103 protein-coding genes (1 of these 103 running past the window's edge) are annotated in these 114,103 nt (G+C 71.8%); 64 read left to right on the top strand and 39 right to left on the bottom strand.

All coding sequences use genetic code 11. The features are described 5' to 3' along the window. The 5 genes from nsdA to ffh all read left to right on the top strand — a co-directional run. On the top strand, nt 1-1,359 hold the 3' portion of the coding sequence (nsdA, locus tag ACZ4VI_RS24880; protein WP_468002535.1) for a transcriptional repressor NsdA. Its footprint begins 120 nt before the window's first position; the window shows 1,359 of its 1,479 coding nt (coding positions 121-1,479); its start codon lies beyond the left edge, outside the window; it ends in the stop codon at nt 1,357-1,359. Nucleotides 1,360-1,680: 321 nt separating this feature from the next. After that, a complete protein-coding gene (locus tag ACZ4VI_RS24875; RefSeq protein ID WP_468002533.1) occupies nt 1,681-3,027 on the top strand; it encodes an ammonium transporter in 1,347 nt (448 codons plus the stop codon). Beyond that, nucleotides 3,024-3,362: a P-II family nitrogen regulator gene (locus ACZ4VI_RS24870; RefSeq protein ID WP_101390346.1), complete on the top strand. Its 339-nt coding sequence runs from the start codon at nt 3,024-3,026 to the stop codon at nt 3,360-3,362. Before ACZ4VI_RS24875 ends, ACZ4VI_RS24870 begins: the two co-directional genes overlap by 4 nt. Before the next feature lie 25 nt (nt 3,363-3,387). Then, on the top strand, nt 3,388-5,838 hold the full coding sequence (locus ACZ4VI_RS24865; RefSeq protein ID WP_468002532.1) for a [protein-PII] uridylyltransferase: 2,451 nt from the start codon (nt 3,388-3,390) through the stop codon (nt 5,836-5,838). A gap of 148 nt (nt 5,839-5,986) precedes the next feature. After that, nucleotides 5,987-7,540, top strand: coding sequence for a signal recognition particle protein (gene ffh, locus ACZ4VI_RS24860; protein WP_468002531.1), 1,554 nt, complete (start codon nt 5,987-5,989; stop codon nt 7,538-7,540). A 274-nt stretch (nt 7,541-7,814) separates the two neighbouring features. On the opposite strand, the gene ACZ4VI_RS24855 is transcribed toward ffh, so the two are convergent. After that, nucleotides 7,815-8,564, bottom strand: a complete 750-nt coding sequence (locus tag ACZ4VI_RS24855) for a class I SAM-dependent methyltransferase (RefSeq protein WP_468002530.1) — start codon at nt 8,562-8,564, stop codon at nt 7,815-7,817. 382 nt (nt 8,565-8,946) lie between these two features. On the opposite strand from ACZ4VI_RS24855, the gene ACZ4VI_RS24850 reads away from it, so the two are divergent. The 17 genes from ACZ4VI_RS24850 to ACZ4VI_RS24770 all read left to right on the top strand — a co-directional run bounded on the left by ACZ4VI_RS24850 (nt 8,947) and on the right by ACZ4VI_RS24770 (nt 21,991). Beyond that, nucleotides 8,947-9,540 (top strand): hypothetical protein, encoded by a 594-nt coding sequence (locus ACZ4VI_RS24850; RefSeq protein WP_468002528.1) that lies wholly within the window; start codon nt 8,947-8,949, stop codon nt 9,538-9,540. Between the two features lie 179 nt (nt 9,541-9,719). Further along, complete coding sequence (gene rpsP, locus ACZ4VI_RS24845; protein ID WP_468002526.1) at nt 9,720-10,163, top strand: 30S ribosomal protein S16; 444 nt, start codon at nt 9,720-9,722, stop codon at nt 10,161-10,163. A 2-nt stretch (nt 10,164-10,165) separates the two neighbouring features. After that, nucleotides 10,166-10,405 carry an RNA-binding protein gene (locus ACZ4VI_RS24840; protein ID WP_005311361.1) on the top strand — a complete coding sequence of 80 codons (240 nt, stop codon included), beginning with the start codon at nt 10,166-10,168 and terminating at the stop codon, nt 10,403-10,405. 85 nt (nt 10,406-10,490) lie between these two features. Next, a complete protein-coding gene (gene rimM, locus ACZ4VI_RS24835; RefSeq protein WP_468002525.1) occupies nt 10,491-11,048 on the top strand; it encodes a ribosome maturation factor RimM in 558 nt (185 codons plus the stop codon). Further along, nucleotides 11,048-11,869 carry a tRNA (guanosine(37)-N1)-methyltransferase TrmD gene (trmD, locus tag ACZ4VI_RS24830; protein WP_468002523.1) on the top strand — a complete coding sequence of 274 codons (822 nt, stop codon included), beginning with the start codon at nt 11,048-11,050 and terminating at the stop codon, nt 11,867-11,869. The genes rimM and trmD overlap by 1 nt, the downstream gene beginning before the upstream one ends. Before the next feature lie 129 nt (nt 11,870-11,998). After that, complete coding sequence (gene rplS / locus ACZ4VI_RS24825; RefSeq protein WP_468002522.1) at nt 11,999-12,349, top strand: 50S ribosomal protein L19; 351 nt, start codon at nt 11,999-12,001, stop codon at nt 12,347-12,349. A gap of 71 nt (nt 12,350-12,420) precedes the next feature. Beyond that, on the top strand, nt 12,421-13,302 hold the full coding sequence (gene lepB, locus ACZ4VI_RS24820) for a signal peptidase I (RefSeq protein ID WP_468002521.1): 882 nt from the start codon (nt 12,421-12,423) through the stop codon (nt 13,300-13,302). After that, complete coding sequence (gene lepB, locus ACZ4VI_RS24815; protein WP_468002603.1) at nt 13,295-14,365, top strand: signal peptidase I; 1,071 nt, start codon at nt 13,295-13,297, stop codon at nt 14,363-14,365. The genes lepB (ACZ4VI_RS24820) and lepB (ACZ4VI_RS24815) overlap by 8 nt, the downstream gene beginning before the upstream one ends. Further along, the gene (lepB, locus tag ACZ4VI_RS24810; protein WP_468002601.1) at nt 14,280-15,257 is read left to right on the top strand and encodes a signal peptidase I; all 978 of its coding nucleotides are present in this window, start codon (nt 14,280-14,282) and stop codon (nt 15,255-15,257) included. Before lepB (ACZ4VI_RS24815) ends, lepB (ACZ4VI_RS24810) begins: the two co-directional genes overlap by 86 nt. A 63-nt stretch (nt 15,258-15,320) precedes the next feature. Then, nucleotides 15,321-16,082, top strand: a complete 762-nt coding sequence (gene lepB, locus ACZ4VI_RS24805; protein ID WP_468002520.1) for a signal peptidase I — start codon at nt 15,321-15,323, stop codon at nt 16,080-16,082. Then, entirely contained in the window at nt 16,079-16,606 is a 528-nt protein-coding gene (locus tag ACZ4VI_RS24800) for an NUDIX hydrolase (protein ID WP_468002519.1), read from the top strand. The genes lepB (ACZ4VI_RS24805) and ACZ4VI_RS24800 overlap by 4 nt, the downstream gene beginning before the upstream one ends. Before the next feature lie 55 nt (nt 16,607-16,661). Continuing rightward, a complete protein-coding gene (locus ACZ4VI_RS24795) occupies nt 16,662-16,970 on the top strand; it encodes a DUF2469 domain-containing protein (RefSeq protein ID WP_005311352.1) in 309 nt (102 codons plus the stop codon). 105 nt (nt 16,971-17,075) lie between these two features. Beyond that, nucleotides 17,076-17,477, top strand: coding sequence for a YraN family protein (locus ACZ4VI_RS24790; RefSeq protein WP_468002518.1), 402 nt, complete (start codon nt 17,076-17,078; stop codon nt 17,475-17,477). After that, nucleotides 17,477-19,090, top strand: coding sequence for a YifB family Mg chelatase-like AAA ATPase (locus ACZ4VI_RS24785; protein ID WP_468002517.1), 1,614 nt, complete (start codon nt 17,477-17,479; stop codon nt 19,088-19,090). Before ACZ4VI_RS24790 ends, ACZ4VI_RS24785 begins: the two co-directional genes overlap by 1 nt. Then, nucleotides 19,087-20,304 carry a DNA-processing protein DprA gene (gene dprA / locus ACZ4VI_RS24780; RefSeq protein WP_468002516.1) on the top strand — a complete coding sequence of 406 codons (1,218 nt, stop codon included), beginning with the start codon at nt 19,087-19,089 and terminating at the stop codon, nt 20,302-20,304. Before ACZ4VI_RS24785 ends, dprA begins: the two co-directional genes overlap by 4 nt. 239 nt (nt 20,305-20,543) lie before the next feature. After that, entirely contained in the window at nt 20,544-21,380 is an 837-nt protein-coding gene (gene whiG, locus ACZ4VI_RS24775) for an RNA polymerase sigma factor WhiG (protein WP_468002515.1), read from the top strand. A gap of 53 nt (nt 21,381-21,433) precedes the next feature. Further along, nucleotides 21,434-21,991: a TetR/AcrR family transcriptional regulator gene (locus ACZ4VI_RS24770; RefSeq protein WP_468002600.1), complete on the top strand. Its 558-nt coding sequence runs from the start codon at nt 21,434-21,436 to the stop codon at nt 21,989-21,991. Between the two features lie 68 nt (nt 21,992-22,059). Here the strand turns inward: ACZ4VI_RS24770 and ACZ4VI_RS24765 are convergent, their stop codons facing one another. Continuing rightward, the gene (locus ACZ4VI_RS24765; RefSeq protein ID WP_468002513.1) at nt 22,060-22,527 is read right to left on the bottom strand and encodes a M23 family metallopeptidase; all 468 of its coding nucleotides are present in this window, start codon (nt 22,525-22,527) and stop codon (nt 22,060-22,062) included. 256 nt (nt 22,528-22,783) lie between these two features. Here ACZ4VI_RS24765 and rpsB point away from each other — a divergent pair, with 256 nt between their 5' ends. The 9 genes from rpsB to ACZ4VI_RS24720 all read left to right on the top strand — a co-directional run bounded on the left by rpsB (nt 22,784) and on the right by ACZ4VI_RS24720 (nt 32,524). Next, nucleotides 22,784-23,698, top strand: a complete 915-nt coding sequence (rpsB, locus tag ACZ4VI_RS24760; RefSeq protein WP_468002512.1) for a 30S ribosomal protein S2 — start codon at nt 22,784-22,786, stop codon at nt 23,696-23,698. 123 nt (nt 23,699-23,821) lie between these two features. Beyond that, nucleotides 23,822-24,658 (top strand): translation elongation factor Ts, encoded by an 837-nt coding sequence (gene tsf, locus ACZ4VI_RS24755; RefSeq protein WP_468002510.1) that lies wholly within the window; start codon nt 23,822-23,824, stop codon nt 24,656-24,658. Nucleotides 24,659-24,816: 158 nt separating this feature from the next. After that, a complete protein-coding gene (pyrH, locus tag ACZ4VI_RS24750; RefSeq protein ID WP_468002508.1) occupies nt 24,817-25,581 on the top strand; it encodes a UMP kinase in 765 nt (254 codons plus the stop codon). 103 nt (nt 25,582-25,684) lie between these two features. Next, a complete protein-coding gene (gene frr / locus ACZ4VI_RS24745; protein ID WP_148006369.1) occupies nt 25,685-26,242 on the top strand; it encodes a ribosome recycling factor in 558 nt (185 codons plus the stop codon). Then, on the top strand, nt 26,242-27,327 hold the full coding sequence (locus ACZ4VI_RS24740) for a phosphatidate cytidylyltransferase (RefSeq protein ID WP_468002506.1): 1,086 nt from the start codon (nt 26,242-26,244) through the stop codon (nt 27,325-27,327). The genes frr and ACZ4VI_RS24740 overlap by 1 nt, the downstream gene beginning before the upstream one ends. 124 nt (nt 27,328-27,451) lie before the next feature. Beyond that, complete coding sequence (gene rlmN / locus ACZ4VI_RS24735; RefSeq protein WP_468002504.1) at nt 27,452-28,558, top strand: dual-specificity RNA methyltransferase RlmN; 1,107 nt, start codon at nt 27,452-27,454, stop codon at nt 28,556-28,558. A gap of 224 nt (nt 28,559-28,782) precedes the next feature. Further along, nucleotides 28,783-29,850 carry a thiamine ABC transporter substrate-binding protein gene (locus ACZ4VI_RS24730; RefSeq protein ID WP_468002598.1) on the top strand — a complete coding sequence of 356 codons (1,068 nt, stop codon included), beginning with the start codon at nt 28,783-28,785 and terminating at the stop codon, nt 29,848-29,850. Nucleotides 29,851-29,888: 38 nt separating this feature from the next. After that, on the top strand, nt 29,889-31,508 hold the full coding sequence (locus ACZ4VI_RS24725; RefSeq protein WP_468002596.1) for an ABC transporter permease: 1,620 nt from the start codon (nt 29,889-29,891) through the stop codon (nt 31,506-31,508). After that, the gene (locus ACZ4VI_RS24720) at nt 31,508-32,524 is read left to right on the top strand and encodes an ABC transporter ATP-binding protein (protein ID WP_468002503.1); all 1,017 of its coding nucleotides are present in this window, start codon (nt 31,508-31,510) and stop codon (nt 32,522-32,524) included. The genes ACZ4VI_RS24725 and ACZ4VI_RS24720 overlap by 1 nt, the downstream gene beginning before the upstream one ends. A gap of 201 nt (nt 32,525-32,725) precedes the next feature. Here the strand turns inward: ACZ4VI_RS24720 and ACZ4VI_RS24715 are convergent, their stop codons facing one another. Continuing rightward, nucleotides 32,726-33,646 carry a hypothetical protein gene (locus ACZ4VI_RS24715; protein WP_468002501.1) on the bottom strand — a complete coding sequence of 307 codons (921 nt, stop codon included), beginning with the start codon at nt 33,644-33,646 and terminating at the stop codon, nt 32,726-32,728. Between the two features lie 110 nt (nt 33,647-33,756). Between ACZ4VI_RS24715 and ACZ4VI_RS24710 the strand changes: the two genes are divergently transcribed. Next, the gene (locus ACZ4VI_RS24710) at nt 33,757-34,863 is read left to right on the top strand and encodes an NUDIX hydrolase (RefSeq protein WP_468002499.1); all 1,107 of its coding nucleotides are present in this window, start codon (nt 33,757-33,759) and stop codon (nt 34,861-34,863) included. Here the strand turns inward: ACZ4VI_RS24710 and ACZ4VI_RS24705 are convergent. The 5 genes from ACZ4VI_RS24705 to ACZ4VI_RS24685 form a co-directional block, all read right to left on the bottom strand. After that, nucleotides 34,860-35,969, bottom strand: coding sequence for an LOG family protein (locus tag ACZ4VI_RS24705; RefSeq protein WP_468002497.1), 1,110 nt, complete (start codon nt 35,967-35,969; stop codon nt 34,860-34,862). The two genes, ACZ4VI_RS24710 and ACZ4VI_RS24705, sit on opposite strands and share 4 nt — an antisense overlap. Before the next feature lie 234 nt (nt 35,970-36,203). Then, a complete protein-coding gene (locus ACZ4VI_RS24700) occupies nt 36,204-37,349 on the bottom strand; it encodes a hypothetical protein (protein ID WP_468002495.1) in 1,146 nt (381 codons plus the stop codon). Further along, on the bottom strand, nt 37,331-38,059 hold the full coding sequence (locus ACZ4VI_RS24695) for an ABC transporter ATP-binding protein (RefSeq protein ID WP_468002494.1): 729 nt from the start codon (nt 38,057-38,059) through the stop codon (nt 37,331-37,333). The genes ACZ4VI_RS24700 and ACZ4VI_RS24695 overlap by 19 nt, the downstream gene beginning before the upstream one ends. Nucleotides 38,060-38,275: 216 nt before the next feature. Next, on the bottom strand, nt 38,276-39,655 hold the full coding sequence (locus ACZ4VI_RS24690; protein ID WP_468002492.1) for an aspartate aminotransferase family protein: 1,380 nt from the start codon (nt 39,653-39,655) through the stop codon (nt 38,276-38,278). Then, nucleotides 39,640-40,131, bottom strand: a complete 492-nt coding sequence (locus tag ACZ4VI_RS24685; protein ID WP_468002490.1) for an Lrp/AsnC family transcriptional regulator — start codon at nt 40,129-40,131, stop codon at nt 39,640-39,642. The genes ACZ4VI_RS24690 and ACZ4VI_RS24685 overlap by 16 nt, the downstream gene beginning before the upstream one ends. A gap of 206 nt (nt 40,132-40,337) precedes the next feature. Here ACZ4VI_RS24685 and ACZ4VI_RS24680 point away from each other — a divergent pair, with 206 nt between their 5' ends. Beyond that, nucleotides 40,338-41,774 (top strand): gamma-aminobutyraldehyde dehydrogenase, encoded by a 1,437-nt coding sequence (locus ACZ4VI_RS24680; RefSeq protein WP_468002489.1) that lies wholly within the window; start codon nt 40,338-40,340, stop codon nt 41,772-41,774. A gap of 140 nt (nt 41,775-41,914) precedes the next feature. Beyond that, the gene (locus tag ACZ4VI_RS24675; RefSeq protein WP_468002487.1) at nt 41,915-42,439 is read left to right on the top strand and encodes a hypothetical protein; all 525 of its coding nucleotides are present in this window, start codon (nt 41,915-41,917) and stop codon (nt 42,437-42,439) included. Here ACZ4VI_RS24675 and ACZ4VI_RS24670 read toward each other — a convergent pair. The 5 genes from ACZ4VI_RS24670 to ACZ4VI_RS24650 form a co-directional block, all read right to left on the bottom strand. Then, the gene (locus tag ACZ4VI_RS24670; RefSeq protein WP_468002485.1) at nt 42,418-43,581 is read right to left on the bottom strand and encodes a serine hydrolase domain-containing protein; all 1,164 of its coding nucleotides are present in this window, start codon (nt 43,579-43,581) and stop codon (nt 42,418-42,420) included. The two genes, ACZ4VI_RS24675 and ACZ4VI_RS24670, sit on opposite strands and share 22 nt — an antisense overlap. A gap of 102 nt (nt 43,582-43,683) precedes the next feature. Then, nucleotides 43,684-44,355 carry a response regulator gene (locus ACZ4VI_RS24665; RefSeq protein ID WP_468002483.1) on the bottom strand — a complete coding sequence of 224 codons (672 nt, stop codon included), beginning with the start codon at nt 44,353-44,355 and terminating at the stop codon, nt 43,684-43,686. After that, nucleotides 44,352-45,524: a sensor histidine kinase gene (locus tag ACZ4VI_RS24660; protein ID WP_468002482.1), complete on the bottom strand. Its 1,173-nt coding sequence runs from the start codon at nt 45,522-45,524 to the stop codon at nt 44,352-44,354. The genes ACZ4VI_RS24665 and ACZ4VI_RS24660 overlap by 4 nt, the downstream gene beginning before the upstream one ends. Beyond that, nucleotides 45,524-46,216 (bottom strand): glycerophosphodiester phosphodiesterase, encoded by a 693-nt coding sequence (locus ACZ4VI_RS24655; RefSeq protein ID WP_468002480.1) that lies wholly within the window; start codon nt 46,214-46,216, stop codon nt 45,524-45,526. The genes ACZ4VI_RS24660 and ACZ4VI_RS24655 overlap by 1 nt, the downstream gene beginning before the upstream one ends. A 19-nt stretch (nt 46,217-46,235) precedes the next feature. Continuing rightward, a complete protein-coding gene (locus ACZ4VI_RS24650; protein ID WP_468002478.1) occupies nt 46,236-47,261 on the bottom strand; it encodes an adenosine deaminase in 1,026 nt (341 codons plus the stop codon). A 75-nt stretch (nt 47,262-47,336) separates the two neighbouring features. Between ACZ4VI_RS24650 and ACZ4VI_RS24645 the strand changes: the two genes are divergently transcribed. Further along, nucleotides 47,337-47,975 carry a DUF4190 domain-containing protein gene (locus tag ACZ4VI_RS24645; protein WP_468002476.1) on the top strand — a complete coding sequence of 213 codons (639 nt, stop codon included), beginning with the start codon at nt 47,337-47,339 and terminating at the stop codon, nt 47,973-47,975. A gap of 63 nt (nt 47,976-48,038) precedes the next feature. Here the strand turns inward: ACZ4VI_RS24645 and ACZ4VI_RS24640 are convergent, their stop codons facing one another. Further along, a complete protein-coding gene (locus ACZ4VI_RS24640) occupies nt 48,039-48,599 on the bottom strand; it encodes an NADAR family protein (protein WP_468002474.1) in 561 nt (186 codons plus the stop codon). A 175-nt stretch (nt 48,600-48,774) separates the two neighbouring features. Here ACZ4VI_RS24640 and ACZ4VI_RS24635 point away from each other — a divergent pair, with 175 nt between their 5' ends. From ACZ4VI_RS24635 to ACZ4VI_RS24600, 8 genes are all read left to right on the top strand, one after another. Then, nucleotides 48,775-50,289, top strand: coding sequence for a gamma-aminobutyraldehyde dehydrogenase (locus ACZ4VI_RS24635; protein ID WP_468002472.1), 1,515 nt, complete (start codon nt 48,775-48,777; stop codon nt 50,287-50,289). A 48-nt stretch (nt 50,290-50,337) separates the two neighbouring features. Then, nucleotides 50,338-51,585 (top strand): ABC transporter substrate-binding protein, encoded by a 1,248-nt coding sequence (locus tag ACZ4VI_RS24630; RefSeq protein ID WP_468002470.1) that lies wholly within the window; start codon nt 50,338-50,340, stop codon nt 51,583-51,585. A gap of 84 nt (nt 51,586-51,669) precedes the next feature. Next, nucleotides 51,670-52,821 (top strand): ABC transporter ATP-binding protein, encoded by a 1,152-nt coding sequence (locus ACZ4VI_RS24625; RefSeq protein WP_468002469.1) that lies wholly within the window; start codon nt 51,670-51,672, stop codon nt 52,819-52,821. Further along, nucleotides 52,818-53,747 (top strand): ABC transporter permease, encoded by a 930-nt coding sequence (locus tag ACZ4VI_RS24620; protein ID WP_468002467.1) that lies wholly within the window; start codon nt 52,818-52,820, stop codon nt 53,745-53,747. The genes ACZ4VI_RS24625 and ACZ4VI_RS24620 overlap by 4 nt, the downstream gene beginning before the upstream one ends. Then, entirely contained in the window at nt 53,747-54,541 is a 795-nt protein-coding gene (locus tag ACZ4VI_RS24615) for an ABC transporter permease (protein WP_468002465.1), read from the top strand. Before ACZ4VI_RS24620 ends, ACZ4VI_RS24615 begins: the two co-directional genes overlap by 1 nt. A gap of 36 nt (nt 54,542-54,577) precedes the next feature. Then, on the top strand, nt 54,578-55,996 hold the full coding sequence (locus ACZ4VI_RS24610; RefSeq protein WP_468002463.1) for an NAD(P)/FAD-dependent oxidoreductase: 1,419 nt from the start codon (nt 54,578-54,580) through the stop codon (nt 55,994-55,996). A gap of 177 nt (nt 55,997-56,173) precedes the next feature. Next, nucleotides 56,174-56,632, top strand: coding sequence for a hypothetical protein (locus tag ACZ4VI_RS24605; protein WP_468002461.1), 459 nt, complete (start codon nt 56,174-56,176; stop codon nt 56,630-56,632). A gap of 96 nt (nt 56,633-56,728) precedes the next feature. Continuing rightward, nucleotides 56,729-58,531, top strand: a complete 1,803-nt coding sequence (locus tag ACZ4VI_RS24600; protein WP_468002459.1) for a chitinase — start codon at nt 56,729-56,731, stop codon at nt 58,529-58,531. Here ACZ4VI_RS24600 and ACZ4VI_RS24595 read toward each other — a convergent pair. Together ACZ4VI_RS24595 and gabT are read right to left on the bottom strand one after the other, a co-directional pair. After that, a complete protein-coding gene (locus tag ACZ4VI_RS24595) occupies nt 58,497-59,258 on the bottom strand; it encodes a phosphatase PAP2 family protein (RefSeq protein WP_468002457.1) in 762 nt (253 codons plus the stop codon). The genes ACZ4VI_RS24600 and ACZ4VI_RS24595 overlap by 35 nt on opposite strands. Nucleotides 59,259-59,355: 97 nt before the next feature. After that, complete coding sequence (gene gabT / locus ACZ4VI_RS24590; RefSeq protein WP_468002456.1) at nt 59,356-60,690, bottom strand: 4-aminobutyrate--2-oxoglutarate transaminase; 1,335 nt, start codon at nt 60,688-60,690, stop codon at nt 59,356-59,358. Between the two features lie 429 nt (nt 60,691-61,119). On the opposite strand from gabT, the gene ACZ4VI_RS24585 reads away from it, so the two are divergent. Further along, entirely contained in the window at nt 61,120-63,693 is a 2,574-nt protein-coding gene (locus ACZ4VI_RS24585; protein ID WP_468002454.1) for a type IV secretory system conjugative DNA transfer family protein, read from the top strand. A gap of 89 nt (nt 63,694-63,782) precedes the next feature. Continuing rightward, nucleotides 63,783-65,345 carry a PucR family transcriptional regulator gene (locus ACZ4VI_RS24580; RefSeq protein ID WP_468002452.1) on the top strand — a complete coding sequence of 521 codons (1,563 nt, stop codon included), beginning with the start codon at nt 63,783-63,785 and terminating at the stop codon, nt 65,343-65,345. A 155-nt stretch (nt 65,346-65,500) separates the two neighbouring features. On the opposite strand, the gene ACZ4VI_RS24575 is transcribed toward ACZ4VI_RS24580, so the two are convergent. The 13 genes from ACZ4VI_RS24575 to ACZ4VI_RS24515 all read right to left on the bottom strand — a co-directional run bounded on the left by ACZ4VI_RS24575 (nt 65,501) and on the right by ACZ4VI_RS24515 (nt 78,262). Then, complete coding sequence (locus ACZ4VI_RS24575) at nt 65,501-66,175, bottom strand: discoidin domain-containing protein (RefSeq protein WP_468002450.1); 675 nt, start codon at nt 66,173-66,175, stop codon at nt 65,501-65,503. A 728-nt stretch (nt 66,176-66,903) separates the two neighbouring features. Next, the gene (locus ACZ4VI_RS24570; protein ID WP_468002449.1) at nt 66,904-67,464 is read right to left on the bottom strand and encodes a phage tail protein; all 561 of its coding nucleotides are present in this window, start codon (nt 67,462-67,464) and stop codon (nt 66,904-66,906) included. A 4-nt stretch (nt 67,465-67,468) separates the two neighbouring features. Next, the gene (locus ACZ4VI_RS24565) at nt 67,469-69,418 is read right to left on the bottom strand and encodes a putative baseplate assembly protein (protein WP_468002447.1); all 1,950 of its coding nucleotides are present in this window, start codon (nt 69,416-69,418) and stop codon (nt 67,469-67,471) included. Beyond that, nucleotides 69,415-69,849: a GPW/gp25 family protein gene (locus tag ACZ4VI_RS24560; RefSeq protein ID WP_468002445.1), complete on the bottom strand. Its 435-nt coding sequence runs from the start codon at nt 69,847-69,849 to the stop codon at nt 69,415-69,417. The genes ACZ4VI_RS24565 and ACZ4VI_RS24560 overlap by 4 nt, the downstream gene beginning before the upstream one ends. Before the next feature lie 5 nt (nt 69,850-69,854). Next, the gene (locus ACZ4VI_RS24555) at nt 69,855-70,145 is read right to left on the bottom strand and encodes a PAAR domain-containing protein (protein ID WP_468002443.1); all 291 of its coding nucleotides are present in this window, start codon (nt 70,143-70,145) and stop codon (nt 69,855-69,857) included. Between the two features lie 51 nt (nt 70,146-70,196). Further along, nucleotides 70,197-72,053 (bottom strand): VgrG-related protein, encoded by a 1,857-nt coding sequence (locus ACZ4VI_RS24550; RefSeq protein WP_468002442.1) that lies wholly within the window; start codon nt 72,051-72,053, stop codon nt 70,197-70,199. Then, nucleotides 72,053-72,823, bottom strand: a complete 771-nt coding sequence (locus tag ACZ4VI_RS24545; protein WP_468002440.1) for a CIS tube protein — start codon at nt 72,821-72,823, stop codon at nt 72,053-72,055. Before ACZ4VI_RS24545 ends, ACZ4VI_RS24550 begins: the two co-directional genes overlap by 1 nt. Nucleotides 72,824-72,830: 7 nt before the next feature. Then, nucleotides 72,831-73,268, bottom strand: a complete 438-nt coding sequence (locus tag ACZ4VI_RS24540; protein ID WP_468002439.1) for a phage tail protein — start codon at nt 73,266-73,268, stop codon at nt 72,831-72,833. A 10-nt stretch (nt 73,269-73,278) separates the two neighbouring features. Then, nucleotides 73,279-75,600 carry a hypothetical protein gene (locus tag ACZ4VI_RS24535; protein ID WP_468002437.1) on the bottom strand — a complete coding sequence of 774 codons (2,322 nt, stop codon included), beginning with the start codon at nt 75,598-75,600 and terminating at the stop codon, nt 73,279-73,281. A 57-nt stretch (nt 75,601-75,657) separates the two neighbouring features. After that, entirely contained in the window at nt 75,658-75,801 is a 144-nt protein-coding gene (locus ACZ4VI_RS24530; RefSeq protein ID WP_468002435.1) for a DUF6760 family protein, read from the bottom strand. Further along, the gene (locus ACZ4VI_RS24525; protein WP_468002433.1) at nt 75,798-76,256 is read right to left on the bottom strand and encodes a hypothetical protein; all 459 of its coding nucleotides are present in this window, start codon (nt 76,254-76,256) and stop codon (nt 75,798-75,800) included. Before ACZ4VI_RS24525 ends, ACZ4VI_RS24530 begins: the two co-directional genes overlap by 4 nt. Next, nucleotides 76,256-76,699 (bottom strand): phage tail protein, encoded by a 444-nt coding sequence (locus ACZ4VI_RS24520; protein ID WP_468002431.1) that lies wholly within the window; start codon nt 76,697-76,699, stop codon nt 76,256-76,258. Before ACZ4VI_RS24520 ends, ACZ4VI_RS24525 begins: the two co-directional genes overlap by 1 nt. Before the next feature lie 12 nt (nt 76,700-76,711). After that, entirely contained in the window at nt 76,712-78,262 is a 1,551-nt protein-coding gene (locus tag ACZ4VI_RS24515) for a phage tail sheath family protein (RefSeq protein WP_468002429.1), read from the bottom strand. 206 nt (nt 78,263-78,468) lie between these two features. Between ACZ4VI_RS24515 and ACZ4VI_RS24510 the strand changes: the two genes are divergently transcribed. Continuing rightward, nucleotides 78,469-81,771, top strand: a complete 3,303-nt coding sequence (locus ACZ4VI_RS24510; protein ID WP_468002427.1) for a phage tail protein — start codon at nt 78,469-78,471, stop codon at nt 81,769-81,771. A 46-nt stretch (nt 81,772-81,817) separates the two neighbouring features. On the opposite strand, the gene ACZ4VI_RS24505 is transcribed toward ACZ4VI_RS24510, so the two are convergent. The 5 genes from ACZ4VI_RS24505 to ACZ4VI_RS24485 all read right to left on the bottom strand — a co-directional run bounded on the left by ACZ4VI_RS24505 (nt 81,818) and on the right by ACZ4VI_RS24485 (nt 87,724). Then, a complete protein-coding gene (locus tag ACZ4VI_RS24505) occupies nt 81,818-82,249 on the bottom strand; it encodes a hypothetical protein (protein WP_468002425.1) in 432 nt (143 codons plus the stop codon). 29 nt (nt 82,250-82,278) lie between these two features. After that, nucleotides 82,279-84,282 carry an ATP-binding protein gene (locus ACZ4VI_RS24500; RefSeq protein WP_468002423.1) on the bottom strand — a complete coding sequence of 668 codons (2,004 nt, stop codon included), beginning with the start codon at nt 84,280-84,282 and terminating at the stop codon, nt 82,279-82,281. Beyond that, entirely contained in the window at nt 84,279-84,857 is a 579-nt protein-coding gene (locus ACZ4VI_RS24495; RefSeq protein ID WP_468002422.1) for a Pvc16 family protein, read from the bottom strand. The genes ACZ4VI_RS24500 and ACZ4VI_RS24495 overlap by 4 nt, the downstream gene beginning before the upstream one ends. A gap of 7 nt (nt 84,858-84,864) precedes the next feature. Then, on the bottom strand, nt 84,865-86,955 hold the full coding sequence (locus ACZ4VI_RS24490) for a VWA domain-containing protein (RefSeq protein ID WP_468002420.1): 2,091 nt from the start codon (nt 86,953-86,955) through the stop codon (nt 84,865-84,867). 139 nt (nt 86,956-87,094) lie between these two features. Beyond that, a complete protein-coding gene (locus ACZ4VI_RS24485) occupies nt 87,095-87,724 on the bottom strand; it encodes a helix-turn-helix transcriptional regulator (protein WP_468002418.1) in 630 nt (209 codons plus the stop codon). Nucleotides 87,725-87,966: 242 nt separating this feature from the next. Here ACZ4VI_RS24485 and ACZ4VI_RS24480 point away from each other — a divergent pair, with 242 nt between their 5' ends. Then, entirely contained in the window at nt 87,967-89,292 is a 1,326-nt protein-coding gene (locus tag ACZ4VI_RS24480; protein WP_468002416.1) for a COG1470 family protein, read from the top strand. A gap of 7 nt (nt 89,293-89,299) precedes the next feature. Here ACZ4VI_RS24480 and ACZ4VI_RS24475 read toward each other — a convergent pair whose 3' ends face one another. Next, a complete protein-coding gene (locus ACZ4VI_RS24475; RefSeq protein WP_468002414.1) occupies nt 89,300-90,142 on the bottom strand; it encodes an eCIS core domain-containing protein in 843 nt (280 codons plus the stop codon). Nucleotides 90,143-90,383: 241 nt separating this feature from the next. Here ACZ4VI_RS24475 and ACZ4VI_RS24470 point away from each other — a divergent pair, with 241 nt between their 5' ends. The 10 genes from ACZ4VI_RS24470 to ACZ4VI_RS24425 all read left to right on the top strand — a co-directional run bounded on the left by ACZ4VI_RS24470 (nt 90,384) and on the right by ACZ4VI_RS24425 (nt 103,521). Then, nucleotides 90,384-91,340, top strand: coding sequence for an EamA family transporter (locus tag ACZ4VI_RS24470; protein ID WP_468002413.1), 957 nt, complete (start codon nt 90,384-90,386; stop codon nt 91,338-91,340). A gap of 225 nt (nt 91,341-91,565) precedes the next feature. Next, on the top strand, nt 91,566-93,011 hold the full coding sequence (locus tag ACZ4VI_RS24465; RefSeq protein ID WP_468002411.1) for an aldehyde dehydrogenase family protein: 1,446 nt from the start codon (nt 91,566-91,568) through the stop codon (nt 93,009-93,011). Nucleotides 93,012-93,180: 169 nt separating this feature from the next. After that, a complete protein-coding gene (locus tag ACZ4VI_RS24460; RefSeq protein WP_468002409.1) occupies nt 93,181-95,109 on the top strand; it encodes an acyl-CoA dehydrogenase family protein in 1,929 nt (642 codons plus the stop codon). A gap of 426 nt (nt 95,110-95,535) precedes the next feature. Then, nucleotides 95,536-96,351: a 3-phosphoshikimate 1-carboxyvinyltransferase gene (locus tag ACZ4VI_RS24455; protein WP_468002408.1), complete on the top strand. Its 816-nt coding sequence runs from the start codon at nt 95,536-95,538 to the stop codon at nt 96,349-96,351. A 34-nt stretch (nt 96,352-96,385) separates the two neighbouring features. Continuing rightward, nucleotides 96,386-97,639, top strand: coding sequence for a 1-deoxy-D-xylulose-5-phosphate reductoisomerase (dxr, locus tag ACZ4VI_RS24450; RefSeq protein ID WP_468002406.1), 1,254 nt, complete (start codon nt 96,386-96,388; stop codon nt 97,637-97,639). After that, complete coding sequence (locus ACZ4VI_RS24445) at nt 97,636-98,940, top strand: M50 family metallopeptidase (protein WP_468002404.1); 1,305 nt, start codon at nt 97,636-97,638, stop codon at nt 98,938-98,940. The genes dxr and ACZ4VI_RS24445 overlap by 4 nt, the downstream gene beginning before the upstream one ends. 103 nt (nt 98,941-99,043) lie before the next feature. After that, nucleotides 99,044-100,201 (top strand): flavodoxin-dependent (E)-4-hydroxy-3-methylbut-2-enyl-diphosphate synthase, encoded by a 1,158-nt coding sequence (gene ispG, locus ACZ4VI_RS24440; protein ID WP_468002402.1) that lies wholly within the window; start codon nt 99,044-99,046, stop codon nt 100,199-100,201. A gap of 134 nt (nt 100,202-100,335) precedes the next feature. Next, nucleotides 100,336-101,181, top strand: a complete 846-nt coding sequence (locus tag ACZ4VI_RS24435) for a GNAT family N-acetyltransferase (protein ID WP_468002400.1) — start codon at nt 100,336-100,338, stop codon at nt 101,179-101,181. Nucleotides 101,182-101,202: 21 nt separating this feature from the next. Further along, nucleotides 101,203-101,748 carry a GNAT family N-acetyltransferase gene (locus ACZ4VI_RS24430; RefSeq protein WP_468002398.1) on the top strand — a complete coding sequence of 182 codons (546 nt, stop codon included), beginning with the start codon at nt 101,203-101,205 and terminating at the stop codon, nt 101,746-101,748. Nucleotides 101,749-101,817: 69 nt separating this feature from the next. Next, nucleotides 101,818-103,521, top strand: a complete 1,704-nt coding sequence (locus tag ACZ4VI_RS24425; RefSeq protein WP_468002396.1) for a proline--tRNA ligase — start codon at nt 101,818-101,820, stop codon at nt 103,519-103,521. Between the two features lie 175 nt (nt 103,522-103,696). Here ACZ4VI_RS24425 and ACZ4VI_RS24420 read toward each other — a convergent pair whose 3' ends face one another. From ACZ4VI_RS24420 to ACZ4VI_RS24405, 4 genes are read right to left on the bottom strand one after another with little or no spacing between them, the layout of a single operon-like run. After that, nucleotides 103,697-104,602 carry a slipin family protein gene (locus tag ACZ4VI_RS24420; RefSeq protein ID WP_468002394.1) on the bottom strand — a complete coding sequence of 302 codons (906 nt, stop codon included), beginning with the start codon at nt 104,600-104,602 and terminating at the stop codon, nt 103,697-103,699. A 47-nt stretch (nt 104,603-104,649) separates the two neighbouring features. Continuing rightward, complete coding sequence (locus ACZ4VI_RS24415) at nt 104,650-105,549, bottom strand: aminoglycoside phosphotransferase family protein (protein WP_468002392.1); 900 nt, start codon at nt 105,547-105,549, stop codon at nt 104,650-104,652. Between the two features lie 32 nt (nt 105,550-105,581). Continuing rightward, complete coding sequence (locus ACZ4VI_RS24410) at nt 105,582-105,998, bottom strand: ferritin-like domain-containing protein (RefSeq protein ID WP_468002390.1); 417 nt, start codon at nt 105,996-105,998, stop codon at nt 105,582-105,584. After that, nucleotides 105,995-106,801, bottom strand: coding sequence for a hypothetical protein (locus tag ACZ4VI_RS24405; protein ID WP_468002388.1), 807 nt, complete (start codon nt 106,799-106,801; stop codon nt 105,995-105,997). The genes ACZ4VI_RS24410 and ACZ4VI_RS24405 overlap by 4 nt, the downstream gene beginning before the upstream one ends. 151 nt (nt 106,802-106,952) lie before the next feature. On the opposite strand from ACZ4VI_RS24405, the gene rimP reads away from it, so the two are divergent. The 7 genes from rimP to truB all read left to right on the top strand — a co-directional run bounded on the left by rimP (nt 106,953) and on the right by truB (nt 113,944). Next, complete coding sequence (gene rimP / locus ACZ4VI_RS24400) at nt 106,953-107,450, top strand: ribosome maturation factor RimP (protein ID WP_468002386.1); 498 nt, start codon at nt 106,953-106,955, stop codon at nt 107,448-107,450. Nucleotides 107,451-107,452: 2 nt separating this feature from the next. Continuing rightward, nucleotides 107,453-108,475 (top strand): transcription termination factor NusA, encoded by a 1,023-nt coding sequence (gene nusA / locus ACZ4VI_RS24395; protein WP_468002384.1) that lies wholly within the window; start codon nt 107,453-107,455, stop codon nt 108,473-108,475. A 142-nt stretch (nt 108,476-108,617) separates the two neighbouring features. Then, the gene (locus tag ACZ4VI_RS24390; protein WP_468002382.1) at nt 108,618-108,896 is read left to right on the top strand and encodes a YlxR family protein; all 279 of its coding nucleotides are present in this window, start codon (nt 108,618-108,620) and stop codon (nt 108,894-108,896) included. Between the two features lie 147 nt (nt 108,897-109,043). After that, a complete protein-coding gene (gene infB, locus ACZ4VI_RS24385) occupies nt 109,044-112,139 on the top strand; it encodes a translation initiation factor IF-2 (protein ID WP_468002380.1) in 3,096 nt (1,031 codons plus the stop codon). 139 nt (nt 112,140-112,278) lie between these two features. Continuing rightward, the gene (locus ACZ4VI_RS24380) at nt 112,279-112,572 is read left to right on the top strand and encodes a DUF503 domain-containing protein (RefSeq protein WP_468002378.1); all 294 of its coding nucleotides are present in this window, start codon (nt 112,279-112,281) and stop codon (nt 112,570-112,572) included. 29 nt (nt 112,573-112,601) lie between these two features. Beyond that, nucleotides 112,602-113,048, top strand: coding sequence for a 30S ribosome-binding factor RbfA (gene rbfA / locus ACZ4VI_RS24375; protein WP_468002376.1), 447 nt, complete (start codon nt 112,602-112,604; stop codon nt 113,046-113,048). Then, entirely contained in the window at nt 113,045-113,944 is a 900-nt protein-coding gene (truB, locus tag ACZ4VI_RS24370) for a tRNA pseudouridine(55) synthase TruB (protein ID WP_468002375.1), read from the top strand. Before rbfA ends, truB begins: the two co-directional genes overlap by 4 nt. Nucleotides 113,945-114,103: the final 159 nt, after the last annotated feature.

Below are 114,103 nucleotides of genomic sequence, written 5' to 3'. Positions count from 1 at the left end.
GCACGCCAGATGGGCGCGCACCACATCTCCACGGACACCTCGCGCGTCCGCCGCTGGCTGGACGGCGAGCAGCCGCGCGAGCCCATCCCGCGGATCCTCTCCGAGCTGTTCTCCGAGCGCTTCGGCGCGGTCGTGGCCATCGAGGACCTCGGACTGCGAACGGCCCACCAGTCGCCGTCCGTCTCCGGCGTCGACCTGCCCTGGGCGGGCCCCCAGACCGTCGCCCTGCTCAGCGAGTTCTCCCGCAGCGACCTGATGCTCGCCCGCCGCGGCTTCCTCGGCACGTCCCTCGCGCTCGCCGCCGGTCCCGCCCTCATCGAGCCGATGCAGCGCTGGCTCGTCCCGACCCCGGCCGCCGACCAGCCAGGCCCGCCCGAGCCGGTCGTCTCCGGCCACCGCCCCGGCAAACTCTCCGCGATCGAGCTCGACCTCCTCGAATCCACCACGGCGATGTTCCGCCAGTGGGACGCCCAGTGCGGCGGCGGACTGCGCCGCAAGGCGGTCGTCGGCCAACTTCACGAGGTCACCGACCTCCTCCAGGAGCCCCAGCCGGCCGCCACCGCCCAGCGCCTGTTCAAGTGCGCGGCCGAACTGGCCGAACTGGCCGGGTGGATGAGCTACGACGTGGGCCTGCAGCCCACCGCCCAGAAGTACTTCGTCCTCGCCCTGCACGCCGCGAAGGAGGCCGGGGACAAGCCCCTCGGCTCGTACATCCTCTCCTCCATGAGCCGCCAGATGATCCACCTCGGCCGGCCGGACGACGCCCTCGAACTCATCCACCTCGCCCAGTACGGCAGCCGCGACTGCGCCACCCCGCGCACCCAGGCCATGCTGTATGCGATGGAGGCCCGCGCCTACGCCAACATGGGCCAGCCCTCCAAGTGCAAGCGGGCCGTGCGGATGGCCGAGGACACCTTCGCCGACGTCGGCCTCGACGGCGAGCCCGAGCCCGACTGGATCCGCTTCTTCTCCGAGGCCGAACTCAACGGCGAGAACTCGCACTCCTACCGGGACCTGGCCTATGTCGCCGGGCGCTCCCCGACGTACGCCTCGCTCGCCGAGCCCGTCATGGAGCGGGCCGTCACGCTCTTCGAGAAGGACAAGGAGCACCAGCGTTCGTACGCACTCAACCTGATCGGCATGGCCACCGTGCACCTCCTCAAGCGCGAGCCCGAGCAGTCCGCCGCACTGGTCGAGAGGGCGCTCGGCGTCGCCAAGAGGGTCCGCTCCGAGCGGGTCAACACCCGGCTGCGCAAGACCGTCGACACCGCCGCCCGCGACTTCCGCGACGTCGCCGAGGTCGTCCAGCTCACCGACCGGCTCACCGCCCTGCTGCCCGAGACTGCCGAGGCGGTCTGAGCACCGGCCCCCTCCACCAGGGCCCCTTCCGCGGGCCCCCTCACACCCCGGCCGCGACAGACGTCCCCCACTGCCCGACTCGGCTCCCCCGCCGCCAGGACACAGGGACGCTGTCGCGGCCGGTTCCCGTTACATGTTCGTGACCCCGGGGTTCACAACGGCGTAACACGTCCCACCCCTTCGTCACTGCGGCGAAACATCGTGCGGCATCGACGGAAACGGCGCTGAGCCAATCTCTGGCCCATAACCGGCCACCCCTCATGGCCAAGCCGCTCTCCGGCCCCGCCCCGCACAGGCCGTACCGACGACGAGGAGACGCCGATGGCACCAGCCATCACGACCCTGGCCGCAGACACCCCCGCGCTGTCTGCCGCCAACACCGGGTTCATGCTCATCTGCTCCGCCCTGGTCATGCTGATGACCCCGGCACTCGCCTTCTTCTACGGAGGCATGGTCCGCGTCAAGTCCACCCTGAACATGCTGATGATGAGTTTCATCAGCCTGGGGATCGTCACGATCCTCTGGGTGCTCTACGGCTTCAGCATCGCCTTCGGCACCGACTCCGCCTCGCTCTTCGGCTGGTCCTCGGAGTACCTCGGCCTCAGCGGCATCGGCATCACCGAGCTGTGGCCCGGCTACACCATCCCGGTGTACGTCTTCGCCGTCTTCCAGCTGATGTTCGCGATCATCACCCCCGCCCTCATCAGCGGCGCGCTCGCCGACCGCGTCAAGTTCACCGCCTGGGCCCTCTTCATCGCCCTGTGGGTCACGATCGTCTACTTCCCCGTCGCCCACTGGGTCTGGGGCACCGGCGGCTGGCTCTTCGAGATGGGCGTCATCGACTTCGCCGGCGGCACGGCGGTCCACATCAACGCCGGTGCCGCGGCCCTCGGCGTGATCCTCGTCATCGGCAAGCGCGTCGGCTTCAAGAAGGACCCGATGCGCCCGCACAGCCTCCCGCTGGTCATGCTCGGCGCCGGTCTGCTCTGGTTCGGCTGGTTCGGCTTCAACGCCGGCTCGTGGCTCGGCAACGACGACGGCGTCGGCGCGGTGATGTTCGTCAACACCCAGGTCGCCACCGCCGCCGCGATGCTCGCCTGGCTCGCGTACGAGAAGCTCCGCCACGGCTCCTTCACCACACTGGGCGCCGCCTCCGGCGCCGTCGCCGGCCTCGTCGCCATCACCCCGTCGGGCGGCTCCTGCTCCCCGCTCGGCGCCATCGCCATCGGCGCGATCGCCGGTCTGCTCTGCGCCATGGCCGTCGGCCTGAAGTACAAGTTCGGCTACGACGACTCCCTCGACGTCGTCGGCGTCCACCTCGTCGGCGGTGTCGTCGGCTCCCTGCTCGTCGGCTTCTTCGCCACCGGCGGCGTCCAGTCCGACGCCAAGGGCCTCTTCTACGGCGGCGGAGTGGAGCAGCTCGGCAAGCAGGCCATCGGCGTCTTCTCCGTCCTCGCCTACTCTCTGATCGCCTCCGCGATCCTCGCGCTGATCATCGACAAGACGATGGGCATGCGGGTCAGCGAGGACGACGAGGTCTCCGGCATCGACCAGGTCGAGCACGCCGAGACCGCGTACGACTTCAGCGGAGCCGGCGGCGGCGCCTCCTCGCGCTCCACCGCCGCGCCCGCCACGGCAGCTACGGAGAACAAGAAGGTGGACGCATGAAGCTCATCACCGCAGTCGTGAAGCCGCACCGGCTGGACGAGATCAAGGAGGCCCTCCAGGCCTTCGGAGTCCAGGGCCTCACGGTCACCGAGGCCAGCGGATACGGCCGCCAGCGCGGTCACACCGAGGTCTACCGCGGTGCCGAGTACACCGTCGACCTCGTCCCCAAGATCCGGATCGAGGTCCTGGTCGAGGACGACGACGCCGAACAGCTCATCGATGTCGTGGTCAAGGCCGCCCGAACCGGCAAGATCGGAGACGGCAAGGTGTGGAGCGTGCCGGTCGAGACGGCCGTACGGGTCCGCACCGGCGAACGCGGTCCGGACGCACTGTAGGAAACAGGAAACAGGGAGCTGCTGGGTGACGAGCGTCGACACGAGTACGCAAGCGGAAGACTCGGGACCCAGCGGCTACGCGGCGGCCCGGCTGCGCCTTCTCAGCGAGAAGGCTCAGTCCGGGCCGCCGCGCCGTGCCGCCCTGGCCCGGCTCACCGACGACTGGCTGACCGGACTGTTCACCGCCGCCCAGCCGCCACGAGGGGTGGCGCTCGTCGCCGTCGGCGGCTACGGGCGCGGCGAACTCTCCCCGCGCAGCGACCTCGACCTGCTCCTGCTCCACGACGGCACCGCCGACGCGGGCACGATCGCCACGCTCGCCGACCGGATCTGGTACCCGGTCTGGGACCTGGGCCTCGCCCTGGACCACTCCGTCCGCACCCCCGCCGAGGCGCGCAAGACCGCGGGGGACGACCTCAAGGTCCAGCTCGGGCTCCTCGACGCCCGTCCCGTCGCCGGCGACCTCGGACTCGTCGCCGGACTGCGCACCGCCGTCCTCGCCGACTGGCGCAACCAGGCGCCCAAGCGGCTCCCCGAACTCGACGCGCTCTGCCGCGAGCGCGCCGAACGCATGGGGGAGCTCCAGTTCCTCCTCGAACCCGACCTGAAGGAGGCCAGGGGAGGCCTCCGCGACGCCCAGGTACTGCGCGCCGTCGCCGCCTCCTGGCTCGCCGACGCGCCGAGGGAAGGCCTGGACGCCGCCCGGCGCCGCCTCCTCGACGCCCGCGACGCGCTGCACCTCGCCACCGGCCGGGCCACCGACCGGCTCGCCCTCCAGGAACAGGACGCCGTCGCCGAGGAGCTGGGCCTCCTCGACGCCGACACCCTGCTGCGCGAGGTGTACGAGGCGGCGCGGATCATCTCGTACGCCACCGACGTCACCTGGCGCGAGGTCAACCGGGTCCTGAAGGCCCGCACCTCCCGCCCCCGGCTGCGCGGCCTCCTCGGCAGCCGGTCGGGCGGCGGAAAGCCGCCGATCGAACGCACCCCCCTGGCCGAGGGCGTCGTGGAGATGGACGGCGAGGTCGTCCTCGCCCTCAGCGCCAAACCCGAACGCGACTCCGTGCTGCCCCTGCGAGCCGCCGCCGCGGCCGCCCAGTCCGGTCTCCCGCTCTCCCTCCACGCCGTACGCCGCCTCGCGGCCGCCGCGAAACCACTGCCCGTGCCGTGGCCCGCCGAGGCGCGCGAAGAGCTGGTCACCCTGCTCGGCGCGGGGGAGCCCACCGTGCCCGTCTGGGAGGCACTCGAAGCCGAAGGCCTCATCACCCGGCTCCTGCCCGACTGGGAGCGCGTCCGCTGCCGCCCGCAGCGCAACCCCGTCCACACCTGGACCGTCGACCGGCACCTCGTCGAGACCGCCGTCCGCGCCTCCTCGCTGACCCGCCGGGTCGGCCGGCCCGACCTGCTGCTCGTCGCCGCCCTGCTGCACGACATCGGCAAGGGCTGGCCCGGCGACCACTCCGTGGCCGGCGAGACCATCGCCCGCGACGTCGCCACCCGGATCGGCTTCGACCGCGCCGACGTGGCCGTCATCGCCACCGTCGTCCGCCACCACCTGCTGCTCGTCGAGACCGCGACCCGGCGCGACCTGGACGACCCCGCGACCGTACGGTCCGTGGCCACCGCCGTCGGCACCCAGGGCGCGCTCGAACTGCTCCACGCCCTCACCGAGGCCGACGCGCTGGCCACCGGGCCCGCCGCCTGGTCCACCTGGCGCGCCTCGCTCGTCGCCGACCTCGTCAAACGCGTGGGCGCCGTCCTCGCGGGCGAGCCGGAACCGGAACCGGAGCCCGCCGCTCCCAGCGCCGAGCAAGAACGGCTCGCGATCGAGGCGCTGCGCACCGGGGAGCCGGTCCTCGCCCTGCACACCCAGCCGGAGACCGCCCCAGAGGACGGCGAACCGGAACCCGTCGGCGTCGAACTCCTCATCGCCCTGCCCGACCAGCCCGGCGTCCTGCCCGCCGCGGCCGGCGTCCTCGCCCTGCACCGGCTGACCGTACGGGCCGCGGACCTGCGCGCCGTCGAGCTCCCCAGCGGGCTCGGCGAAGGGGCGGTCCTCGTCCTGAACTGGCGCGTCGCCGCCGAGTACGGCTCCCTGCCCCAGGCCGCCCGGCTCCGCGCCGACCTCGTACGGGCCCTGGACGGCAGCCTCGACATCCCCGCCCGCCTCGCCGAACGCGACGCCGCCTACCCGCGCCGGCGCGGCGTCACGGCCCCGCCACCCCGCGTCACCGTCGCCGCCGCCGACTCCCGGCTCGCCACCGTCATCGAGGTCCGCGCCCAGGACGCCCCCGGCCTGCTGCACCGCATCGGCCGAGCCCTGGAGGGCGCCGACGTCCGGGTCAGGAGCGCCCATGTCTCGACCCTCGGCGCGAACGCGGTGGACACGCTGTACGTGACCCGCCCGGACGGCTCCCTCCTCCCGGACGAGGAGGCCGCCGACCTGGCCCAGGCCCTGGAGGGCGCGCTGCGGTGACGTGAGGGCGCGTCGTTGCTCCCCGCACACGCGGGGGTCGTGCCCCCGTCCGCCGGATTCGGTAGGCGGGGGCACCTACTTCGACCGGGCAGATACCCTGGAGGGCAGTCCGTTCGCCCGCCCCCGACACCGAGGATCCGCGACCGCCGTGTTCGATACCCTCTCCGACCGCCTTGCAGCGACATTCAAGAACCTCCGCGGCAAGGGGCGCCTGTCCGAGGCGGACATCGACGCCACCGCGCGCGAGATCCGTATCGCCCTCCTCGAAGCCGACGTCGCACTCCCCGTCGTCCGGGCGTTCATCAAGCAGGTCAAGGACCGATCGCTCGGCGTCGAGGTCTCCCAGGCGCTGAACCCCGCCCAGCAGGTCATCAAGATCGTCAACGAGGAGCTCGTCGGCATCCTCGGCGGCGAGACCCGCCGGCTGCGCTTCGCCAAGTCCGGCCCGACCGTGATCATGCTCGCCGGTCTCCAGGGTGCCGGTAAGACCACCCTCGCCGGAAAGCTCGGCCTCTGGCTCAAGGGCCAGGGCCACTCCCCGCTGCTTGTCGCCTGTGACCTCCAGCGCCCCAACGCCGTCACTCAGCTCGGTGTCGTCGCCGAGCGCGCGGGCGTGGCGTTCTACGGCCCGCAGCCGGGCAACGGCGTCGGTGACCCGGTCCAGGTCGCGAAGGACTCGATCGAGCACGCGCGGACCAAGCTGTACGACGTCGTGATCGTCGACACGGCCGGCCGCCTCGGCATCGACGCCGAAATGATGCAGCAGGCCGCGGACATCCGCGACGCGGTCTCGCCGGACGAGATCCTCTTCGTCGTCGACGCCATGATCGGTCAGGACGCGGTCAACACCGCCGAGGCCTTCCGTGATGGCGTCGGCTTCGACGGTGTCGTGCTCTCCAAGCTCGACGGCGACGCCCGAGGCGGTGCCGCGCTCTCCATCGCCCACGTCACGGGCAAGCAGATCATGTTCGCCTCCAACGGCGAGAAGCTGGACGACTTCGACGCGTTCCACCCGGACCGCATGGCGTCCCGCATCCTCGGCATGGGCGACATGCTCTCGCTCATCGAGAAGGCCGAGCAGACCTTCAGCCAGGAAGAGGCCGCCAAGATGGCCTCCAAGCTGGCGTCCAAGAAGGGCCAGGAGTTCACGCTCGACGACTTCCTCGCCCAGATGGAACAGGTCCGGAAAATGGGCAGCATCTCCAAGCTGCTCGGGATGCTCCCCGGCATGGCGCAGATGAAGGAGCAGATCAACAGCATCGACGAGCGGGACGTCGACCGCACGGCCGCGATCATCAAGTCGATGACCCCGGCCGAGCGCCAGGACCCGACGATCATCAACGGCTCGCGCCGCGCCCGTATCGCCAAGGGCTCGGGCAGCGAGGTCAGCGCGGTCAAGGGGCTCGTCGAGCGGTTCTTCGAGGCCCGCAAGATGATGTCCCGCATGGCCCAGGGCGGCGGGATGCCGGGCATGCCCGGGATCCCGGGCATGGGCGGCGGACCGGGCCGGCAGAAGAAGCAGATCAAGCAGGCCAAGGGCAAGCGCAAGAGCGGCAACCCGATGAAGCGCAAGGCCGAGGAGGAGGCCGCCCAGGCCCGCCGCGAGCAGGCGCAGCAGGGCGGCGCGTTCGGCCTCCCGGCGGCCGGGCAGGGCGCGGGCGACTTCGAGCTGCCGGACGAGTTCAAGAAGTTCATGGGCTGACGGTCGGCTGACAGTCGTACGGTCGGCTGACAGTCGTAGCTGACAGTCGTACGAGAAGGGGCCCGGGGGGGGGGGGGAACACCCCCGGCCCCCCTTTCCCCCCCCCCTGGGGTCTCCGCCCCCCGGTGGCCCCGCCGGGGGGGGGGGGGGGGGGGGGGGGGGGGGGGGGGGGGGGGGGGGGGGGGGGGGGAAGGGGGGGGGGGGGGGGGGGGGGGGGGGGGGGCGGGGGGCGCCCCCCCCCCCCCCCGGGCCCCTTTTCCATGGCCCGCGGTGGCTACCGCACGCGGGCGATCAGGTAGCGGAAGACGTTCGGCATCCACACCGTGCCGTCGTGGCGGACGTACGGGTGCAGGGCCTCCGCGATCTCCTTCTCGACCTGGGCCGGATCCGTCGCCCGGACCGCCGCGTCGAACTCGCCCGTCGACATCAGGCCCCGTACCGCGCTGTCCTGGTCCGCGTACCCGAACGGGCAGGACACCCGCCCCGAGCCGTCCGGCCTCAGCCCGGCCCGGGTCACCACGTCGTCCAGGTCGTCACGGAAGGCCGGCCGCCCGCCCGCGAGGCGCGCCGCGACCCTCAGGACCGACGCCGTCGCGCACCGCTCGGGCGGCCCCCAGCCCGCCAGGACGACAGCCGCGCCCGGTTGCGCCAGAGGAGTGACGGCCGCGAGCGCCCGCCTCAGACCGGCAGACGCGTGGAAGGCCGTGAGCACGTCGTACGGGGTACGGGACGGATCCCCGGCGTCCGCGGGCTCGCCCTCCACGACCGCGTGCCCCGTCCCTTCCGGCAGCCGTTCCCGAGCCAGCTCCACGCGCGCGTGGTCCCGGTCCACGCCCGTGACCCGCGCGCCCCGCGAGGCCGCGATCAGCAGCGCGAGCCCCGAACCGCAGCCGAGCCCCAGGACCCGGGAGCGGGGGCCCACCTCAAGACGGTCGTACACCGCCTCGTAGAGCGGGACGAGCATGCGCTCCTGGATCTCGGCCCAGTCGCGCGCGGGGTGGTGCGGGACGAGCGTAGGTGTCATGGAAAGCGCCCCAATCAAGTGCCTGGTCGACAGCCCCCGTGTACATGCGCCCGCATCCCCCCGTATGTCAGGGAACTGCCGATCCGTGCCCGCGTCCAGTGCACGCGCGGGACCACTTCCCCTTCGGGGGAGGGGCCCGGTGCGCCGACTTGACGCGCGACCCGGTACTGTCCCTGCATCGGCCTCGGCCCGCGTACGCCACCCCTACGCGCCGGGGCGTATGCGCCGCTACGCACCACCTTGCCGCGAGCTGTGCGACTTCTCCGCAGATCGGCGCACTGACCCTCGTCCGGACGCATCAACGGCAACTGACGGGTAAGTGCAAAATATTTGGGATGCCCCGGAATGGAACCCGGGAGCGCGTCGGCTCGTTGTACGCGACGTGAGCACGACACCACCTGTTCTCGCCGCAGAGCTGGCACAGGCGTGGGCCGACATTCAGCGGCACCACCCCGAACTGCCAGATCTTGCCGCGCCCGAGTCCCTGATCGGAGAGTCCTCGTCCGCCTGCGGCGCCGAACTCTCCTTCGAACGACTGCTCCACGAAGCAGTCCACGGCATCGCCGCCGCCCGAGGAGTCCGCGACACCTCACGCGCCGGCCGCTACCACAACCGCAGATTCCTGGCGATCGCCGAGGAGATGGGCCTGGACCACCCCGACGAGCCGCACGCCAGCAGCGGCTTCTCGCTGGTCACGCTCAACCCCGAGGCGAAGCGGCGGTACCGGCCCACGATCGAGCGCCTCCAGCGCGCCCTCAAGGCCCACACCGTCGCGACGGCCGCCGACACCAAGCGCTCCTTCCGCGGCCCCGCTGCCCGCCACGGCTCCTCCGGCGGCGGCGTGCGCGTGAAGGCCGTCTGCGACTGCGGCCGCAACGTCCGCGTGGTCCCCTCGGTGCTCGCCCAGGCCCCCATCGTCTGCGGCGGCTGCGGCAAGCCCTTCCGTATCCCGGAATCGGTGGGTGCGGCGAGCTGACCCCGGACCCCGCCGGGTCCGGGGTGCCACCGGCGTGTGGCACAATGGCTAGCTGTACTCGACAGTCGCACAGGACCCCTCTCTCCTCCGGCTGACGCGTCCATCGGGCACCCGAGTACCGCAACCCCACGTGGCATCTCATGTGCCCAACCACGTCAAGACCAGGAGACACCACTCCAGTGGCAGTCAAGATCAAGCTCAAGCGCCTCGGCAAGATTCGCCAGCCGCACTACCGCATCGTCGTCGCCGACTCCCGCACCCGCCGGGACGGTCGTGCGATCGAGGAGATCGGTCTGTACCACCCGACGTACAACCCGTCGAAGATCGAGGTCGACTCGGAGCGTGCGCAGTACTGGCTGTCCGTCGGCGCCCAGCCGACCGAGCCCGTTCTCGCCATCCTGAAGCTCACCGGCGACTGGCAGAAGCACAAGGGCCTGCCGGCCCCGGCGCCGCTGCTGCAGCCGGCGACGAAGGAGGACAAGCGCGCCTCCTTCGACGCGTTCGCCAAGACCCTCGAGGGCGACGAGGCGAAGGGTGAGGCCATCACCCCGAAGGCGAAGAAGGCCGACAAGAAGGCGGACGAGGCCGAGGCGGCCGCGTCCACCGAGTCGACCGAGGCCTGAGCATGCTCGAGGAGGCTCTCGAGCACCTCGTGAAGGGCATCGTCGACAACCCCGACGATGTGCAGGTCGCCTCGCGCAACCTGCGCCGTGGCCGCGTGCTCGAGGTCCGGGTCCACCCCGACGACCTCGGCAAGGTGATCGGCCGCAACGGCCGCACCGCGCGTGCGCTGCGTACCGTCGTGGGCGCCATCGGCGGTCGTGGCATCCGCGTCGACCTCGTCGACGTGGACCAGGTCCGCTGAGCAGGTTGGACACACCGGCACGGGCCGGGGAGGGCCTTCGGGTCCACCCCGGCCCGTCGTCGTCGGAACAGGAGAGAATGAAGACGTGCAGCTGGTAGTCGCGCGGGTCGGCCGCGCCCACGGCATCAAGGGCGAGGTCACCGTCGAGGTGCGGACGGACGAGCCCGAGCTGAGGCTCAGCCCCGGAGCGGTGCTGCAGACCGACCCCGCCTCCGTGGGGCCCCTGACCATCGAGACCGGGCGCGTGCACAGCGGTCGCCTGCTGGTCCGCTTCGAGGGCGTGCGCGACCGCAACGCCGCCGAGGCCCTCCGTAACACCCTGCTCATCGCCGACGTCGACCCCGACGAGCTGCCGCAGGGCGAGGACGAGTACTACGACCACCAGCTCATGGACCTGGACGTCGTGCTCGCCGACGGCACCGAGATCGGCCGGATCACCGAGATCTCCCACCTGCCGTCCCAGGACCTGTTCATCGTCGAGCGGCCCGACGGCACCGAGCTGATGATCCCGTTCGTCGAGGAGATCGTCACCGACATCGACCTGGAGGAGCAGCGGGCCGTCATCGACCCGCCGCCCGGCCTGATCGACGACCGCGCCGAGATCGTCTCCTCCCGGGACGCCGAGGCCGAGGAAGAGTCCTGATGAGGCTCGACGTCGTCACGATCTTCCCCGAGTACCTGGAGCCGCTGAACGTCTCCCTGGTCGGCAAGGCACGCGCGCGTGGACAGCTCGACGTCCACGTCCACGACCTGCGGGAGTGGACCTACGACCGGCACAGCACGGTCGACGACACCCCGTACGGCGGCGGGCCCGGCATGGTCATGAAGACCGAGCCCTGGGGCGACGCCCTCGACCAGATCCTCGCCGACGGTTTCGAGGCGGGCGCCCACGGCCCCGTCATGGTCGTGCCCACCCCCAGCGGACGCCCCTTCACCCAGGAACTCGCCGTCGAGCTCTCCGAGCGCCCCTGGCTGATCTTCACGCCGGCCCGCTACGAGGGCATCGACCGGCGCGTCATGGACGAGTACGCGACCCGGATGCCGGTCTACGAGGTCTCCATCGGCGACTACGTCCTGGCCGGCGGGGAGGCCGCCGTCCTCGTCGTCACCGAGGCCGTGGCGCGGCTCCTGCCCGGCGTCCTGGGCAACGCCGAGTCCCACCGCGACGACTCCTTCGCCCCCGGGGCCATGGCCAACCTCCTGGAGGGCCCCGTCTACACCAAGCCCCCCGAGTGGCGGGGGCGCGCCATCCCCGACGTACTCCTCAGCGGGCACCACGGGAAGATCGCGCGCTGGCGCCGGGACGAGGCCTTCCGTCGTACGGCGGCGAACCGGCCCGACCTGATCGAGCGCTGCGACCCTTCTGTCTTCGACAAGAAGGACCGGGAGATCCTGTCCATGCTGGGCTGGGCCCCGGAGCCCGGCGGCCGATTTTGGCGCAGGCCGGACGCCGTGGAAGAATAAGCCGCTGCTGTATGTCCGGCGTGCGCCCCTGCCACAGGGGGACGACGCCCGCCCGGTACGTGCGGCGCTCCATCTCCTTCACGAACGTTCCGCTGATGACCTGTGGCATCAGCGAGGAAAGAGACCACCATGGCCTCCCTGCTCGACTCGGTCAACGCGGCTTCGCTCCGCACCGACCTCCCCGCCTTCCGTCCCGGCGACACCGTGAACGTCCACGTGCGCGTCATCGAGGGCAACCGCTCCCGTATCCAGCAGTTCAAGGGCGTTGTCATCCGCCGCCAGGGCTCGGGCGTCAGCGAGACCTTCACGGTCCGCAAGGTCTCGTTCTCCGTCGGCGTCGAGCGCACCTTCCCGGTGAACAGCCCGATCTTCGAGAAGATCGAGCTCGTCAGCCGCGGTGACGTCCGTCGCGCCAAGCTCTACTACCTGCGTGAGCTGCGCGGCAAGGCTGCCAAGATCAAGGAGAAGCGCGACAAGTAAGCTCCGGCTCACCGATCGCGCGGGGCTTCGGAGCACTGACGCACAGGGCGGCCGGATAGGCTCTGCCCCCGATGGACACCGAAGCACAGCACACGGAGCGCGACCGCTCCTCCGAGACGGAGGAGCGGTCGCGCTCCGCGCGCGTTTCCGGGTCCGCGGGGCCCACGGAGCAGGCCGACCAAACGCTGTCCGAGGGACCCGCCGGGGGATCCACCGAGGGACCCGCCGAGGGATCCACCGAGGGGCCCGCGGAGGGATCCACCGAGGGGCCCGGCGGGCGCCCCTGGTGGTCCTGGCGGCGTACCGGGATCATCGGCGGCGCCTGCGTGGTCTTCCTGCTGCTCCTGAGCCACTTCGTCCTGCAGCCGTTCCTGATCCCCAGCGGCTCGATGGAGCCGACGCTCAGGGTCGGGGACCGGATCCTCGTGAACAAGCTGGCGTACCGTTTCGGCAACCAGCCGCGCCGCGGAGACGTCGTCGTCTTCGACGGCACCGGCTCCTTCCTCCGGGAGGCACCCGAGGAGAACCCGGTCACCGGGCTGCTGCGCGGAGCCGCCGCCGCTCTCGGCCTCGCCGAGCCCGCCGAGACGGACTTCGTGAAGCGGGTGGTGGGCGTCGGCGGCGACCGCGTCGTCTGCTGCGACACGAACGGCCGGCTCACCGTCAACGGCGTGCCCGTCGAGGAGTGGTACGTCCACCTGGGTGACGCCCCTTCGAAGGTTCCCTTCGACATCGTCGTACCCCAGGGCGCCCTGTGGGTGATGGGCGACCATCGCAGCCAGTCGAGCGACTCCCGTGACCACCTCGGCCGGCCGGGCGGCGGCATGGTGCCCGTCGAGCGGGTGATCGGGCGCGCGGACTGGATCGGCTGGCCCTTCGGCCGCTGGTCCGAGGTGGCGCCGACCGATGCGTTCGACGCCGTACCCGCTCCCGCGGCGGGCCGCCATGGGTAACCGGGGCAGGCCGTCGGGGCACCACGCCGACACCCGGCTGCCCACGGGCACACGGCCCGCGGACGGCGGCCGGCCGCTGCCCGGGCGGGCGGAGCGGCGCAAGCTCGCCCGCAAGGTCAAACGCCGTCGGCAGCGCTCGGCGGTCAAGGAGATCCCCCTCCTCGTCATGGTCGCCGTGCTGATCGCGCTCGTCCTGAAGACCTTCCTGGTCCAGGCGTTCGTCATCCCGTCCGGCTCGATGGAGCAGACGATCCGGATCAACGACCGGGTGGTGGTCGACAAGCTCACGCCCTGGTTCGGCGCCACGCCGCAGCGCGGCGACGTCGTCGTCTTCAAGGACCCCGGCAACTGGCTCCAGGACGCCGCGCCGGCCGCCGAGGACCCGGTCGGCGTCAAGCAGGTCAAGCAGGCCCTGACCTTCATCGGCCTGTTGCCCTCGGCCGACGAGCAGGACCTCATCAAGCGGGTCGTGGCGGTCGGCGGCGACACCGTCGCCTGCTGCGGCAAGGACGGGCGGATCACGGTCAACGGCGTACCGCTGGAAGAGCCGTATCTGCACCCGGGGAACGAACCCTCGAAGATCAAGTTCAGGGTGACGGTGCCGGAGGGCCGGATCTTCGTGATGGGCGACCACCGCTCGGACTCGGCCGACTCGCGCTTCCACCTCGACGAGAAGGACAGGGGCACGATCTCCGTGGACGACGTCGTCGGCCGGGCGGTCGGCATCGTCTGGCCGGTGAGCCACTGGCGTCGTCTGGAGGAGCCGGACACGTTTGCGGCCGTGCCGGACGGCCGTTCGGGCAGCGTGTCCGCGGACGGCGGACCGGACGGCGTGTCGCATAGTGTGTCCTCGCGGAATCTGAACGGATTGCCCTGGCTCCCGACCCCTGCGGAACTCCCGCTCGTTATGGGAGTGGTGGGCCTGTCCCTGTTCTGGGGCAGGCATGTGCACGGACTGAGGAGTGGATGTGGGGGATGTGGCCGTCGGCGCACGATCCGGACACGACGAGCCCGAGGAGAGGCCCGAGAAGCTCGCCGAGTCGTCGGTGGCCATGAGGGATGACGCCGCGGGCCGACCGGACGCCGACCCCGCCGACGGTGCCGACGGTTCCGACTCCGACGGTTCCGACGAAGCCGGTGGCGCCGGTGGCGACGGGCAGGGCGACGAGGCCGGGCGTACCGGCGGTGCTCCGAAGAAGCCGCGTTCCTTCTGGAAGGAACTGCCGCTGCTGATCGGTATCGCCCTGGTCCTCGCGCTGCTGATCAAGACCTTCCTGGTGCAGGCGTTCTCGATCCCTTCGGACTCGATGATGAACACGCTGCAGCGTGGCGACCGGGTCCTGGTGGACAAGCTGACCCCGTGGTTCGGCTCCGAACCCGATCGCGGCGAGGTCGTCGTCTTCCACGACCCGGGCGGCTGGCTGGACGATGAGCCGACCCCGGATCCGAACGCGCTCCAGGAGTTCCTGGCGTTCATCGGCCTGATGCCATCCGCCGAGGAGAAGGACCTGATCAAGCGGGTCATCGCGGTGGGCGGCGACACGGTCTCCTGCAAGGAGGGCGGCAAGGTCGTCCTCAACGGCAAGACGCTGGAGGAGACCTCGTACATCTACCCCGGCTCCTCGCCCTGCGGTGACAAGCCCTTCGGGCCGATCACCATCCCCGACGGCAGCATCTGGGTGATGGGCGACAACCGGCAGAACTCGCTCGATTCCCGGTACCACCAGAACCTCGCGGGCGGCGGCACGGTCCCGGTCGACAAGGTCGTGGGACGCGCGATCGTCGTGGCCTGGCCGGTGACCCGCTGGGCGACGCTGCCCGTGCCGGAGACCTTCGACCAGCCGGGACTGAGCCAGGCGCTGGCCGTGGCCCCGGGCGCGGCCGGTCTGGCCGGCGCGCTGCCGCTGGTCCTGTGGCGCAGGAAGAGGGTCATGGCTCGGCATACCGCCGAGTAGCGACGCCCGGGTAGGGTGCCGTCCCAGACCGTCGGACCGACCTTCGAGGTGGGGAGCGCTGGGATGAGCGGAACGATACGTACGGAAGACGGCCGCGGCCGCCTCGGCAGTGTGCTGTCGGGGCTGGTCGTGGCCGTCGGCTGTGTGCTCTTCCTCGGCGGATTCGCCTGGGGAGCGGTGGCCTACCAGCCGTACACCGTGCCCAGCGACTCGATGACGCCCGCCCTGGCCGTAGGGTCCAAGGTCCTCGCGCAGCGGATCGACGGCGACGAGGTGCGGCGCGGCGACATCGTGATCTTCAACGACCCGCTGTGGGGCGACATGCCCATGGTCAAGCGGGTCGTCGGCGTCGGCGGCGACACGGTCGCCTGCTGCGACAAGGACGGGCGGCTCACGATCGACGGCAAGGCGATCGAGGAGCCGTACACCCGGCCCGGGGCACCCGCCTCGGGGCAGGAGTTCTCGGCGACCGTGCCGGACGGGAACCTCTTCCTCCTCGGCGACGAGCGGCACAACTCTCTGGACTCCCGGACCCACCTGGAGGAGGCCGGCCAGGGCTCCGTACCGCGCTCCGCGGTCACCGGCCGGGTCGATGCCGTCGCCTGGCCGGATGTCGAGCTCGTGGAGCGCCCCGCGGGCTTCGCGGCACTGCCGGGCGGGGTATCCGCCCGCGGGCCCGTGGAGCCGCTCTTCTACGCGATCGTCGGCGGGTGTGTACTGATCCTGGCAGGGGCCGCGTACGGGCCGGTGGCGCGGCTGGCGGGCCGGCGGTCCGAGGGCCGGTCCCGAGGCCGGTCCTCCGACAAGGAGACGGTGAGAGCGTGACGGGTACGAGGGATACGCGGGGCCCGGCGGGCGGCGACGGCCGCGAGCTGCGGCGAGTGGCGCGGGTCGTGCTGCTCGACCCCGACGACCGCATCCTCCTCCTGCACGGCTACGAGCCCGACGACCCGGCGCAGACCTGGTGGTTCACGCCCGGCGGCGGCCTGGAGGACGGCGAAACCCGGGAGGAGGCGGCGCTGCGGGAGCTGGCCGAGGAGACCGGGATCACGGACGTCGAACTCGGACCCGTCCTCTGGCAGCGGACCTGCTCCTTTCCCTTCGACGGGCGGCGCTGGGACCAGGACGAGTGGTACTACCTGGCACGAACCGCCCAGACCGCGACCGCGCCGGGCGGTCTCACCGAACTCGAGGAACGCAGTGTCGCGGGGCTGAGGTGGTGGACCTCCGCCGAACTGTCGGCGGCGCGTGAGACGGTGTACCCGACCAGACTCGCCGAGCTGCTGAACAGGCTGCTCGACGAGGGACCGCCGAGTGCACCGGTGGTGCTCGCCCCGGAAATCGCTTAGCGGTGCGAGCGGCTGGCGCACAATGGGTGGACGCACGGCTGAAGGGGAACATGCCATGAGCGCCGAGGACCTCGAGAAGTACGAGACCGAGATGGAGCTGAAGCTCTACCGGGAGTACCGCGATGTCGTCGGGCTGTTCAAATACGTGATCGAGACCGAGCGTCGCTTCTACCTCACCAACGACTACGAGATGCAGGTGCACTCGGTCCAGGGCGAAGTGTTCTTCGAGGTGTCCATGGCCGACGCCTGGGTCTGGGACATGTATCGGCCGGCCAGGTTCGTCAAGCAGGTGCGAGTGCTCACGTTCAAGGACGTGAACATCGAGGAGCTCAACAAGAGCGACCTGGAGCTTCCCGGCAGCTGAAACCACCCGCAGGGGTGACGAGGTTCTCCACAGGCAGTCGGTTGTCCACCGGCCCGCACACGGATCGTGGCGACGCGTCACAGTCGGTGCCGGAGGTGGTACCGAATGAACGCATCGAACGCGTCGAGCGCAACGAATCCGACGAACGCGAAGAACGCCCTGGGGCGGTACGGAGAACAGTTGGCGGTCCGCCGGCTCACCGAAGCCGGGATGCGCATCCTCGCGCGGAACTGGCGCTGCGGACGGACCGGAGAGATCGACATCGTCGCCCGTGACGGGGACACGGTCGTCGTCTGCGAGGTGAAGACCCGGCGCGATGGCGCCTACGAGCACCCCATGGCCGCCGTTACCCCCGCCAAGGCCGACCGGCTCAAACGGCTCGCGGCCTGCTGGCTCGACCGCCACGGCGGACCACCGCCCGACGGCGGCGTCCGGATCGACCTCGTCGGAGTCGTCCTGCCCCGCCGCGGCGCCCCCGTCGTCACCCACGCCCAGGGGGTGGCCTGATGGGATTCGCCCGCACCTGCTCCGTCGCCCTCGTCGGCGTCGAGGGCGTCGTCGTCGAGGTCCAGGCCGACCTGGAGGCCGGAGTCGCCGCCTTCACCCTCGTCGGACTCCCCGACAAGAGCCTCACCGAGAGCCGGGACCGCGTCAGGGCCGCCATCGTCAACTCCGACGCCGAGTGGCCTCAGAAGAAGCTCACCGTCGGACTCAGCCCGGCGTCCGTGCCCAAGGGCGGCAGCGGATTCGATTTGGCCGTCGCCGCGGCCGTCCTCGGCGCCGCCGAGCGGATCGACCCCCGCGGCATCGCCGACCTCGTCCTCATCGGCGAACTGGGACTCGACGGCCGCGTCCGGCCCGTGCGCGGCGTCCTGCCCGCCGTCCTCGCCGCCGCCGAAGCCGGCTACCGGCAGGTCGTCGTCCCCGAACAGACGGCCGGCGAGGCCGCCCTCGTCCCCGGAGTCTCCGTCCTCGGCGTCCGCAGCCTCCGCCAGCTCATCGCCGTCCTCTCCGACGAACCCGTCCCCGAGGAGGAACCCGCCGAGGAGGGCCGCCCCGACGCCATGCTCGCCGGACTCCTCGTCCCCGGCGCGGGCGTCGGCACCGGACTCGCCGCCGACCCCGTCGACGGACCCGACCTCGCCGATGTCGCCGGACAGCACGGCGCCCGCCGCGCCCTGGAGGTCGCCGCCGCCGGCAGCCACCACCTGCTGCTCTCGGGGCCCCCCGGAGCCGGCAAGACCATGCTCGCCGAACGACTCCCAGGCATCCTGCCCCCACTCACCCGCCAGGAGTCCCTCGAAGTCACCGCCGTCCACTCCGTCGCCGGCATCCTCCCGCCCGGCGAACCCCTCGTCCGGCGCGCGCCCTACTGCGCGCCCCACCACTCCGCGACCATGCAGTCCCTCGTCGGAGGCGGCAACGGACTCCCACGCCCCGGCGCGGTCTCCCTCGCTCATCGAGGGGTTCTCTTTCTGGACGAAGCGCCCGAATTCTCGGGGAAGGTGCTCGACGCCCTGCGCCAGCCGCTCGAATCCGGGCACGTCGTCGTCGCCCGCGCCGCCGGAGTCGTCCGGCTCCCCGCCCGCTTCCTCCTGGCGCTCGCCGCCAACCCCTGCCCCTGCGGACGGCACACCCTGCACGGCGCCGGATGCGAATGCCCCGCCTCCGTCATCCGCCGCTACCAGTCACGCCTCTCCGGCCCGCTCCTCGACCGCGTCGACCTGCGCGTCGCCGCCGAACCCGTCACCCGCTCCGACCTCCTCGGCCAGGGCGGACGGGGCGAACCCACCGCCGCCGTCGCCGACCGCGTCCGCGAGGCACGGGAGCGTGCCGCCGCCCGGCTCGCCGGCACCCCCTGGACCGTCAACAGCGAAGTCCCCGGACACGAACTGCGTACCCGCTTCCTCGTCGGCCCAGGGGCCCTCGCCGCGGCGGAACGGGACATCGAGCGCGGACTGCTCACCGCGCGCGGACTCGATCGGGTCCTGCGCGTCGCGTGGACCGTCGCCGACCTCGCCGGCCATGACCGGCCCGACGCCCAGGACGTCGACCTCGCCCTCGAACTGCGTACCGGCATCGCCCGCGGCGTACCGGTGGGAGCGGGGGACCTCGTATGACCCCGGAGGAGAGCCGCACCACGAAAGAAACACCCCGCGCCACCCCGGACGACGAACGCCTTGCCCGCGCCGCACTCACCCGCGTCGTCGAACCCGGCGACACGCACGCGGGCCGCTGGCTTCGGCAGTACGGAGCCGTGGGCTTCCTCCGACGGCTCCGGGAGCCGGCCGGAGACCCGGCCGGAGCCCCGGGGGCGGGCCCATTCCCCGGCACGGGCCAGAAACGGGTCGACGGATGGCGGCGGCGCGCCGCGGGCGCCGATCCACGGCGCGACCTCGACGCCGTCGGCCGGCACGGCGGCCGGCTGGTCGTCCCCGGCGACGCGGAATGGCCCCGCCAGCTCGACGACCTCGGCGACGCCCGCCCCGTGGGGCTCTGGATCCGGGGCCCCGCCGACCTACGGACCTGGGCGCTGCGCTCCGTCGCCGTCGTCGGCGCCCGGGCCTGCACCCCCTACGGCGCGCACATGGCCGCCACGCTCGCCGCCGGGCTCGCCGAGCAGGGCTGGGTCGTCGTCTCCGGCGCCGCCTTCGGTATCGACGGCGCCGCCCACAGAGGAGCCCTCGGCGCCCAAGGCGCCACCGTCGCCGTCCTCGCCTGCGGCGTCGACATCCCCTACCCGCGCGGACACGCCGAACTCATCGCGCGCATCGCCGAACAAGGGCTCGTCATCGGCGAGTTGCCGCCCGGCAGTCATCCCACGCCCAGCAGATTCATCCTCCGGAACCGGGTGATCGCCGCCCTGACCCGCGGCACCGTCGTCGTCGAGGCCGAGTACCGGAGCGGCTCCCTGGTCACCGCCCGCGGCGCCGCACGGCTCGGCCGCCACACCATGGGGGTGCCCGGCGCCGTCACCAGCGGGCTCTCCGCCGGAGTCCACGAACTCCTGCGCGGCGAGGCCACCCTCGTCACCGACGCCGCCGAGGTGATCGAACTCGTCGGAGACATGGGCCAGCTCGCCCCGGCCCGCCGCGGACCCGTCCTGCCCAGGGACCTCCTCGCCCCGGACGCGGCGCGCGTCCTCGAAGCGATCCCGGCCGGCCGGCCCACCCCCGCACGGGAGATCGCCGACCGGGCGGGCTCCAGCGCCGACGACACCCTCGCCCGACTGTACGAACTGCACTCCCTGGGGTTCGTCGAACGGCAAGGAGACGACTGGCAGTTGACGAACACGCCCGCAGAAGGGGCGAACGCGCGGCGAGGCGGTACTTGACCTGGAGCATTCGGGTGAAAAGGTGATGCGGATGAACAGCCCAGTGCTCTCGGTCGCCCCCGAGGGGTCGAAACGCGCCACGGCCCGGGTTCGAAAACGCGGCCGAGGACGTCCACCCGGAGCGGCGCGATCCGCAGAGGTTCGCACACCGCGACGTTACAGTCACGCTACGCTCACCAGGATTCCCCGCCGGACATCCACACCGACAAACCCGCCAGCAGAACGGCTCAAGGCAACGCATGCCCCAGCACACCTCCGGGTCTGACCGCGCTGCGGTGCCCCCAGCAGCCCGGGGCACCGTGCGACCGCCCGCACCGACATCGCTCGACGAGCTGTGGCGGTCGTACAAGGACACGGGCGACGAGCGGCTGCGGGAACAGCTGATCCTGCACTATTCGCCGCTCGTGAAGTACGTCGCCGGGCGCGTCAGCGTGGGGCTGCCGTCCAATGTGGAACAGGCCGACTTCGTCTCCTCCGGGGTCTTCGGGCTGATCGACGCGATCGAGAAGTTCGACGTCGAGCGGTCGATCAAGTTCGAGACGTACGCGATCACCCGCATCCGCGGCGCGATGATCGACGAACTCCGCGCCCTGGACTGGATCCCCCGCTCCGTGCGCCAGAAGGCGCGCAACGTCGAGCGCGCCTACGCCACCCTGGAGGCCAAGCTCCGCCGGACCCCGACCGAGAGCGAGGTCGCGGCGGAGATGGGCATCGCGCTGGAGGAACTGCACGCGGTTTTCAGCCAGTTGTCGCTGGCGAACGTGGTCGCGCTGGAGGAGCTGCTGCACGTCGGCGGCGAGGGCGGCGACCGGCTGTCGCTGATGGACACCCTGGAGGACACAGCCGCCGACAACCCCGTCGAGGTCGCCGAGGACCGCGAGCTGCGAAGACTCCTCGCCCGCGCCATCAACACCCTCCCCGAGCGGGAGAAGACCGTGGTCACGCTCTACTACTACGAGGGCCTGACCCTCGCCGAGATCGGCCAGGTCCTCGGTGTCACCGAGAGCCGCGTCAGCCAGATCCACACCAAGTCCGTCCTCCAGCTGCGCGCCAAGCTGGCCGATGTGGGGCGCTGACGCGGCACGGCCGGTCGTATGGTGGATCCGTGCCCAGGATTCGAGCGGCCTCGGTGGCCGAGCACCGGACGATGCAGCGCGGCGCCCTCCTGGACGCCGCGCGCTCCCTGCTGTCCGAGGGCGGTACGGAGGCGCTGACCTTCCCCGCCCTCGCCGAGCGCACGGGCCTCGCCCGCTCCTCGGTCTACGAGTACTTCCGATCCCGCGCGGCCGTGGTCGAGGAGCTGTGCGCCGTCGACTTCCCCATCTGGGCGGCCGAGGTCGAGATGGCCATGGCCCGGGCCGACACGGCCGAGGGCAAGGTCGAGGCGTATGTGCGCACCCAGCTGGAGCTCGTGGGGGACAGGCGCCACCGGGCGGTCGTCGCGATCTCCGCGAGCGAGCTCGACGACGGCGCCCGCGAGAAGATCCGCGCCGCCCACGGCGGCCTCGTCGCCATGATCGTCGAGGCCCTCGCCGACCTGGGACAGCCCCAGCCCCGCCTCGGCGCGATGCTCCTCCAGGGCGTCGTGGACGCGGCCGTACGCCGCATCGAACTGGGAGCAGCCGAAGACCCGGCCGACATCGCCGAAGCCGCGGTCTCCATGGCCCTCCGCGGCGTGGCCGGCTGACCCGGGGGCCCCTCCCCCCCCGCCCCTCCCCCCTCCCCCTCCCCCCGGCCCCCGCCTCCCCGGTCCCGTCAGGGCACGCCTGTCACCGGAAGCAGCCTCGACGGTTCACGGTGCAGGAGCAGCAGGGGGTTCAGGTAGATGTCGCCGCGTAGGAGGCCCCAGTGGAGGCAGGACTCCGGGCAGTGGGGGTCCTCGGCCGGCGGGGGTGCGAGCGTGGCGACTGGGTCGCCGCGGGTGACCACCGTGCCCGCCGGGACCAGCGGGTCCACCGGCTCGTAGCTGGTGCGCAGCGGTGGGTCTCCCGTGCCCGGCAGGGTGATCGTGAGGACGCCGCGGCCGGCCACCCGGCCCGCGAAAGTGACCACGCCCGACGCGGCCGCGCGGACCGGGGAGCCCGCCGGGGCCGCCAGGTCGAGCCCGCGGTGCCCGGCGGCGTACGGACCGGCCGGGGGTTCCCAGCCGCGGATGATCTCCGGGCGCGGCGGGCCCAGGGGCCACGTCAGCGCCATGGTGAGAAGCAGAGTCGTGAGGTGCATGGCGACACCGTCCCGTACCTGCCCGGTTCGCGTGGATCATGGTCGATATCTGTGGAATACCGGCCGGTTGTGGACAGCGCCGTCACCCGGCACCCCACGGGTCCCGTACACTTCCTATGGCGATCCGGGTCACCGGGTCGACTTCGCACGCCCCGCCACACAGCCCTCACCGGCCGTGGCAGCGCCTTTTCGGTCCCTTGCGGCACGGCGCGTCGGGGTGTCAGGACATAACCGAGAAACTCAAGGAGATACGGCCATGGCCGTCGTCACGATGCGGGAGCTGCTGGAGAGCGGCGTCCACTTCGGTCACCAGACCCGTCGTTGGAACCCGAAGATGAAGCGCTTCATCTTCACGGAGCGCAACGGCATCTACATCATCGACCTGCTCCAGTCGCTGTCGTACATCGACCGCGCCTACGAGTTCGTCAAGGAGACCGTCGCCCACGGCGGCTCCATCATGTTCGTCGGTACGAAGAAGCAGGCCCAGGAGGCCATCGCCGAGCAGGCGACGCGTGTCGGCATGCCGTACGTCAACCAGCGTTGGCTCGGTGGCATGCTCACCAACTTCTCCACCGTCTACAAGCGTCTGCAGCGCCTCAAGGAGCTCGAGCAGATCGACTTCGAGGACGTCGCCGCCTCGGGTCTCACCAAGAAGGAGCTCCTGGTCCTCTCCCGCGAGAAGGCCAAGCTGGAGAAGACCCTCGGTGGTATCCGCGAGATGCAGAAGGTGCCGAGCGCCGTCTGGATCGTCGACACCAAGAAGGAGCACATCGCCGTCGGTGAGGCGCGCAAGCTCCACATCCCGGTCGTCGCGATCCTCGACACCAACTGCGACCCCGACGAGGTCGACTACAAGATCCCGGGCAACGACGACGCGATCCGCTCCGTCACCCTGCTCACCCGCGTGATCGCCGACGCCGTCGCCGAGGGCCTCATCGCCCGCTCCGGCGCCGCGACCGGCGACCAGAAGCCGGGCGAGAAGGCCGCGGGCGAGCCGCTCGCCGAGTGGGAGCGCGACCTGCTCGAGGGTGAGAAGAAGGCTGACGAGGCCGAGGTCCAGACCGCTGCCGAGACGGCGCCGGTCGTCGACCCCGAGGCTGCCGCCGAGGTCGCCGAGGCCGTCGCCGCCGAGGTCGCCGAGGCTCCGGCCGCCGAGGGCGACCAGGCCTGACCCACGGCCCGGCCTTCACGGGCCAGGTCCGGTTGGTTGTATCGGATGTCGACGGCGGGGGCCCACAAAGCCCCCGCCGTCCACCCGTAGATCTTTCAGACTTCGAGAGAGAAACTCAGACTCATGGCGAACTACACCGCCGCTGACGTCAAGAAGCTCCGTGAGCTCACCGGCGCCGGCATGATGGACTGCAAGAAGGCTCTGGACGAGGCCGACGGCAATGTCGACAAGGCCGTCGAGGCCCTGCGCATCAAGGGCCAGAAGGGCGTCGCCAAGCGCGAGGGCCGCTCTGCCGAGAACGGCGCCGTCGTCTCCCTCATCGCCGACGACAACACCTCCGGTGTCCTCGTCGAGCTGAAGTGCGAGACGGACTTCGTCGCCAAGGGTGACAAGTTCCAGGCCGTCGCCAACGCGCTCGCCGCCCACGTCGCCGCCACCTCCCCGGCCGACCTGGAGGCGCTGCTCGCCTCCGAGATCGAGCCCGGCAAGACGGTCCAGGCGTACGTCGACGAGGCCAACGCCAACCTGGGCGAGAAGATCGTCCTCGACCGCTTCGCGCAGTACGCCGACGGCTACGTCACGGCCTACATGCACCGCACCATGCCCGACCTGCCCCCGCAGATCGGTGTTCTCGTCGAGTTCGACAAGGAGAACGCCGAGATCGCCAAGGGCGTCGCGCAGCACATCGCCGCCTTCGCGCCGAAGTACCTCACCCGTGAGGACGTTCCGGCCGAGGTCGTCGAGTCCGAGCGTCGCATCGCCGAGGAGACCACCCGCGCCGAGGGCAAGCCCGAGGCCGCGATCGCGAAGATCGTCGAGGGTCGCGTCAACGGCTTCTTCAAGGACGCCACGCTGCTCGGCCAGCCGTACGCGCTGGACAACAAGAAGTCCGTCCAGAAGGTTCTGGACGAGGCCGGTGTCACCCTGAAGCGCTTCACGCGCATCAAGGTCGGCATCTGAGTCCGTACGCAACGGACACCGGACCCCGGTAGGGTCTGAAGCAGTCGTCCGCGCTCGCGTAGGACGACCGCAGATCTGACGAGGAGGCCATTGCCGTACGGGAAACCGCAAGGACCCACCGGCAATGGCCTTCGTCGTATGTGCACGAGGAGAGCTCCATGAACCAGTCCGCCGCTCAGGGCGACGACATCCACGGCAAAAAGTCCGGCCGCTTCATGCTGAAGCTGTCCGGCGAGGCGTTCGCCGGCGGCGGCGGGCTCGGCGTCGACCCCGACGTCGTGCACAAGATGGCACGCGAGATCGCCGCTGTCGTCCGCGACGGCGCCGAGATCGCGATCGTGATCGGCGGCGGCAACTTCTTCCGCGGCGCCGAGCTGCAGGTGCGCGGCATGGACCGGGCCCGTTCCGACTACATGGGCATGCTCGGCACCGTCATGAACTGCCTCGCCCTCCAGGACTTCCTGGAGAAGGAAGGCATCGACTCCCGCGTCCAGACCGCCATCACCATGGGCCAGGTCGCGGAGCCGTACATCCCGCTGCGGGCCGTGCGCCACCTGGAGAAGGGCCGCGTGGTCATCTTCGGCGCCGGTATGGGCATGCCGTACTTCTCCACCGACACCACCGCCGCACAGCGCGCCCTGGAGATCGACGCCGAGGCCCTGCTCATGGGCAAGAACGGCGTGGACGGGGTCTACGACTCCGACCCGAAGACCAACCCCGACGCGGTGAAGTTCGACGCGCTGGAGTACGGCGAGGTGCTCGCCCGCGACCTCAAGGTCGCCGACGCCACCGCCATCACCCTGTGCCGTGACAACAAGCTGCCGATCCTCGTCTTCGAACTGCTCACCGAGGGCAATATCGCGCGCGCGGTGAAGGGTGAGAAGATCGGCACTCTCGTGAGCGACCAGGGCACCCGGGCCTGAGCCTGAAGCTCAAAACCGGGTACCTCCCCCGCGAGGGGATGGACAGAGCCCTGCCGGTCGTACACCGTGCAGGACAAGACGCGACGACACGCAGGAGCAAGTGGTGATCGAAGAGACCCTCCTCGAGGCCGAGGAGAAGATGGAGAAGGCCGTCGTGGTCGCCAAGGAGGACTTCGCCGCGATTCGCACCGGGCGTGCGCACCCGGCGATGTTCAACAAGATCGTGGCCGACTACTACGGTGCGATCACGCCGATCAATCAGCTGGCGTCGTTCTCGGTTCCCGAGCCGCGCATGGCGGTTGTGACCCCGTTCGACAAGAGCGCGCTGCGCAACATCGAGCAGGCGATCCGCGACTCGGACCTGGGCGTCAACCCGAGCAACGACGGCAACATCATTCGTGTGGTGTTCCCCGAGCTGACCGAGGAGCGCCGCCGCGAGTACATCAAGGTGGCCAAGGGCAAGGCCGAGGACTCCAAGATCTCCATCCGTTCCGTCCGCCGCAAGGCCAAGGAGACCATCGACAAGCTGGTCAAGGACGGCGAGGTCGGCGAGGACGAGGGCCGGCGCGCGGAGAAGGAGCTCGACGACACCACCGCGAAGTACGTGACGCAGGTGGACGAGCTGCTCAAGCACAAGGAAGCCGAGCTGCTCGAGGTCTGATGAACGACTCTTCCTGGGGGGCCCCGGCCGGTTCCGGCTACTGGGGGCCCGACCAGGGGCCTGCCCCGGCGGGTCCCGCATACGATGGGTTGCAGGCGGCGCAGACTCGGCCCATGCCCATCGTGCCCGACGTCCCCGCCGGCGATCACCAGGACGACCACGGCCGGGGGGCCGCTCAGCCGAGCGGTCCCCTGTTCCGTGACGAGACGCCGAACGAGCACCCGCAGGAGCCCATGTCCAGCCCGAACCGGCCTTCCTCCCCGCAGAAGAAGAGCGCGGGGCGCGATCTGGGCGCGGCCATAGGGGTCGGGATCGGTCTCGGGGCCGTCATCATCGCCTCCCTCTTCATCTGGAAGGCCGCGTTCGTCGGCGTCATCGCGATCGCCGTCGTGGTCGGTCTGTGGGAGCTCACCTCCCGTCTCCAGGAGCGCAAGGGCATCAAGGCTCCGCTCGTCCCGCTGGCGATCGGCGGCGCGGCGATGGTCGTGGCCGGCTACGTCCGCGGCACGGAGGGGGCCTGGGTCGCCATGGCCCTGACCGCGCTCGCGGTGCTCGTGTGGCGTATGACGGAGCCGCCCGAGGGCTATCTGAAGGACGTCACGGCGGGCGTCTTCGCCGCGTTCTACGTGCCGTTCCTGGCGACGTTCGTGGCGCTGATGCTCACCGCCGACGACGGCCCGCAGCGGGTGCTCACGTTCCTGCTGCTCACGGTCGTCAGCGACACCGGCGCGTACGCGATCGGCTGGCGCTTCGGCAAGCACAAGCTGGCACCGCGCATCAGCCCCGGCAAGACCCGCGAGGGCCTGCTCGGAGCAGTGACGTTCGCGATGGCGGCGGGCGCGCTGTGCATGGAGTTCCTGATCGAGGACGGCGCGTGGTGGCAGGGCCTGCTGCTCGGCCTGGCGGTGGCGGCGAGCGCGACGCTCGGCGACCTCGGCGAGTCGATGATCAAGCGCGACCTCGGCATCAAGGACATGGGCACGCTGCTGCCAGGTCACGGCGGCATCATGGACCGCCTGGACTCCCTGCTGCCGACGGCACCGGTGGTCTGGCTGCTGTTCGTGATCTTCGTCGGTACCACCTGAGTGCCACCTGACCTGCACGTTTGTACGTGAGGGGCCCGCTATCCCTCCCCCTATGCCCTAGCGGGCATGGGGGGACCCCCAGACGGCGGGCCCTTCGCCGTTCCTCTGCGACACTGGTAGGACCATGCCCAAGCCCGGAGAACTCACTTTCGTCGCGCCCCGCGGAGCCAAGAAGCCGCCGCGGCACCTTGCCGACCTCACGCCCGCCGAGCGCAAGGAGGCCGTCGCCGCGATCGGCGAGAAGCCGTTCCGCGCCAAGCAGCTGTCCACGCACTACTTCGCGCGGTACGCCCACGACCCCGCCGAGTGGACCGACATCCCCGCCGCCTCGCGCGAGAAGCTGCAGGGGGAGTTGCTGCCCGACCTGATGTCCGTGGTCCGGCACATCTCGTGCGACGAGGACACCACCCGTAAGACCCTGTGGAAGCTGCACGACGGCACGCTCGTCGAGTCCGTGCTCATGCGGTACCCGGACCGGGTCACCATGTGCATCTCCTCGCAGGCCGGCTGCGGGATGAACTGCCCGTTCTGTGCGACCGGGCAGGCCGGGCTCGACCGGAACCTGTCGACCGCCGAGATCGTGCACCAGATCGTCGACGGAATGCGCGCCCTGCGCGACGGCGAGGTGCCCGGGGGGCCCGCGCGGCTGTCCAACATCGTCTTCATGGGCATGGGCGAGCCGCTCGCCAACTACAAGCGGGTCGTCGGCGCCATCCGCCGGCTCACCGACCCCGAGCCGGACGGGCTCGGGCTCTCGCAGCGCGGGATCACCGTCTCCACCGTCGGCCTGGTGCCCGCGATGCTGCGCTTCGCCGACGAGGGCTTCAAGTGCCGGCTCGCCGTCTCGCTGCACGCGCCCGACGACGAGCTGCGCGACACCCTCGTGCCCGTCAACACGCGCTGGAAGGTCCGGGAGGTGCTGGATGCCGCGTGGGAGTACGCGGAGAAGTCCGGGCGCCGGATCTCCATCGAGTACGCCCTCATCCGCGACATCAACGACCAGGCCTGGCGGGGTGACCTGCTCGGGCGGCTGCTCAAGGGCAAGCGGGTCCACGTGAACCTGATTCCGCTGAACCCGACGCCCGGCTCGAAGTGGACCGCGTCGCGGCCCGAGGACGAGAAGGCCTTCGTCGAGGCCATCGCGTCCCACGGCGTTCCGGTCACCGTCCGTGACACCCGCGGTCAGGAGATCGACGGTGCCTGTGGACAGCTGGCGGCCTCGGAGCGCTGACCTTGTAGTCTGTGCTCGAACACATCTCCATATTCCGACAGGGGAGCGCCACAGCGCTGAGAGTGCGGTCATCGGACCGCAGACCCTCTGAACCTCGCCCAGGTCATTCTGGGTAGGAAGTTCGGTCGTAACTCGAGCTGTTGCGCCCTGCCCACCTTCCGGTGGGCAGGGCCGCGTCTCTTCCTGGTCACACCCAGGAGGACATTTCCGTGAACACGAAGAAGATGGCCGCCGCGGCCATCGCCGCCGCGCTGGGCGTCACCACCCTCGCCGCATGCGGCGGCACCGAGGACAAGGCCGGGGAAGCCCGGACGGACAAGACCGTCACCCTCGTCAGCCACGACTCCTTCAGCGCCTCGAAGGAGGTCCTGGCGGAGTTCACCAAGCAGACCGGCTTCACGGTCAAGGTCCTCAAGAGCGGCGACGCCGGCGTGGCCGTCAACAAGGAGATCCTGACCAAGGGCTCCCCGCAGGGCGACGTCTTCTTCGGCGTCGACAACACCCTGCTCTCCCGCGCGCTCGACAACGGCATCTTCGTGCCGTACGAGGCGAAGGGCCTCGACCGGGTGCCGACCGCGGTACAGCTCGACAAGGAGCACCGCGTCACCCCGGTCGACACCGGCGACATCTGCGTCAACTACGACAAGAAGTACTTCGCCGACAAGAAGCTCGCGCCCCCGCAGACCTTCGACGACCTGGCCGAGCCGGCGTACAAGGACCTGCTCGTGGTCGAGAACCCCGAGAAGTCCTCCCCGGGCCTCGGCTTCCTCCTCGGCACCGCCGCGCAGTACGGCGACGAGGGCTGGCAGGACTACTGGAAGAAGCTCAAGGCCAACGGTGTGAAGACCGTCGACAGCTGGGAGCTCGCCTACAACCAGGAGTTCTCCGGCTCCGCAGGCGGCAAGAAGGCGAAGGGGGACCGGCCGCTGGTCGTCTCGTACGCCTCCAGCCCGCCGGTCGAGGTCCTCTACTCCGAGCCGCAGCCGAAGGAAGCGCCCACCGGCGTCTCCACCGGCACCTGCTTCCGGCAGATCGAGTTCGCCGGACTGCTGAACGGGGCGAAGAACCCCGAGGGCGGCAAGGCGCTGATCGACTTCCTGATCTCCAAGAAGTTCCAGGAGGACATGCCGCTCCAGATGTTCGTCAACCCGGTGGCCACCGACGCCACCCTCCCGGAGCTCTTCACCCAGCACGGGGTCGTGATCGACAAGCCGCAGACCATGGCGCCCGAGAAGATCGCCGAGAAGCGTGACCAGTGGATCCAGTCGTGGTCCTCGACCGTTCTGAAGTAGTCCCCGACCGCCGGGGAAGCGCGGTGCGGCTCGGCCTGATGGTCGTGCCCGTCGCGTTCTTCGCCCTCTTCTTCGCCTGGCCCGTCGCCTCGATCGTCGAGCGCGGGCTGCGCGGAGACGGGGGCGGGGCCTGGGAGTTCGACCGGTTCGCCGAGACGCTGAGCCGGCCGGAGATCCTCGACGTCCTCTGGTTCACCCTGTGGCAGGCACTCGCCTCCACCGCGCTGACCCTGCTGATCGCCCTGCCCGGCGCCTACGTCTTCGCGCGCTTCGACTTCCCCGGCAAGGGGCTGCTGCGCGCGGTCGTCACCGTGCCGTTCGTGATGCCGACCGTCATGGTCGGCACCGCCTTCCTGGCGCTCGTCGGGCGCGGCGGGCTCCTCGACGAGCTGTGGGGCATCCGGCTCGACACCACCGTCTGGGCCATCCTCCTCGCCCACGTCTTCTTCAACTACGCCGTCGTCGTCCGGACCGTCGGCGGTCTGTGGGCGCAGCTCGACCCGCGCCAGGAGGAGGCCGCCCGCGTCCTCGGCGCCTCCCGGTTCAGCGCCTGGCGGACCGTGACCCTGCCGGCGCTCGCCCCCGCCATCGCCTCGGCCGCGCTGATGGTGTTCCTCTTCACCGCCGGCTCCTTCGCCATCGTCCAGATCCTCGGCGGGCCGGCGTACTCCACCCTGGAGACGGAGATCTACCGGCAGACGGTCGACCGCTTCGACCTGACGACCGCGGCCGTCCTCACCATCGTCCAGTTCGTGGCCGTCGGCGTCGTGCTCGCCGTGCACGCCCGGAGCGTACGCAGGCGGGAGACGGCCCTGAAGCTCGTCGCGCCCGAGCAGACCGCGCGGCGGCCCAGGGGCCCCGGCCAGTGGGCGCTCTTCGGAGGCGTCCTCGCCTCCATCGTCCTGCTGCTCCTGCTGCCGCTCGCCGTGCTCGTCGAGCGGTCCTTCGACACCCCCGGCGGGTACGGGCTCGACTACTACCGGGCCCTGCAGTCCGTCGACCCCTCCGGCACCTTCCTCGTGCCCATGGCCGACACGATCGCCAACTCCCTCCGGTACGCCGTCGTCGCCACCGCCCTCGCCCTCGTCATCGGCGGACTCGCCGCGGCCGCCCTCACCCGGCGGGCCGGACGGCTGGTGCGCGGCTTCGACGCGCTGCTGATGCTGCCGCTGGGGGTGTCGGCGGTGACGGTGGGCTTCGGCTTCCTGATCACGCTCGACGAGCCGCCGCTCGACTTGCGGGCGAGCTGGATCCTCGTACCGCTCGCCCAGGCGCTCGTCGGCGTCCCCTTCGTCGTACGGACGATGCTGCCCGTCCTGCGCGCGGTCGACGAGCGGCTGCGGGAGGCGGCGGCCGTGCTCGGCGCCTCTCCGCTGCGGGCCTGGCGCGAGGTCGATCTGCCGCTGGTGCGGCGGGCGCTGCTCATCGCGGCCGGGTTCGCCTTCGCCGTGTCGCTCGGGGAGTTCGGCGCGACCGTCTTCATCGCCCGGCCCGACAACCCGACGCTCCCGGTCGCCGTCGCCCGGCTGCTCGGCCGACCCGGCGAGCTCAACTACGGCCAGGCCATGGCCCTTTCGACGATTCTGATGGTGGTGTGCGCGGTGGCCCTGCTGCTCCTCGAACGGCTCCGTACCGACCGGACCTCCGGGGAGTTCTGATGCTGACGATCCAGCACGCGACGGTACGGTTCGGGGTGCGGGCCGTGCTCGACCACGTGGACCTGGCGGTGGCCGACCACGAGATCGTGTGCGTGCTCGGGCCCAGCGGCAGCGGCAAGTCCACGCTGCTGCGGGCCGTCGCGGGGCTTCAGCGCCTGGACGAGGGCCGGGTGCTGCTCGGCGGCGCGGACCAGGCCGGGGTGCCGGCGCACCGGCGCGGCGTCGGGCTGATGTTCCAGGACCACCAGCTCTTCCCGCAGCGGGACGTCGGCGGCAACGTCGCCTTCGGGCTGCGGATGCGCGGTATGAACCGGGGGGAACGGGACACGCGGGTACGGGAGTTGCTGGAGCTCGTCGGGCTGCCCGGGGCCGCGGGGCGGGCCATCGCCTCGCTCTCCGGCGGCGAGCAGCAGCGCGTGGCGCTCGCCCGCGCCCTCGCCCCCCGCCCTCGCCTGCTGATGCTGGACGAGCCACTCGGTCAGCTCGACCGGGGGCTGCGGGAACGGCTCGTGGTCGAACTGCGGCGGCTCTTCGGTCAGTTGGGTACGACGGTGCTCGCCGTCACCCACGACCAGGGGGAGGCCTTCGCGCTCGCCGACCGGGTCGTGGTGATGCGGGACGGCCGGATCGCCCAGTCCGGGACGCCGCTGGAGGTCTGGCAGCGGCCGGCCTCCGCGTTCGTGGCGCGCTTCCTGGGCTTCGAGAATGTGGTGGCGGGGACGGTGAGCGGCGCGGCCGCGGACACGGTGTGGGGCAAGGTCCCGGTGCCGGACGGGTCGCCTCAGGGCGCGCGGGAGATCCTCGTCCGCCCGGACGGCGTGCGCCTGGGTGCTCCGGCGGACGGGCTGGCCTGCACGGTCGAGGCGCGTACGTTCCGTGGCACGCACGTCGCCGTCCTGTTGCGCCCGGCCGAGGGGCCGCCGCTCGAGGCGGAGTGTCCTCTGCGCGACGCGCCGGAGGAGGGCGCGGAGGTGGGCGTGACGTTCGTGGCGGACGAGGTCATGGTGCTGGGTTAGCCCGGCGGGTTGGCGGGGGCGGGACGGTGCGGCCCGGTGCGGCCCTGTGGGGGTGCGCCCGGCCTCCGGCCGGGCTGGGGTTCCCACCCGCACCACCCGTACTACTTGGAGATATAGGTGCGGGTCCCCCTGTGGGTGGCCGGGCGCCGTCGGCGGCGTGCGCGGGTGGGGTGGGTCGGCCCGCCGGATCGGGGTGCGGGTCTACGGGACGGGTACGGGTGTGGGTTCTGGGTGGGGCGTCGGGGGTGGGGGCTCGGTGGGCTCTGGGGTGCCGAACCAGGCCACCGCCACCGCGCCTGCGACCGCCAAGGTGAAGCCGAGGATGGCCAGCCAGGCGAAGCCGGGGCGGGAGGCGTCGCCGAGCCACCACACGCCGATCATCCCGGGGAGCACGGTCTCGCCGACCACGAGCGCCGCCGTCGCCCCGTTCACCGAGCCGATCTGGAGCGCGACGGTGTGCAGATACATGCCCCCGGCCCCGGCGACGACGATCGCGTACAGCGCCGGGTCGGTGAGGAGCGTGGGGAGGTCGAAGGGGTCGACGCCATCGAGGATCCGTACGCCCACGCCGAGCGCACCGAAGCCGAGCCCCGAGAGCAGACCGGCCAGGATCGCCGCCCGCGCGCCCAGGAGCCGTACGAGAACCGTGCCGCCCACCATCAGGAGCAGGGAGACCGCGAGCAGCCACCAGTGCGTGGCCATCGGGGTGTGCCCGCTGCCCTCCGGGCCCGCCGCGCTCGCCAGGAGTACCAGCGCCGAGCAGACCACGCCGATGGACGTCCACTCCGCCCGGGTGAGGCGGATACCCAGCAGCTTCACGCTGAGGACCGCCGTGATCACCAGATTCGCGCTGATCACCGTCTGTGAGAGGAACAGCGGCAGCAGCCGGGCCGCGAGCGCCCCGAGGCCGAAGCCGACGAAGTCCAGGATCGTGCCGACGACGAACTCCCAGGTCATCGCCGCCTTCGCGGTCGAGGACAGGCTCGGCCCGCCCCGGCCGGTGACCTGTCCGGCCGCGGCGGCCTCGCGCCGGGCGGACTTGCGCGACCCGACGGCCTGGAGCACGGAGCCCGTGCCGTAACAGATCGAGGCGGCGACGGCGGTCAGCAGTCCTATGAGCACCGAGAGGCTCCGTTCCGGAAAGGTTGGTACGGACTGCCAGACGTGGAATCGGGCGTCGAAGTTGCCTCCCGCGGCCACCGGCGGTGATCAACTCGCCTACCCTGCTGCGAGTGAGCGGAATAGATCTGGGCAACGGAGTGGTCGGCGCCATCCTCAGAGTCGTGTTCGCCACCCTGTTCCAACAATGGACACAGGACATCTGGTTCAGGGTCCGGCGCCGTTCGGCGGGGATGGTCCGCAGCCTCACCTTCCGGGAGCAGCAGGGCGGGGCGTGGTCGACGTTCTCCCTCGGACCACTGCACACCTCCGCGCTGATCGTCGAGGGCGACGGGGACCGGGCCATCGCCCCCGAGTCCATTCACGTCCAGGTCCTCACCGAGGAGGTCGAGCTGCCCGGCGAGATGGCCGGCTGGCGCGCCGAGATCGAGGCGGAGGAGAGCCGCGCGGCGGCGTCCGGCGAGCGGGCGCCGGTGTGGAACGGGCCGCGGTACGCCGTCGAGAGCCTGGAGATCTCCCGGAGCGCCCTCGACGAACAGTCCGAGGTCCACCTGCGTCTGCGGCCGACGGACTACTACACCTTCCTCGCCGCCCAGCAGCTGGACCGCAGACTGCCGGACGGATCCACCCCCCGGTCCCGCTACCTCGACGCCGAACAGCCCCTGGCAGCCCCCGCGTTCCTGCAGTGCAGCTTTGCCGTCAACGTCGCCGTGGTCACCTCCGACCACCTGCTCGTGGTGAGCCGGCGCAGCGACCGGGTCCGTATGGCGCCTGGCGTCTGGAACTCCTCCGTCAACGAAGGGCTCTCGCGCCACATCGACTCGGCCGGCCGCAACGCCCCCGACCTGGACGCCGTCGCCCGTCGCGGCATGCGCGAAGAGCTGTCGTTGGAGCCGCACGAGTACACGCTCGCGCTGCTCGCCTTCGTCCTCGACGTGGAGAAGCGCCACTGGAGCGCCCATTTCTACGCCCGGCTGGGCGATATGACGGGCGATCAGCTTCGATCGCGCATGAGCAGGGGCGTCGCCGACCGCTGGGAGCACCAGGCGATCGAGTACGTACCCTTCCGCTCGGCCGACGTGACCCGGTATCTGCTGCGGCCGGACCGGATCCACCGCTGGGCGCCGCTGGCGCCCGCGCTGTTCCATCTGGCGCTGGTGCATGTGCACGGCAGGGCGTCGGTGGAGCGGGCGGAGGCGCAGGCGGTACGGAGGCTCTAGGCGGCGCGACCGGCCAGGCGGCGCAGTGCTTCCGGGGCCTCGTCGATCGAGTCCACCAGGGCGATCCTCGCCTCCATCGGGCGCTCGGCGGCGAGCGACTGGAGCAGCGGCCACGCGGGCAGCCGGTCCGTCCAGTGAGCGTGGTTCACCAGGACCATGGGGGTGGGCTCGCCCCGCGACTCGTAGTAGTTCGGAGTCGTGTTGTCGAAGATCTCCTGCACCGTGCCGGCCGCGCCGGGCAGGAAGACCACGCCCGCGTTGCAGCGGGCGAGCAGGCCGTCCTCGCGGGTGGCGTTGGCGAAGTACTTGGCGATGTGGCCCGCGAAGGGGTTCGGCGGCTCATGGCCGTAGAACCAGGTCGGGATGCCGACCGAGTCGCCGCCCTTCGCCCAGCGGGCGCGCACCTCGAACGCGGCGCGCGCCCAGTCCGTGACGGAGGGGATGAACGAGGGTGCCTTGGCGAGGAGTTCGAGCGCCTCGTCGAGGACGTCGTCGGCGAGCGGGGCGGTGTACGCGCCGAGGTTCGCCGCCTCCATCGCACCGGGGCCGCCGCCGGTCGCCACGGTGAGCCCGGAGCGGGCCAGCGACCGGCCGAGCCGGGCCGCCCCGGCGTACGCGTCGGTGCCGCGGCCCATCGCGTGGCCGCCCATGACGCCGACGACCCGGTGGCCGGCGAGGAGCTCCTCGAGGGCGTCGGAGATGGCGTCGTCGTGGATGGAGCGGAGCATCGACGCGAAGATGTCGCCGTCGGCCTTCGTCCGCTGGAACCAGTCGTACGCGAGGAAGTCGGGGGTCGCCTCGTACCCCTCGTCCTCGACGCGGTCGAACAGCTCCTCGGGGGAGTAGAGCAGGGCGCGGTACGGATCGAACGGCAGATCCGGTATGGGCGGGAAGACGAGGGCCCCGTCGGCGCGGACCTTGGCGGCGGCCTCGGGCTGGAGCTCGCAGCCGAGGAAGACGGCGCCGGTGGCGGGGGTGGAGAGGAGCGCGAAGGTGCGGTCGGTCAGGTCGACGGACTGGATTCTGTATCCGAGGAGGGACCCGCGGGTGATGACCTCGTCGAACTCGGCGGGGGTGTGGATTTCGCGTTCGTGAGGGCGGGTCATGGGGACCAGGGTAGGGCCCTCGTGGTGCGGGGGCTTGCGGCGGGCGCCGGGGCCGTGGGTGCGGGGCGGTCGGGGCGGACGCGCCCGCCGAGGGCGCCGTTCCGTTGTGCCCACCCGTTCCGCCCCAGCGGAACGAATGCCCACAACGGGGGGTGGGTGGCGGAACGAATGCCCACAACGGGGGTGGGGGTGGGCGGGACGATTGCCCACAGCGGGATGGGAGGCGCCGCGGCGTCAGACCCTCAGCGGGACTGCTGCCAGTTCGCCCACCAGCCAGGTCAGCGGCAGGAACACCGTCAGGAGGATGCCCGCGCGCATCAGGGCTGCCGTGCGGAGGACCGTGGGTGGGGCGCCGAGGCGGATCAGGGCCTCGGTCGTGTGGGCGCGGCACTGCTTGGACTCCAGGGCCGCCGTCAGCAGCGTCGCCGTCGTGCAGGCCATCACCAGCGCCGCGCCCAGGCCGGTCAGCGGCCCGAAGTCGCCCGTCCCGGAGTCGTACAGCGTCGCTGCCGCGAGCGCGCCCGAGGCCACCGCGCACACCACGCCCAGCGGGCGCCCGATGCGGCGGGACTCGTCCATCAGGACGCGTCCCGCGAGGAGCCGGGTCGCGCCCGGGCGGACCGCCTGGAGCAGGCGGCCGCACCAGTGGGTGATGCCGGGGCCCGCCATCGCGAGGCCGATCGCCGTGAGGATCCAGCCCGCGAGGACCCCCGCCGGGCTGCCGTCGAAGCGGCCCGGGAGCGGAAGCCCGCCGTCCCCGCCGCCCTGTCCTGCATACGTCTCGACCGCGAGGCCGACCGCGAGCAGGGCCACGCCCCAGGGCAGGCCCGAGGGGGCCGTCTTCTCCGCGCCCTCGGGGGGCGCGGAGGTCTTCCGGGGGCGCAGGGTGAGCGCGGCGGCCGTGGAGGCGGCCACCGGCAGGATCGCGAGGAGGGTGAGCGCGGCGGCGAGCGGGATCGGCCGGCCCGCGCCGAGCAGCTCGGCGGCCGCCCCGTCGAACGGGAGCCCCGTGATGTCCCCGCGCAGGTGCAGGTAGAACAGCAGCGCGACCATCGAGCCGAGCGTGCAGGCGACGGCCGTCGAGGCCGCCGCGATCGCCGTGAGCCGGGCCGGGCCGAGCCCGATCGCCGAGAGTCCGGGCCGCGGCCGGGTGCTGGGATCCGTACGGGCCACGGCCACCGCGAAGTGCACGGTCGCCGCCATCGGGATCAGGCACCACAGCAGCCGCAGGGTCGCGGCGGACGACCGGTCCGGGTGGCCCACGGCGTACCCCAGCGTGCACAGCAGCAGAAAGCCGACCCCCGCGGCCGCCGCGGCGACCAGGAGGCGCCGCAGCAGGACGAGGGGGTGGGTCCCGCGGACTAGACGGAGAGCGAGCACGCGGCGACGCCCTCCGCCCCGGTGGTCGGCGTCACGGTGCCCACGCGGCGCCCGTCGAGCAGGGCGACCGAGCGGTCCGCGAGGCCCGCGACCTCGGTGTCGTGGGTGGCGAGTACGACCGTGATCCGGTGCGAGCGGGCCGCGGCCGTGAGCGTCCGCAGCACCTGCGCCCCGTCGGCGCGGTGCAGGGAGGCGGTCGGTTCGTCGGCGAAGAGCACGGACGGCGTGGTGACCAGGGCCCGGGCGATGGCGATCCGCTGCCGCTGCGACTGGGTCAGCGCGTGCGGGCGCTTGCGTGCGCACACCCCGATGTCGAGCCGCTCCAGCCACTCCATGGCGGAGGACTTCGCGGTCCGGTGCGAGACTCCGCGCAGCAGGAGCGGCAGGGCCGCGTTCTCCCAGCCGGTCAGCTCGGGGACGAGTCCGGGCTCGGGGTCGATCCAGCCGAACCGGTCGCGGCGCAGCCGTTCGCGCTGGGCCGGGCTCATGGTGTGCACGGGGCTGCTGTTGAACCAGACCTCGCCCTGCTGGGCGAGCGTCTGCCCCGACAGGCAGCGCATCAGCGTGGTCTTGCCGCTGCCGCGCGGGCCGACCAGGGCGAGGATCTCGGCCTCGCGCACACCCAGGGAGACGCCGGTGAGTACGTCCGAGCCCTCCAGGGTGCAGTGCAGGGAACGCGCCCAGAGCACGTCGTTGTCCGGTGGGGCCATCGCGTACACCTCGATGTCGGATCCGATACTTGCGTTCCCCCGTCCGGGGGAACGAGGGGACGGGCCTGTCGGTCACTGGGGGTCTGTCGGCACCGTAAGGATTCAGATCGGGTTGTACGCACAGCACACGGCCCGGGCCGCCGCCATCCACTCGGATGGCGGCATGCCCGGGCCGGGGTCACGCCGTGAGGGCGGCGTGAGGTCCTGCGGGACCGGTCAGAGCTTGGTCCACGCCTCGGTGAGCACCGAGCGCAGGATGCCTTCGATCTCGTCGAAGGTGCCCTGGTCGGCGATCAGCGGCGGGGCCAGCTGGATGACCGGGTCGCCACGGTCGTCGGCGCGGCAGTACAGGCCGTTGTCGAAGAGCGCCTTGGAGAGGTAGCCGTAGAGCACGCGCTCGGTCTCCTCGTCCGTGAAGGACTCCTTGGTGACCTTGTCCTTGACGAGCTCGATGCCGTAGAAGAAGCCGTTGCCGCGGACGTCGCCGACGATCGGGAGGTCGTGCAGCTTCTTCAGGGTGTCGAAGAAGTTGCCCTCCTGGTCGAGGACGTGCTGGTTCAGGCCTTCCTTGTCGAAGATGTCGAGGTTGGCGATCGCGACCGCCGACGACACCGGGTGGCCACCGAAGGTGTAGCCGTGCAGGAAGGTGTTGTCGCCCTTGTAGAACGGCTCGGCGAGGCGGTCGGAGACGATGCAGGCACCGATCGGGGAGTAGCCCGAGGTCATGCCCTTGGCGCAGGTGATCATGTCCGGCACGTAGCCGAACTTGTCACAGGCGAACATCGTGCCGAGGCGGCCGAAGGCACAGATCGTCTCGTCCGAGACGAGCAGCACGTCGTACTGGTCGCAGATCTCGCGGACCCGCTGGAAGTACCCGGGCGGCGGCGGGAAGCAGCCGCCGGCGTTCTGCACCGGCTCAAGGAAGACGGCCGCGACGGTCTCGGGGCCCTCGAAGAGGATCTGCTGCTCGATCTGGTCGGCGGCCCAGCGGCCGAAGGCCTCGGGGTCGTCGCCGTGGATCGGGGCGCGGTAGATGTTGGTGTTCGGCACCTTGTGCGCGCCGGGGACCAGCGGCTCGAAGGGGGCCTTCAGGGCCGGCAGACCGGTGATCGACAGGGCGCCCTGCGGGGTGCCGTGGTAGGCGACCGCACGCGAGATGACCTTGTACTTGGTGTGCTTGCCCTGCAGCTTGAAGTACTGCTTGGCGAGCTTCCACGCGGTCTCGACGGCCTCGCCGCCACCAGTGGTGAAGAAGACCTTGTTCAGGTCGCCCGGGGCGTAGTGCGCGAGACGCTCGGCGAGCTCGACGGCCTTGGGGTGCGCGTACGACCACACGGGGAAGAACGCGAGCTCCTGGGCCTGCTTGTACGCGACCTCGGCCAGCTCCTGGCGGCCGTGTCCGGCGTTGACCACGAAGAGACCCGCGAGACCGTCGAGGTAGCGCTTGCCCTTGTCGTCGAAGATGTAGGTGCCCTCACCACGCACGATGGTCGGCACGGGGTTGTTCTCGTACGAGGACATGCGGGTGAAGTGCATCCACAGGTGGTCGTACGCGGTCTTGGACAGGTCCTGGGTCACGATTATCGAGTTCCCCACATATAGGTCTGCTTCTTGAGCTTGAGGTAGACGAAGCTCTCCGTGGAGCGCACGCCGGGGAGGGTGCGGATGCGCTTGTTGATCACATCCAGCAGGTGGTCGTCGTCCTCACAGACGACCTCCACCATCAGGTCGAACGAGCCCGCGGTCATCACCACGTACTCGCACTCGGCCATGGCCGTCAGCGCGTCCGCCACCGGATCCAGGTCACCCTCGACGTTGATGCCGACCATCGCCTGCCGCCGGAATCCCACGGTGAGCGGGTCGGTGACGGCGACGATCTGCATGACGCCCTGGTCGAGCAGCTTCTGGACGCGCTGCCGTACGGCGGCCTCGGAGAGGCCCACGGCCTTGCCGATGGAGGCGTACGGACGGCGGCCGTCCTGCTGGAGCTGCTCGATGATCGCCAGGGAGACGGCATCGATCGTCGGGGACGAACCGGATCCGGTTCTGGAGTTCGTGCTTTGACTGGCCACGCATCCACTGTGCACCGAGACTCGTCTGTCTGGCAAGCCCGGAGCGATGAAATTCGTTGTTTTCGCTTCACGATCACACTGAATCCGAAGTTGACGGGTGCCGGGCCTGTCGAAAGCGTCCGCCGAGCGACTACTGTGGGGGTGTCTCATCCACCGGGACACCGCACGACGACGTGCGACCAAGAACGTGACAGGAGGGGTGGCAAGTGACCACCGAGCTGCGCCGGCTGCGTAACTACATCAACGGGGAGTTCCGGGACGCCGCCGACGGACGGACCATCGATGTGGTCAACCCGGCCACGGGCGAGGTCTTCGCCACGTCTCCGCTCTCCGGACAGGCGGACGTCGACGCCGCCATGGACGCGGCCGCGGCCGCGTTCCCGGCCTGGCGTGACACCACGCCCGCCGAGCGCCAGAAGGTCCTGCTGAAGATCGCGGACGCCTTCGAGGAGCGCGCCGAGGACCTGATCGCCGCCGAGGTCGAGAACACCGGCAAGCCGACCGCTCTCACCGCCAGCGAAGAGATCCCGCCGATGGTGGACCAGATCCGCTTCTTCGCGGGTGCCGCCCGGATGCTCGAGGGCCGCTCGGCCGGCGAGTACATGGAGGGCATGACCTCGATCGTCCGCCGCGAGCCGGTGGGTGTCTGTGCCCAGGTCGCGCCGTGGAACTACCCGATGATGATGGCCGTGTGGAAGTTCGCCCCGGCCCTCGCCGCGGGCAACACGGTCGTCCTCAAGCCCTCGGACACGACCCCCGCGTCGACCGTCCTGATGGCCGAGATCATCGGTTCCATCGTGCCCAAGGGCGTCTTCAACGTCATCTGCGGCGACCGCGAGACCGGCAAGGCGATGGTCGAGCACCCGACCCCGGCGATGGCCTCCATCACCGGTTCGGTCCGCGCCGGCATGCAGGTCGCCGAGTCGGCGGCCAAGGACGTCAAGCGCGTCCACCTGGAGCTGGGCGGCAAGGCCCCGGTCGTGGTCTTCGAGGACGCCGACATCGCCAAGGCCGTCGAGGACATCGCGGTGGCGGGCTACTTCAACGCCGGCCAGGACTGCACCGCCGCGACCCGTGTCCTCGTGCACGAGTCCATCCACGACGAGTTCGTGACGCAGCTGGCCAAGGCCGCCGCCGACACCAAGACGGGTCAGCCGGACGACGAGGACGTGCTCTACGGCCCGCTGAACAACCCGAACCAGCTGGCGCAGGTCACCGGCTTCATCGACCGCCTCCCGGCCCACGCCAAGGTCGAGGCGGGCGGCCACCGCGTCGGCGACAAGGGCTACTTCTACGCCCCGACCGTCGTCTCCGGCCTCAAGCAGGACGACGAGATCATCCAGAACGAGGTCTTCGGCCCGGTCATCACGGTGCAGTCCTTCCGTGACGAGCAGCAGGCCCTGGAGTACGCCAACGGCGTCGAGTTCGCCCTCGCGTCCTCGGTCTGGACGAAGGACCACGCCCGCGCGATGCGCATGTCGAAGGCCCTGGACTTCGGCTGCGTGTGGATCAACACCCACATCCCGCTGGTCGCGGAGATGCCGCACGGCGGCTACAAGAAGTCCGGCTACGGCAAGGACCTCTCGGCGTACGGCTTCGAGGACTACACGCGCATCAAGCACGTGATGACGTCCCTCGGCTGAGCCGACGGATCTACGACGCGGCCCCGGCACCTTGATCGACAAGGTGCCGGGGCCGCGGTCGTCCGGTCGGCGGACCGTCCATTGCCCGACCACCGTGACCCCGTTTTTGAACGCGTTCATGACGGGCGTAGGGTGCTGTCATGAACGATGTGAACGGGCCGAGAGCCCTTCTCCGGCGTATCCGTGTGTGGCTGGTCGTCTTCATCGTCTGCCTGGTGCTCAGCGGGCTCACCGCCTTCCCGCTCGTCACTGAACTCCACCTCGTCGAGGACACGTTGACGTCCTGGGCGGCTCCGGTGGGGGAGCTGTTCCCCGGGCTCGTGGAGTGGATCGAGCGCGTACGGGACGGTCTCGACGCCGCCGACGCGCAGTACCCCTTCGTGCTCTACGGCACCGACTGGCTCGCCTTCGCGCACCTCGTCATCGCCGTCGCGTTCTACGGGCCGTACCGCGACCCCGTACGGAACATCTGGGTCATCGAGTTCGGCATGATCGCCTGCGCCGGGATCATCCCCCTCGCCCTCATCTGCGGCCCGATCCGGGACATTCCTTTTTGGTGGTCGGTCATCGACATGTCGTTCGGTGTCTTCGGCGTGATCCCGCTGCTCGTCGTGCGGCGGATGATCAAGCGGCTCGAGGTGGTTCAGGCCGTCGGCGCTCCGTAGGCCGCCACCATCAGGGCCAGGGCGACGCGGTTCGTGCCCTGGCCCTTCGCTTCGGTCGCGTTGACGCTGTAGACCAGCGTGCGCGAGCCGTCGCGGGTCGAGGCGATCGCCGCGTTGTAGCCCCAGCGGCCGCCCGACTTGCCCCACACCTCCCGCCCGCCGAGCTTCTTCATCGAGAGCCCGACGGCGTACGCGGCAGGCTTGCCGCTCGTGAAGTCCGGCACCTGGGGCAGCGTGAACATCTCCTCCAGGAGCGGCCCGTGCACCAACCGCCCCTGGAACAGGGCCTGGACGAAGCGCTCCAGATCGTCCGTGGTGGAGATGATGTCGCCGGCCGCCCAGCCGTCCGTCGCGCCCCACACCGACACGTCGCGCAGCCCGGTCGTGCCGTCCGCCAGTCGCATCGTCTGGTAGCCGTGGTTGTGCGGGCCGACGATCCGGGGGCTGGTCCCGGGGAAGTACGTGTCCCTGAGCCCCAGCGGCCGCAGCACCTGTGCGGCGACGACGTCCTCGTACCGCTCGCCCGTCACCCGCTCGATCAGCAGCCCGGCGATCGTGTAGCCGATGTTGAGGTAGTGCTGCCGGGTGCCGGGGGCGAACTCGGGCTTCTTCGCCGTCGCCGAGCGAACCATCTCGCGCGGGTCGTGCACGACGAAGCGGTTCTCGTACCACTCCTCGACCGTCGTGCCGGTGAAGTCGGGCGCCGGGATGCCGTGGGTGTGGTTGAGCAGCTGGCGGACCGTCACCTTCTCGTACGCCGCCGGGAACAGCTCCGGCAGATACGAACGGGCCGTGCGGTCCAGGTCGAGCCGCCCCTCGGCCGCCAACTGGAGAGCGACCGCGGCCGTGAAGACCTTCGTCACCGAGCCGGCCCGGAAACGGGCGTCCGGGTCGGCGGGCCGGTTCGTCCGCAGGTCGTGGACGCCGGAGGCGCCGCGCCAGACGCCCTCGGTGCCGCCGACCCGTACCAGCGCCGCCGTCGCGTCCTTCGACGGAAGCCCGGCGATCGCCGCCGCCAGGGCCGAGTCGGCGCTCGACGCCGACACGGGCACGGGGGTGGCCGCGGCCGGCAGGACCGCCGGGCCGGCCGCGACGCCCAGGACGAGGGCGGAGGCGAGCAGGGTGCGGGTACGTGCGTTCATGGTCAACTCCGGTGCGGTGAGCCGTTGTTCTCGACGACTCCCATCCTGCTGACCTGCGACGGAACCCGGATCGCCGGAGCGGGGGATCTTCGCCCGCCCCGCTCATCCCCCGGCCGGGGGAGAACCCGCCGTGACAAGACCGCTCTCGTACGCGCAGATCACCGCCTGGATCCGGTCCCGCAGCCCCAGCTTCGCGAGCACGTTCCCGACATGCGTCTTCACCGTGTGGTCGCTGACCACCAGCTCCGCCGCGATCTCCGCGTTCGAGAGCCCGCGCGCGAGGAGCAGCAACGTCTCCCGCTCGCGGGCCGTCAGCGCGTCGAGCCGTGGGTCGGGCCGGGGCGCCCGCCGCGCGGGACGGGTGTACTCCTCGACCAGCCGCCGGGCCACGGACGGGGCGAGGAGAGAGTCGCCGCGCGCCACCACCCGTACCGCGTGCACCAGATCGTCCCGGCGTACGTCCTTCAGCAGGAACCCGCTCGCGCCCGCGTGCAGCGCCTCGTAGACGTACTCGTCGGAGTCGAACGTCGTCAGCATCACGCTCCGGCACCCGCTTCCGGCGCTGATCGCCCGGCAGGCCTCGATGCCGTCGAGCAGCGGCATCCGGATGTCGAGCAGCGCCACCTCGGCGGAGTGCCGGCGCACCGCCTCGACCGCCGCCGCGCCGTCGCCCGCCTCCGCGACGACCTCGATGTCCGGCTGGGCGTCGAGAATCATCGAGAAGCCGCTGCGGACCAGCTCCTGGTCGTCGGCCACCACCACCCGGATCGTCAACGCGTCACCTCCGCCACGGAGGGTACGGGGAGCTCCACCCGTACCTCGAAGCCCCGGCCGTCCGGCCCCGGGCCGCTCGCCGCCGTACCGCCGTGCGCGGCCGCCCGCTCGCGGATCCCGACGAGCCCGTGACCCTCGGCCGCCGTCCGCGCGCCCCGCCGCCTTCCGCGCCCGTCATCCGTCACGACCACCTCCAGCACACTCTCGCCGTACGCCAGTCGTACGGACGCGGTACGCGCCCCCGCGTGCTTCACCACGTTGGTCAATGCCTCTTGCACGATCCGGTAGACCGTCGCTCCGGTGGCGGCCGGCAGGATCCGTACGCCGCCCGTCGTCCCGTACGTGACGTCGAGCCCACTGCCCCGCACCCGCTCCACCAGCTCCGGCAGGCCGCCGAGGTCCGGCTGCGGATCCCGGGGAGCGGCGCCCTCCGCCCCCTCGTCGCGCAGCACGCCCAGCATCCGGCGCAGCTGCGCCATCGCGTCCCGGCCCGTCGCGGAGATCGCGTCGAACGCGGCCTCCGCCCGCTCAGGAGCCGACCGCACCGCCACCGGACCGGCCTCCGCCTGCACGATCATCAGGCTCACGGCATGGGAGAGGATGTCGTGCATCTCCCGTGCGATCCGGGCCCGTTCACGTGCCGCCGCCTGCTCGGCCTCGACGCGGGCGGCCCGCTGCCGGGCGTCGGTGAGCCGGCCGAAGACGTACGCCGCCGCGAACACGAAGAGGGAGAAGGTCAGTTCACGCGCCGACCGGGTGTTGAGCCACACCGACAACGGCACCGCGACCACGAGCAGCAGCATGGTCGCGAGCCGCTGCCAGGGCGGCGCGAGCGCGGCGATCGTGTGGACGACGACGAGCCCGGTGTACGGCAGGGGCTGGCCAGGACCCTCCACCGCCAGCTTGTACAGAGCGCTCGCCGCAAGGACCGCGAGCAGCACGGCGAAGGGCGCGCGCCGCCGCCAGACCAGTGGGAGCACGGTGAGCGTCGTCAGCCCGTACGCCGGCCAGCTCGCCGGCTCCAGTTCGGGCGGGCGCGGTACCACGAACGGCATCGTCATCGCGGCCTGGACCAGCAGCGCGACCCCTACGTCCACGGCGAGCGGATGGGAGGCCCCGAGCCGCCGGGCCCGCTCCCACCACCCCCGTACGTCCCCCCGTATGCCCATCAGTCGGTCGTCACCTTTCGCAGTTCGGCGGCGAGCGCGTCCACGCGGTTGGTGGTGATCGCGTCCACCCCGTGGGACAGGAGCCTGCGCATGGTGCACCGGGTGTCCGCGGTCCAGGCCGAGAGGAGGTAGCCGTCCCGGTGGACCCATTCCACCAGCTCCCGACTCACCAGACCGAAGCGGTAGTTGAGCCAGCGTGGCCGCACCGCGTCCAGGAGCGCGGCCCGGGGCGGGGCGAGGGTCGTCCAGGTCAGCGCGATCTCGGCGGCCGGGTCGGCGGCCCGCACCTGGAGCATGGCGGTCCCGCCCGCGCAGTAGTAGACGCGCTCGGCCGCGCCGCACTCGCGGACCGTGCCGACGATGGTGCGGACCGAGTCCTCGTTCCCGCCGGGCAGATCGAGCATCAGGCGGTACGGTTCGGCCGCGATCAGCGCCTCGCGCAGCGTGGGGACGCCGTCGTACGTCAGCTCGCCGAGCTGCGCCAGGGTGAGCGAGGACAGCGTGCGGTCGTGGCCCCACAGCCGCTTGAGCGTGGCGTCGTGGAGCAGGACGGGGACGCCGTCGGCGGTGAGCCGGACATCGACCTCGATGGCGTCCGCGCCCGCCTCGATCGCCGAGACGATCGAGGCGAGGGTGTTCTCGCGGACGCGGTACGGAACGCCGCGGTGGGCTACGACAGTGACGTGGTCCATGGGGCCATTGTCGCGAGTGTCAGCGCGCGAGGCACTTCTCCGTGTAGCTGTCGATCTCCGCGGCGATGCGGGCCTTGCCGGCCGGGTCGAGGAAGGAGGCCTCGACCGCGTTCTTTGCGAGGGCCGCGAGACCGCGCTCGTCGAGGTCCAGGAGCCGGGCGGCGACCGCGTACTCGTTGTTCAGGTCGGTGCCGAACATCGGCGGGTCGTCACTGTTGATCGTCACCAGGACGCCGGCCTTCACCATCTCCTTGATGGGGTGCTCGTCCAGGTCGGCGACCGCCCGGGTGGCGATGTTCGAGGTCGGGCAGACCTCCAGGGCGATCCGGTGCTCCGCCAGGTGGGCCAGGAGGGCGGGGTCCCGCACGGCGCTGGTGCCGTGACCGATGCGCTCGGCCCGCAGGTCGTTCAAGGCGTCCCAGATGGTCTCCGGTCCTGTCGTCTCGCCGGCGTGCGGGACGGAGCGCAGGCCGGCCGCGATCGCCCGGTCGAAGTACGGCTTGAACTGCGGGCGCGGCACCCCGATCTCCGGGCCGCCGAGCCCGAACGACACCAGGCCCTCCGGGCGCAGGTCGACCGCGAGCCGGGCGGTCTCCTCCGCGGCCTCCAGGCCGGCCTCGCCGGGGATGTCGAAGCACCAGCGAAGGACGACGCCCAGCTCGGCCTCGGCGGCCACGCGGGCGTCCTCGATCGCGGCCATGAAGGCCCGCTCGTCGATGCCGCGACGGGTCGAGCTGTACGGGGTGATGGTCAGCTCGGCGTACCGGATGTTCTGCCGGGCCATGTCGCGGGCGATCTCGAAGGTCAGCAGCCGGACGTCCTCCGGGGTGCGGACGAGGTCCACGACCGAGAGGTAGACCTCGACGAAGTGCGCGAAGTCGGTGAAGGTGAAGTACGCGGCGAGCGCCTCGGGGTCGGCGGGGACCTTGGAGTCCGGGTGCCGGGCGGCCAGCTCGGCGACGATCCGGGGAGAGGCGGAGCCGACGTGGTGGACATGCAGCTCGGCCTTGGGAAGCCCCGCGATGAAGGAACGCAGATCGGTCATCCGATCATCGTAGGCCGGGCAGGTGGCGTGCCGAGGGCAGGTCGTAGCATGGCGGGATCACGATGGGGGAGGCCCATGTCTGACAACAGCGAGCAGGAGCGGGGCGGGTACGACCCGGCGGACCCGTGGGCTCCGCCGAACCGCGACGGGGTGGAACTGAGCAAGCCCGCGACGCCCACGCCCGAGGACCGTCCGCCGGTGCACGACCAGCCGACGATGACCGCCATGCCGACGGGGGAGGTACCGCCGCCCCCCGTCGCGCCGGGGGGCCCCTCGCCGACGGGCGCGTACGGCTACCCGACGCCCCCGGTGACACCGGCCGCGCCGTCGGGGTACGGCTACCCCGGATACCCGGGCTACGCGGGAGCGGGCGGCTACGGCCAGCCGGGCTGGCAGCAGCTGCCGTCCAACGGCATGGGGACGACGGCGATGGTGCTCGGCATCATCGCGGTGGTCGGCTTCTGCATGTACGGGCTCGGTGTCGTCCTCGGCATCCTGGCCCTGATCTTCGGCATCATCGGCCGCAAGAAGGTCCAGCGGGGCGAGGCGAACAACGGTGGGATGGCGACGGCGGGCATTGTGCTCGGATCGATCGGGATCCTGTTCAGTGCGGCGTTCCTGGGCTTCCTGATCTGGGCCATCGCCCAGGACATGAAGGACGGCACCGACTCCGACGACCCGTTCGCGACGAGCCTGGTGGTCGAGACCCGCTAGCCGGAGCGGGTGGAACCAGCCGGAGCCGGTGGAAGGGGCCCGCGCCTGCGTCGGGCCCCTTCCTCATGCGCCGTCCTGTGCGCCGCGCAGCCGCTCCCGCGCCTCCATGAGGGCGAAACCCAGCAGGTTGAGCCCGCGCCAGCGGGACGGGTCCGTCGCGCGGGGGTCGTCGGCGGCGAGGCCGATGCCCCACACGCGGTCCAGCGGGCTCGCCTCCACCAGGACGCGGCCGCCCGTGCCGACCAGGAACGCCCGCAGCCCCTCGTCCGAGACGAACTTGTGGACGCTGCCCTCCACGACGATCCCGAAGCGCTCCCGCTCCCACACCGTCTCGTCGAAGTCGCGCACCAGCCGCCCGGCCTTCTTCGCCTCCGCGGGCGTACGGGACGACAGCGCGGCCCGCTCGGCCTCGGCGTCGCCGAAGAGCCGCGCCTTCCCGGCCATCATCCAGTGCTCGGCCGTCGCGTAGCGCACGCCCTCGACCTCGAACGGCGACGGCCACCACTGGCTGAGACAGCTCGCAGAGAGCTGCCCGTCCGGTCTCGGGCGGTGGCCCCAGAAGTGCAGCCACTTGACCTTCTCACCCCTGCTGACCTGCTCCGTCAGCTCGTCGATCTTCCCCATGCACGCGAGTCTGACAGCCGCCACTGACACTCCGTACGGTGATTTCCGGCCGCCCTCGACACATGGTCGACCGATTCCGTCGCGTAACCAAAAGGCAACAACGGAATCACTTGTTGGACGGGCAGCCCTCTGTCAGGATCGGCACTCAATTCGAGCTGGAACAACGGAGAGCGTCATGGGCAACCGCTTCCAGGTGACGGACCGCTTCGCGGCCGGCGCGCAGTACATCGGCGGGCGGCTGCGGCCCGGGAACTCGGGCGAGGAGCACAGCGTCGTCGACCCGGCCACCGGCGAGAGCGTGTGCACCTACACCCTCGCCTCCACCGCCGACGTGGACGACGCCGTCGCCGCCGCCACGGAGGCGTTCCCCGGCTGGGCCGGCGCGACCCCCGGCGAGCGCTCCGACGCGCTGCACCGGTTCGCCGGCGTCCTCGCCGAGCAGGCCGAGGAGTTCGCCCGCGTCGAGTCCCTCCAGTGCGGCAAGCCGATCAAGCTGTCCACCGAGTTCGACGTACCCGGCACCGTCGACAACACGGCCTTCTTCGCCGGGGCCGCCCGCCACCTCCAGGGCCAGTCCGCCGGCGAGTACAGCGGCGACCACACCTCGTACATCCGGCGCGAGCCCATCGGTGTCGTCGGCTCCATCGCCCCCTGGAACTACCCGCTCCAGATGGCCGCCTGGAAGATCCTCCCGGCGATCGCCGCCGGCAACACCATCGTCCTGAAGCCGGCCGAACTCACCCCGCTCACCTCGCTGATGTTCGCCCAGGCCGCCACGGAGGCCGGCATCCCCGCCGGTGTCGTCAACATCGTCACCGGCGCCGGCCGCACCGCCGGCGAGCACCTCGTCGGCCACCCCGACGTCGCCATGACCTCCTTCACCGGCTCCACCCCCGTCGGCAAGCGGGTCGCCGAGATCGCCACCTCCACCGTGAAGCGGCTCCACCTCGAACTCGGCGGCAAGGCCCCCTTCGTCGTCTTCGACGACGCCGACCTGGAGGCCGCCGCCCACGGCGCGGTCGCCGCCTCCCTCATCAACACCGGCCAGGACTGCACCGCCGCCACGCGCGCGTACATCCAGCGCCCGCTCTTCGACGCCTTCGTCGCCCGCGTCGCAGAACTCATGGAGACCGTCCGCCTCGGCGACCCCTTCGACCCCTCCACCGACCTCGGCCCGCTCATCAGCCACGCCCAGCGCGACCGCGTCGCCGCCTTCGTCGAGCGCGCCCGCGGCTACGCCACCGTCGTCACCGGCGGCGAAGCCCCAGGCGGCGACCTGAAGAACGGCGCGTACTACCGCCCGACCCTCATCACCGGCGCCGCGCAGGACAGCGAGGTCGTGCAGTCCGAGATCTTCGGGCCCGTCCTCGTGGCCCTGCCCTTCGACGGCGACGACGAGGGCATCCGGCTCGCCAACGACACCCCCTACGGCCTCGCCGCATCCGCCTGGACCCGCGACGTGTTCCGCGCGAACCGCGCCACCCGCGAGATCAAGGCCGGCTGCGTCTGGGTCAACGACCACATTCCGATCATCAGCGAGATGCCGCACGGCGGCTCCAAGGCCTCCGGCTACGGAAAGGACATGTCGGTGTACTCCTTCGAGGAGTACACGCAGGTCAAGCACGTGATGTATGACAACACCGCGGTGATCAGGAAGGACTGGCACCGCACCGTCTTCGGGGACCGATAACAGCCCGTCCGACCACCGGGCACCCACCATCCCGAAAGGGCACAGCGCATGCAGAGTTACGAGTCCGACAGCCTGTCCGCCGCCCAACTGGCCGCGATACGGCGCAGCCTGACCAGTGGCCGGGGCGCTCTCAGCCGCCGATCGATGCTGCGCGCCTCCGGCGTCGGCGCGCTCACCCTCGGCGGTCTCGCCGGCCTGAGCGCCTGTGGCATCCCGGCGGCCAAGCGAGAGGACGAGACCCGCGACTCCATCGACGTCTCGGACAAGGAGAAGACGCTCAGCTTCTCCAACTGGACCGAGTACATGGACGTCAGCGAGGACGAGAAGTCCCGCCCCACCCTGGAGGCGTTCACCAAGCGCACCGGGATCAAGGTCAAGTACACCGAGGACATCAACGACAACGTCGAGTTCTTCGGCAAGATCAAGCCGCAGCTCGCCGCCGGCCAGGACACCGGCCGTGACCTCATCTGCGTCACCGACTGGCTGGCCGCCCGCATGATCCGGCTCGGCTGGGCGCAGAAGCTGGACCCGGCGAACCTGCCCCACGCGTCCGCCAACCTCTCCTCCCAGTTCCGCAGCCCGGACTGGGACCCGGGCCGCGCCTACACGTACCCCTGGACCGGAATCTCCACGGTGATCGCGTACAACGCCAAGGCGACCGGCGGCCGCAAGGTCGACTCCGTCACCCAGCTCCTGGACGATCCCAAGCTCAAGGGCCGGGTCGGCTTCCTCACGGAGATGCGCGACACCATCGGCATGACCCTCATCGACCAGGGCAAGGACCCGGGGAAGTTCACCGACGCGGACTTCGACGGCGCGCTCGGCCGGGTCCAGAAGGGCGTCGACACCAAGCAGATCCGCCGCTTCACCGGCAACGACTACATCTCGGACCTCGATCAGGGCGACCTCGCCGCATGTCTCGCCTGGGCCGGTGACGTCATCCAGCTCCAGGCCGACAACCCGGACATCAAGTTCGCGATCCCGTCCGCCGGTTACATCACCTCCAGCGACAACCTGCTGGTCCCCGCCCAGGCCCGGCACAAGACCAACGCCGAGAAGCTCATCGACTACTACTACGATCTCCCGGTCGCCGCCCAGCTGGCCGCGTACATCAACTACGTCTGCCCGGTCGCCGGTGTCGAGGAAGAACTCGCCAAGATCGACCCGGCACTGTCCTCGAACACGCTGATCCTCCCCGACAAGGCGATGCGGGCGAAGTCGCGCGCCTTCCGCTCGCTGACCAGCGAGGAAGAGACGGCGTACGAAGAGAAGTTCGCCAAGCTCATCGGCGCCTGAGTCGCGGGGCGGCCGGCCTCCCCGCCGTCCGCCCGCGCTCTCCGGCCGTCCAGCAACCCCTCGATACCACCGGGATCGCAACCCATGACTGACAAGAACACCGGCGGCGACGTCCGTCTCACCGGGATCAGCAAGACGTACGGCTCGTTCACCGCCGTCCATCCGCTCGATCTGACCGTCCCGCAGGGCTCGTTCTTCGCGCTCCTCGGCGCCTCCGGCTGCGGCAAGACGACCACGCTGCGGATGATCGCCGGCCTGGAGGACCCCACCACCGGCTCGGTCTTCCTCGGCGACAGGGACGTCACCGACCTCCCGCCGTACAAGCGGCCGGTCAACACCGTCTTCCAGTCCTACGCGCTCTTCCCGCACATGGACGTCTCCGAGAACATCGCCTTCGGCCTGCGCCGGCGCGGCATCAAGTCCGTGAAGCAGCAGGTCGACGACATGCTGGAGCTCGTCCAGCTCGGCGACAAGGCCAAGCACAAGCCGCACCAGCTCTCCGGCGGCCAGCAGCAGCGCGTCGCCGTGGCCCGCGCGCTCATCAACCACCCGCAGGTGCTGCTCCTCGACGAGCCGCTCGGCGCCCTCGACCTCAAGCTGCGCCGCCAGATGCAGCTGGAGCTCAAGCGGATCCAGACCGAGGTCGGCATCACCTTCGTGCACGTCACCCACGACCAGGAGGAGGCCATGACCATGGCCGACCAGGTCGCGGTGATGAACGGCGGCCGGGTGGAGCAGCTCGGCGCGCCCGCCGACCTGTACGAGAACCCGCGGACGACGTTCGTCGCCAACTTCCTCGGCACCTCGAACCTCATCGAGGCCGAGGTCGCCGAGACCGGCGGCTCCGACCTGGTCGTGACGGCCGGCGGCGGCAAGCTGCGGCTGCCCGTGGACCGCTGTTCGGCGACGGTACGCACCGGGGGCAAGGTCCTCGTGGGCGTCCGGCCCGAGAAGATCTCGCTCGCGCACGCCGACGACGCGGGGAAGATCGCGGAGGGCCGCAACAAGGTCACCGGCCGGATCGCCGACTCCTCCTTCATCGGCGTCTCCACGCAGTACGTGGTGAACTCGCCGGCCGGGGCCGAACTCCAGGTCTACGAGCAGAACATCGAGCGCGACTCCCGCCTGGTGCCCGGCGCCGAGGTCGTCCTGCACTGGAACCCGGCCCACACCTTCGGCCTCGACGCCGCCCAGGACATCGACGCGGGTGTCGAGACGGTGGAGGACGCCGCATGAGTGCCACGCTGACCAAGGAGGAAACGCCACCCATAGAGGAACCGCCCGTGCGCAAGGCGTCCGCGCGCAAGCGGCTCGTCCCGTACTGGCTGCTGCTGCCCGGCATCGTCTGGCTGCTCGTCTTCTTCGCGCTGCCGATGGTCTACCAGGCCTCGACCTCCGTGCAGACCGGCTCCCTGGAGAAGGGCTTCGAGGTCACCTGGCACTTCCAGACCTACTGGGACGCCTTCCAGGAGTACCGGCCGCAGTTCGTCCGTTCCCTGCTCTACGCCGGTACCGCCACGCTCCTGTGCCTGCTCCTCGGCTACCCGCTGGCGTACCTGATCGCCTTCAAGGCCGGCCGCTGGCGCAACCTGCTGCTCGTCCTCGTCATCGCGCCGTTCTTCACCAGCTTCCTCATCCGGACGCTGGCGTGGAAGACGATCCTGGCCGACGACAGCGTGGTCGTCGACGCGCTCAACGCGCTGCACGTGCTCGACGTGACCAGCTGGCTCGGCTGGACCGAGGGCGACCGCGTGCTCGCCACCCCGATGGCGGTGGTCTGCGGCCTGACGTACAACTTCCTGCCATTCATGATCCTGCCGCTCTACACCTCCCTGGAGCGCATCGACGGCCGTCTCCACGAGGCCGCGAAGGACCTGTACGCGTCCCCCGCCACCACCTTCCGCAAGGTGACGCTCCCGCTGTCGATGCCGGGCGTCGTCTCGGGCACCCTGCTCACCTTCATCCCGGCGAGCGGCGACTACGTCAACGCGGAACTGCTCGGCTCGACCGACACCAAGATGGTCGGCAACGTCATCCAGTCGCAGTTCCTGCGGGTGCTCGACTACCCGACGGCCGCCGCGCTGTCCTTCATCCTCATGGCGATCGTGCTGCTCATGGTCACCGTCTACATCCGCCGTGCGGGAACGGAGGACCTGGTCTGATGCGTTGGATCCGCCGGAACCTTGTCGCCATCGCGGGCCTGCTGACGCTCGCGTACATGATCGTGCCGAACATCGTCGTGATGGTGTTCTCGTTCAACAAGCCGAACGGGCGCTTCAACTACGCCTGGCAGCGCTTCTCCCTGGATGCCTGGAAGGACCCGTGCGGCGTCGCCGACCTGTGCGGCTCGCTGACCCTGTCGTTGCAGATCGCGGCCTGGGCCACCCTCGGCGCGACGATCCTCGGCGCGATGATCGCCTTCGCCCTTGTCCGCTACCGCTTCCGGGCGCGCGGCGCGATCAACTCGCTGATCTTCCTGCCGATGGCCATGCCCGAGGTCGTCATGGCCGCCTCCCTGCTCACGCTCTTCCTCAACATGGGCGCTGAGCTGGGCTTCTGGACGGTCCTGATCGCCCACATCATGTTCTGTCTGTCGTTCGTGGTGACGGCGGTCAAGGCGCGCGTGATGTCCATGGACCCGCGTCTTGAGGAGGCCGCGCGCGACCTCTACGCGGGCCCGGTGCAGACCTTCGTACGGGTCACGCTGCCGATCGCCGCCCCCGGTATCGCCGCCGGCGCACTGCTCGCCTTCGCGCTCTCGTTCGACGACTTCATCATCACCAACTTCAACTCGGGCAACACCGTCACCTTCCCCATGTTCGTCTGGGGCTCGGCCCAGCGCGGTACGCCCGTCCAGATCAACGTCATCGGCACGGCCATGTTCGTCATCGCCGTACTGGTGGTGGTAGCCGGACAGATCATCACGAACCGGCGCAAGAAAACAGCGACAAGCTGAGTACGCCCTGAGCAACACCTGAAGGAGTTGGAAACCATGGCCCCAGTCGCCATGCGTCTCGCTGCACAATCTCTCTCCGACGCCCAGCCCGTCCCCTTCTGGCTGGAAGATCCCGGCAAGCCCGGAGCCGTGCCCGCCCTCACCGGCACCGAGAAGTGCGACCTTCTCGTCGTCGGCGGTGGCTACAGCGGACTGTGGACCGCGCTCCTCGCCAAGGAGCGCGACCCCTCCCGGGATGTCGTACTGATCGAAGGCCGCGAGGTGGGCTGGGCCGCCTCGGGCCGCAACGGAGGCTTCTGCGCGGCCTCCCTCACACACGGCTTCGGCAACGGGCTCGCCCGCTGGCCGGGCGAGCTGCCGAAGCTCGAGGAGCTCGGCGAGCGCAACCTCGACGCCATCGAGGCGTCCGTCGCCCGCTACTCCCTCGACTGCGACTTCGAGCGCACCGGCGAGATCGACGTCGCCACCGAGCCGTACCAGGTCGAGGAACTCCACGAGGTGTACGCGGAGATCGAGCGGCTCGGTCTCGCGGACGGCCTCGAACTCCTCGACGGCGACGCGGTCCGCGCGGAGGTCGATTCCCCGACCTTCCTCGGCGGCCTGTGGGACCGGCGCGGGGTCGCCATGGTCAACCCCGCCAAGCTGGCCTGGGGTCTGAAGCGGGCCTGCCAGGACCTGGGCGTACGGATCTACGAGAACACCCCGGGTCTTGAGCTGCGCACCTTCGGCGCGGGGATGGGCGTGCGCACCCCGTACGGCCGGGTCCTCGCCCGCCGGGTCGCGCTCGGCACCAACGTCTTCCCGTCGCTGGTCAAGCGGGTCCGGCACTACACCGTCCCGGTCTACGACTACGCCCTGATGACCGAGCCGCTCTCGCCCGAGCAGCTCGCCGCCGTCGGCTGGAAGAACCGCCAGGGGCTCGGGGACAGCGCCAACCAGTTCCACTACTTCCGGATCACGGCCGACAACCGGATCCTGTGGGGCGGTTACGACGCGATCTACCGCTTCGGCGGCCGGGTCGCCGCCGAGATGGACCACCGCCCGGAGACGTATCTGAAGCTCGCCGAGCATTTCTTCCGCTGCTTCCCGCAGTTGGAGGGGCTCCGCTTCAGCCACGCCTGGGGCGGCGCGATCGACACCTGCTCGCGCTTCTCGGCCTTCTTCGGTACGGCGTACCAGGGCAAGGTCGCGTACGCCGCGGGCTTCACCGGCCTCGGTGTCGGGGCCACCCGCTTCGGCGGCGACGTGATGCTCGACCTGCTGGCCGGTGAGCGCACGGAGCGTACGGACCTGGAGATGGTCCGCTCCAAGCCGCTGCCCTTCCCGCCGGAGCCGATCGCCTGGGCCGGCATCGGCCTCACCAAGTGGTCACTGGCGCGCGCCGACGAGAACGGCGGCCGCCGCAATCTGTGGCTGAAGGCGATGGACCGCATGGGTCTGGGCTTCGACAGCTGAGCGCGGCGCGCCCGAAGGGCGCGAGTGCGCCGGGTGGGCGCCCCCGGCGCACACCAGGTGCCCTGGATGTGACCCAGTTCACTCCCAACTGGTGGCCCGAACCCGCGTCATGATCGTGACCGACCCCGCTCTCTGCGTGTGGACATCGCTGAACACACAGAAGGGAGGCTGTTGGTCATGACTGGTCCTGGGGCCAAGAGCGCGGTGGAATGGCTGGCGTCGGTGGCGCCGGATCCCGACGCCTGCCGGTGGGAGTGGGAGCGCAACCCGCTGGGGATCGCGCTGCTGCCCGCCGGCCGGCGGTGGGACGTGCTGATCCTGCCGGGGGAGCTCGGCTATCCGACCCTCGACGTGCTGACCCGGCTCGTGGACCGGCCGGGGCCGGTCCTCGCCGACTTCGGTGAGGAGCGGATGGGCTTCTTCGTGCCGCCGGGCACGGCCGCGCGCTGGCTCGGCACGGGGGTGCGCAGCGCGGGCAGCGGCACCTGGATCGTCGTCCCGTACCCGGGTCGGAGGGCCGGCGGGGTGCGCTGGCTGGTGACACCGGACGGCAGCGGCACGCTCAACGACGCCTCGCTGCTTGAGCTGGCGATGCACGAGGCGGCGGGCCGACTGGCGCGGGGGGAAGGGGAGTAGAGGTCCTGGCGGGCGAACAGAGGTCTTGACCACTTGATTGGTCTGGACCATGCTGTGGCGCGCTCCACCTCGATTCCCCCACCCCCGGAGGCAGTTGTGGACCGCACCAGACCTCTCACGCTTGTACTGGCGGGCGCGCTCGCCGCCGGCGGACTCGTCGCGCTCACTCCCCTTGCCCAGGCCGCCGACTCCGAACTGGCCCGCAACGGCGGCTTCGAATCCGGTCTCGACGGCTGGAGTTGTACGGCGGCCGGCGGAGCCGTCGTCTCGTCACCCGTGCACGGCGGGACGAAGGCGCTGCAGGCGACCCCGGCGGGCAGCGACAACGCCAAGTGCTCCCAGACCGTCACCGTCAAGCCGAACTCGGCCTACACGCTGAGTGGTTGGGTGCGCGGAAGCTACATCTACCTCGGCGCGTCCGGCACCGGCACCGGCGACGTCTCCACCTGGACCCAGTCCGCCCCCGACTGGCAGAAGCTCAGCACGACCTTCACCACGGGCGCCTCGACGACGTCCGTCACGATCTACACCCACGGCTGGTACGGCACCGGCGCCTACGTCGCCGACGACCTCTCCCTCCTCGGCCCCGGCGGCGACCCCGTCCAGATACCCGCCACCCCCAGCGGCCTGGCCGCCGGCTCCCCGACCTCCACCTCCGTACCGCTGTCCTGGCCCGCCGTCTCCGGAGCCACCTCGTACAAGGTCTACCGCGGCGGAGCCCTGGTGGCGACGGTCACCGGCACCTCGTACACCGCGACCGGCCTCGCGCCCTCCACCTCGTACAGCTTCCAGGTCTCGGCCGTGAACAGCGCGGGCGAGTCGGCGAAGTCCGCGGCGGTGACGGCGACGACGACGTCGGGCGGGGGCGGCGGAACCCCGGGCCTCCCCACCCACGCCCTGGTCGGCTACCTCCATGCCAGCTTCGCCAACGGCTCCGGCTACACCCGCATGGCCGACGTCCCCGACCCCTGGGACGTCATCAACCTCGCCTTCGGCGAACCGACTTCGGTGACGTCGGGTGACATCCGCTTCAGCCTGTGCCCGCAGACGGAATGCCCGAACGTGGAATCACTCACGGACTTCAAGGCGGCGATCAAGGCCAAGCAGGCCGCGGGCAAGAAGGTCCTGATCTCCATCGGAGGCCAGAACGGCCAGGTCCAGCTCTCCACCACGGCCGCGCGCGACGCCTTCGTCACCTCCGTCTCGAAGATCATCGACGAGTACGGACTCGACGGCCTGGACATCGACTTCGAGGGCCACTCCCTCTCGCTCCAGACCGGCGACACCGACTTCCGTAACCCGACCAGCCCGGTGATCGTCAACCTGATCTCGGCGGTCAAGTCCCTGAAGGCCAGGTACGGCTCCGGCTTCGTCCTGACGATGGCCCCGGAGACCTTCTTCGTCCAACTCGGCTACCAGTACTACGGCTCCGGCCAGTGGGGCGGCCAGGACCCGCGCGCCGGCGCCTACCTCCCGGTCATCCACGCCCTGCGCGACGACCTCACCCTGCTCCACGTCCAGGACTACAACTCGGGCCCGATCATGGGCCTCGACAACCAGTACCACTCCATGGGCGGCGCCGACTTCCACATCGCCATGACCGACATGCTCCTCACCGGCTTCCCGGTCGCCGGCAACACCGACCGTGTCTTCCCTGCCCTCCGCCCCGACCAGGTCGCCATCGGCCTCCCGGCCTCCACCCAGGCGGGCAACGGCCACACGGCCCCGGCCGAGGTGAACAACGCCCTGGACTGCCTGACGAAGAAGGTGAACTGCGGCTCGTACCAGACCCACGGCACCTGGCCCGCGCTGCGCGGCCTGATGACCTGGTCGATCAACTGGGACCGGTACAACGGCTGGGAGTTCAGCCGGAACTTCGATTCGTACAACTGGAGCTGACGGTCAGAATCAGCAGCCCCAGACAGAGACTGGCCACGACGTCCAGCGGCCAGTGGTAGCCCCGCAGGACCAGTCCGGTTCCCGTCGCCGCCGTCAGTACGGCGGCGACGGGGATCAGGCGTTTCGAGACCAGGAACGCCGCGCCCACGTACGCCACCATCGCCGTCGCCGTATGGCCCGACGGGTAATAGCCCGCCGCCCACGGCTCCAGGGGACCCGGGCGGGCCGTCCACTCCTTCAGGGGGATGACCAGCGCCGGTACGAGTGCCATGGCGAGCCCCGCGTACAGGGCTGCCGCGCGTCGGCCGTGCCACGCCGCGTACGCCATCGCGCAGCCGAGGATCGGGAGGGCGACCGGCATGTTGCCGAGGTCGGCGCCGAGTTCGGAGAGCCACCGGGGGACACGGTCGACGAGGGAGCGCGAGACGCGCTCGTCCAGGCGGGCGAGCGGGCCGCCGACGGCAACCTGCCAGGTGACGACCGCGAAGAGGAGAACCGCCGAGAAGACAGCCGGAAGCCCCGGAACAGGGGGGGTGGTTCCGGGGCTTCCGTGGTGACCGGACTGCCGCGCGCCCCGGGGGGTGTGGGGCGGGCGGCCATCCGATCGGTGAGGAGTTCCGGAGCGCGAGGCTCCAGTGGTGTGCGCCAGGGCGCGGCCAGGACGGGGCTGGGGAGGCTCCGGCCTGGTGTCGCTCGCAGTTTCCTGTGAGCGAGGTGTTTCTCTCATCTGCAGAAACCGTACGGCAGAGAGAAGGGGACCGACAGCCGGATCTCCATCCCGCCATCGGCCCCCCACACTCTCTTCACACGGTGTGTCAGACGCGTCAGATCTGGCCGAACGCGTTCTCGATGATGTCGAGACCCTCGTTCAGGAGGTCGTCACCGATGACCAGCGGCGGCAGGAAGCGGAGCACGTTGCCGTAGGTGCCACAGGTCAGGACCAGCAGGCCCTCGGCGTGGCAGGCCTTCGCGAGCGCGCCCGCGGCCTCCGGGTTCGGCTCCTTGGTCGCGCGGTCCTTGACCAGCTCGATGGCGATCATGGCGCCGCGGCCGCGGATGTCGCCGATGGCGTCGAACTTCTCGGCCATCGTCGACAGGCGGGCCTTCATGACGGACTCGATGTGCTTCGCCTTGGCGTTGAGGTCGAGCTCCTTCATGGTCTCGATGGAGCCGAGCGCACCGGCGCAGGCCACCGGGTTGCCGCCGTAGGTGCCGCCCAGACCGCCGCCGTGCACGGAGTCCATGATCTCGGCGCGGCCGGTGACGGCGGCGAGCGGCAGACCGCCCGCGATGCCCTTGGCGGTCGTGATCAGGTCCGGGACGATGCCCTCGTCCTCGCACGCGAACCACTGGCCGGTGCGGCAGAAGCCGGACTGGATCTCGTCGGCGACGAAGACGATGCCGTTGTCGTTGGCGAACTTCACGATCGCCGGCAGGAAGCCCTTGGCCGGCTCGATGAAGCCGCCCTCGCCGAGGACCGGCTCGATGATGATCGCGGCGACGTTGTCGGCGCCGATCTGCTTGGAGATCTGGTCGATCGCCTGGGCGGCGGCCTCGGGGCCGCAGTTCTCCGGGCCGGTGGGCCAGCGGTAGCCGTAGGCGACCGGCACGCGGTAGACCTCGGGCGCGAACGGGCCGAAGCCCTGCTTGTACGGCATGTTCTTCGCCGTCAGCGCCATCGTCAGGTTGGTGCGGCCGTGGTAGCCGTGGTCGAAGACGACGACGGCCTGGCGCTTGGTGTACGAGCGGGCGATCTTGACGGCGTTCTCGACGGCCTCGGCGCCCGAGTTGAACAGCGCGGACTTCTTGGCGTGGTCGCCCGGGGTCAGCTCGGAGAGCGCCTCACAGACCTCCACGTAGCCCTCGTACGGCGTCACCATGAAGCAGGTGTGCGTGAAGTCGGCGAGCTGCGCGGCGGCGCGGCGCACGACGGCCTCGGCGGAGGCGCCGACGGAGGTCACGGCGATACCGGAGCCGAAGTCGATCAGGCGGTTGCCGTCGACGTCCTCGATGATGCCGCCGCCGGCCTTCGCGGTGAAGACGGGCAGCACGGAGCCCACGCCGCCGGCCACGGCGTCGAGGCGGCGGGCCTGAAGCTCCTGCGACTTCGGACCGGGGATGGCGGTGACGACGCGCCGCTCCTGCGGGACAGCGTTCATGCGGGGCTCCTGGGGTGTTCTGGACGCTCTTGTGGGTTTCTTCCGCAGGCTAGGCGCGGGGGAGGGGCGCGGGCATGCGCCGATAGGGAGTGTTGGGGGGTGTGTCGTTGTCCGGTGTGGACATGGCGGCGGGGAAACCGCTCCGGGCCGGTCCGTGCCCACTAGATTGACGGTGGCACAGATGTGGCGACCTGGCTGGTCAGGGGGCAGGGGTTCATGGAGACCGAAGGCACGTACGAGTCACGCGATGCATGGGGAGGCCAGCCGCGTGACGCCCGGGGTGGCGAGCCGCGCGACACCCGGGGTGGCGAGCCCCGTGACGCCCGGGGTGGCGAGTCACGCGACACCCGGGGAGGCGCGGTCCCGCGCCCGGCGGGCCCGCCGGTACCGCCCGGCCCCCCGCGGCCTCCCGTACCGCAGGCCAGTCCCGTGCTGCAGGACCGTCGGGCCGGGGCGGGGCGGCGGGTCGCCGCGGTGGCCCCCGTACCGCCGCCGCCCGCGCACGCGCCCACCCGGATCGGGGTCGCCGAGTGGCTCCGTATCCCCCGCCCCGCCGCCGCCCCCGGCATCTGGCGGCTCGGGCACCGCGAGCGGCCCGAGCGGGAGCCGGACCTCGTGCCCGGCCGCCAGCTGATCACCGGCGCGTTCGTCGCGTACCTCTGCGGCTGGCTCCTGTGGTCGCTGCTCTGGAACGGTTACCTGGAGGGGTGGTGGATCTTCGTCAACGACTGGTGGCTGCTGCCGATGCTGTGGCTCGTGCCCGCCGACTGGCGTACCCCCGCCAGCCCCGACTTCGAGGTGTACGTCGGCGCGACCTACCTCTGGTACGCGATCCTCCTCGCCCTCTTTGCGGTCGGTTTCGGCCGCGTCGGCAACTGGCGGGAGGTCTGGCAGCGCTACGGCGTTCCGATCTGGCCCCTGTTCGTGCTCCTGCCGGGTGTCTGGCGCGAGATGCCCCGCACGGTCACCTGGCTCACCTGGGTCTCCAACCTCTACTACGTCCTCCTGATCGCCGCCCTCGTCGCGGCGGTCGGGCGGGCCGGCGCCTGGCCCGCCGTACGGCGACGCTTCGGGACCGGCGGATCGGCGACCGCCCCGCCTCCTCCGGCTCCGCCGGCCGCCGACCCCGCCGAGTGGCCCGAGCTGCGCGACGCCGGACTGACCGAGGCCGCCGCCCAGCTCGCCGAGGCCACCCGGCAGGGCGTGCTCGGGGACGTCGACTACGCCCGGATCCGCCGTGCCTGGCAGGGCGTACGGACCCGGCCCGAGCGCCTCGCCGCCTTCACCGAGGCCGTGCGCACCCGGGGCGCCGCCGCGTGTGGCCACCCCTCGGGCCTGCGCGACCTGCCCGTCCGTACCGCCACCCACGACCTCGCCACCGACCAGGTCCTCATCGGCACCGCCGCCGACCACCCGCGCAACCCCTACGCCCGGCGCACCACCGGCGTCGCCCTGGAACCGGGCGTGCTCGGGACCTCGCTGCTCGCCGTCGGGCCCGCGGGTTCCGGGAAGACCGTGCGGCTCGTGCGGCCCGTCGTGGAGGCGCTCTGCCTGCAGGCGCTCGCCAACCGGGCCGCCGTCGTCGCCGTCACCGCCCAGGGCGCCGCCCTCGGCCCCGACGAGTCCTTCGACGTCGTCGTCTCCGTCGGGCGGCGCGAGTCCACCCACGACCTCGACCTGTACGGCGGCGCCGACGACCCCGACGAGGCCGCCCGGATCCTCGCCGAGGCACTCGTCGGGGACCTGGTCGCCGACAGCCGCCGGGCCGCCACCGCCCTCGCCCAGCTGATCGGGCCGTTCCTGGCCGCGTACGGCCGCTTCCCCGGCGTGCCCGAGCTGCGCGAGCTGCTCGGCGGGACGCCCGAGGCCCTCGCCGCCCTGCGGACCGCCGTCGCCGACGACCCCGCCCAGCTGCGCGAGCTCGATGCCCGGCAGCGGCAGGCCGAGCGCGGCGACGAGACCGGCGTCCTGCTCGCCGAACGCATCGCTTTCCTGGACCGGCCGGCGTTCGCGGGCTTCTTCCGCACGGAGGGGGGTCCGGGGGGCGGTACGGACGCGGGCGCGGCCGGTGGTGACGGCGGTGCCGACTCCGGCGCGGCCGGGGATACCCGTTTCGGCGCAGCCAGCGGGACTCACGTGGGCGTGGTCGGCGGCGGCGACCCCGGCGCGGCCGGGGGCCCTCGCGTCGGCGCGGTCGGCGGTGCCGACTCCGGCGTGGCCGGTGGTACCGACTCCGGCGCGTTGGGCGGGGCAGACGCCGGCGCGGCGGCGGGCCCCCGCGTGGGCGCGGTCGGCGGTGCCGACTCCGGCGCGGCCAGTGCTACCGGCGCCGGCTCCCGCGCCGCCCGCCGTGACGCGCGGGAGCGGCCGCAGTTCTCGCTGCGGGCTGTTGAGCACCCGCTCCGCGTCCGGGTCGACCTGCCCGAACGCGGGCATGCCGAGGCGTCCCGGATCGTCTCGCGCCTCCTGCTCGCCCAGTTCGCGGAGGCCGCGCTCGCCCGCCGCGACCGGTCCCTCTTCGCCTGTCTGGTCCTGGACGACGCCACGTACACCGTCACCGGCGACTCCGTACGGGCCCTGCAGCGGCTGCGCTCCGCCCACGCGGGCGTCGTCCTCGCGCTCCGCAGCCTGGAGGACGTGCCGGAGGCGCTGCGCGGGCCGCTCCTCGGGGCGGTCGGGTGCCGGATGGCGTTCGCCGGGATCGCCCCGTGGGACGGCGGACGGTTCGCCGAGACCTGGGGCACCGAGTGGGTGCAGACCCGGGACGTCACCAACCGGCAGATCATCTCCGACGAGCCGCTGACCAAGGCCCTGCACTTCATGCGGCGGCTCGTGACCGGCCGGGCGGCGACGGCGGAGGCCGTGACCGTACGGGAGGTGGAGCGGGAGCGCTGGTCGGCGTCCGATCTCGCCCACGCCGTCCCCGCCGGGCACGCGGTGCTGTCCCTGACCCACGTACGTGGCGAACACACGCCACCGCTGCTCGTGGACCTCCGCGGCTGACGCGGAGCGGGCGCTCGCGGGCCCTGGCACAATCGAGGGCGCCGCTCGGCTGAGCGGCGACCCCTCGCTCAAAGGTCCGACGGTCCCCAATGCCGCCCACCCTCGCCTCACTCGTTCAGCACTCCGCGCTCAAGCTCACCGTCCGCGCGGGTGAGGACCGCCTCGACACCCCCGTGCGCTGGGCCCACGTCAGCGAGCTCGCCGACCCCGTCCCGTACATGGAGGGCGGCGAGCTGCTGCTCACCACCGGGCTCACCCTGGACGCCGAGGACCCCGAGGCGATGCGCCGCTACGTGCGGCGGCTGCTCGCCGCGGGCGTGGTGGGGCTCGGCTTCGCCGTCGGCGTCAACTACGAGGACATTCCAACGGCCCTCCTCGACGCGGCGGGGGCGGAGGGGCTGCCGCTCCTCGAAGTACCGCGGCGCACCCCGTTCCTGGCCATCAGCAAGGCGGTCTCGGCGGCCATCGCGGCCGACCAGTACCGGGCGGTCACGGCCGGTTTCGAGGCCCAGCGGGAGATGACCCGGGCCGCGCTCGCCGAAGGGCCGGACGCGGTGGTCGCGCGGCTCGCGGCCCATGTGGACGGGTGGGCGGCGCTGTACGACACCTCCGGCACCGTCCTGGCCGTGTCCCCCGAGTGGGCGGCGCGCAGGGCCGCCCGGCTGACGCCCGACGTCGAACGGCTCCGGGAACGGCCCGCGCCCGCGAGCGCGGTCGTCGGCGGCACGGAGGACCGGGTCGAGCTCCAGTCGCTGGGGACGGGCCGACGGGTCAGGGGCGCGCTTGCGGTCGGCACGGGTGCGCCGCTGGGGACGGCGGAACGGTACGCCGTGCACTCGGCGATCGCCCTGCTCACGCTGACCACCGAGCGTTCGCGCTCGCTCCAAGCGGCTGAGGGGAGGCTCGGCGCGGCGGTGCTGCGGATGATGCTGTCCGGCCAGCCCGACCACGCGCGGGCGGTGGCCGGCGATCTGTACGGCGGGCTCCTCGACGCCCCGTTCCGGCTGCTCATCGCCGAACCGGCGACGGGGGAGCGGGAGGGCGAGCCGCCGCTGCCGGAGCTGGCGGAGGCCCTGGAGTCGGCTGCGGCGCGGGCGGGCGAGACGGTCCTGACGGTCCCGGAGGGCGAGGAACGGCTGCTCGTCCTGGCGGGGGACGGCGGCGCGGTCGTCACGGCGTGCGAGGCGTACGCGGAGCGGGAGGCGGAGGAGGCCGGCGTCGTCGTCGGGCTCTCCGCGCCCGCGGGCCCGATCGCGGCGGCGGCCGCGTACAAGCAGGCCGAACAGGCCCTGTCGGTGGCGCGGCGGCGCGGCCGGGCGCTGGTCGAGCACGAGGACCTGGCGGCGGGCTCCGTACTGCCGCTCCTTGCCGACGACGCGGTCCGCGCCTTCGCGGACGGCATGCTCCGCGCGCTGTACGAGCACGACGCGACCGGGCGCGGCGACCTGGTGGCCTCCCTGCGGGCCTGGCTCTCCCGCCACGGCCAGTGGGACGCGGCGGCGGCGGACCTGGGCGTCCACCGCCACACCCTCCGCTACCGCATGCGGCGGGTGGAGGAGATCCTCGGCCGGTCCCTGGACGATCCGGACGTACGGATGGAGCTGTGGCTGGCGCTGAAGGCGACGGGGGAGGACGGGTCCGGCAAGGAGTAGGGCGCGTCGGGCCGCGGCGCGTCGGCCGGGCCGAGTACCGGCTGTACGGGCGGCCGGCGGAGGGCGGGAGGGGCCTTCGGGCGCCGGTCGACCGCCCCGAGTGCCGGGCCGTACGGGCAAGCCGGAGGGGCCCTCGGGTGGCCGGTCGGGCGTGCTCAGCGGCGGCCGAAGAACTCCACCTCGGCCACGGCCGGGCGGGTGCCCTTCGCGGCGCCTGCGCCGGTGCCGTAGGAGGCCTCGGTCGTGAGGCGGATCCGGACCACGCCGGAGCCGCGTACGTCGAAGGTCTGCTGGCCCGGCTGGTCCTTCAGGGTGAGGCGCTTGGTGGACCGGTCCCCGTCCGCGTCCGTCAGCTCGACGAGGAGGCGGGCCGGGCGGCCCTGGGTCAGGAACTCGTCCTTCTTCGGGGACACCCCCGCGAACACGATCAGTTTCATCATCCGCACCGGCTGCTCGAAGTCGGCCTCCAGGAACTCCCCGGTCCCGGGGCCGCCGGCGGCCGGCGCCCAGTAGCGGTTGGAGAAGCCGTCGAAGGCGGCGGTCGCCGGGTGGTCCCGCTGTGCGGTCGAGGCACGAACGGCCGTGGGCGGCAGGGACTCGGGAGTGCCGGTCTCGTTCCGGGCGAGGCCGAGGAGACCGGGCAGGTACGGCCGGCCGAACCAGAGGCCGCAGGCCAGCAGGACCAGCACCAACGGCAGCGCGATCCGTGGCCGCCGCCACAACCGCCGCCGCGGCCGCGCCCCGGCCTCCGGCGCCTGACGCCGGCGCCGCCGCAGCAGCCTTCGCCACCACGGCAACGGCGCCTCGGGAGGCGGCCCGGAATCCAGCACCAGCGCACAACGTACGCACAGGGTGCGGTCGGGGTCGTTCTCGGCCCCGCAATGGCGACACCGCACGCCCACCCGGGCATCCGGCGGCGTGTCGGGCGCCTCCGGCACCCCCACCACCTCGGGCCCTGGCACCCGCTCCCCCTGGTCCTGCCCGGGCTGCCGCGGCGCGCCGGGGCCCGTGTCCGGGCGGGGACGCCCGTCGGACGCCCCGGCGGTGCCATCCGTCGGCGCGCCGTGCGCTTCTCCGGGCCGCCGCGCCGCTCCACCGGGCCCGTCGGCCCCGCCCGGCCCATCCGGGCGAGGTCGGCTGCCGGGGGTACCTGGGTCGGAGGGTTCGTCGGGCGTGCCCGGGTGCCCGCCGGGCGGGACCGGCGCGTGGGCAGATCCGTCCGGCGTCCCACCGGCCCCGCCGGACGCCGCACTGCGCCCGTTCGACGGCCCGGCTGTCCCACCCGACGTCCCGCCGGACCGGCTGCCGGCCCTGTCCGCATGCGGGCCGGGCCCGCCCGGCACGTCGCCGTCGGGGCGGCCCGACGGCCCGGCCGGTGCGTCACCGGCCGCGCCGGGCGCGGGCGGTGCACCCGGCCCGGCCGTTGCGCCGCCAGACCCGCCCGGCCCCTGCGGCGCACCCGGTACGCCTCCGGCCTCCCCCTCCCACCCCAGAAACGCGTCGCACTCCGCACAGAACTCCGCCCCCGGCGCGTTCCGAAAGCCGCACGAGCCGCAGGTCATGACGCACCTCCAAGGGGGACGAACTCCAAGGTGAAGGCCACGTGGGCGGGGATCTCGGAGGCGATCAGGTGCTCCAGGCGCACCCGGTCGAGGCGTTCCGCGCGGGGCGGGTCCTCGACGGGGAGGCGGATGGTGACCCGGGGGTGGGGGTCGCCGGGGAGGGGGGAGCCCGGGTGGAGCGACCACGTGGTTGCGCCCGATTCGAGGATCTCCGGGGTCGTGCCGGTCGCCAGGCGCAGGGCCTCCGCGAGGCCGCCCGCCGTGCCGCGGGCGCGGTGGCGGGTCACCGCGCCCCGCACCGCCGCCCGGCGCTGGTCCAGCGGGCTCTCCTCGTGCGGCTCCGCCGCCACCCACTGGGCCAGCCAGTCCAGGAAGTCCTCCGGCGCGGACCGCGGGTCGAGGTGCGCGGTCATGTTGTCCACGGTCAGCAGCACCGGCGCCAGGACGTCGTCGAGGGCGGCCAGGAACCGCCGCAGGAAGTCCTGCTCCGCGTAGACCGCGGGCAGTTGGTCGATCAGCGGATGCGGGCTCGGCAGCCCGGGCACGGCGGCTCGCACGGCGTCAGACCTCCCGGACGCGGAGCTGGTGGTCGTAGGAGAAGACCAGCGCGTGCCGGTCCAGTTCGATCCGCGCGGTCGCCTCGGTGCGTTCGCCGGTCTCCGGGTCCGCCCGGTACAGGCGTACGTCGTCGACCAGGTCCACTCCCGGCACCTGCTGCAGCACGGCGAACGCCTCGCCCGTCTGGACCGGACGCCCGAACGGCCAGCCGTCCCTCCCCGGCCCTCCGGTGAGCGGGTTGAAGTACCCGTACAGCGCGGCAAGGGCCGCCTCCCGCACCCGCTCGGTGTCCGCGCCCCGCCGCGCCTGGACCGTCGCGACGACGGTGATGCCCTGGTAGTACGGCGGTTCCACGGCGAGCCGCGCCCCGATCGGGCGCCGGGCCTCCAGGTGGCCCGCGATCAGGCTGAGCGTGCGCTCCGGCAGCTCCAGCTCGCGGAACGCGATCCGCCCCTGCGCGTCGCTCCGTCCCGCCGGCACCACGAGGAGACGCACCCCGCCGGCCTCCGGCTCCGGCACACAGTGCACCCGGGCCGCGTCGGGGGCGACCTCGCGCGCCAGGAGCTCGTAGTCGCCCGGCACGACCGCCCGCCGCAGCGTCCGCAGGGTCATCGGGCCCCGTACCCGCGCGCTCTCCACGGTCTCCCCGTCGACCCCGCCGACCGCGGGCCGCCGGTTCTCCACCCGCGCCACGAACGGGATCGAGCTGCGCAGCACACGGAGCGTGGAGCGCGCCACGTTGCCGCGCACACCCCCGCCCGTACGGTACGAACGCACCCGCACCGTCGCGCCCTTGGGCGGGACGGCGCCGAAGTGCCGTACCGTGCCGTCGGTTTCGCGGACCGCGGGGCCGAACTCGACCCGTCCTGTGCCCTCGTCGAGCGTGAAGTGCCGGTCGTCGGGCCCGGAGTGCGCGAAGTCGTCGACGCGCGACCAGGGTTCGGCCGCCGCGTCCCCGTCCGGGTCGGTGACCTCCAGCGCGAACCCGCCCGGTACGACCGGCGGCCGGGCGACCGTGAACGCCTGCCCCGGCACCCCTTCCGCGGCGCCGAGAATCTCGTCCACGACCGTCTCGGCGTGCTCGGCCCGCACGGTCGCGCCGATGGTGAAAGCGGAGACCGAGCGGACCACCGGCGGCTGCAGGTACGTGTGCTGCCCGGGCGCGGCCGCGACGAGGCGGCAGCGCAGCCAGCCGCCCGAGCGCCGCACCACCAACGCCTGGGTGTGGGTGGCGGGCAGGTGCAGGATCAGCTCGCCGGCCTTGTTGAAGCCGCCCGTCTCGTCCTTCTCGATCTCGCAGGCCGCCCACCGGCGGCCGTCCCACGCCTCCCACACCAGCGGCGGGTTGTTCGGGTCGACACCCACGCCCTGCACCGAGCAGTCGAGGCGCAGGACGACGACCCCGGCCGGTACGGCCGCCGACAGGCCCACGTAGAGCGCGTCGCCGGGCGTGGGCCGGGGGCTGAAGCAGGGCACGGCACGGCCGAGGGCCAGCTCCTCGGTGCGGTCGACGGCCTGGCCGTCCCCGGCCTCGGGCCAGGTCGCCAGCGCGGCGTACGCGCTGGGCACGATCGTCAGGTCCTGGGTGGTGGTGAACACCACGGCCGGCTCGGTCTCGGTGCGGACCGTCGCCACCTCCGTGCCGGCCCGTACGACCACCGGATCGTCCTGCGGCGCGGAGAGCCGGAACGTCACGTCGGTCTCGGCCGCCGTCGGCGGCAGCAGCCGCACGCCGATGAGGTCGAGGAAGGCGAGATAGCTCTTCTCCGGAACCCGGTTCACGCGGTAGATCAGCTGGTCGACCATGGTCGCGAAGGCCTCGATCAGGGTCACCCCGGGGTCCGACACGTTGTGGTCGGTCCACTCGGGGCAGCGCTGCTGCACGAGCCGCTTGGCCTCGTCCACCAGTCCCTGGAAACGACGGTCGTCCAGATGCGGGCTGGGCAGCGTCACGGCCGGTCCTCCTCCACGCTCGCGCCGTCCTCGTCGTCGTGATGCGGGATCACGTAGAACGGGAACACCAGGTTCCGCGGGTCGTTGGTGCCGCGCACGGCGTAGCCGATGTCGATGTACAGCACCCCCTGGTCCGCCTCGTCGAAGCGGACCGCGACCTCGCGCACCTCGATCCTGGGCTCCCACCGCTCCAGCGCGAGCCGTACCTCGTACGCGAGTTGCCCGGCCGTCCCCGCGTCGGCCGGGGCGAAGACGTAGTCGTTGATCGCGCAGCCGAACTCCGGCCGCATCGGCCGCTCGCCCGGCGAGGTCGCCAGGATCAGCCGGATCGATTCCTCCAGCTCGCGATCACCCCGTACGAGGGCGATCGAGCCGGTCGCGTCCGTGCGCGGCGGAAAGGCCCACCCCGCGCCGATGAACTCCTGTCCCACCGCTGTCAGCCTCCGATCAGCACCGTCGGGCACCCGGACACGACCGGCGCGCTGCAGCCCGCCAGGTCGCCGATCCGGGCCGCAGGCGCGCCGCCGATGAGCACGCTGCTGCTGCCCGGGCCGGTGATGGCCGACGGCGGGTGCGGCGGCGTGCCGGGGAAGGAGCAGATGTGCGGGGTGCCGACGGTGGCGGCGGGGGCGCCGCCGATGAGGACGGTCGGCACCCCCGGCGGGCCGATCACCCCGGGGTGCCCGGTGGGGTCGCCGACCCGTGCGGCGGGTCCTGCTGGTGCCATGACCGTGCTCACTCTCTTCCTGAGGAACTTCCCGAGGATCCTGAGGATCCGTCAATTGATCTTCACGAGGCCCGCGCTGAGGGAGAGCGTCGCGCCGCCCTTGACCTCGGTGCGCGCGGTGCCGTCGACCGAGACCGACGATCCGCGCACGTCCACCGCCCCCGATGAGGACACCTCGACCTTGCCGGACCCGCCGTCGACCTTCACGCCGCCCGAACGGGCCGTCAGGGAGACGCTGTCGCCCCGCAGTTCGACCGCCCCGTTCTCGGCGTCGACGGTCACGCCGCCGCTCGCCTTCACCTGCACCTTGTCCTTCGCGGTGATCTGCACGGTGCCGTCGCTGCTGATCGCGATCGCCGTGCCCGTGCGGTCCAGGTCGATGGTGAGCTTGCCGTCGCCGGTCGTCAGGCGCACGCCCTGCGGGCCGTTCGCCGTGTCGAGCACCTCGAGCCGGTTCCCCTCCCGCGAGGAGAGGGCCTTGCGGTCCACCGCGCCCGAGGTCTTGTCCACGGGGCTGGTCCGCTGCGGCCGGTCCTGCCCGTTGTAGAGCCCGGCGAGCACATACGGACGGTCCAGGCGGCCGTGTTCGAAGCCGACCACCACCTCGTCGCCGACCTCCGGGATGAGCGGCTCGCCACCGCTGGTGCCGGCCGCCTGCGCGGTGCGCACCCAGTCGCTCGCGTACTCGTCCGACAGCCACGGGAAGCGCACCTTGACCCGGCCCGAGCCGTCCGGGTCCTGTGTGTCGGTCACCGTCGCGTTCACCAGGCCGGCCGGACCCGTGCCCGGGCCCGAGGCCGCGCCCGGGCCGCCGCTCGTCAGCCCGAACAGCGTCCGCTCCTGCTGCCCGGAGACCGTCAGCCACGTCTCGTACCCGCGGTGGGGATCGAAGACGTGCCGGGACGAGGTGACCGTGTACCGCCCCTCGAAGGGCGCCCCGACCGCGTTCAGCGCCACCGCCGAACCCGCCCGGACCTCCGGGTTCCCCCGGATCACCGCCTCCAGCTCCGCGAACGACCCCGCGATCCGTTCCGCCAGTGCCTTCGCCGCCTTGTCGACCCGCTCCTGCGTGCCGTACCCGCCGTCCGTGACCACGTGCCGCGCCGCCCCGAACGGCTCCGTCACCTGCGCCGCCGTCACCCCGAGCGCCAGCCGCGGCGAGCTGCCCGCCGGGGCCCGCCCCACCAGCGCCCGCTTCCCGGCGATGTCCCAGCCGCGCACCTCCACCTCGGACACCTGCTCCGCCGCCGACACCGACGCCCGGCAGCGCAGCAGGTTCGCCCCCAGCTCGAGGACCAGCGGCTCGCGCTCGGCGCGGGCGGAGGGGTCCGGCGCCGCCGACGCCTCGGTCGGCTTCGCGACGTGCAGCTGCCCGTCCCGTACATACGCCTGGGCGCCCGCCTCCTCCGCGAGCGCGCGCACGAACTCCCAGTCGCTCACATTGGCCTGGGCCACATGGTCGAGCACCGGACCGGCCACGTCCATCGTGCCCGCCTTCAGCCCGGCGCGCTGGGCGACCTGGGCGCAGATGTCGGCGAGCGTCATGTTCTGGTAGCTGGCCACCCGCGCCCCGCGCAGCAGCCGGTACGTCTCGTCGAGCCCCCGTACGACGGTGAACGTGCCCGAGTCGTCCAGTTCCAGTTCGAGCGCCGTCACCACCCCGGTCAGCAGCGGCGCGGCCTCCGTCCCGCCTCCGCCGCGTGCCGCGATCCGCGCCTCGGCGCCGACCTGGATCCCCGCCTGCTTCAGCAGCGTGCGGTGCGGGTCGCGAAACCGCAGCACGAACAGGTCCGGAAGCGTCCGGCTGTCGTCGACATACCCCTCCACCAGCTGGTTCGCGAGCTGTGCGGGCAGCTGCCTGCCGCCGAACTCCACCACCAGGGCCGAGGCGACCCCCTGACCGGCCATCAGCGCCCCCGCCCCAGCTCGTCCATGGCGGGCAGCAGCAACTGCCGCCCCGGTGCCAGCCGTAGCGGATCGTCGATCCCGTTCGCCTCCGCGATCGCCCGCCAGGCCGCCGGATCCCCGTACTCGCGCTGCGCGAGCGACGGCAGCGAGTCCCCGGCCGCCACCCGGTGCGTACGGCGGGCGGCGAGCGCGCCCGACGTCGGGTTCTGGCCCGGCGTCTCCCCGCTGATCTCCTCCATCGTCACCTGGCAGACGGCCCGGATCGGCACCCCGGAGGTCGTGAACAGCGTGTATTTCGCCTGCACTTGGCTCACGTAACCGGGGAAGCCGGTCAGCCCGCCCCAGTGGAACACCACCCAGGGCGGGGAGGAACGCTGCTGCTGCCGGCTCTCGTTCGTCGGCACACAGCACGCGAACAGCTGCTCCACCGCCGTCACGACCCGGGTGTCCTGGGTGTCGCCCGCGTCGAAGAACATCTCCACGGTCAACTTGCTGGGCTGCGGCCCCTGGTACTCCGGCGGGCCCGCGCTCTTCGCGCCCTTCGCCGGGGTCCGTTTCCAGGCCGCCGCCTTGGTGAGGCTCAGCTCCTTCGGATTGAACTGGAAGTCGATCCGGCCGCACGGGCCCCCGGGCGTCAGCCCGCCGCCCGTCGGCGGCGTGCGCAGCTCCAGGTACGCATGCTCCAACTTCGGCCGCGCGGACCCGGCCCCCCGGGCCGCCGAGGCCACCCCGGACGTCCCGGCCGCGCTGAAGGCGATGGGTGAGCTCATCTCTTCCTCAGCCCTCCATCACATAGCCGTGGTGGGCGATCTCGATCGTTTCCACCGCCACCTTCGGCGACTCCGGCGAGAACGACGGCCCGGTCCACCGCACCGGCACGACCTCGAGCAGTCCCCACCGGGCGACCTTGCGGCCGTCCCCGGTCCGCGCCTCGATGTGCGCGGTCTTGCGGGTGAAGCCGGTGGTCATCGAGGCGAACCAGCGGGCCACCTTCTCGGTCTCCCGGGTCAGTGGCCGCGACAGCTTCACGTTCGAGTACTTGAGGCGGGTGGGCAGCTGCCACACATGCCCGTTGTTGCCGCCCTCCTCGCGGGTCTCCAGGACGACCTCGCAGCCCAGGCCCTCGCAGGTGTTGAAGGAGCCGAGCTCGATGTCGTCGATCGTGACGACGAAGCAGACGCTGACGGCGGGGTCGTCGCTGCGGTCGGTGGCCATGACCGTGACGTCACCTCTTCTCGATCAGGAAGCCGGCCCGCTCGCGGTCCAGGCGAAGGTCGGCCTTGAGGAGCCGGGCGAGCGGGGGGTAGAGAGCGCGGACGAACTCGTCGGTGACTTTGGGGTGTTGGGGGGAAGAGGAGGTGGTCGGTGGCGCGGGTGCCGATGCCGAGGGCGCGGGCCCGGATGTGGGCGCGGGTGCCGGTTCCGGCTCGGGTGCGGGGGGTGGTTCGGGGGGCGGGGGCTCCTCGGCGGCGACCTCGCGCTGGACGATCGGGGCCGGGGTGTACGAGGGGGTGGGGAGGGCCGACGGCGTGGGCGCCGAGGGGGGCGCGAACACCACACTGCCGTCGGCCATCCGCTGCGCGACCCCGGCGGCGACAGCGACGTCACCGGCGTCACGCAGCGGCCCCCTTCCGGGCGCCACCGCGCGCTGCACGGCCGGCATCCGGGAGACGGGGAGGGGGGAAGGGGAGGGTGGTGCGGCGGGCGCGGTGACCCAGCGCACGGGGACGGGGGCGGGCGAGTCCGCCGGGGAGTCCGCCGCCGCCCGCTGGACGGCGGGCGCCGACGGAGTGCTGTCGTCGACGGTACGGAGGGACAACGGCCGCTCGCCGAGGAGCGGGGCGACCGGGCCGGGGGCCGGCGGGTGGGCCTCGACGACCTCGACGTCGGCGGGGGGCAGTGCCCGGACCCGCTGCACGGACATCGGCACCTGGATCGGTTCCGGAGCCGGTTCCATCGGAGCCTCGCTCCGGGCGGTCGCCGGCAGCCCGGGCAACGGCGCCCCGAGCCCTGGCGCGCGCCGCCCGGGAGTCAGGTCGGTCTGCTCCCGCTGGACGGGCGGCGGCGGGTGAGAGCCCGGGTTCGGTGAGGCGAGGGGGGCCCGCTGGGCGAGCGGCAGCGAGCTCGGGTCGGGCTCCGTGAGTGGTGCCCGGTCGCCGACAAGGCCGCGCACGGGCGGCTCGGGCTCGGGAGCCATGTCGGTCTCCGCCCGCTGGACGGCAGGGGGGTGAGCGCTCGGGTCGGGTTCCACGAGCGGGGCCCGCTGGACGGCAGGCAGGGGGTGAGCGCTCGGGTCCGTCTCCACGAGCGGGGTCCGCTGGACGGGCGGCAGGGGATCAGTGCCCGGGTCCGGCTCCGTGAGTGGTGCCCGGTCGCCGACCAGGCCGCGCATGGGCGGCTCGGTCTCGGGTGCCGCGTCGGTCTCCGTCCGCTGGACGGGCGGCAGGGGATGAGAGCCCGGGTTCGGTGACGCGAGGGGTGCCCGCTGGGCGGGCGGCAGGGGATCAGTGCCCGGCTCCGGTTCCGCGAGTGGTGCCCGGTCGCCGACCAGGCCGCGTACGGGCGGCTCGGGCTCGGGAGCCATGTCGGTCTCCGCCCGCTGGACGGGCGGCAGTGGATCAGGGCCCGGGTTCGGTGACGCGAGCGGTGTCCGTTGGACGGGCGGCTCTGGCTTGGGAGCCACATCAGGCTCCGCCCGCTGGACGGGTGGCAGAGGGTCAGTGCCCGGGGCCGGCTCCGTGAGTGGTGCCCGGTCGCCGACCAGGCCGCGTACGGGCGGCTCGGGCTCGGGAGGCACGTCGGTCTCCGCCCGCTGGACGGGCGGCAGTGGACCGAGCGGTGGGCGCTCGCCGGCGAGAGGAGGGACGTCGGCCCGCACGTCGGGCGCCGCCTCGGCGCTCCGCACGCTCGCCGCCCGCTGGACCGGCGGCAGCGGGTCGGCGCCCGGATTCGGGCTCGGTGGCGCGGGTGGCTCCGCGAGCGGCGCGTGCTCGCCGACCAGGCGGCGCACCGGCGGGTCGACCTCGGGGCGTACCTCCGCCTCCGCACGTACCTCGGGAGTCGCTTCCGCCCGGGCAACCCGCTCCGGGGGCAGCCCCGTCTCCGCCCGCTGCACAGGCATGGGCGCGGGCGGTTCTGCCGGGGGTGCGTGCTCGCCGACCAAGCCCCGTACCGGCGGCACAGCCTCCGCCCGCTGCGCGACCGGCTGCCGAGGCGTAGGTACAGCGGGCTGGGACGCCCCCGTCCGCTGGACGACGGCCTCCGGCCGCACGGCCGGCCTCGGCACCGGCGTGGTGACCCCGTGCACGATCCCGCTCGGGGCGTCGGTGCTGACGGCGTGGCCGAGCGGGGTCGTGAACGCGGTCGGCTGCCGGGTCGGCAGGGCGGCCTCGAAGGCGAGCGGGTCGCTGACGAGCGTCGGGGGCGTCAACGTCCGTTGGAGGGACGGGAGTTCGAGGATGTCGAAGCGGTCCTCGCGGGACGCGGCGGCCGGTTCCGGCGACGGCGCGGCCGTCTCACGCGCCCGCTCGCCGCCCGCCGGCTCCACGCCACCGTCTCCTCGCGGCCGCAGCCAGGACAACAGACCCATCGCTGCCGTTCCCCCTCATCCTCCGTTGAGGCGGGCCACGTGGGCGACGAACCTCAGACGTTCCGGGTGCTCCAGATCCAGGAGCTGATCCAGTGGCCAGTGGAAGTGGTAGGCGAGGTACGCGACCTCCTCGTACAGGCGGTCGGCCGCGTACGTCACGATTCCCCCAGGCGGCCACCGGCGAGGTCCACCGCGAACTCCTCCTGGCAGGACGGGCAGGTGACGGCGGCCCGGGTGTGGCCCTCGGCGTTGATGCGCCGGTAGAAGTCCTGGAGAAAGGCCAGGTCCGAGGCGAACAGGTCCTCGATGACGCCCGGGTGGATGTCGTCGACCGTGCCGATCCTGGTCACCACGCGGGAGATGAGGACCACCGACAGGTACGCGGAGTTCTCCCGGACCCGGTCGTCCCGCAGCGGTACGAGTTCGTCGCGGGCGGTCGCCAGGCGCATGACCCCGTCCCGGTGGACGGTGCCCGACTCGTCGACGTACCCGCGCGGCAGCCGGAACGGGAACTCGGTCCGCATCCCGCCGCCCGCGCCGTCGTGCCCGTCCCCGGCGCCCACGGCGCTCGTGGTGGCCGGGGACGGCGGCACGCTCGTCGCCGTACGACGCATCACTCGACTTCCATGCTCTCGTACGTGATCACGAGCTTCTCGGTCAGGACGGAGGTGTCGCCCGCCTTGAGGGTGCCGATCTCCAGGGACTTGGGCCAGGCGTTGAGGAGCTTGTACCGCTTGATCGGCATGCCCTCGTAGTCGTACACGATGATCGCGCCGTTGCGGCGGGCGCCGGACATCCGGCCGAAGCGGGACTCCTTGATCCAGGTCTCGAAGCTGTTGTCCTCGGTCAGACCGCGGGAGACCGTGACCTCGCCCGCCTTGGGGCGGCCCGGCAGCTTCTTGATGGCGTACTTGCCGTCGGCGGTGTTCTGCTTCAGCTCGATGACGTCCTGCTCCATCTTCAGACCACTGACCTCGGTGATCTGCTTGATGACGACGCTGTCGAACTCGAGGCCGAACGAGTGGCCGACGGAACTGTCGAGATCGGGAAGGGGCACGGCGGACTACTCCTACTCGTCGACGGCACCAGTGCCGCTGGTCAGCTGGGAGAGGCGGAAGACGACGAACTCGGCGGGCTTGACCGGTGCCACACCGATCTCGCAGACGACCTGGCCGATGTCGACGCTCTCCGGCGGGTTCGTCTCGCGGTCGCACTTGACGTAGAACGCCTCGTCCGGGGTCAGCCCGAACAGGGCTCCCTTGCGCCACTCGTTGACGAGGAACGCGGCCACCGTACGCCGGACGCGGGCCCACAGCGCGTCGTCGTTCGGCTCGAAGACGACCCACTGCGTGCCGGCGAGGATCGACTCCTCCAGGTAGTTGAAGAGCCGCCGCACGTTGAGGTAGCGCCAGGCCGGGTCGGAGGAGAGCGTGCGCGCGCCCCACACGCGGATGCCCCGGCCGGGGAAGGCGCGGACGCAGTTGATGCCGACCGGGTTGAGCCGGTCGTGCTCGCCCTTGGTGAGCTGGGTCTGCAGTGCGACCGCGCCGCGGACCACCTCGTTGGCGGGGGCCTTGTGGACCCCGCGCTGCTCGTCGTTCCGGGCCCAGATGCCGGCGATGTGGCCGCTCGGCGGGACGAGGGAGATGCGGCCCGTCGACGGGTCGGCGACGCCGATCCACGGGTAGTACAGAGTCGCGTACTTGGAGTCGAAGTTGGCCTGCTCGGTGCGCCAGGTCTGGACCTCCTGCGGGGAGAGGCCGGGCGGCGGGTCGAGAACGGCGACCCGGTCGCCCATCAGCTCGCAGTGCGTGATCAGGCCCTGCTGGACGGCGATCACCCCGTCGAGGCCGATCAGCCCGCGCTCGTACGCGCTCATCAGGTCGGGCACGGCGACGGTGGTGATGTCCTCGACGGCCTCCAGGCCGCCGAAGCCGGTGCGGCGGTCGGCGTCGCCCACGTACACCTCGGGCGTCAGCGAGCCCGTGGGCACCGGCGCGGAGGCGGGCGGGGCGAGGGTGACGGTCTGCGGCGCGGGGCGGGCCGGGGCGGCGCCGGTGCCGGGCTCGGCTATCTCGATGAGCGCGGAGCCGGTGTTCACCTTGGTGACCACGTTCTCCTTGCTGCGCTTGGTCGTCACGGACGGGTACGTCTCGACGACCTCGCCGTCCCGCCGCACGATCAGCCGGAAGGCGTCGGAGGGCGGGTCGTCGCCCTCGACGTCCGCGATCTCGACGCTGATCGAGCCCGTCACGCCGGGGCGGGCGGTGAGGGCGTACGGCCCGACGGTGACGGGCCCGGGCTGCTGCTTCCGCTGCCGCTGGGCGGCGGTGGCGGGCTCCTCGGCTCCACCGGTCCCGTCGTCGACGCGGACGACGTAGCAGATGCCGCCGCCGTTCGCGAAGAAGCCATAGACGGAGCGGGCGAGGTACGTTCCCTCGACGAAACCGCCGAACCGACTGACGAACTGGCTCCAGTTCGTGATCAGCGTCGGCTCGTCGAACGGCCCCGTCTGCGCGAACCCGACGAAGGCGGCGATGGAGGTGCCCACCCCCTCGATGGGACGGGACCCGGACTCGACCTCTTCGACGTAGACGCCGGGGGACAGGTACGACGGCATACGGCGTGCTCCCTCCTGGAATGACGGCCATTCTCGTGACCCGGACGATCATCGGGAACGGAGCAAGGGCCGCCGGGCGGGCAGCGCGAAGTGCCCGATCGTGCAAGGCGCCGGGGCCGGTCGCCCGCCCGTACGGCCTCGGTACGGCGCTGCCGGTACGGGCACGCTGACGGGACCGCGCACGGCACGGGCCCCCGGGAGGACGGATGAAGGCGATCCCGGAGAAGAAGCCCGCCCAGCCGGACCGGACTCCCCAGCGCCCTTCGGCGGAGGCCGGGACCCACCAACGTCCCTCCGCGGACGGCGGGTTGCAGCCCCGGGACGTGCAGCGCCTTCAGGGCGCGGCGGGCAACGCGGCCGTGGCCCGGCTGGTGGCCCAGCGGTACACCGCCCCCGTGAAGACGCCCGCGTCGGCGGCGCCCGGCTTCCGCCGCGTGACATCCGACGTGTCCGCCAAGCGCCGTACCCTCGCCGCGCACCCACCGGCCACTGCCGAGTCGAAGGCGGCACAGGACGCGGCGGTGGCGCCCCCGGACGACAAGGAGGCGCAGGGCAAGGCCGCGAACGCGGAGAAGATGAACGCGGCGAAGCCGGGGGAGTTCAACAAGGCCGCGTTCGTCGAGGCGGTCAACAAGGCGATCGACGCGCAGGCCCCGAAGAACCTCGACGAGGCGGACAAGTTCTCGAAGTCGGGGAAGGCCGACAAGGTCAAGGCCGAGGTCGACGGGAAGGTCACCGACGGCAAGAACACCTCCGCCAAGGACATCGAGACCACCACCAAAGCTCCGCCCGACACCGCGGCGGCCAAGGACAAACCGGTCACCCCGATGACCCCCGACCGGCCGCCGGCCAACCCGGGCGCGCCGAGCGCGGCGGACGCGGTTCCGGCGAAACAGCCCGATGCCGTCACCGACTTCTCCGAGGGCCCGGCGCAGAACGACAAGGCGCTCGCCGACGCCGAGGTGACGGAGGAACAGCTCGCCAAGGGCAACGAGCCCGAGTTCGACGAGGCGCTGCAGGCGAAGAAGACGGCCGAGACCGACTCGGCACAGGCGCCGGGCAAGGCCCGTACGGCGGAGAAGGGGCAGCTCGCGACGGCGAAGGCGGGCGCGGCGGCGGCCGGCGCGCAGGCGATGAACGCGCTGACCCAGACCCGGGCGGCGGCGGGCAAGGGCGTCGACGGCGGCAAGGGCGAGACGAAGTCGAAGGACGAGCAGAAGCGGGCCGCGGTCACGGCGAAGCTCCAGAAGGTCTTCGACGCGACGAAGAAGGACGTCGAATCGACCCTGGAGGGCCTCGACAAGAAGGTCGACGAGGCCTTCACGACGGGGGAGAAGGCGGCGCGCGACGCGTTCACCGCGGACCACAAGAAGCGGATGGACGCGTACAAGGACAAGCGGTACTCGGGCCTGCTCGGCAAGGGGCGCTGGCTGAAGGACAAGTTCGCCGGCATGCCGCAGGAGGCGAACGACCTCTACCAGGAGTCGCGCAAGCTGTACGTGGCCCGGATGCAGACGGTCATCTCCTCGGTGGCCGACATCATCGGCGCCGAACTCGGCCGCGCGAAGGCCCGTATCGCGCAGGGCCGTTCGGAGCTGAAGGCGGAGGTGGACCGGCTGCCGGCCGACCTGCGGAAGTACGGCGAGGAGGCGGCGAAGGACTTCGCGGGCAAGTTCGACGACCTGGAGTCCACGGTCAACGAGAAGTCCCAGCAACTGGTGCAGGACCTGGCGCAGAAGTACACGCAGGCGCTCAACGCGGTCGACGAGGAGATCAAGAAGCTCCAGGAGGCCAACAAGGGCCTGATCGACAAGGCGAAGGACGCGATCGTCGGCGTCCTCAAGACCATCAACGAGCTGAAGAACCTGCTGCTCGGCATCCTGGCCAAGGCCGCCTCGGCCATCATGAAGATCATCAAGGACCCGATCGGCTTCCTCGGAAACCTCGTCCGGGCGGTCGGCGCGGGCCTTCAGCTCTTCATCTCGAACATCGGCGACCACCTGAAGAAGGGCCTGGTCGCCTGGCTCCTGGGCACGGCGACGAAGGCGGGCCTGGAGCTTCCGCAGCGCTTCGACCTGCGCGGCATCATCAGCCTGATCACCTCGCTCCTGGGCCTGACCTGGGCGAACATCCGCTCCCGCATCACCCGCAAGGGCGTCCCCGACGAGGCCATGTCCGCCGTCGAGTCCTCCCTTCCCCTGGCCCAGACCCTCGCCCGCGAGGGCCCGGCGGGCGCGGTCGAGCACATCAAGCAGGAGACCGGCGACCTCAAGGCCACGATCCTGGAGAAGCTCACCAGCTACCTGATCCCCACGGTCATCGTCGCGGGCATCACCTGGATCGTCTCCCTCCTCAACCCCGCCTCGGCCTTCGTCCGCGCGGTCAAGGGCATCATCGACATCGTCACCTTCGTGGTGAACCAGGGCGCCCAGATCGCCGCCTTCGTCAACGCGGTCCTCGACGCGGTCATCCAGATCGCAGGCGGCGGCCAGGCCGGCGTCCCGAAAATGGTCGAAGCCGCCCTCGCCGGCGCCATCCCGCTCCTCATCGGCTTCCTCGCCTCCCTACTGGGCATCGGCGGCCTCGCCAACAAGGTGAAGTCCGTCTTCCAGTCGGTGGCAAAGCCGGTGAACCGGGCGATCGACAAGATCGTCGACTTCATCGTCAAGAAGGGCAAGGCCCTCTGGCAGAAGCTCAAGGGCAAGAAGGGCGACAAGGACGCCGGGCCGGACAAGCGCACCGACGCGGACAAGCGGAAGGACCTCGACGCAGGTCTCGACGCCGCCGAATCGCTGGTGAAGAAGGACATCCCCGCGACCGAGATCCGCCAGCAGCTCCCCGAGATCAAGCGCCGCCACCGGATGACCGAGCTGAAGCTGACGATCGAGTCCGACACGAAGGGGGAGGAGCACTACCGGATCGACGGCGCTGTGAATCCGCGCGACAAGCGGGACGGCACGAAGGACGGTCCCAAGCGGGGAGACCACGTCTTCGCCCTCGGCCTGTCCGGGACGCTCAGCGACATGAAGGAGGAGTCCCACCGCATCCTGGCGGGGGCGAACGTCCTTGACAAGCCCAGGTCCGATGTCCTGCAGAGTTCGCTGGAGGCGGCCCGCGGCAAGGCGGGGCAGATTCCGGAACTCATTGTCCGGAAGGGGCGGCAGGACGCCGCGGGCGACGCCCATTCCCAGGCGTACGGCAGGCGATCCGAAGACGCGAAGTACGCCGTCGTGCAGGTGGCCACCGGTCTGACCCAGTACTACGCGCCGCCACGCGAGAACGACACGCCCGCGGGCGACGAGGCACAGCGACGGACGCGGATCGTGGCGACGACGACGGCCCACGCCAAGCTGACGGTCTCGGGCTGGCTGGACCACGTGGTGGATCGGGAATCCGTGCCCCTGCTGTCCGCGGCGCAAAGGCGCGAGTTCCTCCAGGGTGAGTTCACGCTGCAGGAGCTCAGACAGATCCTCGGCAAGGGATTCGACCGGATCCTGGGCCGCCCTTAGGGCTGGAAGCGTGACCGATCGCTTCCTGTACCTCTCGGCCGCCAAGTCAGGTGCCGCGGCGCAGCAGGTCGTAGTCGCCCAGGGTCTCCGAGGCCGTGTGGAGGAAATCGAGATAGGCGTCGTAGGTCGCCGCGTGAGCCTTCTTGGCAGCGGTCACCCGCGCCTCCCGGTCGTCGGCCTCGGACTCGACGGCGAGGTGCACGGCAGCATGGTAGTTCCGCAATCTGCGCGACGCCTCGACGGCGCTTTCCGACACCGCCTCGGGGCCCGCCGCCCGGACGGCCTCCTCAGCGCGGCCGAGACTCTCCACTGGTTCGCTCCAGAGCTCCCGTGCGCGGGCGAGGAGCTCCGGCCCCTCCTTCTCGCTCACGTAGGCGATCATGGCGACCTCGACGACCGCGTCCTTGAGTTGATCGAGCCGATCGCGGAACGCCGTCGCATACGACAGACAGGCGTCCTTGCGTGTGTCCGCGCTCATGTCCCCAGCCTTTCGGGCGGTGGTCTCGTTCAGTTCAGCAAGTCCACATACGGGCCGAACTCCGACGCCAGTGTCAGGCGTCCCAGCTTCTGGTATTCCCGCTGCACCGCGTGAATCAGCATCGGCATCGTCAAAGGCCCGCCCGCCTCCGCCGCCAGATACGCCGCCGTCACCGCGATCGAGCGGATGTTGCCGCCCGCCAGCTCGAAGGCCGAGGCGCAGAAGTCGAGGTCCAGACCGGCGGTGCGGGGGAGGTGGGGGCCCAGGCTGCGGTCCCAGAGAACCAGGCGTTGCGCGGGGTCCGGGACCGGGAAGTCGACGACCAGGTCCAGGCGGCGGGTGAACGCGTCGTCCAGGTTCGCGCGGAGATTGGTCGCCAGGATCGCCAGGCCGTCGAAGGACTCCATCCGCTGGAGCAGATACGCGCTCTCCACGTTGGCATAGCGGTCGTGCGCGTCCTTCACGTCCGAGCGCTTGCCGAAGATCGCGTCGGCCTCGTCGAAGAGGAGGACGCCGTTCACGCCGGCCGCCTCCGTGAAGATGCGCTCCAGGTTCTTCTCGGTCTCGCCGACGTACTTGTCGATCACCGTCGCCAGGTCGACCGTGTAGAGGTCGAGGCCCAGGTCGGCCGCGATGACCTCCGCCGACATCGTCTTGCCCGTGCCCGAGTCGCCCGCGAACAGTGCCGCCACCCCCCGGCCCCGCCCGCCGCCCGGGCGCATGGACCAGGTGCCGAGGACGTGGTCGCGGTGGCGGGCGCGGGAGGTGAGTTCGCGGAGTTGGGCCTCGGTGTCCCGGGGGAGGACGAGGTCGTCCCAGCCGACCGAGGGCTCGATGCGGCGGGCCAGCCGGTCCAGACCGGCCGCGTTCTGGGCGCGGGCGCCCCGGCGCACATGCCCGGGGGTCAGGGCGCCGCCGTCGAGGCGGGCCGACTGGGCCGCGCCGCGCGCCGCCCCCACCACCTGCTCCGGGGTGAGGAGGAAGGGGGACAGCTCGGCGGCGACGTCGAGGTCCGCGGCGCGGCCCGCCGCCACCTCGTACGTACGGGACCACAGCTCCGCCCGCGCTTCCGGCTCCACCCGCGGCGCCCGCAGCAGCAGCGGCGGGCCGGAGGACCAGGAGGCGTCCCAGGGGACCCGGCCCACCAGGACGAGGGGGACCGGCGTCTCCGTCAGGGCGCGGAGCAGCGCGGGGCGTTCGCGGGACACCGCGTCCACGGGCGCCGCCACCAAGCCCGCCCCCGTCAGCCGGGCCTCGCGCACCAGCGACCGTATCGCCTCCGCCGGAACCGGGTCCTCCGCGAGCCGCGCGAGGTCCACCCCGAGGATCCCCCGCCCCGCCGCCGCCAGCGCGCTCGTGGCCAGCGCCGTCCCCGCACCGCCCTGGTCCTCCTGGAGGTACACCAGCCGCACCCCGTCGCCCAGCACCCGCGCCAGCGCCGACGGGTCGCCCACCCCCCGCACCGGCTCCCAGGGCGCGAGCAGCTCCGCCGGCCGCGGGTCCGGGGTGTCGTCACCCAGCAGATGCGCCGTCACCCGGTCAGGCACCCGCAGCGCACGGCTCAGGAACGGCCGCTCCAGGTCCTCCATCATCAGCAGCCCGCCCGCGCGCAGGGGCGCCCGCGCACCCAGCCGCGCCCGCGCCTCCCGGTCGGCGGCCGGCATCCCGCACAGCCCGAGCGCGAGCCCGGCCGACGGGCGCCGCCGCGTCACGTCGTCGTTGAGGTAGCCGTAGAACGCCTCGAAACGGTCGTCCAGATCCGGCAGCAGCGCGACGAGAAGGATCTCGACGTCCAGGGCCGTCAGGGCGAACTCCGAAGCCAGGGCCCCCAGTCGGCCGCCGGACTCGCCCCCCGGAACGGACATGGCAGGAAACGCACGCGGGGAGTCCAGCAGCCGCGTCACCGTCTCCTCCGTCAGGTACAGGCCCCGGAACGCGTCGTCCGGATCCGGGTCCACCGCCCGCCGGGCCTCCACCGCCCGCCGGATCCGGAGCTCCAAATCCTGGGCGCGGGCCAGCAGTTCCGCCGTCACGTCGTGTCCCGCAGCCGTACGCTCATCCCGTCGTCCCCGACCGGCGGGCCCGCCGCGAACCGTGGCGACGCCGTCACCGGCACGCTCACCACCAGGTCGAGCGAGGGCTTCAACTCCCCACCCAGCGCGCTCCACACGTCCGCGAACGAGCGGTCCTCCGGCGGCGGCAGCGCGATCGACATCGGCACCGACGCGCCGATCTCCTCGAGGGAGCCGGTCAGCCGCTCGCGCGGCAGCGCGTCGTACCGCAGCAGGCACGACAACAGCGAGGAGAGCAGCCGGTGTTCGTCCTCGGGGCGCTTGGTCCAGGCGGTGATCAGGTACGACAGCTTGAAGAAGCGCGGCGGGCGGTGGCGGGAGACCACCACGCCCCGCTCGTCGTACTCGTTGTGCAGGCCCCGCGAGCGGCGGCGCATGTCCTCCCGGATGTCGTACAGGTACAGATTGACCATCGGGGCGTTGACCTTCGCCGCCCACTCGCGGGTGGGCGCGTCGAAGACCACTGCCACCTGGCCGCCCTCGAGCACCTCGGCACGGATCAGGGCGCGCAGCACGTCGTCGACCTCGTGGATCACCGACCCGTCACCCCCGTCCCGCGAAGTCCGGCGGCTGGAGGGCGTGTTGCACCACCAGGATCGGGGCTTCCACCAGCTCGAGCCGAGGCACGTCCGCCCGCAGCAGGCGCGGCCCGAGCCGGTCCTTGCGCAGGACGAGGACGTACGTGTCGAAGGTGCCGTCGGCGCCGACCCGTACCGGCACGGCGTCCGCGGTGATCCCTTCCGACCAGGTGAGCCGTACGGTCTCGCCCGGCGGGTAGTCGGCCCCACGCACGCGCACGGTCTCGCCGGGCTTGGCCACGGCGGGCGTCACCTCCAGGCGCGGCTGAAGCACCCGCAGAGCGGCCCTGGCCGCATTGTTGCCGGGCGCCAGGTCGTTCCGGGTGCCGCGCACGGTGGCCCTTACGTCGCCGCCCGCCGCCTCCGCGTACGTCGCCGTCTGCGTCACCACCAGCCGGCCACCGGCCGGGATCGTGCAGGGCGCCGCGGCGGTGCAGCGGCCGGTCGGGGTGACCTGGAGCCCCGGGGAGGCGGGCCAGGTCGTACCGAGGACCACGCCGGTGGCCGTGTCGGGGCCGGCGTTGGAGAGCGTGTACGTCGCGACGGTCGCCCGGCCCGCGTACGTACGGGCGGGGGAGAGGCCCACCGAGACCGCCAGGTCCGCCGCCGGCGGGGACACGACCGGCAGTACGTGGAAGTCGGCCCGGTCGGTTGCGGTGTTGCCCGCCTTGTCGGTCGCGGTGCAGGTCACCTGGGTCCTGCCCGGCGGGAAGACGGAGCCCGACGGGGGCGTGCACGTCGGCGTCAGCTCCCCGTCGACGGCGTCGACGGCGGTGGCCGGGTAGTCGATCCGGACGCCGGTGCGGTCGACCGCCCGGACCCAGCGGTCGTCGACATTCACGACGGGCGGCGTGATGTCGTTCACGGTGATCGAGATCTTCTGCTGGTACGCCGGGTCGGCGGCGGCCGCCTCGTTCAGGTCCGGGCCGTCCGGCGGCCGGGAGCCGAGCAGGAACTCGACCGTGCAGGACAGGGTCTGCCCCTGCGGTGCGTCGCCGTTGACGGTGATCTTCTCGTCGAAGTCGGCGACCTGGCCGCTGACCACGTCCCGCACCGGCGGCGCGAGCGTCACGGTCAGGCCGGGGTCGCAGTCGACGAGCCGGTGGCCCACGCTGATCGGCAGGTTGGTGAGGCCCTCGACGACGGCCTCGGCGACGCGGTCGGGCACGATCCCGGAGAACTTGCGGCCGCCGGTGGCATTGATGATGCGGGTGGCCATGCCGGGGGTGGTGTGGTCACGGTAGTCCGGGTCGCCCGCGTCGCCGTTGCCGTCGAGGCCGTCGCCGATCCTCGTCTCCACGTCGACGCCGATCACCCGGACGTTCTGCCCCTGCAGGGAGGCGATGGTGTCGTCGATGGTGTGCCCGTTGCTGGGGTTGTGGCTGGAGGCGTCGCCCACCAGGACGATCACGGGACTGGAGTTCTCCCGGAAGACGGTCTTGCCGCCCGCCCCGTGGGCGATCTGCCACAGCCCGTTGATGAAGTCCTCGGTCGGTCCCGGCGGCCCGCCCATGTCGGCGCGCAGGGCGTTCACCCCGGCCTGGATCAGGTTGTCCTCCTGAGTGAGCTCGGCGGTGACCCGGAAACCTGCGTCCGGGGGGTTGCCCACCTGGTCGCCGTAGGTCGCCACCGCGAACCGGGCGTCCGGCTGTGACTGGCGCACCCTGCTGACGATATCGGGCAGGCCGCGCCGTACGTCCGTGATGGTCTGGTCCATGGACCCGGTGCCGTCGACAAGGAGCACCACCTCGGGGCGGGGCGGCACCGGCGGAGTCAGGACCTGCTTGTCCACGTCGAGGGACTGACCCGGGTCGAGCGCGGCGGTGACGACGGGCGGGGTCACCGGGTCCGTCGCCTCGGCGGCCGCCGGCACCGTCGCGGGCACGGTCCCGGCCGTCCCGGCGGCGACCAGCAGCAGCGCGAGCACGGCGACCCGCCCCCGACGCGCTCCACCGGGCGCCGCGCCCTGCGGCCGGCCCGGCGACTCGCCCGGGGACCTGCCCGGCGACTCGCCCGGCGACTTCCCGTACGCCCGGAACGGCGGTGACCAGCGCACAGTGCAGCCCCCTCGGCCTTGCCACGCTCTACAGATGTCCCGCGAGGATCGCGCCCCCGGGCCCGGATGTCATCCCCACCCAAGTCATATGACAGGGAAGGAAGTTGTGCACGAAAGGGCAACCGACCCCTGACGGCCGTCAGATCAGCCCCTGCCGCATCGCGTACGCCACCGCGTGCGACCGGTTGCGCAGTTGGAGCCGGGTGATGACCGCGTGCAGCACGTTCTTGATCGTGCGTTCGGAGTACGAGAGCTTCGCGGCGATGTCGGCGGTGTCGTACCCCTCCGCCACCAGCCGCAGCACGTCCACCTCCCGCGCCGCGAGCCCCGTGAAGTGCAGCCCGCGCGGGCCCAGGACCTGGCCCTGGAGCCGGCCGACCTCCTCCAGGAGCCGGCCCACCAGGTCCGACGGCAGATGCCCGGCGCCCTTGGAGACCGTACAGATGACGTGCACGAGATGCTCGGGCGTGGCCTCCGCCCGCCGGATCACCCCGGCGACCCCGCACTCGGCCGCGCTCACCAGCTTCTGCTCGTCGATGTCGGTGGTCACGAGCACGATCCGCGCGGTGCTGGTGCGCCGGATGTGCCGCAGCAGCTGCAGTACGTCCTCGTCCACCGTGTCTACCACGAGCACCGCGACCTGCGGTTTCGGGTCGGCCGTCTCGCCCCACCCGGTCACCTGGATCTCGGGCCGGGCCCTCAACTGACTCGTCACCCCCGCCTGGGAGATGGGGTCCTGGGCGCGCAGGGCGACCGTGGTTCGTTCCATGAGCATGCTCCCCCCGGAGACGGCGACCGCACGAGCGTCACACGGGGCTCGGTGGTTCCGGTCGCAAGCATGAAGAACGTTCGACAACTCCGCTCAACGCAGTCTCATACGTTGACAGATGGACTGGGAATGCCCGCAGTGGCCGCCGTGAAAACCGAATCGCCACTTCGGGCATGAGATCTGCCCGAAAGTGTTCCTCCGCGGTCGCTGTCGTAAAGAGTGCCCGCTTCTACGGTTCGCCCATGAGTCTTACGGCACACCTCGACGCCGCGTCCGTCACCGCCGCTCCGGGCGAGGAGACACGCATACCCCTCCAGGTACGCAACTCCGGCACCACCGTGGAGGAGTACCGCTTCGAGGTGGTCGGCTCCTGCGCCGCCTGGACGACGGTCGAGCCCGCGACGATCTCGCTCTACCCCGGAAGTTCGGAGACCGTCACCGTCGTATTCCGGCCACCCCGGGAATCCTCCGTGACGTCCGGCGACACCCCGTTCGGGATACGGGTGATCCCCACCAGCGGGCAGACCGAGCCCGTCGTCCCCGAAGGACGGGTCACCGTACGGCCGTTCAGCGATGTCACCGCCGAGCTCGTCCCGCCCGGCTCCCAGGGCGCCCGCGGCGGCTCGCACAAGGTCGCGGTGGACAACCGCAGCAACGCTCCCCTGACCGCCGTCCTGTCCGCCCGCGCCGGAACCGAGCAGGCCCGGATCTCCTTCACGCCGCGCGAGCTTCTCATCGAGCCCGGCAAGGCCGCCTTCGCGACGGTGCGGGTCCGCCCGGTCAAGCGGATCTGGCGCGGCACGCCCGTCACCCACACCTTCCAGGCGCTGGTCACGCCCACCGCCCCCGAGGGCGAGGAGCCGCAGGCCCCGATCGCCCTCGACGGCACCTACCAGCAGCAGCCGATCCTGCCCCGCTGGCTGCCCCGGGTCCTCATCCTCGCCTGCGTGCTCATCCTCGCCCTGGTGGGCGCCTGGTACGGGCTGCTGCGGCCGGCCGTGAAGTCGGCGGCCCGCGAGGCGATCACCCCGGAGGTCATCGCCTCCGCGACCGCGACGCCGAGCAAGGACCCCGGCGGAGAGACCGGCGGCGGCGAGACCGGTGGCGGAGGAGGCGGCGGCTCGGCGACCACGCCGCCCCCCGCGCCCAGCACGCCCGCCTCGACGCCCCCCGCCAAGCCCCCGGCGGCGCCGGTCCCGCCCCCGGCGCCGACCAGCGCCCAGATCCAGGTGCGCGACGCCGTCGGCGGCGGGAGCAGCACGGGGACGGCGCTGACCGTGGCGGACGGCAGGACGTTCCGGCTCACCGACATCGTGGTCCAGAACCCGCAGGGCGACGCCGGCAGGGTCGTGGTCACGGCGGGCGAGAGCAGGATCCTGACCCTCGCCCTGGAGAACTTCCGCGACTCGGACTACCACTTCGTGACGCCGGTCCTGGTGCCGGCCGGGGAGTCGGTCACCCTGACGGTGGAATGCCGCAAGGTCGGGCGGCCGGTCAACGCCCCGCAGCCCAGCCGGTGTGCCGCCTCCCTGTTCCTGGGCGGCACACTCCAGACCGTCAAGCCCTGACGGATCGTCAGGCGTCGGGCGCCGCTTCTTCCTCCTCGGCGCCCGACTCCGCCTGCCGCTGCACGAACGAACCCTGCACGTCGGCCGGTTGTTCGTCCTCGTCCTCCGCGCTCGACCGCTGCACCGCCGGCGCGGAGGCAGCGGACGAGGGCTGCACGGAAGCGGCGGACGCGGGCTGCACGGAAGCGGCGGGGGCGGGCTCCGCGGAAGCGGAGGAGGGGTCGTGCGAAGGGGCAAGGACCCGCTCCGCGTTCGCCACCGCCTCCCGCTCGAACCGGTCGGACGGGTCGCTCACCCGGATCCCGCCCGGCGCCTCCGTACCCTCCACCGGCCCGCCGCGCTGCTGCACCACGTGGGTCAGCTCGTGCGCCAGCGTCGTCCGGCCCTGCGCCGAGGACGGGTCGTAGGCCTCCCGCTGGAACACCACATGGTTGCCGACCGTGTACGCGTGCGCCCCGATGCCCTTGGCGGAGGCGTCCGCGGTGGCGTCGGTGTGGATCCGTACGTCGGAGAAGTCGGCGCCCATCCGCGTCTCCATGTCGGCGCGGGTGTCGGTGTCGAGCGGCTGACCGCCCGAGCCGATCACGTCGTGGACCGGGGAGCGCTCCTGGGCCTCCTCGGCGGCCTCGCCGCCCGCAGCCCGGCTGCGCTGCACCATCGCGCCGACGGCCCCGTTGCCCACCGCCCGCTGCAGGGCGCCGAAGCCGGAGGCGCCGACCACGTCGGTCCGCCCGGTCGCCGCCGCCTCGAAGAGCCGGGCGCCGCCCGGGCCCTCGTGCTCCTCCCGGTGCTCGTGCTCGTGTTCGTGCCGCTCGTGCTCGTGTCCGTGCTCGTAGTCGTATGCGCTCATCGTCCTCGCTCCGAAGCCGTCGGCCGTTCGTCTCGCGCGGGAGTCCGGCGTAGGGTCCACGTGGGTCCAGCGTGGCTTCCAGCGTTGGTCGCGACGCCGGGGTCCGTCCAGGCCCCGGCCGGGCACGGCGAGGCAGGATGTGCTGCCCCTAAGGGCAACGGCCCGTGAAATGGCCTCCGCCCTGCCCGATTCCGGGCATATTTCTTGATCAATTGCCGTCCGTTTCCCTACGCTCCTGAGCATGACAACCCCCGCCGCCCGCCGCGAAGCAGCCGCCTCCACCGACCGGGCCAGCATCCCGCCCCCCGTCCGCCGGATCTCCGGTGCCGTCTGGGCCGCCCTCGGGATCGTGTACGTCGTCTGGGGGTCCACCTACCTCGGGATCCGGATCGTCGTCGAGACGATGCCGCCGTTCCTCTCCGCCGGGACGCGGTTCGTCACGGCCGGGCTGATCCTCGCGGGGATCATCGCCTGGCGGCAGGGCCCCGCCGCGCTCAAGGTGAGCCGCAGGCAGCTCGCCTCCGCCGTCGTGATCGGCCTGCTGCTGATCCTCGGCGGCAACGGCCTCGTGGTCCTCGCCGAGACCTCCATACCCTCCGGGCTCGCCGCCCTGCTCATCGCCGTCGTCCCGGCCTGGGTGGTCCTCCTCAAGGCCGGCTTCGGCGAGCGCCCGAGCGTCGGCGGCATCGCCGGTGTGCTGCTCGGGCTCGCCGGGCTCGCGGTGCTCACCCTGCCGGGGCTCAGCGGCGAGGTGAAGGTCGGCGGGGTGGTCCTCGTGGTCGTCGCGACCCTGCTGTGGTCGGTCGGGTCGTTCTCGTCCTCCCGGATCCCGATGCCGGCCAACCCGTTCACCGCGAGCGCGTACGAGATGATCGCCGGCGGCCTCGCGGGCCTCGGCGTCGGCCTGGTCCGCGGCGAGCAGCACGGCCTCGACCTGTCGGCCGTCTCCGGCCGCTCCTGGGTCGCCCTCGCGTACCTCATCGTCTTCGGCTCGCTGATCGCCTTCACGGCGTACGCCTGGCTCCTCCAGGCCGCCCCGCTCTCGCTGGTGGCCACCTACGCGTACGTCAACCCGGTCGTCGCCGTCGCCCTCGGCGCGCTGGTCCTCGGCGAGGCGCTGACGTGGCCGATCGTCCTCGGCGGCGCGATCGTCGTCGGCGGGGTCTGTCTCATCGTCTCGACGGAACGGCGCGGATGATCGCCGGTCTCCTGCCCTGAGGGCCTCTGATGCGCTGGGAGTGGCCGGGCCCTGGGTTCCGGTCGGCCCGGCCCGGAACGATCCGCCGCCGATCCTCTTCCGCCAAAGCGGACAGCATCCCCACCCCACCACTCCACACCGGACAAACCCACACTGGCCTCCCCGGCCCTACCGTGGCACGAGAGCAATCGCTCGCACCCCCGATACGGAAAGGGCCGGGACGCAATGACGACCACCCACGGCTTCTGGCTCGCCGGCCGCGAGGCCACCGGCGAGGCCACCTTCGACGTCACGAACTCCTTCGACGGACGTCTGGTCGGCAAGGTCAGCGTGCCCACCGAGGCCCAGGTCGAGGAGGCCGTCGCCGCCGCGCACGCCGTCGTCGACGAGTTCGCCGCGACGCCCGCGCACGTCCGCGCCGCCGCCCTCGACCACGTATCGAAGCGCCTCGCCGAGCGCACCGAGGAGATCGCCCAGGTGATCTCCGCCGAGAACGGCAAGCCGATCAAGTGGGCCCGCGGCGAGGTCGGCCGCGCCGTCTCCGTCTTCCGCTTCGCCGCCGAGGAAGCCCGCCGTTTCAACGGCGGAGAGGCCCAGCGCCTCGACACCGAGGCCGGCGGCGTCGGCCGCCTGGCGATCACCCGCCGGATCCCCAAGGGCGTCGTCCTCGGCATCGCGCCGTTCAACTTCCCGCTGAACCTCAGCGCCCACAAGGTCGCCCCGGCCATCGCCGTCGGCGCCCCGATCATCCTCAAGCCGGCCCCGGCCACCCCCATCTCGTCCCTGATCCTGGGCGAGCTGCTCGCCGAGACCGACCTGCCGGCCGGTTCCTGGTCCGTCCTGACCGTGCCGAACGACCGCATGCCCGCCCTCGTCCAGGACGAGCGCCTCCCGGTCATCTCCTTCACCGGCTCGGACAAGGTCGGCTTCGCCATCCAGGAGTCCGTGCCGCACAAGCACTGCACCCTGGAGCTCGGCGGCAACGCCGCCGCCGTCGTCCTCGGCGACTGGGCGTCCGAGCAGGACCTGGACTGGGCGGCGAGCCGTATCGCCACCTTCTCCAACTACCAGGGCGGCCAGTCCTGCATCTCCGTGCAGCGCGTGATCGCCGACGCGTCCGTCTACGACCGGCTCGTCCCGAAGATCGTCGCGGCCGTCGAGGCCCAGGTCACCGGCGACCCGGCGGACGACGCCACCGACGTCGGCCCGCTGGTCGACGAGAACGCCGCCAAGCGCGTCGAGGCCTGGGTCGACGAGGCCGTCGCGGCCGGCGCGAAGCTGCTCGCCGGCGGCAAGCGCGAGGGCGCGACCTACGCCCCGACCGTCCTCACCGACCTCCCCGCCGACGTCACCCTCGCCCGCGCCGAGGTCTTCGGCCCGGTCCTGACGATCGCCAGGGCCGAAGGCGAGGCCGAGGCCTTCGCCGCCGTCAACGACTCGGACTTCGGCCTCCAGGCCGGTGTCTTCACCCACGACCTCCAGACCGCGTTCCGCGCCCACCGCGCGCTCGAGGTCGGCGGCGTGATCATCGGTGACGTCCCGTCCTACCGCGCCGACCAGATGCCGTACGGCGGCGCCAAGAAGTCCGGCGTCGGCCGCGAGGGCGTCAAGTACGCGATGGACGACTACACCTACGAGCGCGTCCTGGTCCTCACGGGCCTCGCGCTGTAACCCGTACCGCTGTAACCCGTACGGACCACTCGTACGGAACCACGAGACCGACGGCCGGAGCCCACTGTGCGGGGGCTCCGGCCGTCTTCTCGTCTATCGGTACGCGCGGAAATCGGGTACTACGGACGAGTAGCCACAAGCCCCCATCAGCGGCGAGGTGAGTTGGTTCATGTCCGCACCCACCCAGCGGCCCAAGGTCACGGAACGAGAAGCGCGCCAGGTCGCCGAGGCCGCGCGCGAGCAGGACTGGCGCAAACCCAGCTTCGCCAAGGAGCTGTTCCTCGGCCGCTTCCGGCTGGACCTCATCCACCCCCACCCGCTTCCCTCCGAGGAGGACGTACGGCGCGGCGAGGCCTTCCTCGCCAAGCTGCGCGACTTCTGCGAGACGCGGATCGACGGCCGGCTGATCGAACGCGAGGCCCGCATCCCCGACGAGGTCGTCACCGGCCTCAAGGAACTCGGCGCGTTCGGGATGAAGATCGACCCGAAGTACGGCGGGCTCGGCCTCACCCAGGTGTACTACAACCGCGCCCTGGCCCTCGTCGGCTCCGCGAGCCCCGCGATCGGGGCGCTGCTCTCGGCGCATCAGTCGATCGGCGTACCGCAGCCCCTGAAGATCTTCGGTACGCAGGAACAGCGCGACACCTACCTGCCGCGCCTCGCCCGCACCGACATCTCCGCCTTCCTCCTCACCGAGCCGGACGTCGGCTCCGACCCGGCCCGGCTCGCCACGACCGCCGTACCGGACGGCGACGACGCGTACGTCATCGACGGCGTGAAGCTCTGGACGACCAACGGCGTCGTCGCCGACCTGCTCGTCGTCATGGCGCGGGTGCCGAAGTCCGAGGGACACCGCGGCGGCATCACCGCCTTCGTCGTCGAGGCCGACTCGCCCGGCATCACCGTCGAGCACCGCAACGCCTTCATGGGCCTGCGCGGCCTGGAGAACGGCGTCACCCGCTTCCACGGCGTCCGGGTCCCCGCCGCCAACCGCATCGGCCCGGAGGGCGCCGGCCTCAAGATCGCCCTGACGACACTGAACACCGGACGGCTCTCCCTCCCCGCGATGTGCGTGGGGGCCGGGAAGTGGGCGCTGAAGATCGCCCGCGAGTGGGCGTCCGTACGGGAGCAGTGGGGCAAGCCGGTCGCCCGGCACGAGGCCGTCGGCACGAAGATCTCCTTCATCGCGGCGACCACGTTCGCCCTGGAGGCGGTCGTCGACCTCTCCTCCCAGATGGCCGACGAGGACCGCAACGACATCCGCATCGAGGCGGCGCTCGCGAAGCTGTACGGCTCCGAGATGGGCTGCCTCATCGCCGACGAACTCGTCCAGATCCGCGGCGGGCGGGGGTACGAGACGGCCGACTCGCTGGCGGCGCGGGGCGAGCGGGCGGTACCCGCCGAGCAGTTGCTGCGCGACCTGCGGATCAACCGGATCTTCGAGGGCTCGACCGAGATCATGCACCTGCTCATCGCCCGCGAGGCGGTCGACGCGCATCTCGCCGTGGCGGGCGACATCATCGACCCGGAGAAGTCGCTCGGCGACAAGGCGAGGGCGGGGGCGCGGGCGGGCGGCTTCTACGCCCGCTGGCTGCCGAAGCTGGTGGCCGGACCTGGCCAACTGCCGAACTCGTACGCGGAGTTCGGCGGCCTCGCGACGCATCTGCGGTACGTGGAGCGGACGTCGAGGAAGCTCGCCCGCTCGACGTTCTACGCGATGTCGCGGTGGCAGGGCCGGATGGAGCTCAAGCAGGCGTTCCTCGGGCGGATCGTGGACATCGGCGCGGAGCTCTTCGCGATGAGCGCGGCGTGCGTACGGGCGGAGTTGCTGAGGTCCACGGGCGACCCGCACGGCCGGGAGGCCCACGCGCTGGCGGACGCGTTCTGCCGCCAGTCGCGGCTCCGGGTGGAGGAGCTGTTCGGCCGCCTCTGGTCCAACACGGACGAGCTGGACCGCCGGGTGGTGGAGGGCGTCCTGGCGGGCCGCTTCGAGTGGCTGGAGTCAGGCGTGGTCGACCCCTCGGACGACGGCCCCTGGATCGCGGATGCAACGCCCGGCCCGTCGCCCCGGCAAAACGTCCACCGCAAGATCCCCTGACGCCGAGGTGCCCCACCCACGGGGCGGCTCCCACGCGCCCCGCTGGGCGGTGCCCACCCCTCGCCCCACCGTTGTGGGCCCCGCGTCCCGCTGGGGCGGCGCCCACCCCGTTGTGGGCCCCGCGTCCCGCTGGGGTGGCGCCCACCCCCGTTGTGGGCATTCGTTCCGCTGGGGCGGAACGGGTGGGCACAACGGACGGCGCCCTTGCCGGGCCCAGGCTCCCCGTGCCTGCGGTGCCCACGGGTGCGGCGCCGTTGTCGGGTTGTGCCCACCCGTCCCGCCCAGCGGGACGATTGCCCACAACCCGGGGAGAGGGGAGGTGGGCGGCGGGGAGGCCCACAACCCTGGGGGCCCGACCCCGGCCCCGCTGCTGGCAGGGCACCCGTGCACAAGGCCCTTGAACGGGGCGCCGGTCACCATGACCCCGTGACCGTCATCGACATCCCCGGCTCCAAGTCCGTCACCGCACGCGCGCTCTTCCTCGCCGCCGCCGCCCGCGGGACCACCACCCTCCTCCGGCCCCTCCGCTCCGACGACACCGAGGGCTTCGCCGAAGGGCTCAAGGCCCTCGGGTACGAGGTCCGGCAGGAGCCGGGCGCCTGGCACATCCAGGGCCGCCCCGAAGGCCCCGCCGCGGACACCACCGACGTCTACTGCCGCGACGGCGCCACCACCGCCCGCTTCCTCCCCACCCTCGCCGCCGCCGCCCTCGACCCCACCCCCGGCCGCTCCGTCACCGTCCCCGGCCTCGGTACCGGCGCCCTCCAGGGCGACCTCGGCTTCGTCGACGTCCTGCACCGCATGGGCGCGGAGGTGGAGATCACCGACACGGCCACCACCGTCCGCTCCACCGGCCGCCTCCATGGCCTGACCGTCAACATGCGCGACATCTCCGACACCATGCCGACCCTCGCCGCCCTCGCGCCCTTCGCCGACGGACCGGTCCGCATCGAGGACGTCGCCAACACCCGCGTCAAGGAGTGCGACCGCCTCGACGCCTGCGCCGAGAACCTCCGCCGCCTCGGCATCACCGTCACCACCGGCCCCGACTGGATCGAGATCCAGCCCGGCACGCCCACAGGGCCGGTCGAGATCGCCACCCACGGCGACCACCGGATCGTCATGTCCTTCGCCGTCACCGCCCTGCGCACCCCGGCCATCACCTTCGACGACCCCGGCTGCGTACGGAAGACCTTCCCCGACTTCCACCACGTCTTCGGAGCGTTCACCCGCACCCCGTGAAGACCGCACAGTCTTTGCGGCAAGAATGGGGGGCATGAGCGACCGCCCCTCTCCTCTCGCCGACCCGCACATCGCCTTCGATCCGACCGAAGGCCGCCGGGACATCGTCGTCCTGGGCTCCACCGGGTCCATCGGCACCCAGGCCATCGACCTGGTCCTGCGCAACCCCGACCGCTTCCGGGTCACCGCCCTCGCCGCCTCCGGCGGCCGGGTGGAGCTGCTCGCCGAGCAGGCGCACCGGCTGCGGGTCGGGGCGGTCGCCGTCGCCCGCGAGGACAAGGCCCCCGCGCTGCGCGAGGCGCTGACCAGGCTCTACGGCCCCGGTGCCGCCCTCCCCGAGATCCTCGCAGGGCCCGACGCCGCCACGCACGTGGCCGCCTCCCCCTGCCACACGGTCCTCAACGGCATCACCGGCTCCATCGGCCTCGCGCCCACGCTCGCCGCCCTCGAAGCCGGCCGCACCCTCGCCCTGGCCAACAAGGAGTCGCTGATCGTCGGTGGCCCGCTGGTCAAGGCCGTGGCCAAGCCCGGCCAGATCATCCCGGTCGACTCCGAGCACGCCGCCCTCTTCCAGGCGCTCGCCGCCGGCACCCGCGCCGACGTCCGCAAGCTGGTCGTCACCGCCTCCGGCGGCCCCTTCCGCGGCCGTACGAGGGAGGAGCTGGCGCACGTCACCCGCGAGGACGCGCTCGCCCACCCCACCTGGGCCATGGGCCCCGTCATCACGGTGAACAGCGCCACACTCGTGAACAAGGGCCTGGAGGTCATCGAGGCGCACCTCCTCTACGACATCCCCTTCGACCGCATCGAGGTCGTCGTCCACCCCCAGTCGTACGTCCACTCGATGGTGGAGTTCACCGACGGCTCCACGCTCGCCCAGGCCACCCCTCCCGACATGCGCGGCCCGATCGCCATCGGCATCGGCTGGCCCGAGCGCGTCCCGGACGCGGCCCCCGCCTTCGACTGGACCAAGGCCTCCACCTGGGAGTTCTTCCCGCTCGACACCGAGGCGTTCCCGTCCGTCGGCCTCGCCCGCCACGTCGGCGAGCTCGGCGGCACCGCGCCCGCCGTCTTCAACGCGGCGAACGAGGAGTGCGTCGAGGCGTTTCTCGCCGGAAGGCTGCCGTTCAACGGAATCATGGATACGGTCACGGCAGTCGTCACCGAACACGGCACCCCCGCCCGGGGAACCTCGCTCACGGTGTCGGACGTCCTCGAAGCGGAGACCTGGGCACGCGCCCGGGCCCGGGAACTGGCAACGCAGGCAATCGCGGAGGCGCGCGCATGACCGTACTTCTGACGCTCCTCGGCATCGCGCTGTTCGCGTTCGGGCTGCTCGTCTCCATCGCCTGGCACGAGCTCGGCCACCTCTCCACGGCCAAGCTCTTCGGCATCCGCGTGCCCCAGTACATGGTCGGCTTCGGCCCGACCCTCTGGTCGAGGAAGAAGGGCGAGACGGAGTACGGCATCAAGGCCATCCCGGCCGGCGGCTACATCCGCATGATCGGCATGTTCCCGCCCGGCAAGGACGGCCGCATCGAGGCCCGCTCCACCTCCCCCTGGCGCGCCATGATCGAGGACGCCCGCGAGGCCTCCTTCGAGGAGCTCGAGCCCGGCGACGAGAAGCGGCTCTTCTACACGCGCAAGCCGTGGAAGCGCGTCATCGTGATGTTCGCCGGCCCGTTCATGAACCTGATCCTCGCCGTCGTGCTCTTCTTCGGCAGCGCGATGGCCGTCGGCTTCGAGACCCAGACCACCAAGGTCGCGGGCGTCACCAACTGCGTCATCGACCAGAGCGAGAAGCGCGACACCTGCAAGGCGGGCGACCGGGCGTCGCCCGCCAAGGCCGCCGGACTCCTCAAGGGCGACCGCATCGTCGCCTTCAACGGCGAACGCGTCACGGACTGGAACACCCTCTCCGACCGCATCCGCGCCACCACCGGCCAGGCGACCGTCACCGTCCAGCGCGACGGCAAGGAGCTGGACCTGCGGGCGACGCTCCTGGAGAACAAGGTCCTCAAGAAGGACGCGGACGGAAACGTCGTCCAGCCCCCGCAGTACGTCACCGCCGGCTACCTGGGCTTCGAGTCCGGCCGCGAGGTCGTCCCGCTCACCTTCGGCGAGTCCGCCTCCCGGATGACCGACCAGCTCCAGGCCGGCTTCGAGTCCGTCCTCGCCCTGCCCGGCAAGATCCCGGACCTCTGGGACGCCACCTTCGGCGACGGCGAGCGCAAGCAGGACTCCCCGGTCGGCGTCATCGGCGCGGCCCGGATCAGCGGCGAACTGATGAGCATCGAAGCACCGGCGGAGACCCGGCTGGTCTTCTTCCTCCAGCTGCTCGTCATGTTCAACGTCTCGCTGTTCCTGTTCAACATGCTGCCGCTGCTCCCACTCGACGGCGGTCACATCGCCGGCGCCCTGTGGGAGTCCGTACGCCGCAACACCGCGCGGATCTTCCGGCGCCCCGACCCCGGCCCGTTCGACGTGGCCAAGCTGATGCCGGCCGCGTACGTCGTGGCGGGCGTGTTCGTCTGCTTCACCCTGCTCGTCCTCGCGGCGGACATCGTCAACCCGGTGAAACTGACATGACGCACGGGTGGCCGGACCCCCGGGCTGTCCGGCCGCCCGCCCCCGGGGCGGTAACCTCGAAGTCCTGAGCCCGCTGACGCACAACCTTGGGGTTGCACAACAGATGACCGCGATTTCTCTCGGGATCCCGTCCGTTCCGACCAGGCTCGCCGAGCGGCGCAAGAGCCGCCAGATCCAGGTCGGTACCGTGGCCGTCGGCGGCGACGCACCCGTCTCGGTCCAGTCCATGACGACGACCCGTACCTCCGACATCGGCGCCACGCTCCAGCAGATCGCCGAGCTGACCGCCTCCGGCTGCCAGATCGTCCGGGTCGCCTGCCCCACGCAGGACGACGCCGACGCGCTCGCGACGATCGCGAAGAAGTCGCAGATCCCGGTGATCGCCGACATCCACTTCCAGCCGAAGTACGTCTTCGCCGCCATCGACGCCGGCTGTGCGGCCGTCCGCGTCAACCCGGGCAACATCAAGCAGTTCGACGACAAGGTCAAGGAGATCGCCCACGCCGCCAAGGACGCGGGCACTCCGATCCGGATCGGCGTCAACGCGGGCTCGCTCGACGCGCGTCTGCTGGCGAAGTACGGCAAGGCCACCCCCGAGGCGCTCGTCGAGTCCGCCCTCTGGGAGGCGTCCCTCTTCGAGGAGCACGGCTTCGGCGACATCAAGATCTCGGTCAAGCACAACGACCCGGTCGTGATGGTCAACGCCTACCGCCAGCTCGCCGCCCAGTGCGACTACCCGCTGCACCTCGGCGTCACCGAGGCCGGCCCCGCCTTCCAGGGCACCATCAAGTCCGCCGTCGCCTTCGGCGCGCTGCTCTCCGAGGGCATCGGCGACACCATCCGCGTCTCCCTCTCCGCGCCGCCGGTCGAGGAGGTCAAGGTCGGCATCCAGATCCTGGAGTCGCTGAACCTCAAGCCGCGCCGCCTGGAGATCGTCTCCTGCCCGTCCTGCGGCCGTGCCCAGGTCGACGTGTACAAGCTCGCCGAAGAGGTCACCGCCGGCCTCGAAGGCATGGAGGTCCCGCTGCGCGTCGCCGTCATGGGCTGCGTCGTCAACGGCCCCGGCGAGGCCCGCGAGGCCGACCTGGGCGTCGCCTCCGGCAACGGCAAGGGCCAGATCTTCGTCAAGGGCGAGGTCATCAAGACCGTCCCCGAGTCGAAGATCGTCGAGACCCTCATCGAGGAGGCGATGAAGATCGCCGAGCAGATGGAGAAGGACGGCGTGATGTCCGGCGAGCCGACGGTCGCCATCGGCGTCTGAGCGCGTACGTACGCCACGAGGCCCCGGCGCCGCGCGCGCCGGGGCCTCGCGCTGTCCCTGCCAACCCACCCGACACCCGGCCGGTGGGCCAGGTAAAGTGCGGAGATCAGCAGACCGCACCGTGAGGCGCCCCCGTGTTGACGCAGACCACCACCAGGGTCCTCGAACCCGCCGACCTCGGCGCCGCGCTCGCCGTCCTCGAGAGCGCCCCCGTCGAGAACGCCTTCGTGACCGCACGCGTCCAGGCCGCCGGACTCGACCCCTGGCGTCTCGGCGGCGAGATGTGGGGTTGGTACACCGACGGACGGCTGCGCTCCCTGTGCTACTCCGGCGCCAATCTCGTCCCCCTCTGCGCCACCCCCGACGCCATTCGCGCCTTCGCCGACCGCGCCCGCAGGACGGGCCGCCGCTGCTCCTCCATCGTCGGCCCCGCCGAGCCCACCGCCCAGCTCTGGAGCCTCCTGGAGCCCAGCTGGGGCCCGGCCCGCGACGTCAGGGCCCACCAGCCGCTGATGGTCACCGACCAGCCCTCCGCCACCGTCGAGGCCGACCCGCTCGTCCGCCGCATCCGCAAGGACGAGATGGAAGTGATCATGCCCGCGTGCGTGGCCATGTTCACCGAGGAGGTCGGCATCTCGCCGATGGCCGGCGACGGCGGACTGCTCTACCAGGCCCGCGTCGCCGAACTCGTCGGAGCCGGCCGCTCCTTCGCCCGCATCGAGGACGGCAAGGTCGTCTTCAAGGCGGAGATCGGCGCCGCCACCCGCCAGGCCTGCCAGATCCAGGGCGTCTGGGTCGCCCCCGAGTACCGCGGCCGCGGCCTCTCCGAGACCGGCATGGCCGCCGTCCTCCGCTTCGCCCTCGCCGACGTCGCGCCCGTGGTCAGCCTGTACGTCAACGACTACAACACCCCGGCCAGGGCCGCGTACCGCCGCGTCGGATTCCGCGAGGTCGGCGCCTTCATGAGCGTGCTGTTCTGAGGCGCTTGTAAGGTGCGGCGCATGGATGACGCTGACGTCACGATCGGACCGGTCGACCTCGCCGCGCGGGTCGACGAAGCCCTCGCCGTACAGGCCATCGCCTTCGGACTGAGCGAGGACGAGGTCGTCGTACGCCGCGCCATCGTGCTGCGCCATCTGCTCAGCCCCGGCGCCCTCGCGTACGGCGCGATCACCGACTCGGGCCGGCTGGTCGGCTTCGTGTACGGGATGCCCAACGACCGCACCCACTGGTGGTCCACCGTCGTGCAGCCGTACCTCCGCGCCGCAGGCAACGACGAGTGGCTCGACGACTCCTTCGTGATCACCGAACTCCACGTCCTCCCCGGCTACCAGGGGCGGGGCTTCGGCCGGGAGCTGATCACCACCATCACCGACCAGTCGAAGCTGCCGCGCTCGATCCTCTCCGCGATCGACACCGAGAGCCCGGCCCGCGCTCTCTACCGCTCCCTCGGCTACGTCGACCTCGCCCGGCAGGTCCACTTCCCCAGCGCACCCCGCCCGTACGCCGTGATGGGCGCCCCGCTGCCGCTGCCGCGCCGGAACTGATTTCCGCCCGCGCGGGCCGCCCGGCTAATCTCCTAGCCATCACCTTTTCCTGGCAGGAGTACGAGAACCATGGCCAACGCACCGGTCCAGCGCATGTCCCAGTTGATGGCGAAGACGCTGCGCGACGACCCGGCGGACGCCGAGGTCCTCAGCCACAAGCTCCTCGTCCGCGCCGGCTACGTCCGCCGCACCGCCGCGGGCATCTGGAGCTGGCTGCCGCTGGGCAAGAGGGTCCTCGCCAACGTCGAGCGCATCGTCCGCGAGGAGATGGACACCATCGGCGCGCAGGAGGTGTCGCTCCCCGCGCTGCTGCCGCGTGAGCCCTACGAGGCGACCGGCCGCTGGGACGAGTACGGCGCCGAGCTCTTCCGCCTCCAGGACCGCAAGGGCGGCGACTACCTGCTCGGCCCGACCCACGAGGAGATCTTCACGCTCCTGGTGAAGGACCAGTGCTCGTCCTACAAGGACCTGCCGGTCATCCTGTACCAGATCCAGACGAAGTTCCGCGACGAGGCCCGCCCGCGGGCCGGCATCCTGCGCGGCCGCGAGTTCCTGATGAAGGACTCGTACTCCTTCGACACGGAGGACGAGGGCCTCGCCCAGTCCTACGCCCTGCACCGCCAGGCCTACCAGCGCGTCTTCGAGCGCCTCGGCCTCGACTACCGCATCTGCGCCGCGACCGCGGGCGCGATGGGCGGCTCGAAGTCCGAGGAGTTCCTCGCCCCGGCCGAGGCCGGCGAGGACACCTTCGCCGACTGCCCGAACTGCGACTTCGCCGCGAACACCGAGGCGATCTCGTACGAGCTGAAGCCGGTGGACGGCTCCGCGGTGGCGGCCGCCGAGGACATCCCGACGCCCGACACCCCCACCATCGAGACCCTCGCCGCCTCGCTCGGCGTGCCGGCCTCCGCGACGCTGAAGAACCTGCTGGTGAAGGTCGACGGCGAGATCGTCGCCGTGGGCGTGCCCGGCGACCGCGAGGTCGACATGGGCAAGGTCGAGGCGCACTTCGCGCCTGCGGTCGTCGAGATGGTCACGGAGACGGACTTCGCGGACCGCCCGGACCTGGTCCGCGGCTATGTCGGTCCGCAGGGCCGGGGCGAGAAGGTGACGTACGTGGCCGACCCCCGTGTCGCGCCGGGCACGGCGTGGATCACGGGCGCCAACAAGGAGGGCATGCACGCGAAGAACGTGGTCGCGGGCCGGGACTTCGAGGTCGACGAGTACGTCGACGTCGTGGTCGTCCAGGAGGGCGACCCCTGCCCGAAGTGCGGCACCGGCTTGAAGCTGGACCGCGCGATCGAGATCGGTCACATCTTCCAGCTGGGCCGCAAGTACGCCGACGCGCTGAAGCTGGACGTCCTGGGCCAGAACGGCAAGCCGGTCCGCGTGACGATGGGCTCGTACGGCATCGGCGTCTCGCGCGCGGTCGCCGCGCTGGCGGAGCAGAGCGCCGACGACAAGGGCCTGTGCTGGCCGGCCGAGGTCGCCCCGGCCGACGTCCACGTCGTCGCCGCCGGCAAGGCGCTCCAGACCGAGCTGGCCCTGGAGGTCTCGGAGAAGCTCTCGGCGGCGGGCCTCCGCGTCCTGGTCGACGACCGCGCGGGCGTCTCCCCGGGCGTCAAGTTCACCGACGCGGAGCTGATCGGCGTCCCCAAGATCCTCGTCGCCGGCCGCCGCTCGGCGGAAGGCGTCCTGGAACTGAAGGACCGCCGGACGGGCGACCGAGAGGAACTGACGGTAGCCGAGGCAATCGACCGCCTCAGCGCGTAACCCTCCCGTTGTGGGCATTCGTTCCGCTGGGGCGGAACGGGTGGGCACAACGGACGGCGCCCTTGCCGGGCCCAGGCTCCCCGTGCCTGCTGTGCCCACGGGTGCAGCGCCGTCGTGGGGTTGTGCCCACCCGTCCCGCCCTGCGGGACGATTGCCCACAACCCGGGGAGGGGGTTCAGGCCGCCTCGTCCCGGGGCATCGGTTCCACCGGGGCGCCCGTGAGCGTGTCGTTCAGGGGGAGCGGGGGCTCTGGGAGTGGGACGTCCTCGACGCCCGGGAGGGGCTCCTGGACGACCCCCGGAGGCGCCGCAGGCTTCGGCGCCGGAGCCGCCCGCTCCAGGAACCTCAGCAGCTCCACCGGAATCGGCAGCACCAGCGTCGAGTTCTTCTCCGCCGACACCGCCATCACCGTCTGCAACAGCCTCAGCTGCAGCGCCGCCGGCTGCGTCGACATCACCCCGGCCGCCTCCGCCAGCTTCTTCGACGCCTGCAGCTCCGCGTCCGCGTTGATCACCCGGGCCCGCCGCTCCCGGTCCGCCTCCGCCTGCCGCGCCATCGACCGCTTCATCGTCTCCGGCAGCGAGACGTCCTTGATCTCGACCCGGTCGATCGCGACACCCCAGCCCATGGCCGGACTGTCGAGCATCAGCTCAAGGCCCTGATTGAGCTTCTCGCGGTTCGACAGCAGGTCGTCGAGGTCGCTCTTGCCGATGATCGACCGCAGCGACGTCTGCGCCATCTGCGACACCGCGAACCGGTAGTCCTCCACCCGCACCAGCGCGTCCGCCGCGTCGATCACCTTGAAGTACACGACCGCGTCCACCCGCACCGTCACGTTGTCCCGCGTGATGCCCTCCTGCGCGGGCACCGGCAGCGTCACGATCTGGAGGTTCACCTTGTACAGCCGGTCGACGATCGGCACGATCATCGTGAACCCGGGTTTGCGGACCTCGTCCATCAGCCGGCCGAAGCGGAAGACCACGCCCCGTTCGTACTGCTTCACCACGCGCGCGGCCGCGCCCACGTACACCACGACCGCTGTTCCGGTCGCCGCCGCCGCTGCCAGAAGCTCCTCGACCATCACGGCCCCCTGAGGTCCGAGCCGAGCGTTACAGCAAGGTTATTCCCCTACAGCCAGCCCGCGAACTCGAGGAGCAGCTCCGCGTCCCGCCGCCGGCCCGCCGTGAGCGCCCGCGTCCCCGACTCGACCGCCCGGAACAGCGTCCAGCCGCGCAGCCGGTCCCGGTCCACCTCCAGCGAGTCCGCCAGCTTGTTGACCCGCCGCCGGGCCGCCGACGCCCCGGCCGAGGCCGCCACCAGGTCCTCGACCCGGTCCCGTACCAGCCGCGCCAGGTCGTACGCTCTTTCGCCGACCAGCGGCTCCGGGCCGACGGCCAGCCACGGCGCCCGGTCACCGGCGAGCACCTTGCCCTGGCGGAAGTTCCCGTGCAGCAGCAGCGTCTCCGGGGCGAGGGCGACCAGCGCCTCGCACGCCTCCAGCGCGGCGGCCGTCAGCGCACCGGTCTCGGCGTCGGCGCGGTAGGACTCCATGGCCGCCGCCTGCCGGGCCGTCCGCTCGGCGACCGACTCGAAGCCGTGCTCCGCGGGCGGCTCGACCCACAGCCTCCGGACCGTGCCCGCCGCTTCGAGCAGCGCCTTCGCCTCCGGCAGGGACCGCAGCGACACCTCGGGGTGCAGTCGCTCAAGGAGCAGCGACCCGTCCTCCGGCGCGTCGAGCAGCCGCACCGCGCCCCAGCCGTCCCAGTGCGCCAGCGCGTCCCGCTCCAGATCCGGCCGGGCGGCCTCGGGGGCGATCTTCAGCGCCGCGGGGGAGCCGTCAGTCCGCCGTACGAGCACCACCAGGCTGCTCCGCCCGCCGGGCGCCACCACCCGCTCGGCGGTCAGCGAGGCCTGCTCCAGCGAGGTACGGGCGAGCTCGGGAAGCTTCTCCAGCCACGCGGCCGCGACAGCGTCCCCGTACGTCTCGCCGAGCGCCCGCACCAGTCGCTGCGGCGGTTCGAAACCCATACGTGCGTTGTTCCTTCTGCTCAGGGGCGGACTCACACGCGCTCGGCGAGCCCAGGAAAGGTTACGTCGGTGCCGCGCCAGCGAACGGCCCGTACCGCCGCCTCGCGCAACGCGGCGGCCGCGTCCCGCCGCAACGGCCCCTCCGTGGCCCGTACGAGATCGGAGTACACCCCGGCCACCCGGTCCTCCAGGACGGCCGCGAGCCGTACGGCGGCGGCCGTGTCCGGCACCGGGAACGGCAGCTCGTAGCCGGCCGCCGAGGCCACGGGCTCGCCGCCCAGGTCCCGTACGGTCCTGGTCAGGCCGTCGCGCCGGGCCCGGTGCGCCTCGTACGCGGCCGTGGCCTCCGCGCGCCGCTCGGCGCCGATCCGGCCGCCGACGACCCCGTATCCGTACACCGCCGCGTGCTCGGCGGCGAGCGCGGCCCGCGCCGCGTCGAGGGCGCTCATGCCCGGCCTCCTTCGGTCAGCAGATACGCGTGCGCCGCACCGGAGGCCGCCACCGAGGCGAGCAGCCGCGCGTACTCGGGCTCCGCGCCGAGCAGCGCCGCCGCGTGCGCGTCGGCGGTCTTCCGGGCGGCGGCCGCCAGCTCCTTCAGCGCGGCGCCCGGATCGGCCGGTACGGGAAAGGGCGCGGCGCCCGAGGCGGTGCCGGGCGTCCCCGCCTGGGGCCGTCCCGTCCCGCCGCCGTCGGCAGCGGCCGCGCCCGAAGCAACGGCGGCCCGGCCGTTGCCGGTGTCCGCGGACGGGGTGTCGCCCGAAGCACCGGCCGTCCGGCCGTCGCCGGTGTCCGCGGACGGGGCGTCGCCCGAGGCGCCGGCCGCCCGGCCGCTGCCGGTGTCCGCCGACCGGGTGTCGGCCGAAGGGGCGGCCTTCGCCGGCGAGCCGGGCGCCGTGGTCGCGCGGCCGAACGGGGAGTCGCTCGGCGCGACGCCGCCGGCCCGGCCCTCGGGGGCCTTCGGCGCCGCCGTGCCCTCCGCCAGCGCCGCCGCCTGCGCCGCCACCGCCGCCCGCAGCGGGGTCAGCCGCGCCGACAGCGAGGGATGGGCGGCGAGCACCGCGTCGTAACGTTCCAGCAGGGCGCGGCTCGTCGACGCCGACCTGCGGCGCAGCGCCGCCTCGGCCAGCGCCGCCCGTTCCGCCGCGCTCGGCTTCCTCGGCCGCTCACCGCCGCCCTCGGAGGTGCAGCCGGCCAGCGTCACCGCCCCGGCCGCCAGGAGCGCGCGCCTGCCTACGGTCCCCGTGCGCCCCACATTCACTCCCTCGGCCGGATCGAAGATCACCGCAGGCGAGCGTACCCGCGGCCCCCGGCCCCGTGGACGGCAACACCCCCCGCGACCGGATACCCTTTGGTCTGACACGCGACGAACCCACAACAGCACACGCGGCCGAGGAGTCACCCGGATGAGCACCACCCAGAGCGACAGGCTGCGAGCACTCCTTGAGCCGCTCATCGCCTCGCAGGGACTCGACCTCGAAGAGATCGAGGTGGCCTCCGTGGGACGCAAGCGGGTGCTGCGCGTGGTCGTCGACTCCGACGAGGGCGCCGATCTGGACCAGGTCGCCGATGTGAGCCGCGCGCTCTCGGCGACGCTGGACGAGACCGACGCGATGGGCGAGGGGGAGTACACCCTCGAGGTCGGCACCCCGGGCGCGGAGCGCCCGCTCAAGGAGCACCGCCACTACGTACGCGCCACCGGCCGCCTGGTCAGGCTTCAGCTGAACGACGGCGCGGAGCTCGTCGCGCGGATCCTCGACGTGGACGACGACGGCATCGACCTCGAAGTGCCGGGCGTGAAGGGGCGCAAGCCCACCGCCCGCCGGGTCGCGTTCGCGGACGTCGCCAAGGCGCGTGTCGAGATCGAGTTCAACCGCAAGGACAAGAAGGAAGAGGAGGCGTAGCCGTGGACATCGATGTGAAGCTCCTGAAGGGCTTGGCACAAGAGAAGGAGATCTCCTTCGACCTGCTGGTCGAGGCGATCGAGTCGGCCCTCCTCATCGCCTACCACCGCACCCCCTCGTCCCGCCGCCACGCGCGCGTGGAGCTGAACCGGCAGACCGGTCACGTGACGGTGTGGGCGAAGGAAGACCCCGCCGAGCTGGAAGAGGGCCAGGAGCCCAAGGAGTTCGACGACACCCCGACGGACTTCGGCCGGATCGCGGCGAGCACCGCCCGTCAGGTCATCCAGCAGCGGCTGCGCGACGCCGAGAACGACGTCACCTTCGGCGAGTACGCCCGCCGCGAGGGCGACATCGTCGCCGGCATGGTGCAGCAGGGCAAGGACCCGAAGAACGTCCTCGTCAGGCTGGACGACAAGCTGGAAGCCATCCTTCCGGTGCAGGAGCAGGTGCCGGGCGAGGAGTACACGCACGGTCTGCGGCTGCGCACGTACGTGGTCCGGGTGGCCAAGGGTGTGCGCGGTCCGTCCGTCACCCTTTCGCGTACGCACCCCAATCTGGTGAAGAAGCTGTTCGCCCTCGAGGTCCCCGAGATCGCCGACGGCTCGGTCGAGATCGCGGCGATCGCCCGTGAGGCTGGTCACCGCACCAAGATCGCCGTACGGTCCACCCGTTCGGGCCTGAACGCCAAGGGCGCCTGCATCGGCCCCATGGGCAGCCGGGTGCGCAATGTCATGGCGGAGCTGCTCGGCGAGAAGATCGACATCGTCGACTGGTCGGACGACCCGGCCGAGATGGTGGCCAACGCGCTCTCCCCGGCCCGGGTCTCCAAGGTCGAGATCGTCGACCTGGCCGCCCGCTCGGCGCGGGTGACCGTGCCGGACTACCAGCTGTCGCTGGCGATCGGCAAGGAGGGGCAGAACGCCCGGCTCGCCGCCCGCCTCACCGGCTGGCGCATCGACATCCGCCCGGACACCGAGCACCCCTCGGAGGACGCGCGCGACCGGGACTCACGCGACCGGGACTGAGCGGATCCCCGCCCCAGCCAAGGGTCCCACCCAAGGAATGAATCCCGCCGCTGTCACGTTGTGCGATGGCGAGATCACGACAGACGACCGTTCGATTTTTGCCCCAAACGGGTGAGGTCGTTACGGGGAGGTAGACTTAAGCGTGTCTGGCCGGACGCATGCCCGCGCGTGCCCTGAGCGAACCTGTGTGGGATGCCGGGAGCGAGCGGCCAAGAGCGATCTGCTGCGCATCGTGGCGGTCGAGGGCGTTTGCGTCCCCGATCATCGCGGTACGCTGCCCGGCCGGGGTGCGTATCTGCACCCCGCCTCGGTCTGTTTCGACCTGGCGGTCCGCCGCCGGGCGTTTCCGAGGGCCTTCAGGGTCCAGGGGCAGCTCGAAACGGCGGAAATCCGCTATCAGCTAGAGCAGCGACACTTGTAAGAAGAAGTACGGCACGGAAGACCGTGCGGTCAGGTACCTCGCGAGTTGGAAGTAGGTCGAGATTGCGATGAGCACTCGATGAGTACGCGATGAGTACGCCCATGAAGTAGCGACGGTCCGGCGGTAACCGGACCTAAAAGGAGCGAAGTGGCTAAGGTCCGGGTATACGAACTCGCCAAGGAGTTCGGTGTGGAGAGCAAGGTCGTCATGGCCAAGCTCCAAGAACTCGGTGAATTCGTCCGTTCGGCGTCCTCGACTATCGAGGCGCCGGTCGTGCGCAAGTTGACTGATGCGTTGCAGGGTCCCGGCGGTAGCGCCGGCAAGACCGCAGCGAAGCCTGGCGCGCCTCGTAAGGCCGCCCCCTCGAAGCCCGCGGCGCCGTCTCCGGCCGCCGCGGCACGTCCCGCTGCCCCGAAGCCCGGCGCCCCGGCCCCCAAGCCGGCCCCCGCCGCGCCTGTGGCCCCGGTCACTCCGGTCGCCCCGGCGAGCAGCACCCCCTCTCCGGCTCCGGCCGCCTCGGGCCCCCGCCCGGGCCCGAAGCCCGCGCCCAAGCCGGTCACGCCGGCTCCGGCCGCCCCCGAGTTCACCGCGCCTCCGTCGGCTCCCGCCGCCGGTCAGCGTCCCGGTGGCGCGGCCCAGGGACCCCGTCCCGCCGGCGAGCGTCCCGCCCGTCCGGGTCAGGGCGCGCCGCGTCCGCAGGGCCAGGGTGCCCCGCGTCCGCAGGGCCAGGGCGCTCCGCGTCCGGGCGGTGCCCGTCCGGCCGGTCCGCGTCCGGGCAACAATCCCTTCACCTCGGGTGGCTCCACCGGAATGGCGCGCCCGCAGGCGCCCCGTCCCGGTGGCGGTGCCCCGCGTCCCGGCGGCGACCGTGCCGTTCCGGGTGCCCCGCGTCCGCAGGGCGGCCCCGGTGGCGCCCCGCGTCCCCAGGGCCAGGGCGGCGCGCGTCCCACCCCCGGTGGCATGCCGCGTCCGCAGGCTCCCCGTCCGGGCGGCGCGCCCGGCGGTAACCGTCCGAACCCCGGCATGATGCCGCAGCGTCCCGCTGCCGGCCCGCGTCCCGGTGGTGGCCCCGGCGGCGGCGGTCGTGGCCCCGGTGGCCCCGGCGGTCGTCCTGGTGGCGGCGGCGGTCGTCCCGGTGGCGGCGGCTTCGCCGGTCGTCCGGCCGGTCCCGGCGGTGGCGGCGGCGGCTTCGCCGGTCGTCCGGCCGGTCCCGGCGGTGGCGGTCGTCCGGGTGGTCCCGGCGGCGGTGGCGGCGGCTTCGGCGGTCGTCCCGGCGGCTTCGGTGGCCGTCCCGGTGGCCCCGGTGGCCGTGGTGGCACGCAGGGCGCCTTCGGTCGCCCCGGCGGTCCCGCGCGTCGCGGTCGCAAGTCGAAGCGTCAGAGGCGCCAGGAGTACGAGGCCATGCAGGCCCCGTCGGTCGGCGGCGTGATGCTGCCTCGCGGCAACGGCGAGACCATTCGCCTGTCGCGCGGTGCGTCCCTCACCGACTTCGCCGAGAAGATCAACGCCAACCCGGCGTCGCTCGTCGCGGTGATGATGAACCTCGGCGAGATGGTCACGGCCACGCAGTCCGTCTCCGACGAGACGCTGCAGCTCCTCGGCGACGAGATGAACTACACGGTTCAGATCGTCTCCCCCGAGGAGGAGGACCGCGAGCTGCTCGAGTCCTTCGACATCGAGTTCGGCGAGGACGAGGGCGGCGAAGAGGCTCTGGTCTCCCGTCCGCCGGTCGTCACCGTCATGGGTCACGTCGACCACGGAAAGACCCGACTGCTCGACGCGATCCGCAAGACGAACGTCGTCGCGGGCGAGGCCGGTGGCATCACCCAGCACATCGGTGCCTACCAGGTGGGTACCGAGGTCAACGGTGAAGAGCGCCGCATCACCTTCATCGACACCCCGGGTCACGAGGCGTTCACCGCCATGCGTGCCCGTGGTGCGAAGTCGACCGACATCGCGATCCTCGTGGTGGCGGCCAACGACGGTGTCATGCCGCAGACCATCGAGGCGCTGAACCACGCCAAGGCGGCCGGTGTCCCGATCGTCGTCGCGGTCAACAAGATCGACGTCGAGGGCGCGGACCCGACCAAGGTCCGTGGTCAGCTGACCGAGTTCGGTCTGGTGGCCGAGGAGTACGGCGGCGACACGATGTTCGTCGACATCTCCGCCAAGCAGGGTCTGAACATCGACTCCCTGCTGGAGGCCGTGGTCCTCACCGCCGACGCCTCGCTCGACCTGCGGGCCAACCCGGAGCAGGACGCGCAGGGTATTGCGATCGAGTCCCACCTGGACAAGGGCCGCGGTGCCGTCTCGACCGTCCTGGTCCAGCGCGGAACGCTGCGCATCGGCGACACGATGGTCGTCGGCGACGCGTACGGCCGTGTCCGGGCGATGCTCGACGACAAGGGCAACAACGTCGAGGTTGCGACCCCGTCGACTCCCGTCCTGGTCCTGGGTCTCACCAACGTCCCGGGTGCCGGCGACAACTTCCTGGTTGTCGACGAGGACCGTACGGCCCGTCAGATCGCCGAGAAGCGCGCTGCGCGTGAGCGCAACGCCGCCTTCGCCAAGCGCGTCCGCCGGGTGTCCCTCGAGGACCTCGACAAGGTGCTCAAGGCCGGTCTGGTCCAGGAACTCAACCTCATCATCAAGGGCGACGCGTCCGGTGCGGTCGAGGCTCTCGAGTCCTCGCTGCTCCAGCTCGACGTCGGTGAAGAGGTCGACATCCGTGTCCTGCACCGCGGTGTGGGTGCGGTCACCGAGTCCGACATCGACCTGGCCATGGGCTCCGACGCCATCGTCATCGGCTACAACGTCCGCGCTGCGGGCCGTGCCGCGCAGATGGCGGAGCGTGAGGGCGTCGACGTCCGGTACTACTCGGTGATCTACCAGGCCATCGAGGAGATCGAGGCGGCGCTCAAGGGCCTCCTCAAGCCGGAGTACGAAGAGGTCGAGCTCGGTACGGCGGAGATCCGCGAGGTCTTCCGCTCGTCCAAGCTGGGCAACATCGCCGGTGTCCTCATCCGCTCCGGCGAGGTCAAGCGCAACACCAAGGCGCGCCTCATCCGTGACGGCAAGGTCATCGCGGAGAACCTCAACATCGAGGGTCTGCGCCGCTTCAAGGACGACGTCACCGAGATCCGCGAAGGCTTCGAGGGCGGTATCAACCTCGGAAACTTCAACGACATCAAGATCGACGACGTCATCGCGACGTACGAGATGCGCGAGAAGCCGCGCGCCTGACGGCAGCGGTAGGTCGGGGCCGGTCGGCGGAGGTTATTCCGTCGATCGGCCCCGGCCGTTGCGTGTACGGTTCTGGTGTTCCTGCCAAGCGACGGCTGGCAGGCCATCGAACCCGAACCGGCGGGACATCCGGCACCACATGTACGTGGGGACTCTGTCCTTCGATCTGCTCCTCGGCGACGTTCATTCGCTGAAGGAGAAACGCTCCGTCGTCCGGCCCATCGTCGCCGAGCTCCAGCGCAAGTTCGCCGTGAGCGCGGCCGAGGTGGGCGACCAGGACCTCCACCGCAGGGCCCGGCTGGGCGTCGCGCTGGTGTCCGGGGACCAGGGGTTCGTATCGGACGTGCTCGACCGCTGTGAGCGACTGGTCGCGGCGCGGCCCGAGGTGGAGCTGCTGTCGGTGAGACGACGGCTCCACACTGATGAAGACTGAATGAGCAAGGCAAAGAAGGAGAAGGACCAGTGGCCGACAACGCGCGGGCGAAGAAGCTGGCGGACCTCATCCGGGAGGTGGTCGCCGAGAAGCTGCAGCGCGGCATCAAGGACCCGCGCCTGGGTACGCACGTGACCATCACGGACACCCGCGTCACCGGTGACCTGCGGGAGGCCACGGTCTTCTACACGGTCTACGGCGACGACGAGGAGCGGGCCAGCGCGGCCGCCGGCCTGGAGAGCGCCAAGGGCATCCTGCGCTCCGCCGTGGGTGCCGCGGCCGGGACGAAGTTCACCCCGACGCTGACCTTCGTCGCGGACGCCCTCCCGGAGACCGCCAAGACGATCGAGGACCTCCTCGACAAGGCGCGGGCCTCCGACGCGGCCGTACGTGAGGCGTCCTCGGGCGCGAAGTACGCCGGCGAGGCTGACCCGTACCGCAAGCCGGGCGAGGACGAGGACGACGCCTCCGAATGAGCCAGCAGCACAAGACGCCCGACGGCCTTGTCATCGTCGACAAGCCGTCGGGCTTCACTTCGCACGACGTCGTGGCCAAGATGCGCGGGATCGCCAAGACCCGTCGCGTCGGCCACGCCGGAACGCTCGACCCCATGGCGACGGGCGTCCTCGTCCTCGGCGTGGAGCGGGCGACCAAGCTGCTCGGTCACCTCGCGCTGACCGAGAAGGAGTACCTGGGCACCATCCGCCTCGGCCAGACGACGGTCACCGACGACGCCGAGGGCGAGATCACGGCCTCCGTGGACGCGTCCAAGGTGACCCGCGAGGCGATCGACGCGGGTGTGGCGGAGCTGACCGGCGCGATCATGCAGGTGCCGTCGAAGGTCTCCGCCATCAAGATCGACGGCAAGCGGTCGTACGCGCGGGTGCGCGGCGGTGAGGAGTTCGAGATCCCGGCCCGGCCGGTCACGGTCTCGTCCTTCCAGGTGTACGACGTCCGGGAGGCCGTCGCCGAGGACGGCACGGCCGTCGTGGACCTCGTCGTCTCGGTCGTCTGCTCCTCCGGTACGTACATCCGGGCGCTCGCCCGCGACCTGGGCGCCGGGCTCGGCGTGGGCGGTCATCTGACCGCGCTGCGGCGGACCCGGGTCGGGCCGTACGGCCTTGACGCGGCGCGGACGCTCGACCAGCTCCAGGAGGAGCTGACGGTCATGCCGGTCGCCGACGCGGCCGCGGCGGCGTTCCCCCGCTGGGACGTCGACGAGAAGCGGGCGCGGCTGCTGCTAAACGGCGTCCGGCTGGAGATGCCGTCCTACCCGGCCGGTCCGGTGGCGGTCTTCGGCCCGGACGGGCGACTGCTGGCGCTGGTGGAGGACCAGAAGGGCAAGGCCAAGAGCCTGGCGGTCTTCGGCTGACGCTGACCCTGTTATCTCTGTTAGCTCTTGTGGAGCGGGGACGCACCCGTGCCCCCCCCCCCCTCCCCCCCGGAGAGGGTCTCTCCCCCCGGATCCACATACTCCCCCCCTCCGGCAAGGGCTCTGAGTGGACCAGAGGAGCGATGGGGGGCGCGTTTT

The sequence above is a fragment of the Streptomyces sp. NPDC029169 genome, assembly GCF_055563935.1.
The sequence above is the reverse complement of the archived record's forward strand: the minus strand, read 5'-3'. Positions and strand labels throughout refer to the sequence as shown.

What these genes read in the sequence shown, in the direction of transcription:
- ACZ4VI_RS24630 (WP_468002470.1), top strand. Translation starts at nt 50,338, where the DNA reads ATGCAGAGTTACGAGTCCGACAGCCTGTCCGCCGCCCAACTGGCCGCG.
- dxr (WP_468002406.1), top strand. Translation starts at nt 96,386, where the DNA reads ATGAGCGACCGCCCCTCTCCTCTCGCCGACCCGCACATCGCCTTCGAT.
- ACZ4VI_RS24595 (WP_468002457.1), bottom strand. Translation starts at nt 59,258, where the DNA reads ATGAGAGAAACACCTCGCTCACAGGAAACTGCGAGCGACACCAGGCCG.
- ACZ4VI_RS24480 (WP_468002416.1), top strand. Translation starts at nt 87,967, where the DNA reads ATGAGTCTTACGGCACACCTCGACGCCGCGTCCGTCACCGCCGCTCCG.
- truB (WP_468002375.1), top strand. Translation starts at nt 113,045, where the DNA reads ATGAGCCAGCAGCACAAGACGCCCGACGGCCTTGTCATCGTCGACAAG.
- ACZ4VI_RS24610 (WP_468002463.1), top strand. Translation starts at nt 54,578, where the DNA reads ATGGCCCCAGTCGCCATGCGTCTCGCTGCACAATCTCTCTCCGACGCC.
- ACZ4VI_RS24870 (WP_101390346.1), top strand. Translation starts at nt 3,024, where the DNA reads ATGAAGCTCATCACCGCAGTCGTGAAGCCGCACCGGCTGGACGAGATC.
- ACZ4VI_RS24505 (WP_468002425.1), bottom strand. Translation starts at nt 82,249, where the DNA reads ATGAGCGCGGACACACGCAAGGACGCCTGTCTGTCGTATGCGACGGCG.
- ACZ4VI_RS24470 (WP_468002413.1), top strand. Translation starts at nt 90,384, where the DNA reads ATGACAACCCCCGCCGCCCGCCGCGAAGCAGCCGCCTCCACCGACCGG.
- ACZ4VI_RS24620 (WP_468002467.1), top strand. Translation starts at nt 52,818, where the DNA reads ATGAGTGCCACGCTGACCAAGGAGGAAACGCCACCCATAGAGGAACCG.
- ACZ4VI_RS24675 (WP_468002487.1), top strand. Translation starts at nt 41,915, where the DNA reads ATGAACGATGTGAACGGGCCGAGAGCCCTTCTCCGGCGTATCCGTGTG.
- ACZ4VI_RS24650 (WP_468002478.1), bottom strand. Translation starts at nt 47,261, where the DNA reads ATGACCGATCTGCGTTCCTTCATCGCGGGGCTTCCCAAGGCCGAGCTG.
- ACZ4VI_RS24550 (WP_468002442.1), bottom strand. Translation starts at nt 72,053, where the DNA reads ATGGCCGGTCAGGGGGTCGCCTCGGCCCTGGTGGTGGAGTTCGGCGGC.
- ACZ4VI_RS24460 (WP_468002409.1), top strand. Translation starts at nt 93,181, where the DNA reads ATGTCCGCACCCACCCAGCGGCCCAAGGTCACGGAACGAGAAGCGCGC.
- ACZ4VI_RS24790 (WP_468002518.1), top strand. Translation starts at nt 17,076, where the DNA reads ATGAACGCATCGAACGCGTCGAGCGCAACGAATCCGACGAACGCGAAG.
- lepB (WP_468002521.1), top strand. Translation starts at nt 12,421, where the DNA reads ATGGACACCGAAGCACAGCACACGGAGCGCGACCGCTCCTCCGAGACG.
- ACZ4VI_RS24670 (WP_468002485.1), bottom strand. Translation starts at nt 43,581, where the DNA reads ATGAACGCACGTACCCGCACCCTGCTCGCCTCCGCCCTCGTCCTGGGC.
- dprA (WP_468002516.1), top strand. Translation starts at nt 19,087, where the DNA reads ATGACCCCGGAGGAGAGCCGCACCACGAAAGAAACACCCCGCGCCACC.
- ACZ4VI_RS24855 (WP_468002530.1), bottom strand. Translation starts at nt 8,564, where the DNA reads ATGACACCTACGCTCGTCCCGCACCACCCCGCGCGCGACTGGGCCGAG.
- lepB (WP_468002520.1), top strand. Translation starts at nt 15,321, where the DNA reads ATGAGCGGAACGATACGTACGGAAGACGGCCGCGGCCGCCTCGGCAGT.
- ACZ4VI_RS24695 (WP_468002494.1), bottom strand. Translation starts at nt 38,059, where the DNA reads ATGGCCCCACCGGACAACGACGTGCTCTGGGCGCGTTCCCTGCACTGC.
- ACZ4VI_RS24765 (WP_468002513.1), bottom strand. Translation starts at nt 22,527, where the DNA reads ATGCACCTCACGACTCTGCTTCTCACCATGGCGCTGACGTGGCCCCTG.
- ACZ4VI_RS24785 (WP_468002517.1), top strand. Translation starts at nt 17,477, where the DNA reads ATGGGATTCGCCCGCACCTGCTCCGTCGCCCTCGTCGGCGTCGAGGGC.
- ACZ4VI_RS24475 (WP_468002414.1), bottom strand. Translation starts at nt 90,142, where the DNA reads ATGAGCGCATACGACTACGAGCACGGACACGAGCACGAGCGGCACGAA.
- ACZ4VI_RS24655 (WP_468002480.1), bottom strand. Translation starts at nt 46,216, where the DNA reads ATGGACCACGTCACTGTCGTAGCCCACCGCGGCGTTCCGTACCGCGTC.
- ACZ4VI_RS24525 (WP_468002433.1), bottom strand. Translation starts at nt 76,256, where the DNA reads ATGCGTCGTACGGCGACGAGCGTGCCGCCGTCCCCGGCCACCACGAGC.
- rpsB (WP_468002512.1), top strand. Translation starts at nt 22,784, where the DNA reads ATGGCCGTCGTCACGATGCGGGAGCTGCTGGAGAGCGGCGTCCACTTC.
- ACZ4VI_RS24660 (WP_468002482.1), bottom strand. Translation starts at nt 45,524, where the DNA reads ATGGGCATACGGGGGGACGTACGGGGGTGGTGGGAGCGGGCCCGGCGG.
- ACZ4VI_RS24625 (WP_468002469.1), top strand. Translation starts at nt 51,670, where the DNA reads ATGACTGACAAGAACACCGGCGGCGACGTCCGTCTCACCGGGATCAGC.
- ACZ4VI_RS24580 (WP_468002452.1), top strand. Translation starts at nt 63,783, where the DNA reads ATGCCGCCCACCCTCGCCTCACTCGTTCAGCACTCCGCGCTCAAGCTC.
- ACZ4VI_RS24645 (WP_468002476.1), top strand. Translation starts at nt 47,337, where the DNA reads ATGTCTGACAACAGCGAGCAGGAGCGGGGCGGGTACGACCCGGCGGAC.
- ACZ4VI_RS24705 (WP_468002497.1), bottom strand. Translation starts at nt 35,969, where the DNA reads ATGACCCGCCCTCACGAACGCGAAATCCACACCCCCGCCGAGTTCGAC.
- ACZ4VI_RS24430 (WP_468002398.1), top strand. Translation starts at nt 101,203, where the DNA reads ATGGATGACGCTGACGTCACGATCGGACCGGTCGACCTCGCCGCGCGG.
- ACZ4VI_RS24875 (WP_468002533.1), top strand. Translation starts at nt 1,681, where the DNA reads ATGGCACCAGCCATCACGACCCTGGCCGCAGACACCCCCGCGCTGTCT.
- whiG (WP_468002515.1), top strand. Translation starts at nt 20,544, where the DNA reads ATGCCCCAGCACACCTCCGGGTCTGACCGCGCTGCGGTGCCCCCAGCA.
- ACZ4VI_RS24465 (WP_468002411.1), top strand. Translation starts at nt 91,566, where the DNA reads ATGACGACCACCCACGGCTTCTGGCTCGCCGGCCGCGAGGCCACCGGC.
- ACZ4VI_RS24555 (WP_468002443.1), bottom strand. Translation starts at nt 70,145, where the DNA reads ATGGCACCAGCAGGACCCGCCGCACGGGTCGGCGACCCCACCGGGCAC.
- ACZ4VI_RS24615 (WP_468002465.1), top strand. Translation starts at nt 53,747, where the DNA reads ATGCGTTGGATCCGCCGGAACCTTGTCGCCATCGCGGGCCTGCTGACG.
- ACZ4VI_RS24510 (WP_468002427.1), top strand. Translation starts at nt 78,469, where the DNA reads ATGAAGGCGATCCCGGAGAAGAAGCCCGCCCAGCCGGACCGGACTCCC.
- gabT (WP_468002456.1), bottom strand. Translation starts at nt 60,690, where the DNA reads ATGAACGCTGTCCCGCAGGAGCGGCGCGTCGTCACCGCCATCCCCGGT.
- pyrH (WP_468002508.1), top strand. Translation starts at nt 24,817, where the DNA reads ATGAACCAGTCCGCCGCTCAGGGCGACGACATCCACGGCAAAAAGTCC.
- rplS (WP_468002522.1), top strand. Translation starts at nt 11,999, where the DNA reads ATGGCCTCCCTGCTCGACTCGGTCAACGCGGCTTCGCTCCGCACCGAC.
- ACZ4VI_RS24725 (WP_468002596.1), top strand. Translation starts at nt 29,889, where the DNA reads ATGGTCGTGCCCGTCGCGTTCTTCGCCCTCTTCTTCGCCTGGCCCGTC.
- ACZ4VI_RS24420 (WP_468002394.1), bottom strand. Translation starts at nt 104,602, where the DNA reads ATGGTCGAGGAGCTTCTGGCAGCGGCGGCGGCGACCGGAACAGCGGTC.
- ACZ4VI_RS24740 (WP_468002506.1), top strand. Translation starts at nt 26,242, where the DNA reads ATGAACGACTCTTCCTGGGGGGCCCCGGCCGGTTCCGGCTACTGGGGG.
- rlmN (WP_468002504.1), top strand. Translation starts at nt 27,452, where the DNA reads ATGCCCAAGCCCGGAGAACTCACTTTCGTCGCGCCCCGCGGAGCCAAG.
- ACZ4VI_RS24635 (WP_468002472.1), top strand. Translation starts at nt 48,775, where the DNA reads ATGGGCAACCGCTTCCAGGTGACGGACCGCTTCGCGGCCGGCGCGCAG.
- tsf (WP_468002510.1), top strand. Translation starts at nt 23,822, where the DNA reads ATGGCGAACTACACCGCCGCTGACGTCAAGAAGCTCCGTGAGCTCACC.
- trmD (WP_468002523.1), top strand. Translation starts at nt 11,048, where the DNA reads ATGAGGCTCGACGTCGTCACGATCTTCCCCGAGTACCTGGAGCCGCTG.
- lepB (WP_468002603.1), top strand. Translation starts at nt 13,295, where the DNA reads ATGGGTAACCGGGGCAGGCCGTCGGGGCACCACGCCGACACCCGGCTG.
- ACZ4VI_RS24380 (WP_468002378.1), top strand. Translation starts at nt 112,279, where the DNA reads ATGTACGTGGGGACTCTGTCCTTCGATCTGCTCCTCGGCGACGTTCAT.
- ACZ4VI_RS24720 (WP_468002503.1), top strand. Translation starts at nt 31,508, where the DNA reads ATGCTGACGATCCAGCACGCGACGGTACGGTTCGGGGTGCGGGCCGTG.
- ACZ4VI_RS24515 (WP_468002429.1), bottom strand. Translation starts at nt 78,262, where the DNA reads ATGCCGTCGTACCTGTCCCCCGGCGTCTACGTCGAAGAGGTCGAGTCC.
- ispG (WP_468002402.1), top strand. Translation starts at nt 99,044, where the DNA reads ATGACCGCGATTTCTCTCGGGATCCCGTCCGTTCCGACCAGGCTCGCC.
- ACZ4VI_RS24410 (WP_468002390.1), bottom strand. Translation starts at nt 105,998, where the DNA reads ATGAGCGCCCTCGACGCGGCGCGGGCCGCGCTCGCCGCCGAGCACGCG.
- ACZ4VI_RS24415 (WP_468002392.1), bottom strand. Translation starts at nt 105,549, where the DNA reads ATGGGTTTCGAACCGCCGCAGCGACTGGTGCGGGCGCTCGGCGAGACG.
- ACZ4VI_RS24640 (WP_468002474.1), bottom strand. Translation starts at nt 48,599, where the DNA reads ATGGGGAAGATCGACGAGCTGACGGAGCAGGTCAGCAGGGGTGAGAAG.
- ACZ4VI_RS24425 (WP_468002396.1), top strand. Translation starts at nt 101,818, where the DNA reads ATGGCCAACGCACCGGTCCAGCGCATGTCCCAGTTGATGGCGAAGACG.
- ACZ4VI_RS24485 (WP_468002418.1), bottom strand. Translation starts at nt 87,724, where the DNA reads ATGGAACGAACCACGGTCGCCCTGCGCGCCCAGGACCCCATCTCCCAG.
- ACZ4VI_RS24540 (WP_468002439.1), bottom strand. Translation starts at nt 73,268, where the DNA reads ATGGCCACCGACCGCAGCGACGACCCCGCCGTCAGCGTCTGCTTCGTC.
- ACZ4VI_RS24795 (WP_005311352.1), top strand. Translation starts at nt 16,662, where the DNA reads ATGAGCGCCGAGGACCTCGAGAAGTACGAGACCGAGATGGAGCTGAAG.
- ACZ4VI_RS24545 (WP_468002440.1), bottom strand. Translation starts at nt 72,823, where the DNA reads ATGAGCTCACCCATCGCCTTCAGCGCGGCCGGGACGTCCGGGGTGGCC.
- ACZ4VI_RS24730 (WP_468002598.1), top strand. Translation starts at nt 28,783, where the DNA reads ATGGCCGCCGCGGCCATCGCCGCCGCGCTGGGCGTCACCACCCTCGCC.
- ACZ4VI_RS24605 (WP_468002461.1), top strand. Translation starts at nt 56,174, where the DNA reads ATGACTGGTCCTGGGGCCAAGAGCGCGGTGGAATGGCTGGCGTCGGTG.
- rimP (WP_468002386.1), top strand. Translation starts at nt 106,953, where the DNA reads ATGAGCACCACCCAGAGCGACAGGCTGCGAGCACTCCTTGAGCCGCTC.
- ACZ4VI_RS24445 (WP_468002404.1), top strand. Translation starts at nt 97,636, where the DNA reads ATGACCGTACTTCTGACGCTCCTCGGCATCGCGCTGTTCGCGTTCGGG.
- ACZ4VI_RS24840 (WP_005311361.1), top strand. Translation starts at nt 10,166, where the DNA reads ATGCTCGAGGAGGCTCTCGAGCACCTCGTGAAGGGCATCGTCGACAAC.